The organism is Sphingomonas melonis (assembly GCF_013409985.1).
In the GTDB taxonomy this organism is placed as follows: domain Bacteria; phylum Pseudomonadota; class Alphaproteobacteria; order Sphingomonadales; family Sphingomonadaceae; genus Sphingomonas; species Sphingomonas melonis_A.
Genome location: NZ_JACCBY010000002.1, coordinates 341930 through 457272, shown reverse-complemented (window position 1 = coordinate 457272; position 115343 = coordinate 341930). Strand labels below are relative to the sequence as shown.

Genomic DNA, 115343 nt, shown 5'->3' with positions numbered 1-115343 from the left:
GCGCAATACAGCTCGATCAAGCCGTGGATGCAGACGGTCAGCCCGCCGCCCTCGGGCAAGGAACGGCTGCAGTCGCCGGAGGATCGCGCCAAGCTCGACGGTCTGTACGAGTGCATCCTGTGCGCCTGCTGCTCGACCTCGTGCCCGAGCTATTGGTGGAACGCCGACAAGTTCCTGGGACCGGCGATCCTGCTCCAGGCCTATCGCTGGCTGGCCGACAGCCGCGACGAGATGACCGGCGAGCGGCTCGACCAGCTCGAGGATCCGTTCCGCCTGTATCGCTGCCACACGATCATGAACTGCGCGAACACCTGCCCCAAGGGGCTCAACCCCGCCAAGGCGATCGCCGAGGTCAAGAAGATGGAAGCCGAGCGCATCCTGTAAGGGCGCCGGCGTGACGGAGTCGCCGGCCTTCGTCTACGCGGACGATCCGGAGCTGCCCGGCTGGTGCCGCTGGCAGCTCCAGGACGCGACGCGGTTCAACGCCTTCATCGAGCCGCTGCACGTGCGCGTCGAAGGCGGGATCGCCCGCGTGCGCATGCTGCCGCGGCGCGATCATTCCAACATGCGCGACACTGTCCACGGCGGGGCGCTGCTCGGCTTCATGGATGTGGCGCTGTTCGCCGCGGCGCGCGGCTTTGCGGTGATCGGGGCAGGGGGTGCGGTGACCGTCGATCTGTCGGCGCAGTTCATCGACGGCGGCACGATCGGCCAGCCGCTCGAAGCGCGCATCGAATTGCTGCGCGAGACCGGCCGCATGCTCTTCCTGCGCGGGCTGATCGTGCAGGAGGCGCGGACCATCGCCAGTTTCACCGGCACGCTGCGCAAGGCCGGCCCGTAACCATCACCGCGCGCATCTTCACCCGGCGCCGCCTGCGGCGTCTATGCCTCTGTCGCCGATAGCGGGATGCGGTCACGCGGCGACCGATTGGTGGGGGTGGGGCGAGCGCCTATTATGACCACGAGCGCCCCTGGCGTCCGCAGGAGCATCGCATGACCAGAGTCCTCAACGCCTATGACGCGCTCGTCGCCGCGGGCGAGTTGCGCCCCGACGCCGAACAGCGCGCCGCCGCGGTCCGCCTCGACGCACTCGCCGCCGCACTCGAAACGCCGAAGAAGACCGGTTTCCTCAGCCGGCTGACCGGCCGTGGCGGCAACGGTCCGCGCGGCGTCTACATGTTCGGCGATGTCGGCCGTGGCAAGTCGATGATGATGGACCTGTTCTTCGCCAATGTCGCGGTGGAGAAGAAGCGCCGCGTCCATTTTTCCGAATTCATGCTCGAGGTCCACGGCCGCATTGCGATCGAGCGGCGCAAGGAGGCGGGCGATCCGATCGCGCCGGTCGCGGCGGCGCTGGCCGGCGAGACGCGGCTGCTCGCCTTCGACGAGATGATGGTCACCAACTCGCCCGACGCGATGATCCTCAGCCGGCTGTTCACCGCGCTGCTCGAAGCGGGGGTGACGATGGTCACCACGTCCAACCGTGCGCCGGCCGATCTCTACAAGAACGGCCTCAACCGCGAGCATTTTCTCCCCTTCATCGCGCTGATCGAGAGCCGGCTCGACGTGGTGACGCTGAACGGGCCGATCGACTATCGCCGCGACCGGCTGGGGCAGCAGAATACCTGGCTGGTTCCCAACGGCCCCGAGGCGACCAGGGACCTCTCCGCGGCCTTCTTCCGCCTCACCGATCATGAGGTGACCGAGCCGATCCCGTCGGAGGACATCACGGTGCAGGGCCGCACGCTGCACGTGCCCAAGACGCTGAAGGGCGTCGCCGTCTTCTCGTTCAAGAAATTGTGCGGCGAGGCGCGGGGCGCTGCCGACTACCTCGCGGTGGCGCGCCGCTACCATACGGTGATCCTCGTCGGCATCCCCAAGCTCGGGCCGGAGAACCGGAACGAGGCGGCCCGCTTCGTCGCGCTGATCGATGCGCTCTACGAGCATAAGGTCAAGCTGCTGGCGGCGGCGGATGCCGAGCCCGACGGCCTCTATCCCGAGGGTGATGGCCGGTTCGAGTTCCAGCGGACGGTCAGCCGTCTGGAGGAAATGCGCTCGGAAGACTATCTCGCGCAAGGGCACGGTGTGGTCTAATGCATTTGCGAACCATTATCAAATAAAGTCTTAACCGGTGCCGTTTAACGGTTGCCGGGCGCGCAAAACGGGCGTAACCGGCGTGACCAATCACGCCCTGCCTTAACGGAGATGGATTGGATGGCTCGCAAGAAGATCGCGCTGATCGGCGCCGGTAACATCGGCGGCACGCTCGCGCACCTCGCGGCGTTGAAGGGTCTGGGCGACATCGTCCTGTTCGACGTCGTCGAAGGCGTGCCGCAGGGCAAGGCGCTCGACCTGTCGCAGTGCGGCCCGGTCGAAGGCTTCGACGCCAAGATCATCGGCTCGAACGATTATGCCGATATCGCCGGCGCCGACGTCATCATCGTCACCGCCGGTGTCGCCCGCAAGCCCGGCATGAGCCGCGACGATCTGCTCGGCATCAACCTCAAGGTGATGAAGGCGGTCGGCGAGGGCATCAAGGCCAATGCGCCCGATGCGTTCGTGATCTGCATCACCAACCCGCTCGACGCGATGGTCTGGGCGCTGCGCGAATTCTCCGGCCTGCCGCACAACAAGGTGGTCGGCATGGCCGGCGTGCTCGACTCGGCGCGCTTCAGCCACTTCCTCGCCGAGGAATTCCAGGTCTCGGTCAAGGACGTCACCAGCTTCGTGCTCGGCGGCCATGGCGACACGATGGTCCCGGTCATCTCCTATTCGACCGTTTCGGGCATCCCGGTCCCCGACCTCATCAAGATGGGCCGCTCGACGCAGGACAAGATCGACGCGATCGTCAAGCGCACCCGTGGCGGCGGCGGCGAGATCGTCGGCTTGCTCAAGACCGGCTCGGCCTATTATGCCCCGGCGACCAGCGGCATCGCGATGGCCGAGGCCTATCTGTACGATCAGAAGCGCGTCCTGCCCGCGGCGGCCTATGTCGACGGCCAATATGGCGTCAACGACCTCTATGTCGGCGTGCCGGTGGTGATCGGTGCCGGCGGCGTCGAGCAGATCGTCGAGATCGCGCTCGATGACGAGGCGAAGGCGAACCTCACCGTCTCGGTCGATGCGGTCAAGGAACTGCTCGAGGCGTGCAAGGGCATCGACAGCTCGCTGAACTAATCTTTCGGTGCGGGGCGGCGACCGGCCGCTCCGCACGTCTTATGGCGCTCCCGCATGTGACGGGGGCTGCGTCACATCCAGGGAGCCTCCATGAGCATCCTCGTCAACAAGAACACCAAGGTCATCACCCAGGGCATGACCGGCGAAACCGGCAGCTTCCACACCAAGGCGGCGCTGGAATATGGCACGCAGATGGTCGGCGGCGTGACGCCGGGCAAGGGCGGGACCGAGCATCTCGGCCTGCCGGTGTACAACACCGTCGCCGAAGCCAAGTCGAAGACCGGCGCGGACGCGTCGGTGATCTACGTGCCGCCCCCCTTCGCCGCCGATTCGGTCCTCGAGGCGATCGACGCCGAGATCCCGCTGATCGTCGCGATCACCGAGGGTATTCCGGTGCTCGACATGGTCAAGGTGAAGCGGGCGCTGTCGGGCTCCAAGTCGCGGCTGATCGGTCCGAACTGTCCGGGCGTGCTGACGCCGGGCGAGTGCAAGATCGGCATCATGCCGGGCAGCATCTTCAAGCAGGGCTCTGTCGGCGTCGTGTCGCGCTCGGGCACGCTGACCTATGAGGCGGTGTTCCAGACCTCGAACGCCGGCCTTGGCCAGACCACTGCGGTCGGCATCGGCGGCGATCCGGTCAACGGCACCAACTTCATCGACGTGCTCGAACTGTTCCTCGCCGACGAGGCGACGCAGTCGATCATCATGATCGGCGAGATCGGCGGCGACGCCGAGGAGCAGGCCGCGCAGTTCCTGATCGACGAGGCCAAGCGTGGCCGCAAGAAGCCGATGGCCGGCTTCATCGCGGGCCGCACCGCGCCTCCGGGCCGTCGCATGGGCCATGCCGGCGCGATCGTGTCGGGCGGCAAGGGCGACGCCGAGAGCAAGATCGCGGCGATGGAAGCGGCCGGCATCAAGGTCGCGGCGTCGCCGTCGGAACTGGGTTCGACGCTGCTCGAAGTGTTGAACAAGTAAATTCCCTCTCCCGGCGGGAGGGGAGGGAGGCGCGAAGCGCCGGAAGGGTGAGGGCGGGATGCCTTCCCCTCGACCCTCACCCTCCCACCGCCCTGCGGGCGGCGGGCCCCTCCCTCTCCCGGTGGGAGAGGGGAATAGGAAGAAGACCATGGGCTACGAAGGTCAGGATTTCGGCGACATCGCATCCGGCGTGTCGCCTGCGTTCATCGAAGCGCTCTACGCCAAATATCAGGCCGACCAGTCGTCGGTCGATCTCGGCTGGCGTGGATTCTTCGAGGGTCTCGAGGCGGGCACCGGCGGTCCGAGCTGGACCAACAAGCGCTGGCCTTTGTCGACCACCGACGACCTGACCGCGGGCCTCGATCCCACCCAGATGGAGCCCGCGCCCAAGCCGGCCAAGGGCGGCAAGCCCGCCGCGGCGCCGACCGCAGCACCGTCCAAGGAGGACATCATCAAGGCGGCGGGCGATGCGATCCGCGCGCAGATGCTGGTCCGCACCTATCGCGTCCGCGGCCATCTCGCCGCCAATCTCGATCCGCTCGGCCTGTCGCACCGCGACATGCCCGAGGATCTGCGCACCGAATATCACGGCTTCACCGACGCCGACCTCGACCGGCCGATCTACCTCGGCGGGACGCTCGGCTTCGAATGGGCGACCGTGCGCGAGCTGGTCGACACGCTGCGCCGCAATTACTGCGGCAATGTCGGCCTCGAATATATGCACATCGTCGATGTCGAGGAGCGCCGCTTCCTGCAGGACCGCATGGAGGGCAAGGACAAGGCGATTGAGTTCAGCACCGACGGCAAGCGCGCCATCCTGAGCAAGGTCATCGAGGCCGAGCAGTGGGAGAAGTTCCTCGGCAAGAAATATGTCGGGACCAAGCGCTTCGGCCTCGACGGTGGTGAGAGCATGATCCCGGCGCTGGAAAGCGTCATCAAGTACGGCGGTCAGGCCGGCGTGCGCGAGATCGTCTACGGCATGGCGCATCGCGGCCGGCTCAACGTGCTCGCCAACGTCATGGCCAAGCCGCTGCGCGTGATCTTCCACGAATTCGCCGGCGGTTCGGCCAACCCCGATGAGATCGGCGGTTCGGGCGACGTCAAATATCACCTCGGCACCTCCACCGATCGCGAGTTCGATGGCCACAAGGTCCATATGTCGCTGGTCGCCAACCCGTCGCACCTGGAGGCGGCCGATCCGGTCGTGCTCGGCAAGACGCGCGCGATCCAGACGATCGCCAACGATCTGGTCGAGCATACCGGTTCGCTGCCGGTGCTGATCCATGGCGACGCGGCGTTCGCGGGGCAGGGGATCGTCTGGGAATGCCTCGGCTTCTCGGGCATCCGCGGCTACAATACCGGCGGCTGCGTCCACTTCATCATCAACAACCAGGTCGGCTTCACTACCTCGCCGCAGTTCGCGCGCTCGTCGCCCTATCCGTCCGACGTGGCGAAGGGCGTGCAGGCGCCGGTCTTCCACGTCAACGGCGACGATCCCGAGGCGGTGACCTTCGCCACCAAGATGGCGATCGAGTTCCGCCAGAAGTTCCATCGCGACATCGTCATCGACATGTGGTGCTATCGCCGCTTCGGTCATAACGAGGGCGACGAGCCGGGCTTCACCCAGCCGCTGATGTACAACACGATCCGCCAGCACCCGGGTGTGAGTGAGATCTACGGCAAGCGGCTGATCGCCGAGGGCGTGATCGATCAGGCGTGGCTGGACGAAAAGGTCCATCAATACACCACCCTGCTCGAAGGCGAGTTCGAGGCGGGCGCGAGCTACAAGCCGAACAAGGCGGACTGGTTCGCCGGCCGCTGGTCGGGCCTGTCGGCGCCGACCGATGGCGGGACCGAGCGTCGCAACGTCGAGACGGGCATCGAGCTGAAGCTGTTCGATGCGCTCGGCCGCACGCTGACGACGGTGCCGGAGGGCATCCAGATCCACAAGACGCTGGCCCGCGTGATCGACGCGAAGCGCCAGATGTTCAAGACCGGCGAGAATTTCGACTGGGCGACCGGCGAGGCCTTGGCCTTCGGCTCGCTGCTGTCGGAGGGCTATGGCGTCCGCCTGTCGGGTCAGGATTCGGGCCGCGGCACCTTCTCGCAGCGGCATGCGGTCTGGGTCGACCAGACCGACGAGCACAAGTACATCCCCCTGACCACCGTCGAGCACGGCCGGTTCGAGGTGCTCGACAGCCCGCTGTCCGAATATGGCGTGCTCGGCTTCGAATATGGCTATGCGCTCGCCGACCCGAAGACGCTGGTGATGTGGGAGGCGCAGTTCGGCGATTTCGTCAACGGCGCGCAGATCATGATCGACCAGTTCATCACCAGCGGCGAGTCCAAGTGGCTGCGCGCCAACGGACTCGTGATGCTGCTGCCGCACGGCTACGAAGGGCAGGGGCCAGAGCATAGCTCGGCGCGTCCCGAGCGCTTCCTCCAGTCGTGCGCGCAGGATAATATCCAGGTCGCGAACTGCACCACGCCGGCGAATTACTTCCACCTGCTGCGCCGGCAGATGCACCGCAACTTCCGCAAGCCCCTCATTGTGATGACGCCCAAGTCGCTGCTCCGCCACAAGCTGGCGGTGTCGGCCGCGGCGGACTTCCAGGGCGACAGCCACTTCAAGCGCATCCTGTCCGACACCAACGGTGCGGCGGATGCCGAGACGAAGCGGCTGGTGCTGTGCACCGGCAAGGTCGCCTATGACCTGATCGAGGCGCGCAACGCGGCAGGCGATACCGACACGCAGATCGTCCGGATCGAGCAGCTCTATCCGTTCCCCGGCGACGCGCTCGCGCGCCGGATCGCGCGGATGCCGAAGCTCGAGGATGTGGTCTGGGCGCAGGAAGAGCCGAAGAACAACGGCTATTGGTTCTTCGTCGAACCGCTGATCGAGGAGTCGCTCAAGGCCGCCGATTGTGCGGTCAAGCGTCCGCGCTACGCCGGCCGCCAGGCCGCCGCGTCGCCGGCGACCGGCCTGATGAAGCGCCATACCGCCGAACAAGGTGCGCTGGTTGCCGATGCGCTCGGCCACAACGTCCGCGAGGAAATCCGCCGCACCCGCAGCGAGAGTTCGACCACGACCGCCCGGCCGACCCAGGCCCCCAGCAGCTAACAACGTTCCCCGATTGAGACCCCTCCGCGGGGAGAAGGATGCAAGAGATGGCAACCGAAGTTACCGTGCCCGTTCTGGGTGAATCGATCACCGAAGCCACCGTCGGCGAATGGCTCAAGCAGCCCGGCGACCCCGTCAAGGTCGACGAGCCGATCGCGAGCCTCGAAACCGACAAGGTGTCGGTCGAGGTGCCCTCGCCGGTTGCCGGCGTGATGGGCCAGCATGCGGTCAAGGTCGGCGACACGGTCGAGGTCGGCGCGATGCTCGCGACGATCGAATCGGGTGACGGTGCTGCCGCCGCGCCGGCTCCGGCCGCCGCCCCGGCGGCCAGCGCCCCCGCTGCGGCACCGGCACCCGCTGCTGCCCCCGCGCCGGCCGCACAGCCGGAAGCGTCGGGCGACTCGCCCGCGGCGCTGTCACCGTCGGTGCGTCGTGCGGTGCTCGAATATGGCCTCGACCCGTCGTCGATCACCGGCACCGGCAAGGACGGCCGTATCACCAAGGAAGACGTCGCCGCCGCCGCCGCGTCCAAGCCGGCGACGCAGGCGCCCGCCGCCGCGCCGGCGCCTGCCGCTGCCCCGGCCGGCGGCCGCAAGGAAGAGCGCGTCAAGATGACGCGCCTGCGCCAGACGATCGCCAAGCGCCTGAAGGAAGCGCAGAACACCGCCGCGATGCTGACGACGTTCAACGACGTCGACATGACCGCGGTGATCGAGGCGCGCGCCAAGTACAAGGACCTGTTCGAGAAGAAGCATGGCGTCCGCCTCGGCTTCATGGGCTTCTTCGTGAAGGCCGCGACGATGGCGCTGAAGGACATCCCGTCGGTCAACGCCTCGATCGAGGGCGATGAGATCGTCTACCACGATTACGCCGATATCTCGGTTGCGGTCAGCGCCCCGAATGGCCTCGTCGTGCCGGTGATCCGCGATGCGCAGGACCTGACCGTCGCCGGCATCGAGAAGACGATCGGCGACTTCGGCCGCCGCGCCAAGGACGGCACGCTCAAGATGGACGAGATGAAGGGCGGCACCTTCACCATCTCCAACGGCGGCGTGTTCGGCTCGCTGATGTCGACCCCGATCATCAACCCGCCGCAGGCGGCGGTGCTCGGCCTGCATCGCATCGAGGAGCGTCCGGTGGTGCGTGACGGCCAGGTCGTGGTGCGCCCGATGATGTATCTCGCTCTGTCCTACGATCACCGCCTGATCGACGGCCGCGAGGCGGTGACCTTCCTCGTTGCGCTCAAGAACGCGATCGAGGACCCGACCCGCATCCTGATCGACCTGTAAAGGGCGACATACCCACTCACCCCGGCGAAGGCCGGGGCCCAGTTGGGAAGGCGGCGGTGACGAAGCGCCACGCTCTTCCCATATGTCCCCCAACTGGACCCCGGCTGCGCCGGGGAGGAGACCTGAAGATGGCTGACGAACAGCAATACGACTATGACGTCCTCGTGATCGGTGCCGGCCCCGGCGGCTATGTCGCGGCGATCCGCGCGGCGCAGCTCGGGCTGAAGACCGCCTGCGCCGAGAGCCGCGAGACGCTGGGTGGCACCTGCCTCAACGTCGGCTGCATCCCGTCGAAGGCGATGCTGCACGCGTCGGAATTCTTCGACGCCGCCTCGAACGGCACGATGGCCAAGATGGGCATCAAGGTCACCGCCGAGCTCGATCTCGACACGATGCACGGCCAGCGCCGCGACGCGGTCAAGCAGCTGACCGGCGGCATCGAATATCTGTTCAAGAAGAACAAGGTCGAGTGGCTCAAGGGCCGCGCCAGCTTCACCGGCAAGGATAGTGTCGAGATCGACGGCAAGACCGTCCGCGCCAAGAACATCGTCATCGCGACGGGCTCGTCGGTCACGCCGCTGCCCGGCGTCACCGTCGACCAGAAGGTGATCGTCGACAGCACCGGCGCGCTCGAGCTCGCCAAGGTGCCGCAGCACCTCGTCGTGATCGGCGGCGGCGTCATCGGGCTCGAGCTGGGCAGCGTCTGGCGCCGGCTCGGCGCCAAGGTGACCGTCGTCGAATATCTCGACCAGATCCTGCCCGGCTTCGACGGCGACGTCCGCAAGGAAGCGCAGAAGATCTTCAAGAAGCAGGGTTTTGAGTTCAAGCTGTCGACCAAGGTCACCGGCGTTGCAGTGAACGGCGATGCCACGACGCTGACCGTCGAGCCCGCGGCCGGCGGCGAGGCGCAGACGATCGATGCGGACGTGGTGCTGCTCGCGATCGGCCGCAGGCCGAACACCGACGGCCTGAACCTCGAAGCCGCCGGCCTGTCGGTCAATGCGCGCGGGCAGGTGGAGATCGACCATGACTTCGCCACCAGCGTGCCCGGCATCTGGGCGATCGGCGATGTGGCCCCCGGCCTAATGCTCGCGCACAAGGCCGAGGATGAGGGCATCGCGGTCGCCGAGAACATCGCCGGCCTCACCGGCATCGTGAACCACGACATCATCCCGAGCGTCGTCTACACCCTGCCCGAATTCGCCGGCGTCGGCCTCACCGAGGAAGCGGCGAAGGCCAAGGGCGAGATCAAGGTCGGCAAGTTCCCGATGATGGCGAACAGCCGCGCCAAGACCAATCACGAGCCCGACGGCTTCGTGAAGATCATCGCCGATGCCAAGACCGACCGCGTCGTCGGCGTCTGGGCGATCGCCAGCGTCGCCGGCACGATGATCGCGCAGGCGGCGCAGGCGATGGAATTCGGCGCGACGTCGGAGGATATCGCCTACACCTGCCACGCGCACCCGACGCATTCCGAGGCGATCAAGGAAGCGGCGATGGCGGTGACCGGCAAGCCGATCCACATCTGATCGTGGCGGGCGCGGACACCCGCCGCGCCGCGCTGGAAGCCGAATGGCTGACGCTGACCCGCGAGACCCTGCCCGGTCTCGCGGGTCTTCGCATGTGGCCGGTGCGCGCGGATCATTGTTTCCAGCGTATCCTGCTCGACGCGGCGGTGGGCGGCGTCTGGTATGACGCGGTTCCGCGCCGTCCGGCGTACCGGTATATGGCGGTCGAACTGTTGGAGCGGGCGGTGGCGCTCGGGCAGGGGGCGGCCGAGGGGACGGTGGATCTGGTCGCGTTGAACCGGCAGTCGCTGGCGTGGCGACGCGAGCGCCGGAAGGACGAACCGTCCTTGATCTAGGCGGTGCGAGGTGGATTGCCGCATCTTAGTGCTGATCGACGTTCGAGCTTTAGGGAAACGCCTCCCCTTGGCGGGGAGTGCCGAAGGCATGACGGGGGCGCAACCGAAGATGTCGCTTACCTCCCCCTCCGCGGCAGGAATTGGAGTGAAATTCGATCGCCTAAATCATTCCGTAGACCAATTTGGTTGTGCGCTCGAGACTGCGAACGATCCCGGTTGTCGGGTAGCGATTGACGATGCCCATCAACTGCTCCCGGCAGCACACGCGCAGGTCGCCGACGTGTGCGGCGGGGCATCAGGTAAGGTGCAAAGGAGGGCGACATGTCAGAACGCTTCCACATCATCACCGGTGGTCCCGGGTCGGGGAAGAGCACGCTGATCGAGGCGCTTGCGGCCGAAGGCTTCAGCAGACCAATTTGGTTGTGCGCTCGAGACTGCGAACGATCCCGGTTGTCGGGTAGCGATTGACGATGCCCATCAACTGCTCCCGGCAGCACACGCGCAGGTCGCCGACGTGTGCGGCGGGGCATCAGGTAAGGTGCAAAGGAGGGCGACATGTCAGAACGCTTCCACATCATCACCGGTGGTCCCGGGTCGGGGAAGAGCACGCTGATCGAGGCGCTTGCGGCCGAAGGCTTCAGCCATATGGCCGAAGGGGGGCGGGCGATCATCCAGGATCAGGTTGCGATCGGCGGTCGCGCCTTGCCGTGGGCGGATCGCGAGGGCTTTGCCGCGCTGATGCTCGCGTGGGAGATGCGGTCGTATCGCGAGGCATTGGCGGCGCCGGGGCCGGTCTTCTTCGATCGCGGCATCCCCGATGTGATCGGCTATCTGCGCTTATGCAGCTTGCCGGTGCCGGCGTGCATCGTGCGTGCAGCCGAGATCCGTCGCTATGCCGAGCGGGTGTTTATCGCGCCGCACTGGCCGACGATCTATGCGCAGGATGCCGAGCGCCAGCAAACGGCAGCGGAGGCCGCGGCCACGCACGATGCGATGGCGTCGGCCTATCGGGAACTCGGCTACGACCTCGTCCCGCTACCGTTCGCCACCGTCGCGGAGCGGGTGCGGTTCGTTCGCGAGCGGATCGGCTGACGGAACGCCGTCATAGCACCAGCGGCGCGTGATCGATGCGCGTCCATTGTTCGGGGGCAATGACGTCAACCATCGCGACGAACGCTATGCCGGCGAGCGGCCCGACATCATCGACAACAGCTTTACCGCGGTGGATTTCGCCAATGGCGTGCGCGCGATGCCCGACCTGTCGATGTTCGCTGACGGTGCCGAGCATCAGGAGGAGATGAGCGTGACCGGCGATGCCGCCCGGCTAGACGTGCTGATACCGACAGGCGAGTTGGTCTTCTCGCCGCGGGTGGGCTTCGGCGGCATCAAATGCGTCGAGCGGACGCGGGTGGCGGTCGATCCGAACGCGCGCGCCGCTAGCTCGCACGAAGGCGCGACCTATTATCAGCATATCGCCTTTGCCGCGGCGGTGCGCGGCGAGGGGCCGGTGCTGGTCAGCGCCGAGGACGGTCTGCGCGCGGTGGGGATCGGCACCGCCGCGGAGATCAGTGCGCGCGAGCATCGCGTGGTGGAGATGGCCGAGATCGGGTAAACGGAGGCATGGCGGTGTTCGATCAATTCGATTTATCGGTGCCGTTGATCCAGGCGCCGATGGCGGGGGTGTCGACGCCGGCACTGGCCGCCGCGGTGTGCAACGCCGGTGCTATGGGATCGATCGGCGTCGGTGCCACGGATGCGGCCGGCGCGCGGGCGATGATCGAGGCGGTGCGCGCGGGCACCGATCGCGCGTTCAACGTCAATCTGTTCGTCCATCGATCGCCGCAGCCCGACCCGGCGCGGGAGGCGGCATGGCTGGCAGTCCTTGCGCCCTTGTTCGCCGAGTTCGATGCGGCCCCGCCGGCGACGCTGCATACCATCTACCGCAGTTTTGCCGACGATCCCGAAATGCTCGCGATGCTGCTGGCGGTGGCGCCGCCGGTGGTCAGCTTCCACTTCGGCCTCCCGCCTGCAGACGTGGTGGCCGCCCTGCGTGACCGCGGAATCGTGCTGCTGGCGACCGCGACCAGCGTGGCGGAGGCGCGCGCGATCGCGGCGGCGGGGATCGACGGCATCGTCGCGCAAGGGATCGAAGCGGGCGGCCATCGCGGCATCTTCGATCCGGATGCAGCCGATGATGCGCTGGGCATGCTGGCGTTGACGCGGCTGCTGGTGCGCGAGATGCGCCTGCCGGTGATCGCGGCGGGCGGGATCATGGATGGTGCGGGGATCGCCGCAGCGCTCGATCTGGGCGCAGCGGCGGCGCAGCTCGGCACCGCGTTCATCGGCTGCCCCGAATCGGCGGCGGATGCGGCCTATCGCGCCGCGCTGGCGGGACCGGGGGCCTATCATACGCGGATGACTGCGCAGATCTCGGGCCGGCCGGCGCGGGCGCTGGCCAATCGCTTCACCGCGCTGACCCCGGTGCAGCGGCCGCCCGACTATCCGATCGCCTATGACGCGGGCAAGGCGCTCCACGCCGCGGCGAAGGCGCGGGGCGACCATGGCTTCGGCGCGCACTGGGCGGGGCAGGGGGCGCCGCTCGCGCGGAGCATGCCGGCCGCGGATCTGGTGGCGACGCTCGCCGCCGAGCTACGCGCATGCCGCGCGGCGGGTCACGCCGCCTGGACGTGATCGGCGGCGAGCGCCTCCTCGACGATCGCGATGAAGTGGCGGCAGGGCAGGGTCGCGGCGTGGCGGTGGTGGATCAGCCACATGTCGGTGCGCGCCTGGGCATCGAGCAGCGGCAGGTAGGTGAGGCCGGTCGACTGGAGCGCGCAGAGTGATGCGGCGACGATCGTCACGCCGACCCCGGCGGCGACCAGCCCGAGCAAGGTCGAGGCTTCGCCGACGCGCTGCGCGATCACCGGCTCCTGGCCGCCTTCGCGGATCATCGCGAAGAGGCGCTCGCTGAAGCAGCCGCTGCGGTCGCGACCGTAGACGACCATCGGCTCGCCGGCGATATCAGCGAGGCGCAGCGCGGTGCGCGTGGCGAGCGGATGATCGGCGCGCATCGCCACGAACAGTCCCTCGCTGAGCAGCCGCGTCGACGCGATCGCCTCGGGCAGCGCCGGCGGGCCGAAATGGCGGACGAAACCGATGTCGAGCGCGCGGCTCTCCACCGCGAGGATCTGATCGGGGGCGGCCATTTCGGTCAGCGACAGTTGTACGTCGGGATAGGTGCGGCGGTAGGCGTTGATCGCCAACGCGACCTGCGGGATGAACGGTGCCGATGGATTGAAGCCGACCGTCAGCGCGCCGAGCTCGCCGCGGGCGGCACGGCGCGCGATCTCCACTGCACGGTCGGCCTGGCGGATCGTCTCGCGCGCGGCGTCGAGGAACAGCGTGCCCGCCGGGGTCAGCGCCACGCGCCGGCTGGTCCGCTCGAACAGCCGCACGCCGATCTCATCCTCCAGCTGGCGGATCTGCTGGCTGAGCGGCGGCTGCGAGATGCCGAGCCGCGTCGCTGCACGCGCGAAATGCAGGTCCGAGGCGACCTGGATGAAGTAGCGGAGGTGACGCAATTCCATGATCGATATCTACTACGTCTCGATCCGGCGTAAACCGATATTGGACAAGCTCTTGGTCCGCCGGGCAGTTGTTGCGCCGCAGCAACGGTTCCGCTGCGTGTCGAAGCCGATTGGAGCATGTCGTGTCCCATGCCGCGTTGAGTAAGCCGGTCGCGCCGGGGCAGGTGCGACCATGATCGGCCTCGTCCGTACCGCACTGGCCCGGCCGCTGACGTTCGTCGTAATGGCGATCCTGATCGGCATCATCGGCGTGCTCGCCGCGCTGCGCACGCCGGTCGACATCTTCCCTGACATCCGCGTGCCGGTGATCGCCACCGCCTGGCAGTACAGCGGCCTGTCGCCCGACGAAATGTCCGGCCGGATCATCACGCCGTTCGAGCGCGTGCTGACCACCACCGTCAACGGCATCGACCATATCGAAAGCCAGTCGCTGCCCGGCATCGGTGTGGTGAAGATCTATTTCCAGCCCGGCGCCGACATCCGCACCGCCACCGCGCAGGTGACGTCGGTGTCGCAGACGGTGCTCAAGCAATTGCCGCCCGGCATCACGCCGCCGCTGATCCTCAACTACAACGCCTCGACCGTGCCGATCGTCCAGCTCGCCTTGTCGGGCAAGGGGATGTCGGAGGGGCAGATGTACGATCTCGCCACCAACCAGATCCGCCCCGGTCTGGTGACGGTGCCGGGGGCGGCGATCCCCTATCCCTCCGGCGGGCGGCAGCGGCAGATCCAGATCGACCTCGACCCGCAGGCGCTGCAGTCCAAGGGGCTGTCGGCGCAGGACGTCGGCAATGCCATCGCCGCGCAGAACCAGATCAATCCGGCGGGCTTCGCCAAGATCGGCGGCTTCCAATATGCGGTGCGGCTCAACAACGCGCCGGGCAGCGTCGAGGAACTCAACAACCTGCCGGTCAAGGTGGTCAACGGCGCGACCATCTACATGCGCGACGTGGCGCACGTCCGCGACGGATCGGCGCCGCAGACCAACGTCGTCCATGTCGATGGCGCACGCTCGGTGATCATGACCGTGCTGAAGAACGGTGCGACCTCGACGCTGGCGATCGTGCAGGGGATCAAGGACGCACTGCCCAAGATCGAGGAGACGCTGCCGCCGGGCCTCAAGGTCGTGCCGATCGGCGACCAGTCGCTGTTCGTGAAGGCGGCGGTGGAGGGCGTCGTCAAGGAAGGCGCGATCGCAGCGGCGCTGACCAGCCTGATGATCCTGCTGTTCCTCGGCTCGTGGCGCTCCACCGTCATCATCGCGATCTCGATCCCGCTGGCGATCCTCGCCGCGATCATCTGCCTCGCGATCACCGGCAACACGCTCAACACGATGACGCTTGGCGGGCTCAGCCTCGCGGTCGGCATCCTCGTCGACGATGCGACGGTGACGATCGAGAACATCAACTGGCACCTCGAACAGGGCAAGCCGGTGCGGACTGCGATCCTCGACGGCGCGGCGCAGATCGTCACCCCGGCGTTCGTCTCGTTGCTGTGCATCTGCATCGTCTTCGTGCCGATGTTCTTTCTGCCGGGGGTGGCGGGCTTCCTGTTCGTGCCGCTGGCGCTCGCCGTGGTGTTCGCGATGATCGCCAGCTTCATCCTGTCGCGTACGCTGGTGCCGACGATGGCGATGTACCTGCTGCGCCCGCACGGCAGCGGCGATGACCATGACCAGCACAGCGCGGGCACGCCGCAGTCGCGCAATCCGCTGGTCCGCTTCCAGCGCGGCTTCGAGGACCGGTTCGAGGCGATCCGGTCCCGCTATGGTGCGCTGCTCGAACGCGCGCTCGCGACGCCGCGGCCATTCGTGCTCGGCTTCCTCGCGGTGACGGTGCTGTCGTTCCTGCTGGTGCCGTTCCTCGGCCAGAATTTCTTCCCCGCGGTCGACGCCGGCCAGATGGCGCTCCACGTCCGCGCGCCCGTCGGCAGCCGGATCGAGGATACGTCCGCGCAGTTCGACCGGATCGCGCGCCGCATCCGCCAGATCATCCCGGCGAACGAACTCGTCTCGGTGGTCGACAACATCGGCCTGCCGGTCAGCTCGATCAACACGACCTACAACAATTCGGGTACGGTCGGGCCGCAGGACGGCGACATCTTGATCCAGCTCGCCAAGGACCATGCGCCGACGGCCGATTATGTCCGCACGCTGCGCGAGCAACTGCCGCGTGACTTCCCCGGCGCCACCTTCTCGTTCCTGCCCGCCCACATCACCAGCCAGATCCTGAACTTCGGCGCGCCCGCGCCGATCGATATCCAGGTGGCCGGCAAGGATGCCGACGCCAATGCCGCTTATGGCCGGCTGATCCTGCGGCGCATCCAGGCGATCCCGGGCGTCGCCGACGCGCGCATCCAGCAATCGGCGCGCTATCCGCAGCTCGACGTCGCGGTCGACCGCAGCCGGATCGGCCAATATGGCCTGACCGAGCGCGACGTCACCACCAGCGTGGCCAATTCGCTCGCCGGCACCTCGCAGACCGCGCCGGTGTTCTTCCTCAACCCGGACAATGGCGTGTCCTATCCGGTGGTGGCGCAGGCGCCCGAATATCGCGTCGGCTCGATCGACGATCTGTCTAACATCCCGGTTTCGGGCGCTGCCGGCAGCGCGCAGGTGCTCGGCGGGCTGAGCACGATCCGGCGCAGCACCGCCGCGGCGGTGGTCTCGCACTACAATATCGCGCCGGTCGTCGACATCTTCGCGACGCCGAACGGCCGCGATCTCGGCGCGGTCGCGGGTGACATCCAGCGCGTGCTCGCCACGCTCAAGGATCAGGCACCGAAGGGCGCGACGGTGACGTTGCGCGGCCAATATGCGACGATGAACAGCGCCTTCTCCGGCCTCGGCTTCGGCCTGATCGGCGCGGTGCTGCTGATCTACCTGCTGATCGTCGTCAATTTCCAGAGCTGGCTCGACCCGTTCGTCATCATCACCGCGCTGCCCGGCGCGCTCGCCGGCATCGTCTGGATGCTGTTCGCGACCGGCACCACACTGTCGGTGCCGGCGCTGACCGGGGCGATCATGTGCATGGGTGTCGCCACCGCCAATGCGATCCTCGTCGTCAGCTTCGCACGCGAACGGCTTGCTGAGCTGGGCGATGCGACGCGCGCGGCGCTGGAGGCGGGGATGACCCGCTTCCGCCCGGTGCTGATGACCGCACTGGCGATGATCATCGGCATGCTGCCGATGGCGCTGGGGCTGGGCGAGGGCGGCGAGCAGAATGCGCCGCTCGGTCGCGCCGTGATCGGCGGGCTGCTCGTCGCGACCTTCGCCACCTTGTTGTTCGTACCCGTCATCTTCAGCCTCGTGCATCGCCGCCGCGCCGCGGCCGCGCCCGCCGAGGCGCTGCGTTTGGAGGAAGTTCATGGCTGAGCAGGAGGCCGCTCCGGCCGACGGCAGGTCGCTGCGCACGGTCGTGATCGCCGGCGCGCTGCTGGCGGTCGGCGTCGCGGGTGCCGGAATCGCGATGCGCTCGCGCGACGAGCATCGGCTCGCGACCTGGACCGCGGCGCAATCGACGCCTGCAGTGACGGTGCTCCACCCGTCCGTCGCGGCGGCGCAGGGCGCGCTGACCCTGCCGGCGGCGTTGCAGGCGCTCAACAGCGCGCCGATCTTCGCGCGGACCAGCGGCTATGTGCGGCGCTGGTACGTCGATATCGGCGACACCGTGCGGGCGGGACAGGTACTCGCGGTGCTCGACGCGCCTGAGGTCGACCAGCAGCTCGCCGCCGCGCGCGCCAACCTTCAGACCGCGCAGGCCAATCGCCAGCTCGCCGCCTCGACCGCGACGCGCTGGCGGACGATGCTCGCCGAGGATGCGGTGTCCAAGCAGGAGACCGACGAGAAGATCGGCGATCTCGCTGCCAAGACCGCACTCGCCGAGGCGGCGCGCGCCGACGTGTCGCGGTTGCGCTTCACCCAGGGGTTCACGCGGCTGGTCGCGCCCTTTGCCGGCGTGGTGACGAGCCGCGCCACCGACGTCGGTGCGCTGGTCACGGCGGGAACGGCGGGATCGACGCCGCTGTTCACCGTCGCCGATGTCAGCCGCATCCGCGCCTATGTGCGCGTGCCGCAGAGCTATTCGGCGCAGGTCCATCGCGGCGAGCACGTCACGCTCGCGTTGCCCGAATATCCCGGTCGGACCTTCGACGCGGCGCTGACGCGGACCGCCGATGCCGTCGATCCCGCCTCGGGCACGGTGCTGGTCGAACTTCAGGCCGCCAATCCGGACCGCGCGCTCAAGCCCGGCGCCTATGCGCAGGCGAGCTTCCCGCTGGCGAGCGGCACCAACGCGCTGACGCTGCCGGCGAGCGCGCTGATCATCGGCCGAAAGGGCACGCAGGTCGCGGTCGTCGGCAACGATGGCAGGGCGCATCTGCGCACGATCACGATCGGTCAGGATCGCGGCGCCACGGTCGAGGTGAGCGCCGGGCTCGCCCGCGCCGATCGGGTGATCGACAACCCGCCCGATTCGCTTGCCGACGGCGACGCGGTGCGGGTGACGGGCACAGCCAAGGCGCCGGCCGATGCCAAACACTAGGAGCCTGCTCGCCACCGTCGCGGCGCTGGCGATGACGGCCTGTTCGACTGCACCCGCATACCAGCGCCCGAGTGCCGTGACCCCGGCTGCGTTCAAGGAGGCGGCAGGCTGGCAGGTCGCCGGCACTGCGGTGCCGCCTGCGGGCAGATGGTGGGAAACGTTCGGCGACGCGACGCTCAACGGCCTGGAGGAGCAGGTGGCGAGCGGCAATTTCGACCTCGCCGCCGCCGTGGCGCGCTACGAACAGGCGCGCGGGCTGGTCCGGCAGGCGCGGTCCGATCTGTATCCGGAGGTGGGGCTGGGCGCGTCGGCGGGGCGTCAGCGTGTGTCGGCCGGGCGGCCCCTTTCGCCCACCAACAGCGCCGCGACCTATTCGGTGGCGACCGTCGGGCCGTCGCTCGATTACGAGGTCGATCTGTTCGGCCGCGTCCGCAATGCGGTGCGGGCCAGCAGCGCGTCGGCGGCAGCGAGCGAGGCGGATGTCGCCGGGCTGCGGCTGGGGTTGCAGGCGCAACTCGCCACCGCCTATTTCGACATGCGCGGGCTCGACGCGCGCATCGTCCTGCTCCGCGAGACCGTCGCGGCATTCGAGCGCGCCTTCCGCCTCACCGATACGCGGCATCGCGGTGGCATCGCCTCGGGCATCGACGTCAGCCGCGCGCAGAATCAGCTGGCGAGTGCGCGTGCCGAATTGTCGTCGGTCGCGATCGCCCGCCAGCGCGACGAACATGCCATCGCCGTATTGATCGGGCGGCCACCGGCCGAGGTGACGATCGCGGTCGCCGACCGTCAGCTCGCGCCGCCGCAGATCCCGGCGGGGCTGCCCTCGACCCTGCTCGAACGGCGCCCCGACATCGCCGCCGCCGAACGCCGCGTCGCCGCCGCCAATGCGCGGATCGGCGTCGCCCGCGCAGCGCTGTTCCCGTCGCTGACGCTGGGCGCTTCGGGAGGGTTCCAGGCGGCGAGCGGGGCGCTGTTCAGCGCGTCCAACAGCTTCTGGGCTCTGGGACCGGTGTCTGCGGCGCTGGCGATCTTCGATGGTGGCCGACGGCGCGCGGGCGTTCGCATCGCCCGCGCCGACTATGGCGAGACGGTCGCCACCTATCGTCAGACCGTGCTCGATGCATTCCGCGAGGTCGAGGATGACCTGTCCGCGCAGCGCCTGCTCGCCGCGCAGGAGCAGGACCAGCATATCGCCGCCGACGCCGCCGCACGCACCCGCGACCTCGCGCTGACCCGCTATCGCGACGGCGCCGCCGACTATCTCGACGTCGTCACCGCGCAGACCGCCGCACTCGACGCGCAACGCGCCTTGCTCGACGTGCGCAGCCGTCAATTGCAGACGGCCACCGACACGATCCGCGCGCTGGGCGGGGCATATTGACGGCAGCGCTCGTACCTCCGGGCGCCGTCCGCCCGCGTATGATCTAGAGCAAGTCCCGTGTCGTAATATTTCCGGGCGACGGATTGCCGGATGTTAGCGCTATCGATAAGCTGTGTGAAAACAACGACATGGGGAGGGTGCGATGGCTTGGTCCGCGCGGCGATAGCGATGCTGTACCTGGACACGTCCGGCGCCTGATCGGCGACCGCGACCCGGAACTTCCGACATAACGATCCGCCGGCGCAAGACCGGCTCGACGACTGGAGAGATGCTTGTGGCACGAATGATTTGGGGCGCCTTGCTCGGCTCGGTGAGTATCGGCGTCATCGCCGGCGCGGTGCATGCGCAGTCGCTTACCGTCACCCCGGCCGAGACGCTGGAGACGCAGGGGCTCAGCGTCATCGTCGACCAGAACCATTTCAGCCCGATCTTCTTCGACGAGAAGAATGCAGGCATCCAGATGGTGCTGCACGGCGAGCGTATCGCCACCGACGGCGCGGTGCGGCTCGACCGCACGCCCGAACAATGGGCGCCGGTCCCCGCGTTCGTCGGCCGCACCCGCGGCAGCGAGCCCAACCAGCTGGTGGTACGTTCCGCCTACAAGCAGCAGAACCTGTCCTACAGCGTCAAGGTCACCGCCGAGCCGGGCGGTTTCCGCATCGCGGTCGATCTCGACCAGCCGCTGCCGGCAAGCCTCGCGGGCAAGGCGGGCTTCAACCTCGACTTCCTGCCGACCGCCTATTTCGGCAAGACCTATCTGGTCGATGCGGCGCCCGGGCTGTTCCCGCGCCATCCCACCGGCCCCATGGCTAAGGACGGATCGGGCGATCCGCTGCCGCTCGGGAGCGCTACCAAATCGATCACCCTGTCGCCCGAGGACCCGCTGACCCGGGTCAGCATCACCTCCGACACCGGATCGATCGATCTCTACGATGCACGGGCGCGCGCGCAGAACGGCTGGTTCGTCGTCCGGTCGCTGATCGCCACCGGTGCTAAGGAAAATGCGATCGTCTGGCACGTCCGGCCGAACGTGGTGAAGAATTGGACGCGTCAGCCGGTCGTCTCGTTCAACCAAGCCGGCTACACGCCCGGCCGGGCGAAGGTCGCGATGATCGAGCTCGACCCCAATTTCAAGGCACCGGCTGAGGCCGAACTGGTACGGCTGACCGCGGATGGCGGCAAACAGTCGGCGTTGCGCGCCAAGCTGCAGCCGCGTGGCCGCTGGACGCGCTACGACTATGCCGCCTTCGACTTTTCGTCGGTCCGCGAGCCCGGCCTGTACGCGATCAGCTATGCGGGGCAGACGACCAACCCGTTCCGTATCGCCGCCGACGCCTATCAGCGGATCTGGCAGACCTCGCTCGACACCTTCATCGCCGAGCAGATGGATCATGTCGGCATCCGCGAACAATATCGTGTGTGGTCGGCGCCTTCGCACCTCGATGACGCGCGGCAGGCGCCGCCGAACATCACCCATTTCGACGGCTACAAGATGGGGCCGAACCTCGATTCGCCGTTCAAGGCGGGGCAGCATATCCCCGGCCTGGCGGTGGGTGGCTGGCAGGATGCGGGCGACTATGACATCCAGACGCCGGAAAACGCGGCGGTGACCCGCGACCTGGTCTGGGCGCGCGAATTGTTCGGGCTCGACTGGGACGAGACCAGCATCGACGAAGCCGCGCGCAAGGTCGAGATCCGCAAGCCCGACGGGGTCGAGGATGCGATCCAGCAGATCCGCCATGGCACGTTGCAGCTGCTCGCGCAGTATAAGGTGTTCGGCCACGCCATCGTCGGCATCGTCGATCCCGCGCTACGCCAATATGCGCATCTCGGCGACGCGGGATCGCAGACCGACAACCGCCTCTACGACGCCAAGCTCGGGTCGGAGGAGGTCAAGGGTGGCGCGTCGGGCACCCCCGACGATCGCTGGGCATTCACCACCGATCTGCCGGCCAACAATCTCGCGGTCGCCGGTGCGCTCGCCGGCGCCAGCCGCGCGCTCGCCGCCAGCGACCCCAAGATGGCGGCAGAGGCGCTGGCCGCGGCTAAGGCGTTGTGGAGCAAGCAGCAGAATGTGGTGGTCAAGGCCGGCGACGGGCGCGACGATTCCTCTTCGCCGCGCTCCGCCGAGGCGGCGAACGTCGTCGCCACCGTCGAGCTGCTGCTGACCAGCCGCGGCGAGCGGGTGTACGTGGACCGGCTCCGCCAGTTGCAGCCGGTGATCCGTCAGAACTTCCCATGGCTGGCCGGCGCGGCGGTGCGGGCGATCCCCTTCATGGGCGCCGATTATCGCGCCAGCCTGGTGCCGTTGGTGCAGGACATGAAGGCCAAGGCGGACGGCGGCATGACCAACAATCCGTTCGGCGTGCCGATCGCCGACGGATCGTGGGCGGGATCCAACCAGGTGGTGAGCTTCGGCACGACCATGTACCTGCTGCACAAGGCATTCCCGGAGATCGTCGGCACCGCCTACACGCTCAACGCGATCGATTACGTGCTCGGGCGGCATCCGGCGAACAACCTGTCGCTGGTCTCGACCGTCGGCACCGCGTCGAAGCTGATCGGCTATGGCCACAACCGCGCCGATTATAGCTTCATCCCCGGCGGGATGGTGCCGGGGGTGCTGATCGTCAAACCCGATTACCCGGAGGCGAAGGTCGACTGGCCGTTCCTGTGGTTCGAGAACGAATATACCGTCAGCACCACCTCTGCCTACATCCTCGCGGCGCGCGCGGCGATGGCGGTCGCGGCCGAGACGAAGTGACCGCGCCGGTCGGCTAAGAGACATGATGCGACGTGCCGCCGCCGGCCAAGTCTCTGGCTCGGCGGCGCGCATGGTGATCGCGGACGGCCGGTGCAGGTAGGCCGGTGAGGGTGGGTGCGGTGCAACAATTGCATGGACGCTTCGTTCGTCCGGCATCCACCATCACCGAATGAAAGGCCGAAACCATGTTCGGACACACCAAGAAGGTGCGCTACGCCGTCGTCGCAGGCGGGCAGATCTCGCAGCAGGCGTTCATGCCCGGCGTCGCGCGCACCAACAACTCGGAACTGGCCGCATTGGTCACCGGTGATCCCGTCAAGGCCGACAAGCTCGCCAAACTCTATGGCATCAAGGCGTGGGGCTACGATCAATATGCCGAGCTGCTGGCGTCGGGCGAGATCGATGCGGTCTATATCGCGACGCCCAACTTCCTCCACATGCAATATGCGGTGCCCGCGCTGGAGGCGGGCATCCACGTCCTGCTCGAGAAGCCGATGGCGTCGAGCGTCGCCGAGGCCGAACAGATCCTCGCGGCGCAGAAGACCCGCGGCGCCAAGCTGATGATTGCCTATCGCCTGCACCACGAGCCCGGCACGGTCGAGATGATCACCCGCGCGCGCAACAACGAATTCGGCGAGCTGCGCAGCTTCGTATCGACCTTCGCGCAGAACGTCGCCGAGGCCAATTCGCGCGGGCACAACGGCTATTGGGGCGGGCCGGTGCCGGATATGGGCACCTATCCGCTCAACGCGGTGCGCAACCTGTTCGGGCTGGAGCCGATCGCCGTGCACGCCGTCGGCACCAAGACGCCGGACCGCGGCTTCAACTTCCACGACACGGTCGCGGTGACGCTGCGCTTCCCCGGCGAGCGCGTCGCGCAGTTCACGGTAAGCTATGCCACCGCGCCGTCCGAATTCTTCGAGCTGATCGGCACCAAGGCGAGCATCCATGCCTCGCCGAGCTTCATGTTCGGTCCGAAGATCGGCATCCGCTATGTCGAAAAGACCAGCGAGGGCAGCAAGGAGCATAAGTTCGACCCGGTCGAACAGTTCGGCAACGAGACGCAATATTTCTCCGGCTGCATCCTCAACGATGCGCATCCCGAAGCCGACGGCGAGGAAGGGCTGCTCGACATGCGCGTGCTGGCGGCGGTGGAACGCTCGCTCGAAACCGGCGAGACGGTGACGCTGGAGCCGATGACGCGCAGCCGCCACGTCGCACCCGATCAGGCACTCAAGCTCAAGCCCGCGAAGGAGCCGGGCGAAGACGAGATGATCAGCATCATCCCGCAGCAGGCCTAATCGGGACGGGGGCTGGCTATCGGCCCCCCGACCGCCCTGCGCTGACGACCTCGGCGTAGCCGCCGGGCAGGGCTTTCGCCGCCCGGCGACACCTGCTTAACTCGCTGCATGCGTTACGCTTTCCTCCTCCCCCTGCTCGCCACCACGCCCGCCTTCGCGCAAGCCGGGGGCGCGCCGATCGAGGCGGTCGACCCGATGATCGGAACGGCGGGCGAGGGGCATACCTTTCCGGGAGCGACCGCGCCGTTCGGGATGGTGCAGCTGTCGCCGGACACCGATACCGGCTGCGAAATCCGCGCCTGCTACGGCCATGCCGCCGGCTACCGCTACGAAGATCCGACAATCCAGGGGTTCAGCCACACCCATTTCTCGGGTGCCGGCCATTCCGACCTCGGCGACATCCTCGTCGCGCCGCAGGCGGGCACGGCGCGGCTCGATCCCGGCGATCCCGCCCGCCCGGGATCGGGCTACCGCTCGCGGTTCGACCATGCGGCCGAGACCGCACGGCCGGGCTATTATGCGGTGACGCTGGCCGATGGCAGCATCCGTGCCGAGCTGACCGCGGGAACGCGCACGGGCGTGCATCGCTACACCTTCCCCGCGGGCGTCCCGGCGCATCTGGTCATCGACCTGCGTTCGTCGCTCTACAATTATCCCGGCAAGGTGCTGTGGTCGGGGCTGCATCTGCGCGCCGACGGCACGCTGACCGGCTTTCGCGAGACGCGCGGCTGGGCGCCGGGTCGCAAGCTGTTCTTCGCGATGCGCTTCTCCGCGCCGCTGACCGGCCACGGCTTCGTCGATCGCGATACCGCGGTGACCTACAAGGGCTTTCAGGGACCGGGCCGGGGCAGCGAGGCGCTGGCCGAGAAGCTCGGCCGCGCGCTGGAGGCGCGGCTCGACTTCGGCCCGCTTGCCGCGCCGCTCGAGGTAAAGGTCGCGCTGTCGGGCGTTGACGAAGCCGGCGCAATCGCCAATCTGGATGCCGAGGCGGGTGGCTTCGACGCGATCCGCGCGCGGACCGCCGCCGCCTGGACGAAAGCGCTCGGCGCGGTCGAGATCGCCGCGCCGGCACCCATGCGCCGCACGGTCTATACCGCGCTCTACCACGCCCTGCTCGCGCCGAGCGTGTGGAGCGACGCCGACGGCCGCTATCGCGGACCGGACGACCAGGTGCATCGCGCCGACGGCTTCACCTTCCGCTCGACCTTTTCGCTCTGGGACACGTTCCGCGCCGAGCATCCGCTGCTGACGCTGGTCCAGCCGGCACAGACCACGGTCGACGTGGTGCGCTCGCTCGTCGCCAGCCGCCAGCATAGTCCCGACGGCATCCTGCCGGTGTGGCAGTTCGCCGGGCGCGAGACCTGGACGATGATCGGCTATCACGCCGCCCCGGTGATCGCCGACGCCTATATGAAGGGCATCCGCGGCTTCGACGCCGCTGCCGCGCTCGATGCGATGGTCGCGAGCGCCAGCTATGCGCCGTACGGCGGGCTCGGCGACTATATGGCGCGCGGCTACGTGCCGATCGACAAGGAGCCGGAGGCGGCATCAAAGACGGTCGAATATGCCTATGACGACTGGACCATCGCGCGGATGGCGCGAGCGATGGGGCGCGACGCGATCGCCGACCGGTTCGAGACGCGCGCCGGCAATTGGCGCAACAGCTTCGACGGCAAGAGCGGCTGGCTGCGCGCCCGGCTATCGAGCGGCGCGTTCCGCACCCCGTTCGACCCCACCGCGATCAACTACGGGTCGGATTATACCGAGGGCAATGCGTGGCAATATAGCTGGTTCATGCCGCAGGATCAGGCCGGCCTGTTCCGCCTGCTGGGCGGCGACGCGAAGGCGATCGCCAAGCTCGACGCGATGTTCGACTATGACACGTCGAAGCTCGACTACAGCCATGCCGAGGATATCGCCGGGCTGATCGGCCAATATATCCACGGCAACGAGCCGAGCCACCATGTCGCCTATCTCTACGATTATGCCGGCGCGCCGTGGCGGACGCAGGAGCGGCTCGCGCAGATCGTCGCCTCGCAATACAAGCCGACGCCGGACGGGCTCGCCGGCAACGACGATCTCGGTCAGATGTCGGCGTGGCTCGTCTTCACCGCGCTCGGCTTCTATCCGGTCGCGCCCGGATCGAACGAATATGTCATCGGGCGGCCATTCGTGGATCGCGCGGTGCTCAACCTGCCCGACGGCAAGCGCTTCGTCGTCGTCGCGGACGGACTGTCGCCGACGAACCGCTACATAGCGGCGGTGACGCTGAATGGCGTGCCGCTGACCCGCAGCTATCTGCGCGACGCCGAGCTGCGCGCCGGTGGCGAACTGCGCTTCACGATGGCCGCGGTGCCGGACAAACGCTGGGGCAGCGGTCGTGCGGCGCGGCCCTTCTCGATGTCCTCGCGGTGACGGCGGGCGGAGACATCGGCCGCTACGGCCTTGTTTGCCTGCGGTTATGGCATAGATAACGACGAGGCCGCCCCCGAGTCATGGCTCGGCCGCGGCAGGGAGTTGGCGATGGCCTGGTATGAGAAGCTGGCCCTGGTCGTCGGCATGATCCTGTTCATGGAATGCTTCGCCTGGGCGACGCACAAATATGTCATGCACGGCTGGGGCTGGGGCTGGCACCGCTCGCACCACGAGCCGCATGACGGCGCGTTCGAGAAGAACGACCTCTATGCGATCAGCTTCGCCGTCATCGTCGTGACGCTGTTCGTCGTGGGCCTCCGCTGGGAGCCGCTGTGGTGGGCGGCGCTCGGCATCACGCTGTACGGCGGCATCTATGCCTTCGTGCACGACATGATGGTGCACCAGCGCTTCGGCATGCGCTGGGTGCCGCGGCGCGGCTATTCCAAGCGGCTGTTGCAGGCGCACCGGCTGCACCATGCGGTAAAGGGCAAGGAGGGCGGCGTCAGCTTCGGCTTCCTGTTCGCGCCCGATCCGGCCAAGCTGAAGCGCAAGCTCGCCGATCGCGCCGGGCGATGAGCGGCGGCCCGGCCACGGCGCGCCGTAGCCTGGTGCTGGCGCTGGCCATTGGCGGCGCGTGGCTCGCCATCCATATCGGCGGCATCTTCTTCTGGGACTGGCAGGCGGCGACGCTGCCGCTCGCGCTGCTGCTGATCGTCGTGCAGGCGTGGCTGAGCACCGGGCTGTTCATCATCGCGCACGATTGCATGCACGGCTCGTTCGCCCCCGGGCATCGCGCGCGCAATGCCGTGGTCGGGACGCTGTGCCTGGGCGCCTATGCCGGCCTGTCGTATCGCGCGCTCTATCCGCTGCACCATGCGCATCACGCCGCCCCCGGAACCGAGCACGATCCCGATTTCCATGCCGACGCGCCGCGCAGCGCGCTGCCGTGGTTCGTCCACTTCTTCCGCGGCTATTACACGCACGGCCAGATCCTGCGGATCACCGCGGCGGCGATCCTGTACATGCTGCTCGGCGCCTCATTGCTCAACATCGTGGTGTTCTGGGCGGTGCCGGCGCTGCTCGCGTTGGCGCAATTGTTCCTGTTCGGCACCTACCTGCCGCACCGTCACGGCGAGACGCCGTTCGCTGATGCGCACAATGCCCGCAGCAACACGCTGTCGCCGCTCGCGTCGCTGGCGACCTGCTTCCACTTCGGCACCTATCACCACGAACATCACCTGAGCCCGCAGACCCCCTGGTGGCAGCTGCCCCGCATCAAGCGCGGCTAGGCGCGCGAAGACGCGCTCACCGGCGGCCCGACCAGCCTGGCGCTATGATCGACGATGCGGCGGTTGAGTTCGTCACGGCCGCCGTATCTTGCCGCGTCGAGGATCACGCCATGAAGCGCGTTGAACAAGAAGATCGCGGTGAATAGCGGATCGTCGACCGACCATGCCTCCGCTGCGCTGCCTGCGGCGAGCAATTGCGTCAAATCGTCGATCAACGGGTTGTCAGCAAGTCCGTCGCTGTTGCGGGGCGGAACTTCGCTGAATAGGACCGCATGTAGCGGTGCCAAAAGGGCATAAGCGTCCGCGCAGGCGGTGGCCCATGCAGCCAAACGCCCACGCCAGTCGTCGGCCGCGACGCGATCGCCTGCGACGCTGATCTCGCTCCCGATGCGAACGGCGAACCGCAAGCGCAGGGCGGCGATGACATCCTCCTTCGAGGTGAAGTGCAGGTAGAAGCTGCCTTTCGCCACGCCCGCGCCAGAGGTGATCTGTTCGATTGTGGTGGCTGCCACGCCTTGCCTGACGAACAGATGCTCTGCGGCATTCAGCAGATCATCCCGGCGCTCTTCGGCGGGCTTGGTTCTGGCTTTGGCTGGCATGGCTCGTTCCGTGGTGGCTGACGCCGTCCGTGCCCTCAATCCCAATAGGAGGAAAGACACTCAATATTGACTGACCGCCAGTCAGTATCTAATCACGGCTGCGGTGCACGGCCGTCACATGCGCGCCCAGCGGAGGCTTCAATGACGAACAACTTGTCCATTTCCCGTCGAATCCAACTGGCACGATATCCCGATGCCATGATCCAGCCGGCGGATCTCGCGATCGTCGACACGCCGTTGCCTGCACCTGGGCCGAATGATCTGGTTGTCCGTAATCGCTGGTTCCGCGTTTCGATCTCCACTCGATTGATGGCGCGGCGCGATGCGCAAGCGGTGGAGGGCATACCGTTCCCTGCGCTCAAGCCGGGCGATGCATTGGCTGACGGTGCGATTGGCGAGGTGCTCTCCTGTCCGCCCGACAGCACCTTTTCGATCGGCGACTTCGTCTCTCACCCGTTTGGCTGGCGTGACCTTGCCGCTGTGCCGATCCAGCAATGCGTCCCGCTCGGGCGCGGACCGATCGAACCGGCTGCCTATCTAGGCCATGGCTGGACCGCCTATGCAGCGCTCACCCGGGCCATCTCGCTGCGCGAAGGGGACACGGTCTTCATATCGAGTGGCGCGGGTGCGATCGGTTCGATGGCCGGTCAAATCGCCCGCAGGCTCGGCGCCGGACGGGTGATCGGCAGCACGGGCAGTCGCGACAAAGCCGGCTGGATGCGCAGCGAACTCGGCTATGATGCCGTGGTCTTGCGCGACGCGGGGTCGCTGACCGAACAATTGGCCGCCGCCGCACCGGGCGGCATCGATGTCTTCATCGACATGGTCGGGGGCGAGCAACTTTCTGCGGCCGTCACGGCCGCACGGCAAGGTGCGCGCTTCGTGCTGCTGGGTGCGTTGACCTCGGAGCTGGACCGGCAGGGTGCCAGTATCGTCGCACCGGCCACGCTCGACTCTTTTCAGCTCATCCTCAAAGGCATCATGCTTCGCGGTTATAGCGCCGATAACGACATCGATGCGTTTCCCGAGTGGATCGGGTGGCAGCGCGATGCCGCACTCCATTACGCCTCTTCAATGGTGACCGGCCTGGAGGCCGCGCCGCAGGCGCTCCACGATGCGTGTGAAGGGCGGCTGCGGGGCGTCGTCATCGTCGCGCTTTAGCGTGGCTCAGGACGTCAGGGGGCCGGCTTGACCTCCGGCTTCACCTCGCGGCCGCGTGCATCGATCGGCGCCTTGGGGGCCTCGGACATCGGGCTCGAACTGCCGGTGCCGCGGCCGCGCAGGTGGTCGATCTCGGCCTGGCGGCGTTGCAGGTAGAAGGTGCGGGTGTTGGCGTAGGGATCGGCGGCATCGTCGTGCAGCGTGTGCAACGTGTCGTCGAATTCGGCGCGATGATCGAGCACGCCGAGCACCGCGGCGGGAATGACGAACGCCGGCTTGGTCACGCGGCGGCCGGCGGCGATCGGCAGGACGAGACGGTCGACGCCGCCGCCGATCAGATCGCGCACCGTCGTCGGGCCGACCAGCGGCAGGAACATGAACGGCCCCGGCGGCACGCCGTAGAAGCCGAGCGTGTCGGCGAAGCCATTGCCGCGACGCGGCAGCTTGAACGGCTTGCGCTTGGCGATGTCGAAGGCGCCGAGCAGCCCGATCGTGGTGTTGATGCCGAACCGGCCGACCGTCTCCACCGCCTTGCCGATCTTGTGCTGGAGCAGGAAGTTGATGAACACGACCGGCTCGCGCAGATTGTACAGCACGTTGTGGACGCCGTCGCGGAACGGCTTGGGTGCGGTCTTCTTGTAGGCGCGGGCGATCGGCGCGACGAGCGCCTTGTCGACCGCCTCGGTCGCCTCGAACGAGCGTTCGTTGAGCGCGCGCAGTGGATCGATCTTGGCGGCGTTCTCGCGCGCGGTGACGACGATGTCGGCGGAGTCGGTGATCGGCCCGTCGCCGCGGCGGACGTCCTGCGGTGGGTGGGCAGCTTCAACCGGCGTCTGCGACGGGGCGAGCGGTTGCGCCGGATTGGCCGGGGCCGCCGCGACCGGGGGCGCAATCGGCGGTGCCGCTGCGGGATCGGTGGGGAGCGAGGCAGGAGCCGCGGGGGCGATCGGGGCCTCCTGCACGGGCGCAGAGGAAAGGGCCGAAACCGTCGTCCACAACACTAGGCTCAGCATACCACCCCATCAGCCGCTTCCGACAATTGTAGGCGGACACGGGGTGATCAACCACAGCCGGACTTAACAAGCCACCAAGAAGCGGCGAATGGCCGGAAATTGCATGTAAAAAAGTGCCGCCCCCGCGGCTGGCCGGCGGGGGCGGCGGGATCGTCAGAGGCGCGAGCCGGTCGTGTAGCGCGCGCGCTCCTCATGCACCTGCTCGGCGGTATAGGCCGGCGCGGTATCGTCGAACGACGACCAGCCGCTCTCGCGATAGCTGGCGCCGCGGCTCTGCGCGTCGACCGAGCGGTTGCGCTCGAGCACCGCCTCCGCCTCGCGTACGAGGTCATCGGGCACCTTGGCGCTGACCAGCGAGCCGCCGCGGCGGACGCCCTCGGCGTAGACGTGCGCGTCATTCTCGTCATGGCCGGCATTCTTCAGCGCGCCGACGATGCTGCCGGTCGCCGCGCCACCTGCCGCACCGATGCCGGCACCCGCGGCGGTCGCCGCCAGCCAGCCGGCCGCGACGATCGGGCCGAGACCCGGAATGGCGAGCAGGCCGAGCCCGGCGAGCAGGCCGCCAGCACCGCCGAGCACCGCACCGGTCGACACGCCACGGCTGACGTCGCCATGGTCGTTGACGCCGTCATGGTCCTGATCGACATGCTCGCCGTGGCGCTTGTCGGCGTTGCTGGCGACGATGCTGAGATGATCGTGGGGCACGCCGATCGCTTCGAGTTCGCGGATCGCATTGGTAGCGTCGGCATAATCGTCGAACAGGCGGGTGATGGTCTGGGTCATGATATCTCTCCTAAAGGCGTCGGTCGATCAGCGGGCGGTGACGTTGCCCTTGTAGTCGAGCATCACCGTTGCCCGCTTGCCGCCCTTCATCGCGCTGCCCTGCCACAGGCCGTCGCGCTTGGTCAGCTTGGTGATGCCGGTGTAACCGGCCTTGGCGAGACGACCGCGCGCCTGATCCTCGGTGAAGGAGTTCGCCCCCTTCGCCGGAGCAGCGATCGTGTGCGGCGCGCCGTTCTTGACGGCGGGATTGTGCGAGCCGGTCTGGGCGGTCTGCGCGACGGCACCACCGCCGAACAGGGTCATGGCGGTTGCCGCGATCACATAGCGAAACATGGAACGTCTCCTCTTCAGAAGCCGGCCAACGCGCGACGTCAGCAAAAGGGGACAAGCGTTTGAAAAGGAACGTTACGGCTCGGCCACTGGTTGGCCCGGCGTACCGGATGGCGCGCACCGCGCCGCGCCGCCTCTGACATCATCGGAAAATTCGTCATGCCCAAGCAGATCAAGGCCATCCTCTTCGATATCGACGGGACGTTGGTCGACAGCAACGACCTGCACGTCCTCGCCTGGGAGGAAGCGTTCACCGGCATCGGCGCCAGTTTCGACCGGCAGACGATCCACGACCAGATCGGCAAGGGCACCGACAAGCTCGTGCCGACGCTGCTGCCCGACCTCGACGACGAGGGCATCGCAGCGCTGGGCGAGGCGCATGGCACAGCCTTCAAGGGCAAGTATCTCGACCAGGCGAGGCCGTTTGCGGGCGCCCACGATCTGCTCGCCCGCGCCCACGACAATGGCCAGCAGGTCGTGCTCGCGTCGTCCGCCTCGGGCGAGGAACTGGACCATTATCTCGATCTGCTCGATGCCCGCGCGCTGGTCGACGAGACCACCAGCGGCGACGATGTCGAGCAGACCAAGCCGGCGCCCGACATCTTCGCCACCGCGCTCGCCAAGCTCGACGGCATCGACGCCGACCAAGTGATCGTCGTCGGCGACACGCCCTATGACATCGAGGCGGCTGCGACCTGCGGGATGGCGGCGGTCGCGGTCCGCTCGGGCGGGTTCCCCGATGCGGTGCTGGAACGCGCCGGCGCGATCGCGATCTACGACGACGTGGCGGCATTGCTTGCGGCGTACGACGCCTCGCCGCTGGGGCATGGCGGCACCGCGGCCTGAGCCATCGGCGGGATTTTGCCGGCGCGATGTAACCCATGTCGGTCAGCGAGCGTTACATAGTATTGCTGAGCCGAAGGACATCGATGCCGACACCCCGCCCCGCCGAACGCGGCGCCATCCTCGAGGCGAAGCGCCGTTTGAAGATGGCGCGGTCCACCCACGCCTATGTCCGCGGCAATACCGTCAAATTCTACGAGTGGCTGGCGGAGTCGCGCGCCTCCCGATACGTGCCCGAGGGGCCGGCGATCTGGATCTGCGGTGATTGCCATCTCGGCAATCTCGGGCCGATCAACGACGGGGATGGCCGCATCGCGATCCAGATCCGCGATCTCGATCAGGCGGTGATCGGCAATCCCGCGCATGACCTGATCCGCCTCGGCCTGTCGCTGGCGACCGCGGCGCGCGGGTCCGATCTGCCGGGGGTGACCACCGCACATATGATCGAGGAGATGGTGACCGGCTATGCGCGCGCGATGCGCGATCCCGGTGGAGACGACAGCGGGCCGGAGCCCGACGTCGTGCGAAGCGTCAAACGCCGCGCCTTGGGCCGCCGCTGGCGGCATCTTGCCAAGGAGCGGCTGCGCACCGAGGAACCGATGATCCCGCTGGGCGACAAGTTCTGGCCGCTTGACAGCGAGGAGCGCAACGGCCTCGCAGCCGTGCTTGCCGAACCCGACGTGACGGCGCTGGTGCTGGCGCTCGACGACAAGGATCGCGACCGAACGGTGCGACTGGTCGACGCCGCCTATTGGATGAAGGGGTGCAGCTCGCTGGGGCTGCTGCGCTTCGCCGCGCTGGCCGGATTGAAGAACGCCAAGGGCCGGTCCGACTATGCGCTGATCGATCTCAAGGAAGCGACGGCACCGATCGCACCGATGGCGAAGCAGGCGGCGATGCCCGCCGATCAGGCGGTGCGCGTGGTGACCGCCGCCCGCGCGCTGTCGCCGCATCTCGGCAGCCGCATGGTCGCGGCGCGGATGCTCGATCGGTCCTTGTTCGTGCGCGAACTGTCGCCGCAGGACCTCAAGCTGGAGGTCGAGCAATTCAGCGCCGGGCAGGCGGTGAAGGCGGCGCGCTACCTCGCCTTCGTCGTCGGCAAGGCGCATGCCCGACAGCTCAGCCGCGATGAGCGTGCGGAGTGGACGCAGGTGCTCGATGCCGATCGCCGCGGCGCGATCGATGCGCCGGGCTGGCTGTGGGAGAGCGTCGTCGCGCTCGCCGGGCTGCACGAGGCCGGCTATCTCAATCACTGTCGGCAATATGCCTTGGGCGCGTGATCGCGTCGCGACTACGGGTTTTAGGGGGGCGACATGCAGGCCAATCCCTCCTCACCAGGGGAGGGCTATCAAATATGCCTCCCCTTGGTGAGGTTCGATCGGCGTCCTCCTCTTACCCGTCACCCCGGACTCGTTACGGGGTCCACCGGGCCGCTAGAGAGCGGTGTCCCCTCAAGCCTTTCCCCTCGCCGCAGAGTGGACCCCGGAACGAGTCCGGGGTGACGGGGTTGAATTGGAGCGCGGCGGACTCAAACGACCCTTCATTAGCGATAGCTTCGCCCTAGCGCAGGAGGCGCTGGAGCCGCGGCCGCACGCGCAGGAAATGGCGATAGGCGTGTTCGAGCACGCGCAGCGCCAGCGGCCGGCGGGCGATCAGGCCTATAGGGCGAAGCAGCGGGATCGCGCGCCACATCGCCGCGAACGCGGCGGCACCCGAGAGCAGCTCGCCATTCTCACGCGCATGGAAGCGGTCCAGCAGCGCGCCGCGATCGATCGGGCAGCTGGCGTCGGTGTCGGTGGCGTCGATGAAGGTGATCGCGCCCCGGGTGTCGAGCCGGCGCATGAGCGCGATCTCGCGCCGGCACAACGGGCAGCTGCCGTCGTGCCAGACGGTCACGCCGGTGTCGGGGGATGCGGCGGTGCTCACGCGGCCTCAATGGCCGGGGAGGGCGGCCTGTTCCTCGCGGCGGGCGACGCATGCGGCAAAATTTCCCCGTCATGCCGGATGCTGTCCGACATGACGGGGGAGTTGGGGGACGAAGCGACGGGGAGGAGGAGCCTGCGCCGCGGCACAGGCTCCCCGTAGGGTCAGAAGCGCGCGCGCACGCCGAGGCGATAGAAGCGGCCCAGCGTATCGTAGAGCGCCGGATTGACGTCGAGACCGGTATTGGTCTGCGGCGACGGCTCCGGATCATGGTCGAACAGATTGTCGACCTTGAAGAACATGCTGACCTGTTTGGTGACGTTGAGCGAACCGCCGATGTCGAAGTAGAAGGCGCCCTTCATCCGGTTGTAGTCGATCGTCGGATTGTTGGCGGTCGAGGTCGGGCAGGCGGTCGAGCAGACGACATATTGGTTGCCGATCACGCCGTTGCTGAACCAGCGCTCCTGCAGCGTCAGGCTGAACTGGTCGTTGTCGTAGCTCTGGATGGCCAGCACCTTCCAGTCGGGCGTCGCGCCCGAATTGGCGCCAGCGGTATCGACCGGGATCGTGCCGGGAAGGCCGGGATCGGTGACGAACTTGATGACGTGCGTGCCGAGGCCGCGCAGCGTGAAGTTACCGTCGATGCCGAGCGGGTTGCGCCACGAATAGCTCGCCTCGATGTCGAAGCCGTCGGTCTTGATGGAGGCGAGGTTGAAGGCCTGGACGTTGACGAAATTGGGACCGGCGGCATTCTGCAGGTTGAAGGCACCGCACGTCTCGGTGTTGCCCTGGAAGCAGAGGTTGACGATCTGCGCCGCCGACAGGCTGGACACGACGTCGTCCAGTTTGATCTTGTAATAGTCGAACGACAGGCTGAGCCCCGGCGCCCAGCTCGGCCGCGACAGGACGACGCCGGCTTCGGTGCTGCGCGCGATCTCCGGACGCAGTGCGGGATTGCCGATCGTGTTCTGGATGATCAGCACCTGCGTGTTGCGGAACGGATCGGTGAAGTTCGGCACGGTGGTCGTCGTCGGCGCGGCGAACAGCTCCGACAGATTGGGCGCACGCACGTCGCGCGAGGTCACCGCGCGCAGGCGGAAGCCGTCGAGCGGCGTTTCCCAGGTGCCGCCGACCTTCCAGGCGTAGACGACGCCTGAGGTCGAATAGCGCGTCGCGCGGCCGGCGACGTTGACGTTGGCCTTACCGAGCGCCTTCGAGTCGAGGAACGGGAGGTTGAGCTCGAGGAAGCTTTCGAGCACGTGATATTTGCCCGAACCGTTCTTGTAGTTGCCGGCATACCAGTTGTTGCCCGCGGGCAGCAGCGCCGGATCAGCGGGATAGGCGTCCGAATAGGGGCTAATGTCGGAGACGCCGGCACCATAGGGATCGGCATTCACGCTATAGAATTCGCGGCGGTATTCGACGCCTGCGGCGACCGCGAGGGGTCCTGCCCATAGATCGATCGGCGTGCCCGAGATGCTGGCGGCGGCGGCGTCCTGCGTCTGCTTGGTATGCTGGAACGGGCCGTTGCGCGGCACGATATAGGACAGCGCGCCGGCCGATGGCGTCGCGCCGCCGAAGATGTTGATCGGCTGGCAGCCGTTGGCGCGGGCGGTGGCATCGGCACAGACGATCTCGCCGTTGATCCGCGTCGCGTTGATCGCCTGATCGTAGCGGCGGGTGAGCGACATGTTCTCGACGTTGATGTCGGTGATGTTGATGCCGTGCTCGTAATAGGCATCGTAGGTCCAGCTCGTGCCGAGCACGTCGGCCTTGCCCTTCAACCCGCCGACGAAGCGATACTGGCGGCGGTCCGTATTCACCCGGATGTTGGGCAGGATGGCGCTGCTCAATCCGTATTGGAAGTTGGTGATGCCGTTGGCGGCGCAGGCGGCGGTTATCGACGCGGGCAGATAGGGATTGCTGCACTGGATCGTCAGGCCGGTCCGTGCCGCACCCGGATTGGGCTGGTTGTTCGACTTCACCTGCGCGACATTGGCGGTGACGTACAGCTCCATGTCGGGCGCGACGTCATAGCCGATGCGGGTATAGCCGTTGAGCCGCTGCAACGCCGATTGCAGCGAAGTGCCCGAGCCGACGTGGCCCGACTGATCGCCGCCGACGCAGAAGCCGACGTAGCAGCCGATGACGTTACCCGCCGCGTTGCGCGCCGGCACGCCGTTCGAGCCGTAGTTAAACGCGAACGGCTGGCCGTTCGCGTCGAACGCGGTGCCCTGCAGCGGGCCGGCGCTGATCAGGCCGTATTTGGTGTATTGATACGCCTGGGCGTGGTCGCGGTAGAGGAATTGCGGCGTGCCGCTGCTGCGCTGGCCGGTGTCGACCAGCGTCGTCGCGCGATACCAGTCGCGGCTGCCGGCGAGGTCCTCGCCGAAATTGCCCGGGCCGACGCCCTGATCCTTGGCATATTCGCCGCTCAGCACGACGTGCAGCCGGTCGTTGGCGAGGCTCTTGCCCACCGCCGCCTGCAACAGCACCTGGCCGTCGTCGCCATAGGTGGTGACGCCGGTCTGCGCATTGGCCTTGAAGCCGGTGAAGCGCGTGTCGGTGATAAAGTTGATGACGCCGCCGACCGCGTCCGAACCGTAGGATGCGGAGGCGCCGCCGGTGACGATATCGACGCGCTTGATCAGCAGCTGCGGGAACTGGCTGATGTCGGGCACGCCGGTGACGTTGGCGCCGACGACACGCTGGCCGTCGAGCAGCGTCAGCGTGCGGATCGTGCCGAGGCCGCGCAGCGAGAAGGAGCTCAGACCCTGCGAGCCGCTCGACGTGCTGAACGTGCCCGTCGACGCACCGGTCGAGCCCTGCAACGACGGCAATTGCGCGACGGTGTTGAAGATATTGGGCTGCGCGTTCTTGAGGATCTGGTCCTCGCCGATCACCGTGGTCGGGGTCGGCGCGTTGAAGCCGTTGGCGGTGATGCGCGTGCCGGTGACGACGATGTCGCTCGCCGGGGCTTCGGCCTGCGGCGCGTCCGCGGTGCCGTCCGTAGTCGTGGTGGGCTGGATGAGCTGATCCGGCGCGGCGGGATCGGCCGAGCGGGTCGAGTCGGGCACCGCCGACTGATCCTGCTGTGGCAGCGGCCGGGCGAAGGCCGGAACCGACACCAGCATCGCCGCGAGTGCCATCACGCTGGTAGCGCTACCTGAAATGCCCGTGAGCCGCCGCCGATCGCGCGTGACCATCTTCATCATCCATCCCCTCGTCCGCAGGGTCCACGCCGGGCTTCACCGGTCTGATCCCCTGATCCTGCGGCGAGTGTACCCGCAGACCGTCGCCGCGGCATCTACGACCAAAGTCGATTCATGCCGCAACGACAGGGATTGGGCGGGATGACGGTCAGTCGAAATCGTCCTGACGGGCAGGGCTAGCGCATCTGGGCATTCGTTGGAGTCCGCCGCTTTGCATTCCCCCTCCGTCACCCCGGACGTGTTCCGGGGTTCACTCTGCGGCGAGGAGAAAGCCCGATGGGGCACCGTTCTCTTGCGGCCCGGTGGACCCCGGAACAAGTCCGGGGTGACGGATCAGGAGAAACCCTGTGTGATAGCCTTCCCCGGCGGGGGCTCCAAAACCCCGAATGTCGCTCCGGCCTTAGGGGCGGGCGGTGTAGAGCGCGTGGTGGGTCAGGATCAGCAGCGTGCGACCGTCGGCACCACCGAACAGCAGTTGCAACGGCCGGTCGGGCACGTCGATGCGTCCCTCTTCGCTGCCGTCCGCGGCATAGACGAACACCTGTCCGTTGGCGACGTAGACACGCCCGTCGCGACCGGCGACGACGCTTTCGCCGCCGCGCGCCGCGAACGGCTTGAGATCGGTCACCGCGCCGCCGGCACCGACGCGCCCGCTGTAGGTGCGGTTCTCGGAGCCGTTGGCGAGATAGACGCGCTCGCCGGGTTTGGCGGTGACCAAGCCATAGGTGTCGAGCGTGTCGGAGAAGCGCCAGCCGCGATGATCCGCCGGCCCCTGCTGCCAGACGCGGAAGGCGGGCAAAGCGAGACTGCCGTCGGGGGAGAGATAGTTGTGCGGCTTGGAGAGTGCGATGTCGCGGGCGAACATTTCGGCGAGGGTGGTAAAACGGTCGGTCGCGGGATCATATTGGTCGCGGAATTCGCCGTTGTTCCACAGACTGCCCGGCAGGACGATCCGCGGATGCGCGGCGGCGGGTCTGGCGGCGAGCACGTCGACGGCCGCGGGGCGTTTGGGATCGAGGCTGTAGACGGTCGCGGCGGCGCCGGCGGACGACAGCACCATCAATCGGTCGGACGCGTCGACGGCGAGATTGACCGCGTCGAGCGGCGCGTCGGACACCACCGACAGGCCCTCGGCCGCGCTCCAGCCGTGGATGCGCTGCATCTGCCGATCGACGAAATAGAGCCGGCCGGTGGAATCGACCGCGCCGCCGCCGAGCGCGTGGAAGCCGCCGGCGACCCGCGTCACGGGGATCGCGGTCGACGGCGGCGCGACCGGCGCGTCGGTGACGTCGAGCACCGCAAATTCGCGCTCGCGCACCTCGGCGCCGCGGGTGATGTCGCGGATCGCATTCTCATACGGATATTTGCTGGCACGCAGATAGGTGCCGCAGCCGGCGGCGTCGCAGGTGGCGAAACCGCTTTCGGCGTTCACATGGACGTTGCGGAAGCGGATGCCGGTCGAGCCGGTCAGCGTGATCGCCGCCGGCGCCCCCTGTAGCGATCGGGTCACGCGATAGGCGTGGAGGTTGGCGAACAGGATGTCGCGCGAGTTGCGAATCTCGAACGCGACCGTGTCGCGGCTTTCGCCCGCTTCCTCCTCGGTCTGCGGCGCGAGGAACTCCCAGTTGCGCACCCGGTCGAGCACGATCTCGGCGCGGCCGTGGTGCTCGGCGGACATCTGGTAGACGTGGCCCGGCGTGTCGGTGTCGGAGACGAGCAGCCCGGCCGCGGCATAGGTGCTCGGCGTCCACAGGCCGTTGAACGTGCCGCCGCCGCCGTCGGTCACCCACAGGCTGGCATATTGCCCGTCCCAGCGCTGCTTGGGGTCGGGATCGCCGCTGTGATCGGCATTATAGGGATCGAAGCGGCTGCCATCGGCGCGGAAGGTGCCGTGGCCGCCCTGGAACTTGACGTCATCGACCAGCGAGCGTTCGCCGGCGCGCCACAGCAACGCCGTCGCGCGCGGATTGCGGCCGCCGGTCGCAAGGCCGAGGCCGGAGACGATCGCGTCGCCGCCCTTGGCGCTGGCGAGCAGCGCGCGCGGTGCGCCGACGCCGCGGAAGGCCGGGCTGTCGTCCGCAAGGACGATCTGGGTGAGGCTGGGGTGGAGGCCGATCAGCACGCTGTCGGCGCGCAGCGTCAGCGTATCGCTGACCCGGTAGAAGCCGGCCGGGAAATACAGGACGCGCCGGCTGGCGATGGCGCGTTGCAGCGCCGCGGTATCGTCGGTGGTGCCGTCGCCGGTGACGCCGAAGTCGCGGACATTGGCCCAGGCGGCGACCGGCGGCAGCGCCCGGATCGCGGGGGCGGGGCGTTTCGGATCGCGGGCGAGGGGGGCGGCATCCATGCGCGTCGCGAAGCGGCCGGTCGCGCCGAGCGCCGGCACGGTGAGCCCGTAATTGAAGGCGCGGACGCGATAGCGTGTGCCCGATCCCGCCACCGTCCTGCCGCTGTCGCGGAAGCGCGCGAACACCGGCGTGCCCATCGCGGTCGCGTCCTCGAAGCCGATCTGCGTGTAGCTGTTGCCCTCGTTGCTGATGATGACGCCGGCCTTGGCGACATTCTCGAAGCGCACCTGCTTGCCCCACAGCCAGTCGCCATAGCCGCGGTCGATCTCGATGCCGACGGGCACGTTGCGGAACACGGTGTTGACCAGAGTCAGCCCCGCCTCATGCTCGCGGATCGCGGCGTCGCGCTGGCCCTCGAAGGTCGCATCGAGCAGCGTATATTGCCATGCGGGCGAGGGCTTTTCGGTGAGGATGCCGTAGCGGCCGCCGAAGAAGCGCAGATCCTGGCCGATATTGCCGACCTGATAGATGCCGGCGAGGCCCGAGCCGAGGTGGAAGTCGATATGGCTGAGATAGGCGTGCTGCGCGGCGTGGAAGCGCACCGCGGTCGCCGCCGGATTGCCGTCGCCGATCTCGAAGTCGACATTGGCCATCGCCGAATAGAAGGTGCCCGAATTGGCATCGGCGATGCCGGGATCGAACGGTACGCTGGTCGGCGGCGGCACCGGCACCGGCGGGCGTGGCGGCTCGCCCGGGCGGACGGGCAGGGTGCCGGTGAAGAACACCATGCTGCCGACGCCACGCTGGAAGCCGGGGGTCTGCGGCGCGAGCAGGATGACCGGGCGCCGGTTGCCGACGCCGAACAGGCGCACGCCGGGTCGCATGTAGAGCGTGCGCGTGATGCGGTATCGGCCGGTCGGCAGGAAGACGAGTCCGCCGCCGCCCTGCGCCGCGACCGAGTCGATCGCGCGCTGGATTGCGGCGCTGTCGTCGGCCTGCCCGTCGCCCTTGCCCGCCACCGTGACCGCGCGCGGATCGGCGGGTGCGGTCGCGAAGGTCGAAACCGACGGCGTCGCGGCGATCAGCGGCGTGGCGGCGCCGGCGAGCAGCAGCGCGGCGAGGGGGAGGCGGCGCACCGCCCGGGACGTGGCTGTCATCACGGCGTATCCTTGCAAAAGACGGGCAACAGACTGGGGCATCCCGCAGATGCTCCGGAGTAGGATCGCGCAGGCGGGGCGACGATTGCGACAAAGGTCGTAATGGTCAGCCGGGCACGGACGCGGGATAGCGGCGTTATCCTCATGCCGGCATCTCGCCCGGCCTCGAACGCAAGGGTAGCGCGTGCACGGACAAGCAGGGACCGACCGCGCTTATGCGATCGTCGTCATGGGCGTAAGCGGTAGCGGCAAATCGACGCTGTCGGCCCGGCTGGGCACGGCGCTGGGGTGTCCGGTGCTGGAGGGCGACGCCTTCCACTCGGCGGAGAATGTCGCGAAGATGCAGGCGGGCCATCCGCTCACCGACGCCGATCGCTGGCCGTGGCTCGACCGGCTCGGCGCGGCGCTGGGCGCGGCAGCGCTGGACGCGCCCGGCGGCGTCGCCGTTGCCGCCTGTTCGGCGCTCAAGCGCAGCTATCGCGAGCGGCTGTCGGCCGCATCGGCGGTGCCGTTGCTGTTCGTGCTGCTCGATACCGGCGAAGCCGAGATCGCGCGGCGCATGCGGACGCGATCGGGCCATTATATGCCGCCCAGCCTGCTCGGCAGCCAGCTCGCCACGCTCGAGCGCCCGACGCCCGACGAACCGGCGGTGACGCTCGACGCGTCGCGCCCGGTGGACGCGCTGACCGCGGAGGCGCTGGCGTGGATCGACGAGCGGCAGAAGGCGACAGGTTCGGAAGACCGGAAATCCCGCCGCTCGACCTGAGCCTGTCGCAGGACGGTGAGTCCCACGCCCTTCGACGGGCTCGGGGCGAACCGCGGGGGAGGGAGCGAGCGCGACGGAGTCAATGCCCGCCTCACGGCATCAGCCGCTTGCGTCCCTGCGACAGGTGCCAGCGCATCGCCAGCGCCGCCCCGTCGGCGTCGCGGGCGCGGATCGCGTCGACGATCGCGTCATGTTCGCCCATCATCGCACCGATCACCTCGGGCGGGCGCGAGCGTGAGATGTCGACACCGGCGCGCAGGATGCGCATCACCTCATGCTGGAGGTGATCAAACACCGGCACGAAGGCCGAATTGCCCGTCGCCTCGACGATGGCGCGATGCAGCAGCCAGTCCTCGTCATGCGCCGGCGCATTCGACAGCAGCGCGCTGCGCAGCGCCGCCAGCGCGCGTTCGATCGTGTCGAGCTGCTGCTGCGAGCGGCGCTGTGCCGCCAGCCTTGCCGCCTCCGATTCCAGGACGAAGCGGACTTCATAGGTGCCGAGCGTCTTGGCGAGCGCGTCCATCGGCATATGGGTGCTGAGCCGTTCCGACGGCCGTCGCTGGACATAGGAGCCGGCGCCACGCCGCGCCGCGGTGATCCCGTCGGAGGCGAGCCGCGCCAGCGCCTCGCGGACGATCGTCCGCGACATGCCGAACGATGCGGCGAGCCGCGCTTCGGACGGCAGGCGGTCGCCGATCGCAAGCTGCTCGTCGTTGATGATGCCGACGATCGCGGTATAGGCGCGATCGACCAGGCGCACTTCGTTCATGGCCGCCCCTCCCGCGCGTCAGACAACATAACTGAGCGCGATCACCAGCGCGAGGCCGACGACCGAAATCGTCGTTTCGAGCAGCGACCAGGTCTTGAACGTGTCCGCGGTGCTCGTGCCGACATAGCTCTTCACCAGCCAGAAGCCGGGATCGTTGACGTGGCTGAAGAACACCGAGCCCGCGCCGATCGCCAGCACCACCAGCTCGGGCGACACGCCCGATCCGGCGACGACGCCGGGCATGATGCCGACCGCGGTGATCGTCGCCACCGTCGCCGAGCCGGCGGCAAGGCGGATGCCGACTGCGACCAGCCAGCCGAGCAGCAATGGTGACACCGCATACATCAGCACCAGCCGCGCCAACAGGTCGGACAGGCCGGCGCTGACCAGCACCTGCTTCAACGCGCCGCCGGCGCCGATCGCGAGCAGGATCGCGCCCGCCGCGGCCATCGTCTCGTGCCACACCGCGTCCTGGATCTTCGCCTCGCGCAGGCGGCGGCCGAACAGCAGCGGCAATGCGAGCAGGTTGGTGACCAGCAGCGCGATCACCGGATTGCTCGCGGCGACCAGCCAGCCGGTGCCCTTCAGCCCCGGCGCCATCTGGCCGAGCTCGCCGGTGGCGATCAGCAGGACCGGGAGCAGCACGATCGCGAGCGATGCGGCGCGGCCGGGCGTGGCGAGGTCGAGCCGATGGTCGTGGAGCAGCGGCGGCGCGAGCCGGATGCCGGGGGTGACGAAGCGGGCGAGCACCGGCCCGGCGATGATCGCGGTCGGGATCGCGATGAGAATGCCGTAGAGCATCGTCTTGCCGAGGTTGGCGCCGAGCGCCTCGACCGCGAGCAGCGGGCCGGGATGCGGCGGCACCAGCGCATGGACGACGCCGAGCCCGGCGAGCGCGGGCATGATCAGGCGCAGCTTGGCGGCGTCGCGGTCGGCATCGTCGGGGCCGGCCATCGCCTCCGCGGCGGCGACGACGATCGGCAGCAGCAGCACCAGCCCGGTTTCAAAGAACAGCGGCAGGCCGATGACGATCGCGATGCCGAGCGTCGCCCAGGGGGCGGCGCGCGCGCCGGTCAGCCGCAGCGCGCTCTGCGCCAGCGCGGCGGCGGCGCCCGACAGATGCAGCATCGCGCCGAGCGATAGGCCGAGCGCGACGACCAGTCCGGTGCCGCCGATGATGTCGCCGACGCCTTTCTGCACCGCCTTGGCGATGTCGGGCAGCGGCAGGCCGGCGAACAGCCCGACCGCGAAGGCGCCGCACAGCAGCCCGATGAACGGGTGCAGCCGGCCGCGCACGATCATCAGCACCGCGAGCAGGATGCCGGCGAGCGCGGCGACGACGAGGCGGATGTCCGCGCCGGTCATCGTGGCGTCGCCGCATGGGGACTGTCGTGTTCGGCTCGCGTCGCCCACCCCGTCACCCCGGACTGGTTCCGGGGTCCACGCCGCGGCGAGGAGAATGGCTCGAAACGGCACGACGCGCCCGCGGCCCGGTGGACCCCGGAACACGTCCGGGGTGACGGCGCGTGGGAGAGCGTCGGAGTGCCACGATCTCGTGCGCCCGACGGCGCATCCCGTTCCGATCGTGGCGTCATGGCCTTCGCCATGCTGGCCTGCCTGTGCCGCATCGACACCCTCCCTCCACTTCGGCGACGCCTTCGTCTGCCGTTCGTCGGCGTATCTGTAGGACAGGTTTTTGCCGTTCGCCAAGAAAAAAGGCTTGATCCCCGCATGTTGTAGAGATCATACAGGAAACCTGTCTAACCGAATCCGTCTCGAAACGGGTCGGTGGACCAAGATGGATCGTCCGAGACGGACGACCGCCGGCTCATGGCCACCAGAGGAGGATGACGATGGAAGGGACTTCCCCGATCGCTCGCCAGCCCGCGATCAACGCCCATGCGGCGCCAGCGGCCTGTCCGCTCGACCAGCTGACGCCGACGCAGATGAAGGTGCTGCGCGGCGTCCATTCCGGTCTGCTCAACAAACAGATCGCCTATGACCTCGGCATCGCCGAGGCGACGGTGAAGGCGCATATGACCGCGCTGATGCGCAAGCTCAACGTGCGCAACCGCACGCAGGTCGCGCTCGCCGCACAGACGCTGGGCCGCCGCGCCTCCTGAGCCTTTTACCGCCGGTCCGGCGGACCGTGCGGCACGACCGAACCCCCGGGGAGAACTGCCTTGAAGCATATCTGGCTGCTCGGCGCAGCGGCGCTGGTCGCGCCTGCGCCCGCTCTGGCCGCGACCACATCGGTCTATCTCAGCGCGCCGAAGGATGCGCGGGCGATCACCGTCCGCGGCGTCGGCGACGGCCGCGCCGACGACAGCGCCGCGATCCAGCAGGCGATCGACGCCGCGGCGCAGGGCGGGCAGGGCGGCGTCGTCTTCCTGCCGTCGGGCCGCTACCGGATCAGCCGCACGATCTTCGTGCGCTCCGCAGTGCGCATCTTCGGCGTCGGCGTGACGCGGCCGGAGATCGTGCTCGGCGACAATAGCGAGGGCTTCGGCGCCGGTGTCGCGGCGATGCTCGCCTTCACCGGCGAGGACCAGTATCGCGTCGGCAAGGCGCCGGTGCCGCCGCGCACCAGCGTGCCGTTCGATCCCAGCATCTTCGACGCGACCTCCAGCACCTTCTATTCCGCGCTCGCCAACGTCGATTTCCGTATCGGCGAGGGCAATGCCGGTGCGGTCGCGGTGCGCTTCCGCGTCGCGCAGCACGGCTATATCCGCCATGCCGACTTCCACATCGGCTCCGGCCTCGCCGGCGTCTATCAGGCGGGCAACGAGTTCGAGGACCTGCGCTTCTTCGGCGGCCGCTACGGCATCATGTCGGAAAAGACCTCGCCGGCGTGGCAGTTCACGCTGATCGATTCCGACTTCCAGGGCCAGCGCGACGCGGCGATCCGCGAGCATGAGGTCGATCTGACGCTGGTCAACGTCGCGATCCGCGACACGCCGGTCGGCATCGAGATCGACCGCGGCTATTCCGACTCGCTGTGGGGCAAGGACGTCCGCTTCGAGAACGTCTCGCAATCGGCGGTGCTGATCTCGGAGGAGAAGAGCGTCTTCACCCAGATCGGCTTCGACAATGCGATCGGCATCAACACACCGACCTTCGCGCGCTTCCGCGACAGCGGCACGACCGTCGCGGGCAAGGGCGCGCGCTACCGCGTCAGCGACTTCTCCTACGGCCTCAAGCTGGCCGGGCTCGGCACGATCGGCGATTATGCCACCGACGTGACGATGGCGCCGCTCGGCCGCGCGCCGGCGCGGCCCAAGCCGGCGATCGCCGCGCTGCCGCCGGTCAAGGCCTGGGCGAACGTCCACGACCTCGGCGTCAAGGGCGACGACACCACCGACGACACCGCCGCGCTGCAACGCGCGATCGACACGCATCGCGTGCTGTATCTGCCGATGGGCCGCTATCGCGTCACCGACACGCTGAAGCTGCGCCCCGACAGCGTGCTGATCGCGCTCCACCCGAGCCTGACCCACGTCTATCTGCCCGACGAGACGCCCGCCTTCATGGGGGTCGGCGGCGCCAAGGCGCTGATCGAGAGCGCGAAGGGCGGCAACGCCATCGTCCACGGCCTCGGCCTGTGGACCGGCGGGGTCAATCCGCGCGCGACGGCGCTGCTGTGGAAGGCGGGCGAGGCGTCGATGGTCAACGACGTCAAGATCCAGGGCGGCGGCGGCACCTTCCTGACCAAGGGCAGCCCGGTCGGCTTCGGCGATCCGCGCGCGCGCTTCGACGGTCAATATCCCAGCATCTGGGTGACCGACGGCGGCGGCGGTACCTTCTCGGCGCTCTGGTCGCCCAACACGCTGGCGTCGGCGGGCTTCTACGTCTCCGACACCAAGACGCCGGGCCATGTCTACCAGCTGTCGGCCGAGCATCATTATCGCCACGAGATCGTCCTCGACGGCGTCGAGAACTGGGAATTCCTCGCACCGCAGACCGAGCAGGAGGTGCGCGACGGCGTCAACGCCATCTCGACCGAGTTCCGCAATTCGCGCAACATCCTGTTCGCCAACTATCATGCCTATCGCGTCACGCGATCGATCAAGCCGATGGATACGGCGGTGCGCCTGTACGATTCGGGCGACATCCGCTTCCGCAACGTCCATGTGAACGCCGAGAGCGGCTTTGCGAGCTGCGACACCAAGGGCTGCGGCACCTATCTGCGCGCCAGCAAATATCCGTTCGAAAATGCGATCAAGGACATGACCCGCCAGCAGGAGGTGCGCGAGCGCGAGTTCGCCAGGCTCGACGTGCCGGCGGCGCCCGCGACCGCGGCGACCGCCACGGCGGTGCCGGTGTCGCCGGGGGTGCGCAAACTCGCGGACGGCTTCTACTCGATCGCCGGCGCGGCGACCGACAAGGCGGGCAAGCTCTACTTCATCGATCGCTTCTTCCAGCGCATCCACGGCTGGTCGCAGGCGGAGGGGCTGTCGACCGTCGCGGATGCGCCGCTCGACGCGGTCAATCTCGCGGTCGACCAGTCGGGCTCGTTGCTCGTCCAGTCCTCGGCGGGGCGTGACGGCAGCGTCTACAGCATCGATCCGGCCAAGCCCGCCGACGTCCGCGTCATCGCGCCGACCCCGGTACGCGCCGGCCGCAAGGCGGCGACGCTGCTGCCGGTCAACGTCTGGGCCAACGGCGAATTCGCCGATCGCATCGATCCCAAGACCTATACCTATCCGACGATCACCGACTTCTTCACCAGCAAGATGGGCGAGGCCAAGGCGCAGGAATATGTCTCGCCGGACGGGTCGCTCGCGCTGCCCGCGTTCCGCGTCTGGAACCAGGGGCCGGACGATCACCAGGGCTGGCGCTGGTCCGACACGCTCGATTCCTACGGGTTCGTCGCGGCGGCGCCGGGCAGCCGGGTGACGCTGACCAACGCCTCGGAGAACCGCACCTATAGCGGCCTCGTCGGCGAAGGCGGGCAGGTCACCGACCTCAAGGTCGTCGCCGACCGCGGCGGCGAGAGCGTCGCGCGCGATGCCGCCGGCAACCTCTATGTCGCGAACGGGCAAGTGTTCGTCTACGGCGCCGATGGCGCGTTGCGGCGGCGCATCGACGTGCCGGAACGCCCGCTCCAGCTGATCATCGGCGGCGCCGACCAGAAGACGCTCTTCATCCTGACGCACCACACGCTGTACGCGACGGGGCTCTGAGCAGGGGGCAACAGTGGGCGGCGCATAATCGTCGCCCACACGCCTGCCGCGGTCAGCGCCGCGCGCGACGATGTGGCCCGGAAGGGGCCATGGTCATCATGATGTCTGAAACGGTACCGCTGGTGACCCCTATGAGAGGCGTTGTTCCAGCAAGAAAGGACGCGATTCGCCGAGGTTCACCCGCTCCCGCTACCCTGCTTTGTGCGCACGTATTGTACATGAACTAACGTTGCCGTCTCGGACGGATGGTCGACCCGCTAAGCCTGCGGTTAGCTAAGACTGCTGCCCGGCGACGCCCGCCGTCATGCTTGCCATCATGGCCGTCGTGATGATGATCGATTGACCTAACCACTTACGAAACATTGACTTACACTTAGTTGCGACCGACCCCAACATACTGACTGCGCGCGAGCGCTTGGTGTGTTTTGCTTCCATAGAACCTCCTTTGATCTTTTCTGCCGCCAAGACGACGGCTGCTAGAACAACGGCCATGGTGAGCACGAGACCGGCGGGAGTTACACCCGCAACAGCAGCCCAGGAGCCGATTAGGGCTCCGAAGCTCGTGAGGGGGTATGTAGCACTCAAGCCCCGCGGTGTCGATCAGACACCGGATGGCAGTGAAACCGGCTGCTGATCTCAAGCCGATTGGTGGCCAGCTCAGGCTGCCAGCCGTTTCAGCGCCGCGTTCGGCACCGTTTCCTCGATCACATTCGCGGCTTGCGACAGGATGCTCAGGTAGGCGCCGAACGACGCCTTGTCCTTCACGACAGCCACGGGGACCGGGCGCCGCTCCAGAAGGCTTAGATCGTGGAACATGGTTGCAGACGAGTAGACAGAGCTATGATGGTTGGACACTGCCTCGAATGCCATGTCCTTTCCATCAACGTGGACGAGCGCCGACACCCTCCACTTGTGACTTGATGCTCCTGCGATCTCCGCCTCCGCCACGACCTTCTGCGCGCCGAACACCGCGACAAGCCGCTCGTAGAGGTGGGCGGCAATAGCGGCCTCGCTGCGCTGTGCCACACGCTCGCAGATACGGTGCGCTACCTGAACGGACGCGGCGGCAACATCCGCCATGGCGCCGGCGAGCTGGTCGATTGTGGCGGACGCAGTGAAGCCCCGCCTTCCAGCATCAATCCCGAACTGCTCGGCCACGGGGGCCGCATTTCGATTGAACAGGTTCTCTGCGCCGATCAGCTCGGCCTCGCGATAGGCAAGGCCGGCATCCGAGATCAGGAACTGGTTGCCGTTCTGGGTCACTTCCACGGTGGCGGCGGCGCCGCTCGGATAGAAGATGGGGAGCGCGACGCGGCTGGTTTGGCCGTCATGCCGGACCAGCAGCAGCGAGCGCGCCGCGGCTTCTACCGCAGCGGCTTGATCGACTGCCCGTGTGTCCGTCGTCGTCATATCAGATCAGCTTCGGCGACCATTCCGGCGGGGGAATGATCTCTATGTTGGAGATTCTAAACACCGTCTTAGCTGCGTCAAGCAACGCGCCATAGCTCTCAACGGCATGCGGAAGGGGTGCGGCCCAAGGGAGATTGTGTCGGCGCATCCGTTGCTCGACCTCCAGCCAATTCAGTTCGAAGGGGTGCACATGGTCCCCAATGAGCATCGTTCGGTCGGGGTTCCTGTGCTGCAGCGAGATCGGACGCCAATCGAGCCGAATGAGCGGGGTGCGGGTCCGAACGCCTGGCGTGCCTATCTCAAGCTGGAACGTCACCGCGGCATCGACCCGATGCTCATAGGCGATGCCACGCAGGGCGAAGTCGACGACGGTGATCCCATCAATGTCGAGCGGCGCCAGGAACCCTGTCTCTCCATCAACTCTATCGGGTATCTACCAGCCGACTGGGCCGCTCAGGCGCTTCCATTGTTCGACAAGTGGATGGAACGGCCCTGGCACGAGAGCAAGCTGTTGCAACAACCGAGGGAGAGTCAACCGTTAGCCCGCGTGTTCCGGTCCTCGTCTCTAGCTGTTCCCGCTTGGTTCAAGCCGTTTCAGCGCGTCTATTCCCCATTCCTTACCCAAGTAGCTTGGGCAGGGGCGGATTTAAGTTGCTAAGTGGCTGTTATCGCTTGGTGACCCCTACGAGAATCGAACTCGTGCTTTCGCCGTGAGAGGGCGACGTCCTAACCGCTAGACGAAGGGGCCGTGTGCGGTGAGGGAGCGCCTCTAAGCCGCGCGGCCGGGGGCGTCAAGCGGCAATTGCTGACGCCCCCGGATCCGGTCGTTCAGGCGGCGGCCTTGCGGCGCTCCGCCATTTCCTCGTTGAGCATTTCGGCGAGCAGGAAGGCGAGTTCCAGGCTCTGCCCGGCGTTGAGGCGCGGGTCGCAATGCGTGTGGTAGCGGTCCGCCAAGCTCTGTTCGGTCACGTCGATCGCGCCGCCAGTGCATTCGGTGACGTTCTGGCCGGTCATCTCGGCATGGATGCCGCCGGCATGCGTGCCCTCGGCGCGGTGGACGGCGAAGAAGCCGCGCACCTCGGCGAGGATCCGGTCGAACGGGCGCGTCTTGTAGCCGGTCACCGCCTTGACGGTGTTGCCGTGCATCGGGTCGCAGCTCCATACCACCGGATGGCCCTCGCGCGTCACGGCGCGGACGAGCTTGGGCAGCGACGCCTCGATCTTGTCATAGCCATAGCGGGTGATCAGCGTCATCCGTCCGGGTACGCGGCCCGGATTGAGCGTGTCGAGCATACGCAGCAGCGCGTCGGGCTCGAGGCTCGGCCCGCACTTCACGCCGATCGGATTGCCGATGCCACGCAGGAACTCGACATGCGCCGACCCCTCGAACCGGGTGCGGTCGCCGATCCACAGGAAGTGCGCGCTGGTGTCGTACCAGTCGCCGGTCAGCGAATCGCGCCGGGTCAGCGCCTGTTCGTAGGGCAGCATCAGCGCTTCGTGGCTGGTATAGAAATCGGTGCCCTTGAGCTGCGGCACCGTCTCCGGGTTGAGCCCGCACGCCGCCATGAAGTCGAGCGCCTCGCCGATCCGGTCCGCCGTCTCGGTATAGCGCTGCGCCCACGGGCTGCGGCCCATGAAGTCGAGCATCCAGGTGCGCACCTGTTCGAGCGTCGCATAGCCACCCTGCGCGAAGGCGCGCAGCAGGTTCAGCGTCGCTGCCGACTGCGCATAGCCCTGGATCAGCCGCTGCGGATCGGGCCGGCGCGATTCGGCGGTGAAGGCGATGTCGTTGACATTGTCGCCGCGGTAGCTGGGCAGCTCGACGCCATCGATCACCTCGGTCGGCGCCGAGCGGGGCTTGGAGAACTGGCCCGCCATCCGGCCGAGCTTGACCACCGGCAGCTTCGACGCCCAGGTCAGCACCACCGCCATCTGCAGGATGACGCGGAAGGTGTCGCGGATGTTGTTCGCGCTGTGCTCGGCAAAGCTTTCGGCGCAATCGCCGCCCTGGAGCAGGAAGCCGCGGCCCGCCGCAACCTCGGCGAGTTGCTGGGTCAGCGCCCGCGCCTCGCCGGCGAAGACCAGCGGCGGATAGGTCGCCAGCGTGTCGGTCGCGCGGGTCAGCGCCGCGGCATCGGGATAGTCGGGAAGCTGGCGGGCCTCTGCCTTGGTCCAGCTGTCGGGGGCCCAGTTCGCGGCCATGATCATGTCGTCCTTCGGGTCTAAACGCGTCGCGACATGCGCCCAAAACGGCCCTGACGCAACGAAGGAACGCTTTGGCGTTCCGGCGGTGGTGGTTTTGCGGCCGGGGCAGGGCGTTGCGGCGGAGAGCGGATGACGCTGCGGCAATCCGCTGCAGGAAAGGTTTCGCCCGGGGGCACGCTGTTCTAGGACGCGCGGATGATCAAGGCTTTGCTGTGCGTCGCGCCCGTGTTGCTCGGGCTGGTTCCGTCTGCGGCGACTGCGCAGGACAGCGCGGCGACCTTTGCGGCGCTGCGCGCCGTCGACGGGCGCATGGCCGGCATCGCCTATCGGCTGACCACGGCGAATGCGGCCCTGTGTCGCGAGCTGGCGCCGACGCCGGGCTGGGCGATCCATGCGATCGACCAATATGACGCGCCGCTGCGCGACCAGGCGCGCAAGAGCTTCGGATTCGAAACGCCGGTGGCGGTCGAGGCGGTGGTGCCCGGCTCGCCCGCCGCCGCCGCCGCGGTACAGGCCGGCGATTCGATCGTCGCGGTCGATGGCAAGCGGCTCGACGCCGCCGCGCCGGGCAAGAGCGCGAGCAGCGCCACGCGCGATGCCGCCGCCGCGACGATCGCGAGCCTGCCGGCCGACCGGCCGCTGCGCGTCGACCTGATGCGCGACGGCCGCGCGCGCAGCGTCAGCATCGCCGCGTCGCCGGGTTGTCGCAGCGCCTTCGAGGTCCTGCTCGGGCCGGGGATGGACGCCTCGGCGGACGGTCGCATCGTGCAGATCGGCGTGCGCTTCTTCGAACGCTACAGCGACGACGAGGTCGCGGTGGTCGTGGCGCACGAGCTGGCGCACAATATCCTGCACCACGCCAGGCGGCTCGACGCGGCGGGGGTGAAGCGTGGCCTGCTGTCCGAGGTGGGGCGCAACGGCCGGTTGTTCCGGCTGACCGAGGATCAGGCGGATCAGCTCGGCATGTATCTGCTGCGCAACGCGGGGTACGATCCGCAGATCGCGGTGCGCTTCTGGCGCGAACATGGCGGCGACGTCGACGGCGGCCTGTTCCGCAGCCGGACGCATCCGTCGTCGGCGGCGCGCGCCAAGGCGTTGGAAGCGGAGATCGCCCGCATCCCGGCGAACGCGCCCAGGCCGTATGTGCCGCCGATCGTCGCGACGGTGGATCAGCCGCTGCAATAACCGGCGCGGCTCGGCGCGCCGCGCCGGCCGCGCGTTACGGCGTGACCTTCCAGTCCCAGCCGAGCGGATCGCCGTCCATCACCTCGACGCCGAGCGCCGCGAGCTCGTCGCGGATCGCGTCGGAGCGCGGGAAGTCCTTGGCCGCGCGGGCGTCGCGCCGTTCGGCGAGCCGCGCGGCGATGGTCGCCGCGTCGATGCCGGCGCTCGCCGGGCGGACGCGCAGATCCTCGCGCGACAACGTCGTCAGCCCCAGCCCGAGCACCGCGTCGAAATCGGCGAGCGCGGCGAGCCGATCCTGCGGGCTGATCGTCTTGTCGGCGAGCAGCTCGTCGAGCACCGGCAGCGCCTTCGGCGTATTGAGATCGTCGGACAGCGCCGCATCCAGCCGTTCGAGATAGGGGGCGGCGGACGCGGCGCCCTTGCCTTCGCCGCGCGCGCGCAGCGCCGCGACCGTCTGCACATAGCGCTTCAGCCGGGTCTGCGCCGCGGCGAGGTTCTCCCACGAGAATTCCAGCTCGCTGCGATAATGCGCCTGCAGGCACATCAGGCGATAGGCGAGGGGGTGGAAGCCGCGCTCGACGAGCGTCGGGAGGGTCAGGAACGCGCCCGAGGATTTCGACATCTTGCCGGTGCGATCGACCAGAAAGTTGTTGTGCATCCACAAAGTCGCGCCGGTGTCCGCGCTGCCGCTGATCGCCTGGTTCTGCGCGATCTCGTTGGGATGATGGATCTCGCGATGGTCGATGCCGCCGGTGTGGATGTCGAAATGCGGCCCGAGATACTGGCGGCTCATCACCGAGCATTCGAGATGCCAGCCCGGTGCGCCGCGGCCCCAGGGGCTGTCCCATTCCATCTGGCGGTTCTCGCCCGGCGCGCTGGTCCGCCAGATCGCGAAGTCGGCGGCGTGGCGCTTGCCCTCGACCGTCTCGATCCGGCCCTCCGCCGGCCCGTCCTCGCGCGTGCCGGCGAGGCGGCCGTAATCGGGCACCGTCGAGGTGTCGAAATAGAGGCCGTCGGGCAGCCGGTAGCAATGTTTCGCGGCGATCGCCTCGCCGAACGCGATCATGCCGTCGACATGGTCGGTGGCGAGCGGAAAGCGGGCGGGATCGCGGACGTTGAGGTCCTTGAGGTTCGCCTTGAACGCCTGCGTATAATGCACGGCGACCGCCCAGATGTCGCGGCCGCTGGCGCGCGCCGCCGCCTCCATCTTGTCGTCGCCGGCGTCGGCGTCGCTGGTCAGATGGCCGACATCGGTGATGTTGATGATATGGGTCAGGCCATAGCCCTTCCACGTCAGCACCCGGCCCAGCGTATCGGTGAACAGATAGGCGCGCAGATTGCCGATATGGGCGTAATGATAGACGGTCGGCCCGCACGAATAGATGCGGACGTTGGCGGGGTCGGCGGGCTGGAACAGCTCCGCCATGCGGGTCAGGCTGTTATAGAGCGTCAGCGGCGTCATGAGGGCGCTCTAGCCCGGCGGAGGCGTCCGCGCCAAGGGGCGTCGGCTCAGCGGCGCAACGGCAGGTCGTTGCGCAGATAGACGAGCAGGTGCGCCTCCTCGCGCGGCACCACCAGCACGCGGCGATAGCGGGTGGCGAGCGCGCGGCGCATCAGCGCCTGGCTGTCGCGGTTCCAGGGCGCCATTGGCTCGTCCATCGTCACGATCACCGGCGGCCGTCCGGCGAGGATCCGGCGGACCTCCGCCGCCTCGTCGATCCCGGTCGCGCCCTGTTCGGCTTCATAGGCGAGGGTCGACGGGAAGGCGTAGGCGGTCGGGATACAGGCGCGGGCGAGATGGTAGAGGATGGAGTCGCCCGCGAAGACATAGGGGCAGCTGCCGCGGTCGTTCGCCGCCATCACCCGCGCGACGGCGCGCGCCGACGCCGCCTCGGTCGGCACCAGCGCGACGCGCCCGACGAACAGGAGCAGGCCATAGCCGAGCAGCGCCACCGCGGCGGCGCGATGGCGGCCGATCACCGGCCCGGCGACGATCGCCAGCGGCACCATCAGCGGCAGCGCATAATGATCGAAGAAGGCGCCAATCATCGCGAAGGCGATCAGCGCGGCGGCGAGCCAGCCGAACGCGATGCGTAACTCGGGCGGGTGCGGCCGCCTTCGCCACGCGAGCGCCGTGAAGATCAGGAACGGCAGGAGCTGCGCTGTGGTGCCGGCGAGCCGGGCGGCGATCTTGGCGGCGGGGTAGCCCTTGCGCAACGACACCGAGGCGAAGTTGGCGAACCAGAAGGCGTCGAACACTGCCGGCCCCTGCGCGCGGTAGAAGACGATGACGATCGCGGTCGGCAGCAGGCCGAGCATGGCCCAGGCCAGCCCGGCCGCGGCGATGCAGGCGAGCGACGCACCAGCGCGACGCAGGTACCAGAGGTGGACGAGCCCGAAGAAGGCGCCCTCCACCACCGGCGTATATTTCGTCTGGATCGCCAGCCCGGCGAGGAGGCACGCCGCGCAGCCGTTGACGACGATCGCGCCGGTCGCCCGCGTTGCGGCGAGGTGGGGGAGGCGGAGCGTCAGCACCGCGGCGGCGGCGACGAACAGATTGTAGAAGACCGGCGACTGGCCGCCGCGGCCGCTGAGCAGCGACAGCCAGAGGATATAGGCGAGGCCCGCCACCAGGCCGCCCGTCGCCGTCGCGCCGAGCAGCCGGCTGCCGCGCGTCACCAGCCAGGCGGTCGCCGCGGCGAACAGCGTCGCGACGAGCTGATAGGCGAGGATGCCGTCGCCCGGCAGCAGCCGGATCGCCGCGAAGATCAGGAACAGCCCCGGCGGCTTGCGGTCCCACAGATCGACATAGGGCAGGGCGCCGTGGAGCAGGCGGTCGCCGACGAGCAGATAATATTGTTCGTCGACATGGATGATCGGATTGCCGAAGTCGCGGCAGCGCAGCAGCAGCGCCCAGCCGAGCAGGAGCATGACGGTCGCGAAGGGGCGGGAACGGGCGTGGGCGGCGAGGCTCGCCGGCCGGAAAGGCGCCATCCTGATCATGCCGCCCCCTTAGGTGCGTCGATCCGCACCGTCATGCAGCATTTTTTTCGCGGCCGCGGTGTGGGAGCGGCGGATCGGCGTCGTCTGTCATTCGGGGCATCGCAGCGACTGACGCGCGGAGCCGACGTGGCCTTCCGGGGGGCAGGCCACGTCGGCATGCGCCGCAGCCCGCCGCGTCCGTCCCGATCTGTCTGCCGGGGGCATCATGTTTCTGATCAACGACGACGAATCGATGTCACGTACCGCGGCGGGGTCCTCGATCGCGGCGCGGCGGCTCGATCGGCGGCCGACGCCGCGCTGGACGGTGCTGATCCCCTTCTTCAACGAGCGCGACTATCTCGCCGCGACGATCGCCAGCCTGGCCGCGCAGAGCGAGCCGGCGATCATGATCCTCGTCGACAACGGCTCGACCGACGGCAGCGCCGATGTCGCGCGCGCCGCGGTGCGCGCGCACGGGCTCGACGCGCTGGTCATCACCGAGACGACGCCGGGCAAGGTCGCGGCGCTGCGCACCGGCCTCGGCTGGGTGCGCACCCGCTATGTCGCCACCTGCGACGCCGATACGCTCTACCCGCCGCATTATCTCGCCGAGGCCGAGCGGCTGCTGCGGCGCGACCGCTGCGTCGTCGCCGGCGCCTATTTCGTCGCGCCCGGCGCCGATCAGGCGGCGCTGGATGCCGAGGCGCGCAAGATCCTCTCGGCGGCGCGGCTGCTGCCCCGGCAATGCCATGCCGGCGGCGCCGGCCAGTGTTTCGACGTCGAGGCGCTGCGCGCGGTCGGCGGCTTCGATGCGACGATCTGGAACTACATCCTCGAGGATCACGAAGTCATCCACCGCACGATGACGCAGGGGCGGATGCTCTATTCGCAGGATCTGTGGTGCATGCCCTCGCCGCGCGAGCGCGACCGCGAGTCGATCCGCTGGACGCTGTTCGAACGGCTGGTCTATTCGGCCACTGCACCCTGGGCGGGCAGCTGGTTCTTCTATCGCTTCCTCGCTCGCCGGTTGCAGCGTCGCAAGCTGCTCAGCGTCCAGATGCGCGAGCGCGCCTATCAGGATGTCGGGGGTGCGGCGCTTGCGTAACCTCGTCCTGTGTGCCGACGATTTCGCCTATTCGCGGGCGGTCAGCGAGACGATCGCCGAGCTGGCCGCCACCGGCAAGCTCAACGCCACCAGCTGCATGACGCTGATGCCCGGCTGGGCGGAGGATGCGGCGTTGCTGCGCGATCTGCCCGCGCATGTCTCGATCGGCCTGCACCTGACGCTGACGCAGGAACGGCCGATCACCGACATGCCGCTGTTCGCCCCCGACCAGCGGCTGCCCGAGATCGATCCGCTCACCCGCAGCGCCGCACGCCGGCAGTTGCCGCTGGAGGAGATCGCCGCCGAGGTGGCGGCACAGTTCGACGCCTTCGCCGCAGCGATGGGCCGCGCGCCCGATTTCGTCGATGGCCACCAGCATTCACACGCCTTGCCCGGCATCCGCGATATCGTGCTGTTCGAGACGGCGCGCCGCGCGCCCGATGCCTGGGTGCGCGACTGTACCGACCGCGTCGACGCAATGCTGGCGCGGCCGTTCGTCGGCAAGGCGATCGGCAGCGCCTATCATTCGCGCGGGCTGCGCCGGGCGGCGGCGCGCTATCGCCTGCGTTGCAACGACAGCTTCGCGGGTCATTATGATTTCGCGACAGACTATAAGCGCGTGTTCCCGCGCTTCCTGCGCCGGGCGGCGGGCATGCATCTCGTCATGTGCCATCCGGGCGCGGGCAAACGGGCCGGCGACGCGATCGCCGAGGCGCGGCCGCGCGAAGCGGAACTCTTGCGGAAATGCTCGATAGCCGACATGGCGGCGGCGGAAGGGCTGGCGTTTCCAGCCTGACGGGAGCGCGGACGCAGATTGGCCGACGGCGGACTTCGCGCCATTTTCCTCGAGCAGCGTCCGATGCTGTCGCGGCTGTTAACCGCGCGGCTCGGCAGCCGCGACGATGCGGAGGATGCGCTGCAGGACATGTGGCTGCGGATCGACCAGCTCGCCGATCAGCCGATCGCGCAGCCGGCGGCCTTCCTGTACCGTGTCGCGAACAACCTCGCCACCGACCGGCGGATCGCCGCCGCCCGCCGCGGCGCCCGCGAGGCGGCCTGGCTGGAGGACCAGCCGACCGCCGACGATCTGCCCGATGCCGAACGGACGCTGGCGGTGCGCGACGAACTGCGCGCGATCGAGGCGGCGATCGCCGACATGCCTGAGCGGATGTCCACCGCGCTGCGCCTCTATCGCCTTGAAAACACGCCGCAACGCGTCATTGCCGAGCAATTGGGGATCAGTGTCAGCGGGGTCGAGAAGCTGTTGCAGCGTGCTTACCGGATTATTCATGCGCGGGCCGATCAAATCGCTGCGGATATGCCGGTGGCGTATCGTCATGATGATGGAAGGGGGCATCGCCTGTGAGCCGTGACGCACCGAACATCATCGACCAGGCGATCGCCTGGCATCTGCGCCAGGATCATATGGCGGCCGCGGATTGGGAAGGCTTCGTCGCCTGGCTCGAAACGCCGGCGCATGCACGCGCCTATGATGCGGTGGCGCAGCGCGATCGGCTGGTTGCGGAGGTCCGCTTTCCCGATCCGGTGCCGGTGCCGGTGGCGGCGAACGACGATCGGCCTTCGCCCGCGCGCTGGTGGCGATATGCCGGCGGCGGCGCGATCGCGGCGGCGCTGGCGGTCTGGCTGGCGCCGATGACGCTGGCGCCGCAGCCGACCGATCAGGTCTATGCGACGCGCAACGGCGAGCGGCGCGACGTGCGGCTCGGCGACGGCACACAGATCGCGCTCAGCGGCGGCAGCCTGCTGCGCGTAAGCGGCGACGATCCGCGCCGCGTGGCGCTCGATCGCGGCGAGGCGGTGTTCCACGTCGTCCATGATGCCGCGCATCCGTTCGAGCTGCGCGCGGGCGATCAGGTGATCCGCGACGTCGGCACGACGTTCGACGTACTGCACACCGACGCGCGGCTGTCGGTCGCGGTGGCGGACGGATCGGTGCTCTTCCAGCCGGCGGGCGCCAGGCTGCGGCTCGGCGCCGGCGAGATGGTGACGATGGCGGGACGTGATCGCCGCATCGTCCGCAGCACGCTGCCGACCGCGGCGGTGGGCAGCTGGCGCAGCGGCAATCTCAGCTTCGAGGGCATCCCGGTCGGCGAGGTGGCGGCGAGCCTGCGCCGCTTGCTCGGCGTCGAGCTGCGGATCGTTGGCGACTTGTCGCGTCGCCCGTTTACCGGCATGATCCATCTCACAGGAGCTGCCGATCGCGACGTACCGCATCTGGCCGATCTGATCGGGGCGACATGGCGGCGTAATGGCGAAGGCTGGGTGTTGGCGGAGCGCGGTACCGCGGCGCCTTGAGCTTGTTACCGTCGCCCTCGCAGCCACCGTCTGCCTGCCCTCGACGGCGATTGCGCGCGATCCTCTGACCGCGGTCGCCATACCGGCGACCACGCTTGATGCCGCATTGCTGATGCTCGCGCGCAGCAGCGGGGTGGAGATCGTCAGCACCGAGCGCGGCCTGCATGCGGTCCACAGCCGCCCGGTGCGCGGCAGGATGACGGTGGGGCAGGCGCTGCAACGGCTGCTCGCCGATAGCGGCTATCGCGCGATGGCGGGGCCGGGCGGCACCTATCGGATCGTCGCCGCGCCGCGGCCGGTGCGCCAGCCGCGCGGGGCGACGCCGCGTCGCATCCCGGTACCGACAGTGGAGGTGCCCGCCGATATCGTCGTCACCGCGAGCAAGCAGCGCGTGCCGCTGCTGCGCTATCCCGGCAGCCTCACCCTCGTCGCCACGACGGCGCAGCCCAATGGCGCGACCGGTGCGATCAGCGACCTCACCCGCTCGGTACCGATCCTCCAGAGCACGCAGCTCGGGCCAGGGCGCAACAAGGTGTTCATTCGCGGCATCGCCGACAGCAGCTTCAACGGCACCACGCAATCGACCGCCAGCGTCTATCTCGACGACGTGCAGCTCAACGCCTCGGGCCCCGATCCCGGCCTGCGGCTGTACGACATGCAGGCGGTCGAGGTGATGGAGGGGCCGCAGGGCACGCTCTACGGCGCCGGCGCGATCGGGGGCGTGCTGCGGCTGACCTCCAACGCGCCCGCGCTCGACCGGATCGCCGCGTCGATCGGCGGCGGCCTGGTCGCCACGCAGGGCGGGGCCGCGGGATACGATCTGTCGGCGATGATCAACGCGCCGCTGCGCGACGACCGGCTGGCGCTGCGCGGCGTCGGCTATGTCGTCCGCGATGGCGGCTATATCGACGATCCCGCGCGCGGCCGCGCGGTCAATCGCGTCACGACGGCGGGTGCGCGGGCCGCGCTGCGGGCCGAGCCGGGGGATGGCTGGCGGATCGACACCAGCGCCGTCGCGCAGCATATCCGCGCGGCCGACGGCCAATATGCCGAGATCTCCGACGGTCCCTATCGGCGCAGCAGCCGCATCGCCCAGCCGTTTGCGGATCGCTTCCTGTTCGGGCGGATCGTCGTCGCCAAGGACTGGGACAGCGGCCTGCGGCTCGTCTCGGCGACCGGGGTAGCCGATTACCGGACCAGCGAGGTCTTCGACGCGACGCCCCCTCCGATCCGGCGACCGCTCGCCTATGGCGTCACCAACGACAAGCTGCTGCTGTCGCATGAGATGCGACTGTCGCGCACCACGCCTGCGGGTCATGCCTGGCTGGCGGGATTCACGCTGGTCAGCGACCGGTCGGCGCTGTCGCGCACGCTGGGCCTGACCGGCAACCCGGTCGATATCGTCGGCGTCACCAACCTCACCCGCGCTGCCTCGGCGTTCGGGGAGACGACGCTGGTGCTCACACCCGATTGGTCGGTCACGCTCGGCAGCCGCTTCACCACCGCGCGCATCGATGGCGAGCCTTCGGCGACGCGGCGGCCCAACGCCTATATCAGGGGGCGCTCGACGCAGCGGGTCGATCCGACGCTGGCGATGTCCTATCGGCTCGCCCCGCGGCTTGCGCTGTTCGCCCGCTACCAGACCGGCTTCCGCACCGGAGGCCTCGCGGTGGCGCAGGGGATCGGGCGCGTCGCCAACTACCAGGCCGATTCGATCGATGTCGGCGAGTTCGGCATGCGCCGGCTGCGCAGTGGCACCACCGGGCTCGGCGTGTCGATGAGCGCCTCGACCGCGCACTGGCGCGGCATCCAGGCCGATCTGCTCAACCGGCGGGGGCAGCCGTTCACCACCAACCTCGGCAATGCCAATATCCAGACGCTGGAGGCATCGTTCGACTGGGTGCCAGTCGCCGGGCTGAGCCTCGCGGGATCGGCGCTCTACACCTACAATCGCGTGCGCGGCCGCATCGCCGACCAGTCGCGCGAGGACAACCGCCGGCTGCCCGAGACGCCGCCCTTCGCCGGCCATGCCGCGCTGGCCTATGATTGGGTGCAAGGGGCAATGGCGCCACGGATCGGGGTGACGCTCGACTATGTCGGTCGATCCGTGCTGGGCACTGGCGATCTGCTCGACGTCAGCCAGGGCAATTACGCGACGCTCGGCGCCTCGGCGGGGCTGCGCTGGCGCAACCTCGACCTGACGCTCGGCCTCGACAATCTCACCGATGCGGCGGCGAACCGCTTTGCCTTCGGCAACCCGTTCGGCCTCCCGGCGCGCAACCAGGTGACGCCGCTGCGCCCGCGCAACCTGCGGGTCGGCCTTGCTGCGGCGTGGTGAGGATGAGCGGTGATCATCGTGCGATCAACGCAGCGCTATAGGTCCTTCGATGACGCTGGGGCGTTGGGAAGGATCGTCATTCGGGACTCCTCCCGCTGGCAGGCAGGGCTATCGCATAGAAACGTGTGTTTGAGCTGGTCGCCTTTTAACTCCGCCCCGTCACCCCGGACTTGTTCCGGGGTCCACTCTGCGGCGGGGAGAAGCGCCTGACTTAACACCATTCTCTTGCGGCTGGGTGGACCCTGGAACAAGTCCGTGGTGACGGGTATGATGAGGAAAGTAATCGAACCTCACTATCCAAGCCATATGTGATCGCCGTGCCCGCCGGGGGAGGCATTGGGCTGAATGTCGATCTAGCCTAGGACGCGACAGGAGATACGACGATGAAGATCACCCGCAACGCCGTGGCGCCGTCGCAGACCGGCCGCACGCCCGACTATTTCACCGGTGACGTCCGCCTCGACAATGTGGTGGCGGCCAATCCCCCCGGCCGGGTCGGGACGGCGCTGGTCACCTTCGCACCCGGCGCCCGCACCGTCTGGCACACCCATCCCGCCGGACAGACGATCATCGTCACCGCCGGTAAAGGCTGGGCGCAGCGCGAGGGCGGCCCGCGCGAGGTGATCCATCCCGGCGATACCGTGGTCTTCGACGCGGGCGAGCGTCACTGGCACGGCGCCACCGCCGACACCGGCATGAGCCATATCGCGATCACCGAAAGCGTCGACGGCGCGATGGTGACCTGGCTCGAGCCGGTCAGCGACGACGCCTATCGCGGCTGATCGTCCTCGCCGACACGGTCGAGCAGGCGACGCGCCTGTTTGAGGTGGGGGGCGTCGACCATCCGGCCGTCGACCTGCAACGCGCCTGCACCGGGCGAAGCGGCGAAGGCGGCGACGATCCGCTGCGCCGCCGCGACCTGCTCGGCGCTCGGGGTGAAGGCGGCATTGATCGCGGCGACCTGCGTCGGGTGGATCGCCATCATGCCGGTGAAGCCGTCGCGCGCGGCGCGCCGCGCATACGCAGCAAGCCCGTCGAGGTCGCGGAAGGCGGGGTAGACGGTATCGATCGCCGCCACCCCGGCGGCATGCGCGGCGAAGAGCGTCAGCGACCGCGTCAGCTCATATGGCGGCGTGTAGCGGCCATCGTCCTCGCGGCTGGTCGCCGCGCCGATCGCCGCCGGCAGATCCTCCGCCCCCCAGGTCAGGCCGGCGAGCGGCACGCCCGCTGCGGCATAGCTGCCGAGCGCGAAGATCGCGGCGGGCGTCTCGGTCGCGATCGGCAGGATCGGCGCGGCGATGGCGGCGGCGGACAAGCGCTGCGCGAGATCGCGGACGCTCGGCGCCCCCTCTGCCTTGGGCAGTACGATCGCATCGATCGTCAAGCCATGCAGCGCGGCAAGATCCTCCGCGCATAGCGCCGTGTCGAGCGGATTGACCCGCACGAACAGCCGCACCGACCCCCGTGGCGCGCGCAGCCGGGCCGCCACCGCCGCGCGCGCGGCCGGCTTGGCGGCGATCGTCACCGAATCCTCGAGGTCGAGGATCAACGCGTCGGCACCGCTCGCCGCGGCCTTGTCGAACCGCTCCGGCCGGTCGCCCGGCACGAACAGCAGCGAGCGCAGCCTCATGCCGCCGATCGCTTGAGCAGGGCGGTGCGCAGGCATTGGCAGACGATCTCGTCGCGCTGGTTGAGCATCCGGTGCGCGAAGGTGACGATGCCCGCATCGGGCCTCGAGCGACTGTCCTTCAGGTCGACCACCTCGGTTTCGGCGCGCAGGGTATCGCCGAGGAACACCGGCTTGGGCATCACCAATTTGTCGTAGCCGAGATTGGCGACCAACGTGCCGAGCGTCGTATCGCCGACCGACAGGCCGACCATCAGCGCGAAGGTGAAGGTGCCGTTGACGAGGATCTGACCGAACTCGCTCGCGCGCGCCGCTTCGGCGTCGAGGTGGAGCGGCTGCGGATTGTGCGTCATCGTCGAGAACAGCAGATTGTCGGTCTCGGTAACGGTGCGGCGGATGTCGTGGACGATGCGGTCGCCGACCTGCCATGCGTCGAAGCTGCGTCCTGCCATCAGAGTTCCTCCGCTGCGATCCGGGCGAGCAACGTGCCCTCTGGCACCTGCGCGCCCTCGACGACCTTCAGCTCCGCCACCACGCCGTCGAACGGCGCGATCAGCGCCTGTTCCATCTTCATCGCTTCGAGCACCAGCAGCCGCTCGCCGCGGGTGACGCGCTGCCCGGCGGCGACCATCACCGCGATGACGCGACCCGGCATCGGCGAGAGGATCGCGCCATCGCCTTCGCCACCGCCGGCGATCGCATCGGCGCGCGGCGCGCCGAACGGCCATGCCTCGCCGTCGAGGAACAGCACGCCGTCCGCGACGATGCCGCCGGCGGCGGGATGTTCGACGCGATAGGGCTTGCCGCCGACCTCGACGTCGATCGCCGTCGCCGCCGCGCGATTGGCGCGGAAGCCGCGCAGTGCCACCCATGGATCGTCACCCGCCGGCAGCAATGCCGCCGCCGCCGCATCCAGTATGGCGGGGGAAGGCTCCGCCGCCGGGATCAGGTCGGCGGCATGGCGTTCGATGAAGCCGGTATCGACGCGCCCCGCGACGAAGTCGGGATGCGCCGCCGCGCGGGCGAGGAAGGCGGCGTTGGTCCTCACCGGCCAGACCTGCGTGCCGCGCGCCGCCGCGGCGAGCTTCGCCGCCGCCTCTCGCCGCGAACCGCCAAGGACGATCAGCTTGGCGATCATCGGGTCGTAGAAGGGCGTCACCGCGCCGCCTTCCTCGACGCCGCTGTCGACGCGGACATCGGCGGGGAAGCGCAGCCGGTCGAGCGGCCCGGTCGAGGGCAGGAAGCCGCTGGCGGGATTCTCCGCATAGAGCCGCGCCTCCATCGCCCAGCCGTGGATCGACAGTTCGTCCTGCCGGCGCGGCAGCGGTTCGCCCGAGGCGACGCGGAGCTGCCATTCGACCAGATCCTGCCCGGTGATCGCCTCGGTGACGGGATGCTCGACCTGCAACCGCGTGTTCATCTCCATGAACCAGATGCGGTTCGCGCGCAGCCCGTCCGAGCCGTCGGCGATGAACTCGATCGTGCCGGCACCGACATAGTCGACCGCCTTGGCGGCGCGCACCGCCGCGTCGCAGACCGCGGCGCGCGTCGCGGCGTCCATGCCGGGGGCAGGGGCCTCCTCGATCACTTTCTGGTGGCGGCGCTGAAGCGAGCAATCGCGCTCGAACAGATGGACGACCTGCCCGTGCGTATCGCCGAACACCTGCACCTCGATATGGCGGGGCGAGAGGATGTATTTCTCGATCAGCACCTGCGTGTTGCCGAACGAAGCGGCCGCCTCGCGCTGGCAACTGGCGAGCAGTTCGGCGAAATCCTCGCGCGCATCGACCTTGCGCATGCCCTTGCCGCCGCCACCGGCGACCGCCTTGATGAGGACCGGATAGCCGATCGCGTCGGCCTCCGCCTGCAAGCGGTCGGGCGACTGGTCGGCACCGAGATAGCCCGGCGTCACCGGGACGCCAGCGGCGATCATCCGTTCCTTGGCGGCATCCTTGAGGCCCATCGCGCGGATGCTGGCGGGCGGCGCGCCGACCCAGATCAGGCCGGCGTCCACCACCGCCTCGGCGAATTCCGCGTTCTCCGACAGAAAGCCGTAGCCGGGGTGGATCGCCTCCGCCCCCGTCTCGCGCGCGGCGGTGAGGATGCGATCCTGTCGCAGATAGCTGTCGGCGGCGAGCGCGGTGCCGATGCACACCGCCGCATCCGCCTCGCGGACGAAGGGCATGGCGGAATCGACGTCGGAATGGACCGCGATCGTGCGGATGCCGAGCCGCCGCGCGGTGCGGATGATACGGCGGGCGATTTCGCCCCGATTGGCGATGAGCAGGCTCTCGATCATGGCCATCACATCCGGAACACGCCGAAGGACGGCGACTGGGGGATCGGCGCGTTGAGCGCCGCGGAGAAGGCGAGGCCGAGCACGTCGCGGGTCTGGACGGGATCGATGATGCCATCGTCCCACAGCCGTGCGGTGGCGTAATAGGGGTTGCCCTCGTCCTCGTATTTCTGGCGGATCGGCGCCTTGAACGCCTCCGCCTGTTCGGGCGTCCAGCCGTCGGCGTCGCGATGCACGGTGGCGAGTACGCTCGCCGCCTGTTCGCCGCCCATCACCGAGATGCGGGCATTGGGCCAGCTGAACAGGAAGCGCGGGGAATAGGCGCGCCCGCACATGCCGTAATTGCCCGCGCCGAAGCTGCCGCCGATCAGCACGGTGATCTTGGGCACCGAGGCGGTGGCGACCGCGGTCACCAGCTTGGCGCCGTTCTTCGCAATGCCTTCCGCCTCATACTTCCCACCGACCATGAAGCCCGAGATGTTCTGGAGGAACAGCAACGGCACCCGCCGCTGGCAGGCGAGCTCAATGAAATGCGCGCCCTTCAAGGCGCTTTCCGAGAACAGCACGCCGTTGTTGGCGAGGATCGCCACCGGCATGCCCCAGATCCGCGCGAAGCCGCAGACGAGCGTCGTGCCGTACAGCGGCTTGAATTCGTGGAAGTCGGAGCCGTCGACGATCCGGCCGATCACCTCATGCACGTCATAGGGCGCACGCACGTCCTGCGGCACGATGCCGTACAGCTCCTGCGGGTCGAGCTTCGGCGGGCGCGGCGCGGCGATCTCGATATCGACCGCCTTGGGCCGGTTGAGCGTCGCGACGATGTCGCGGACGATCAGCAAAGCATGCTCGTCATTCTCGGCGACATGATCGACGACGCCCGACTTGCGCGCATGCGTGTCCGCGCCGCCGAGTTCCTCCGCGGAGATGACCTCGCCGGTCGCCGCCTTGACCAGCGGCGGGCCGGCGAGGAAGATCGTCCCTTGGTTGCGGACGATGACGGTCTCGTCGGACATGGCGGGGACATAGGCGCCGCCCGCGGTGCAACTGCCCATCACGCAGGCGATCTGCGCGATCCCCTCCGCCGACATTTGCGCCTGATTGAAGAAGATGCGGCCGAAATGATCGCGGTCGGGGAAGACCTCCGCCTGATGCGGCAGGTTGGCGCCGCCCGAATCGACGAGATAGATGCACGGCAACCGGTTCTCGCGCGCAATCTCCTGCGCGCGCAGGTGCTTCTTCACCGTCATCGGGAAATAGGCGCCGCCCTTCACCGTCGGATCGTTCGCGATGATGAGGCATTCGCGTCCCGAGACGCGGCCGATGCCGGCGATCATGCCCGCACCGGGGGCATCGCCGCCATACATGCCATTCGCCGCCAGCGCGCCCACTCCGAGGAACGGCGAGCCGGGATCGAGCAGCCGCTCGACGCGGTCGCGGGGCAGCAGTTTGCCGCGCGCGACGTGGCGCGCGCGATGCTGCTCCGAGCCGCCGAGCGCGCTGGTTGCGACCGTCTCGCGCAGCGTTGCGGCGAGCGCGCGGTTGTGCGCGTCGTTGGCGGCGAAATCGGTGGAGGCCGCGTCGATCGCGGTACGCAGCACCGTCATTGCGCGCGCGGCGCGTCATGGCCGATCAGCTCGCGGCCGATCAGCATGCGGCGCACCTCGTTGGTGCCGGCGCCGATGTCGAGCAATTTGGCGTCGCGCCAATAGCGTTCGACCGGCCAGTCCTTGGTATAGCCGGCGCCGCCCAGCGCCTGGATCGCCTCGCCGGCGACCTTCACCGCGCTCTCCGAGGCAAGCAGGATGCATCCCGCGGCGTCGAACCGCGTCGTCTGGCCCGCGTCGCACGCCTTGGCGACGGCATAGACATAGGCCCGCGCCGAATTGAGCGCGACATACATGTCGGCGACCTTGGCCTGCATCAGCTGGAACTCGCCGATCGGCCGGCCGAACTGCCGGCGCTCGCGGACATAGGGCAGGACGACGTCGAGGCAGGCCTGCATGATGCCGAGCTGGATGCCCGACAGCACGACGCGCTCGTAATCGAGCCCCGACATCAGCACCTTCACGCCGCCGTTGAGCGGCCCCATCACCTGATCGTCCGAGACGAAGCAATCGTCGAACACCAGCTCCGCCGTCGGCGAGCCGCGCATGCCGACCTTGTCGATCTTCTGCCCGATCGAGAAACCGGCGAAATCCTTCTCGATCAGGAAGGCGGTGATGCCCTTCGATCCCGCGTCGGGGATCGTCTTGGCGTAGACCACCAACGTATCGGCATAAGCGGCGTTGGTGATCCAGAATTTGGTGCCGTTGAGCCGGTAGCCGCCTTCCACCTTGTCGGCGCGCAGCTTCATCGAGACGACGTCCGATCCCGCGCCCGCCTCCGACATGGCGAGGCTGCCGACATGCTCGCCCGAGATCAGCTTTGGCAGATATTTCGCCTTCTGCTCAGGACTGGCCCAACGGCGGATCTGGTTGACGCACAGGTTGGAATGCGCGCCATAGCTCAGCCCGATCGCGGCCGACGAACGGCTGATCTCCTCGCAGGCGATGAGATGTTCGAGATAGCCGAGCCCGAGCCCGCCATATTCCTCTTCGACGGTGATGCCGTGCAGGCCGAGTTCGCCCATCGCCGGCCACAATTCGCGCGCGAAGCGGTCCTCCGCGTCGACCGCGGCAGCGATCGGCGCGATCCGGTCGAGCGCGAAGCGCCGCGTCGTGTCGCGGATCGTGTCGGCCATTTCGCCGAGGGCGAAGTTCAGCTCAGCCATCATTCTCTCCAACCGTCTTTTGCCGCATCTTACCCGTTCGCTCGCCCCGTGGAAAATTGAAAGACGAGCAAGAACATCATAGAAAGCGTCTATGATCGACCGCTATCACCTCCGCTATTTCCTGTCGGTGGTCGATACCGGCAATTTCTCGCGTGCCGCCGCTGCGTGCAACGTGTCGCAGCCGACGCTGTCGGTCGGCATCGCCAAGCTGGAGAAGACGCTCGGCCGCAGCCTGTTCGACCGCACCAACCGCCGCGTCGCGCTGACCGACGCCGGCGCCCGGCTGGTCGCTTCGGCACGGGCGATCGAGGCGGGATTTGCGGAAGCGGAGCGCGCGGTGGCGGAAGCGGCGCCGGTGCGCACGCTGCGGCTCGGCGTGCTGGTCACGACGCCGCGGCGCTGGATCGAACACGTGTTGCTCGACCAGCGCCATGCTCCCGGCGGCGACCGGCTCGAGATCGTGGAGGGCAAGGAGCGCGACCTGCGCGAACGGCTCGCGCGCGGCCGCATCGACCTTGCGCTGACGCTGCTGCGCGACGGCGACCCGCCCGAGGCGCGGCTGCGGCTGCTCAGCGAAGGCTATGCGCTCGCGCTCGGTCAGGCGCATCCGCTCGCCGGCGAGCCGGTGATCCGCGCCGAGCAGCTGGTCAACGACCCGATGATCGTCCGCCGCCACTGCGAGCTGCTGCCGGAGACCAGTCGTTTCTTCACCACGCGCGGCGTCCGGCCGGTGTTCGCCGCCCGCACGACCAGCGACGACAAGGCGTTGAGCTATGTCCGTGCCGGCCTTGGCGTCACCGTCATGCCGGAGGGGTTCCGCGAAGCCGGCGTCGTGCTGGCGCATCTCGACGGCTTCGATTTCAGCCGCGACATCGGGCTGGTGTTCGCCGCCCATGCCGATGGCGAGGCGCTGCGCCACGGCTGGCTGGCGGCGTCGCTGGCGCGGGCGGTCGAGCCGCCCGCGCCGGACTGAGGCTCAGTACATCGGCATGCCGCCGGTCACCGGCACAATCGCTCCGGTGATGTAGCTGCCCTCATCCGAGGCGAGCAGTACATAGGCGGGTGCGAGTTCGCCCGGCTGGCCGGCGCGGCCGAGCGGGGTGGATTCGCCCAGCGTCTCCAGTTCGTCGGTCGGCTTGGCGATCGGCTGGATCGGCGTCCACACCGGCCCCGGCGCGACCGCATTAACGCGGATGCCCTTGGGCGCGAGCAGGTTGGACAGGCCGATCGTCAGGCTGGAGATCGCCCCCTTGGTGGTCGCGTAGACGATCATATTCTCGGTCGCGGTCTTCGCCTGGATGCTCGTCGTGTTGACGATCGCCGACCCCGGCTTGAGGTGCGGCGCCGCCGCCTTGGCGAGCCGGATCATCGCGAAGACGTTGGCGGCAAAGGCGCCCTCCATTTCGGCGTCGTCGATGCTGTCGAGATCCTCGTTCACCGTCTGCGCCGCGGCATTGTTGACGAGGATGTCGAGCTTGCCCAGTCCCGACACCGTCTGGTCGACCAGCGCGGTGCAATGCGCGACGGTGCGGATGTCGCCGGGCAGCAGCAGGCAGCGTTTGCCCGCTTTCTCGACCCATGCCTTGGTGTCCTCGGCGTCGATCTGCTCTTCGGCAAGGTAGGAGATGGCGACATCGGCGCCTTCGCGGGCATAGGCGATCGCCACCGCCTTGCCGATGCCCGAATCGCCGCCGGTGATCAGTGCCACCTTGCCGTCGAGCAGCCCCTTGCCGCGATAGCTCTCCTCGCCATGATCGGGCCGGTTGTGCATCTTGTCCTCGCGGCCGGGGGCGGACTGCTGCGGCTCGTCGGGGAAGCGGGTCGGTGCGCTGGTGCGGGGGTCGTTGGTCATGGCGATATCCTGTCTGCGGTGTCGCAGCAGGAACGAGGCACGGCGCGGAACGGTCCGTGCCCGCAAACCCTCCGGCGCGCGATCAGCTCTGCCAGCCGCCGCCGAGCGCGAGGAACAGCTGCACCTGATCGGCGGCAAGCCGGCTCTCGGCCGCGGCGAGCGTCTGTTCGGCCCCGATCGCGGTGCGCTGCGCATCGAGCACCGGCAGGAAACCGGTGCGCCCGGCGCGGAACAGCGTCTCGGCGTCGCGTGCCGCCTTGCCCGCCTGCCGGCTCGCATCGCGCAGCGCCGCCACCCGGTCGAGATCGCGGGCATAGACGGTGAGGCCGCTTTCGGTTTCACGCAGCGCGGTCAGCACCGCGCCGTCGAAGCGCGCGTAGGCGGCGTCGCTCTCCGCCTGCGCCGCGGCGATCCGTGCGCGCACCCGCGAGCGGTTGGGGAATTCCCAGCTGATCAGCGGCCCGAGCGAGAATTTGAACGTGTCGTTGCCCAGCGCCCGCTCGGCAAGGCCGACCGAGCCCACCGACGCACCGAGCGCGATGCGCGGATAGAGATCGGCGGTGGCGACGCCGATCCGCGCGGTCGCGGCGCGCAACTCCCATTCGGCGCGGCGCACGTCGGGGCGTCGCCGCAACAGCGCCGCGCCGTCGCCGATCGGGATCGGTCGATCGAGATGCGGCTCGCCGGTGCAGGCGGCAACCGCACGGTCGAACTCCGCGGGGGGACGGCCGGTCAGCGTCGCCAGCCGGTAGAGCGCGAGTCGCTGCGCCGCCTGCAAGCCGGGCATCGTCGCGCGCACCTGCGCCTCCTGCGTCGTCGAGCGCGTCGCATCGAGCGAGCCGCTGCGCCCGGCGCGGACCAGCCGCTGCGTCAGCCGCGTCGTCCGGCTCTGCAGGTCGAGCGCGCGCTGCGCGACGGCGATCTCGCGCGCCGAGGCGCAGGCGTCGAGATAGGCGCGGGTGGTGTCCGCGGCGACGGTGATGCGGACGCTGTCATAGGCGGCGCGGGTCGCCGCAACATCGGCATCCGCCGCCTCGATCGCGCGGCGCACCTGCCCGGCGAGGTCGAGCTGGTAGGAGATGCCGGCGCTCGCCGCATAGACGAACGCGCGGGGCAGGGCGCTGCCCGGCCGCAATTCCTCCTCCGCCGAACGCTGCGCATAGCCCGGCGCCGCCTGCACTTGCGTCGCCACGCGGCGGCCCTCCTCGGCGACGTCGAGCGACGCCTGCGCCCGCGCGATATTGGCGGTCGCGACGCGCAGGTCGGTGTTGGCGGCAAGCGCCTGTTCCACCAAGCGGTCGAGCAGCGGATCGCGATAGAGCTGCCACCAGCGATCGGGCACCGGCGCCAGCGCCGCAAAGGCGGCCTCGTTGCCGCCGACGAAGGGCGCGGTGGCGCTCGGCCGTTCGCTGACCGCGGCGGCGGGCCGGTGATACTCCGGGCCGGCGGTCGTACAGCCGGCGAGCAGCGCGGCGGCGAGCAGCGCGAGGCGGCGGGTCATGCGCGCCCTGCCGCTGCGGCTGGCCGCGTGCGTGGCAGCACCTCGACCGTGGCGGTCCGGCCGACGACGAGCATCTCGCCGCGCGGCAGCCGGTCGATCGCCACCCGCACCGGGATGCGCTGCGCCAGCCGCACCCAGCTGAAGGTCGGATTGACGTTGGCGAGCAGGTTGGCGCCGGCGCTGCGGTCGCGATCCTCGATGCCGCCGGCGATGCTCTGGACATGGCCGGCGATGACCCGATCGTCGCCCATCAGCCGGACGCGCACGGGATCGCCGACATGGACGCGCGGCAGCTTGGTCTCCTCGAAATAGCCGATGATGTGCAGCGAGCCGCGGTCGATGATCGCGAATTCGGGATGGCCGGCGGTGGCATAGTCGCCCGGCCTGAGGTCGAGGTTGCTGACCGTGCCGGCGACGCTTGCGCGCACCTCCGTCCGGGCGAGGTTGAGGCGGGCGGTGGCCAGCGCGATCTGCGCCTGCGAAAGAGCGGTGGCGAGCTGCGCCACCCTGGCGTCGCCCTGTTCGCGCACCTCGCCGGCGACGAGATCGCCGAGCGTGCGGTTGCGCTGCGCCTCGCGCCGCGCCTGGGCGAGCTGCACGCGCTGCGCCGCGACCGCCGCCTCGGCCTGCGCCACCGCCAGTCGGTAGCGCGGCCGGTCGACGCGGAACAGCGGCGTGCCGGCGGCGACCGGCTGGTTGTCGCGGACCAGCACGTCGGTGACGAGGCCGGACACGTCGGGCGCGACCTGAACGATATCGGCGCGCACGCGGCCGTCGCGCGTCCACGGCTCGGTCTCGTAATGCGCCCAGAGGCGGCGGCCGGCGACCACCGCCAGCAGCACGACGGCGAGGGTGACGCCGATCCGCAGGACGACGCGCAGGGAAGGATGTGGGATCATGAGCTTTCCAGCCGAACCTTGCTAGCCGAACAGGGCGGCGGCGGGGTCGCCGCCGGTGATCAGGCCGGCGATGCCGGCCCACAGGACGATGGTCAGCGCGACGTCGAACAGGCCGCGATGCCATATGAAACGGTAGAGCCGCGCGCGCGCCAGCGCCCAGCCGATCGCCTCCGCCAGCATGAAGGCGAGCACCGCGGCGAGCAGCAGCGGGTGGACGAACACGCCGGCGATATCGATGTCGCCGGTCATGCCGCCGCCCTCGCGTCCTGCCAGTCGGGCGCGGCGGGGAAGACGTTGCGGCGCAGCCCGACGAGGTTGACGAGCTGGCCGCGGCGCTCCTCGGGATCGGCGATCGCCCGACCGGCGGCGATCGCGCCGTCGATCCGGTCGAGCAGCTCGGCCGGCGGCGGTGCCTCGTCGCCGCGCGCCAGCGTCCGGAAGTGGCGCGCCAGTGCCGCGCGCAGCGGCGCATAGGCGGCGACCGGGGCGATCTGGGCGATGCTCAGCCCCATGCGCAGCTCGCGCAGCGTCGCGGCGGCGGCATCGCGCTCCTCATCCTCCACCTCGCCGATCCGGCTGGCGAGCAGGCCGACGCGGTCGAGCATCCGGCTGCGCCACGCGGCGATCTGGCCGATCGCCGAGCCCGCCGGCCGCTCCGCCAGTGTGGCGAGGTCGCGCCAGCCGGCCCGGCGCAGCCGGCGGATCGCGGTGCCCGCGCCGATGCTGCGGATCAGCCGCGTCGTCATCATCGCCGCGGCGATGCCGATGATCTGCGCGACATTGGCGTTGAAGAAGCTCGCCGCATCGACGGTGAAGCTGTTGGTCAGGGCCAGCCCGCCGGCAAAGCCGAGCATCATCGGCACCATCCGCCCGTACCAGCTCGGGTTCGCCATCACCGCGCCCATCGCCAGCAGCGGCGGCGCCATCGCCAGCGTCAGCATGGCGAAGCCGTCGATCGCCGGCAGGATCGCGAACAGATAGACCGCGGCGAGCGGCAGCGAGGCGATCGTCCAGATCAGGAAGCCGCGCTGCGCCGGCACCGGATCGTCGATCGTCGCGAAGAAGCAGCAGACCACCGCCGCGATCATCGCCGCCACCGCTCCCTCCGGCCAGCCGGTCGCGATCCAGAACAGGCAGCAGCCGAGCACCGTGACGACCGTCGCCGTCGCCGACAGCAGCGCGAGGCCATAGTCCCGATGCAACGGCCGTGCCGCGCCCGCGCTCACCGCAGGCGGCGCGACGGCCGCCGGATCGGCGACGGCTGCCACCAGCAGCCGCGCCTCGGCCAGCGCGAGCACCAGCTCTTCGAGCCGCGCGAGCAGGTTGAGCGCCATCAGGTCGCGCCAGCCGTCCCCCTCGATCGTGTCCCGCCCGCTGCGGAGCGCGGCGACGACCGGCTCGGCGGGCAGGGCCGGGCCGGGCCGGGCCGGACTTGCTACCCAGCTTCGCACCGCCGCCACTGCCTCGGTCACCGCCGGTGCGACGGCTCCGTCCGCGATCAGGCTGCGCCAGCGGTCCTCGACCGCCGAGACCAACGGGATCAGCAGCACCAGCCGGTCCTGCATGCCGGTCAGCAGCGCGCGCGTCGGGCGGATGCGCGCGGTGTCGAACGGGATGTGCGTGGCGGTGACGTGCAGGTCGGTGATGTCGCCGGCGAGCTTGCGCCGCTCGCGCCCGGTGCTGGCCGCGGGGGCGGCGGCGAGCACGTCGGCGATCCACGTCTCCGCCTCCGCCAGCACCGCCGCGACGCGCGCGCCGAACACCTGGCTGACGCTGCGCGGCCATACCACCGCGTGGATGAAGGCGGCGCAGAGCACGCCGATCCCGATCTCCTGCACGCGTAGCACTGCGGTGTCGAAGATCGCCTCGGGATGCGTCACCGAGGGGAAGCCGATGAGCGCGGCGGTATAGCCGGCGAGCATGAACAGATAGGAGCGCGGCGTCCGGTCGAGCAGCGACACGAACTGGCACAGCGCCACCCACAGTGCGAGCGCCAGCGACAGCAGCACCGGCGCGTTGACCAGCGCCGGCACCAGCAACACGGTGACCGCCCCGCCCACCGCGGTACCGGCGAGGCGGAACACCGCCTTCGACCGGACCGCGCCGCTCAGCGGCTGGCTGGTGATATAGACCGTCGCCATCGCCCAGAACGGCCGTTCCAGGCCGAGCGAGAAGGAGACGAACAGCGCCAGCATCGCCGCCGCGAAGCAATTCACCGAGAATACCGTCTCGCGCAGCCCGATCCGCATCGCCGTCGCTCAGCCCTGTTCGTCGAGCAGCGTCAGCGTCGCGTGCAGCTGGTCGAGCACGCGCGTCGCGACGATCAGTTCGTCCGCTTCGATACAGGCGAGCAGCGTCTGGCGAATCTCCGCGGTGCGCTCTTCGACCTGCGCGGCGAGCGACGTGCCGGCCTCGGTCAGGTGGAGCAGCCGCGCGCGCTTGTCGGTGCTGTCGACGCGCCGCTCGACCAGGCCGCTGCGCTCGAGTTGGTCGACCAGCGGCACGACCGACGGCGCCTCGACACCGAGCTGGTCGGCCAGCGCGCCCTGCCGGAGCCCCTCCGCTGCGCGGCCGATCAGCATCACTGCCAGCGCCGGGGTATGCGACAGCGACAGGCCGGCAAGGCCGTTGTCGAGCGCGCGACGGTAACGGCGGCCGAGCGGTACGAGGTGCGCCGCGAAGGCACGCATCTGAGCAGGGGTAGGACAAGTCACATGCGCCAGATAGATAGGTACCTAACTAATCACAAGCGCTATGTTGCAGTGCGGTAAGCGTCGCGCGGCTTTCACAATCCTTCTCCATGGGCGTCGCATCGTTTTCGGAGCACCACTCATGATACTCGACCGTCGCATGCTGATGAAGACCGCCATGATCGGCCTGGGGGCCAGCGCCCTGCCGGGCGGCGCATTCGCGATCGAGGCGATCGGCAAGGCCCGCGGCTTCACGCATGCGGTGGCGAGCGGCGAGCCGGCGCCCGATTCGATGCTGCTCTGGACGCGCTACGTGCCCGCCGACGGCGGCCCGGTCGAACTGCGTGTCGAGGTCGCGGAGACGCCGGACTTTGCCCGCGTCGTCGCCGGCGGCGCGCAGATCACCGGCCCCTGGCGCGACCATACCGCCAAGATCACCGTCGACGGCCTCCAGCCGGGGCGCAGCTATCACTATCGCTTCGTCGCCCCGGACGGCAGCCGCTCGCCGGTCGGCCGCACCGCGACGCTGCCGGAGGACGGCATGAAGACCTGGCGCGCGGCGATCTTCTCCTGTTCGAACATCGGCTTCGGCTGGTTCAACGCCTATGCCCATGCGGTCGCGCAGGGCGGCTTCGACTGTGCGATCCACCTCGGCGACTATCTCTACGAATATGCGCCCGCGCATTATCCGCTGCCCGCCGACGCGGTGCCGGGCCGCACCCCGGCACCGCAGAGCGAGATCATCCACCTCGCCGACTACCGCCTGCGCTACGGCAGCTATCGCGCCGATCCCGATCTGCAGGCGCTGCACCTCGCCATGCCGATGATCGTGCAATGGGACGATCACGAGAGCGCCAACGACAGTTGGGAGGGCGGCGCCGAGAACCATACGCCGGCGACCGAAGGCGACTGGAATGCCCGTCGTGCCGCCTCGATCCAGGCCTATCGCGAATGGATGCCGGTGTCCGACGAACCGTGGAAGGCCTATGATATCGGCGGACTCGCCACGCTGTTCCGCACCGAGACGCGGCTGCTCGCACGCACCCGCCAGCCCGACGTGGCGCCGCTGTTCCGCGCTGCCGATCCGGTCGCCGCGCTCAAGGCGTTCCGCGACGGCCCGTGGCAGGACCCGGCGGTGACGATGATGGGCAGCCAGCAGGAAGTGTGGCTGAGCCACGCGATGCGCGCCTCGGTGCGCAGCGGCCGGCCGTGGCAGATCGTCGGCTTCGGCACGATCATGGGCGCGACGGTGATGCCGCCCGAGACGCAGACCTGGCTCGCCGCCATCTCGCCGCGGGCGCGTGGCTATGTCCAGGCCGGCGTCGCCGCCGGGGCGCTCGGCCTGCCGTTCAACTTCGACAATTGGGGCGGCTACCCCGCCGCCCGCGCCCGCTTCCTCAAGTCGGTGCAGCAGATCGGCGGCAACACCGTGCTGATCTCCGGCGACAGCCACAATGCCTGGGCTTACGACCTGGCGCAGGACGGCCGCCCCGCCGCGGTCGAATTCGCCGGCCACAGCGTGACCTCGCCGGGATTCGAAAGCAGCATCAGCACCGATCCCGCGCAGGTCGCCGCCGCCCTCGTCCGCGCCAATCCGGAGCTGAAATGGTGCGACACCGCGCGGCGCGGCTATATGGCGATGACCGTCGCCGCCGATCGCGTCACCAACGACTGGATCATGGTCGACAGCATCAAGACGCACACGCCGCGCGGGTCCGTCGGTCACAGCGCGACGGTGTTGCGCAATCGACACGTCATGGCCTGACCCGGTTCGCTTCGTCGCAATCGTTTGCAAAATACGCCGGAGCGCAACCAAGAAGACCCGGAACGGTCATATCCCGTCCCTAACCGACCGCACGACCGCAGTGGTGCGGTCGAGTTGGGGAAGATCATGCCAATACCGTCCACCGCCGCGCGCCGTCGCCGCGGCGCCTTGTTGTTCGCCGTCTCGCTTGCGGCCCTGGGGCAGGCCGGTACCGCCGTCGCCCAGACGACAGCCGCACCGGAGGCTGCCGGCGCGGATAATGCCGCCCAGCAGGGTGCCGCACCGGCGACGGCGCAGCAGGGTAACGACGACTCCGGCGTGGTCGTCGTCACCGCCGCACGCACCACGCGTTCCGCGGTGACGATCGACGGCGCCGAGATGCAGAAGGTGCTGCCCGGCGTGAACCCGGTCAAGGCGATCCAGACGCTGCCCGGCGTGCAGTTCGAGACCGCCGATCCCTGGGGCAACAACGAGCAGAACATCTCGCTCATCGTCCACGGCTTCAACCAGAACCAGCTTGGCTTCACCCTCGACGGCGTGCCGCTCGGCGACCAATCCTATGGCAATTACAACGGCCTGTCGCCGCAGCGCGCGGTGATCAGCGAGGATGTCGGCTCGGTCCGCCTGACCTCGGGTGCCGCCGACCTCGCCACCGCCTCGGCGAGCAACCTCGGCGGCGGGCTGGAAACCTATACCGGCCAGCCCTCGGCGCGGGCGGGGCTTCGCTTCGCGCAGACGCTCGGCAGCTACAATGCGCAACGCACCTATCTGCGCATCGACAGCGGCGATGCGGAGGCGTTCGGCGGCACCAACAGCGGCTATCTTTCGATCGTCCGGCAGAAGGCGCGCGCCTGGGAATTCCGCGCCAACCAGGGCGGTTGGCAGGCCAACGCCAAGTTCGTCCACAAGGGCGAACATGGTACGCTGACCGGCTATGCCGCGCTGTCCGATAAGGCCGAGCCGAACCAGGATTCGGTGGCGCACAACGCGGGCGGGCTGGAGCCCTATTACCGCTCGCTGCTCTATCCCGACTGGCAGGCGGCGCTGCGCTACGTCGATGCCGACGGCAAGCCGCCGGCCGACAATCCGAACAATTATTCCAACTATTACGGCGATGCCCAGCGCACCGATTATCTCTTCTACGTCAAATACGACTATCGCTTCAGTGACGCCGTGACGTTCAGCAACCAGGTCTATGGTCATCATGACGAGGGGCAGGGGCAGATCGTCGGCCCGGTGTCGGCCGCTGGCCTGCCAACTATGTTCGCGGTCTATTTTCCGGGGCAGAACCTGAAGACGGTGTTCGGCAATTCCGGCTATGCGCTGCGCACCACCGAATATGGCATCGATCGCAAGGGGTGGCTGTCGAGGCTGGCGATCACCGCGGGCGATCACGAGATCGGCCTGGGCGGCTGGTACGAGCACAATCGCAACACGATCTTCCGCAACTGGTATGCGGTGCCGGTCGATGCGCCGCCGCCGTCGCCCTATGAATGGGCCGACCCTGCGCTGCTCAAGCTCACCCAATATGCCAGCGTCGCCAAATATGACGTGGTCCAGCTTCATCTGCAGGATCGCTGGCACGTTACGCCATCGCTGACGATCGAAGCCGGCTTCAAGTCGAGCCTGCAGTTCGCCGATGGTCGCGTGCCCGTGCAGCCGCTGCCCGGCGCCATCGCCTATACGGGCGGCAGGCCGACCCGCTATCCCGAAGGCCGGATCAACACGCGCAAATGGTTCCTGCCGGCGATCGGCGCGGCCTGGGACGTGACGCCCGACGACCAGATCTTCGGCCACGTGCAGCAGAACGTCCGCCATTTTCAGGCGTCCATCGCCGGGGCGCTATCGCCCTATAACGTCGGCAGTCAGGAGCTGTTCGACGCGATCAAGCAGACCACGCAGCCCGAAACCTCCTGGACCTATGAGGCCGGCGTGCGGACCCGGCACCATGTCGACGCCGGGCCGCTGACGGGTGTCGAGGCGCAGATCAGCGCCTATCATGTCGACTTCAGCAACCGGCTGCTGCCGATCAGTTCGACGCAGGTCATCGGCTCGGTGCTGGGCGGGGCGACGATCCTCCAGAACGTCGGCGCGGTGCGTACCAACGGCATCGATGCGGCGGCGACGCTGCGCTTCGGCCCGTCGGTGTCGCTCTACAACGCGCTGTCGTACAACCGCTCGCGCTACGCCGACGATTACAAGAGCGGCACCGCGCTCGTGCGCACCGCCGGCAAGGACGTGCCCAACGTCGCCCGCTGGCTGAACAAGACCGTCCTGACGCTGAACGCGGGCCCCTTCGAGACGCAGGTGATCGGCGACTATGTCGGCCCCCGCTTCGCCACTTATACCAACGACCAGTCGGTACCCGGCCGCGTCCTGCTCAACCTGCAGGCATCTTATACGCTGCCGCCGACCGTCGTATCGGGGCTGCACAACCTCCGGCTGTCGGTCAACATCACCAACGTCACCAATCGCAAGGGCATCTACGAAATCATCGTCGCAGCCCCCGCGCAAACCTATAACAGCTATGCGCAGCCGCCGCGCATGGCGTTCTTCACGCTCTCCGGCGGGTTCTGACCGCGCGGGTGTCCGGGGGCCGCCCCGGGCACCCGCCGCATCGACGGGCTCTCGCGTCCGCTCCGTCTAACGCCCCCGCCGCAGCCGGCCGCGGAACAGGCCGCGGTGCGTCACCGCCTCGAACATCTCGCCTGGGCCCTCGGGGTCGAGCACCTCATTGTCCGCCAGCCATTTCTCGACGCCGTCGAGATCCGGCGCCGCATAGGGCCGCAGCGATCGTCCCGGCCCGCGCAGCCGCTCGATCGTCTCGATCAGCGACCCGGTCTGCTCGATCAACTGGCCCACGCGCTCCGCCGGCACGTCGAGATGCTCGGCGATGAGGTCGTTGCGCACCGCGACGATCTTCGCCTCAAGCCCATCGTCGGGATGGCGCACCGCGTCGATCACCACGTCGCATTCGGTATCGAGCCGCAGCGAGCGATTGTTGATGTTCGCCGACCCGACGCGCAGCTGCCGGTCGTCGACGATGGTGATCTTGGCGTGGCAGTAGATCGCCGTGCCGCCGCGGGTAAACGGGTGATAGAGCCGCAGCCGCCCGTGCGTGTCGCGCCGCCGCAGCGTCTCGACCAGCCGCGCCCGCGCCGTGTCCATCGCCAGCGGCTCCAGCCAGCCTTGCGCGGTCAGCGGGTTGACGATGACGATCTCCGGCCCGTCTTCTTCGTCGAGCCGCGCGGCGATCGCCTCGGCGATCCGGCGCGAGGCGAAATACTGGCTTTCGCAATAGATGTGGCGGCGGGCGCTGCGGATCTGGTCGAGGAACAGCGCCTCGATCTCGGTCACCGGCGCCTCGTCGGGCATCTCCGGCTGGCTGCGCGCGATGCCGAGCTCGACGCCTTCGAAGGTCGGCTCGAGCGACGCCGGCCAGCAGCTGCCCTGCACGTCGATCGCCGGCAGCATAACCCCCGTCGCGCGCTGCCAGCGCTTGCGGCACAATTCGGCGAGCGCGCCCGCCGCCGGGCCGGTGATCGCGGTCGTGGCGTCGTGCCACGGCTTGTACGGCTTGCCGCCGGGCAGCTTGCGGCCGGGATCGTCGTCGCGGTGCGCGCGCGTGTCCCAACGCTCCGCGGTCATGTCGATCCCGCCGCAGAAAGCGAGGCAATCGTCGATCGAGACCAGCTTCTGGTGATGCGAGGAGGCGGTGGGATGATGGTGGTCGAGCTTGACGTGGATGCGCGGATGGCGCGCCCATTTGAGCACGGTGAACACGGTCTTGCCGCGGAAGATCGACTTCATCGCGCCGACGTCCCAGCGCAGCAGGTACAGCTCCAGCTCGGGATTGCGCTCGACCAGCCAGTAGAGGAAGTCGCCGACCGTCTCCGGCCCCTCGGTGCTGGTGTTGCTGCCGACCAGCCGGATGCGCGCGTCGAAATCCCAGCCGACCAGCATGATCCGCCGCTTCGCCTGTGCGAACGCTTCGCGCGCGACACCGAAATAGCGATCGGCATCGACGATCACCGACAGGCGCTCGGCCCGCTCGACGCGCCAGACGTTGCGGCCCGGATCGAGCAACCCCGAGTCATCCATGGCTGTATCGCCCATGTGCGTGCGCTCTGTCCTTCCTAACGGCCATAGATGCGGTCGAGCACCTCGGCGCTGCGCGCGAACAGCGCCGCGGCAGGGTCGAATGCGGGCGAGGCAGCAAGCTGCTCCGCCCAGACGGCAGCCGATCGCGCGCCCCAGGCATCGGGTGGCGCGGTCAGCGTGGCGGCGTGCGTACCGGTGAAATGCTGCGCCGTGAAGTCATAGAACGATCCCGAAACGTTACGCAGCGCCGCGCCGCCCCTGGTGCCGTAGAAGGCCGCCTCGATCACCGCGTCGCGCCCGGCATGCAGGTTCCACGAACAGGCGAGGCGCACCGAGGCACCGCCGGCGTCGAAGCGCGCGGTGGCGAAATCCTCGACCTCGCCGGGTTGCAGCGGCCGTCCGCCGGCGCGCAGCATCGCCTCGACGTCGCCGACCGCGGGGAAGCCGAGCGCCCACAGGGCGAGGTCGACGAGATGCACGCCGAGGTCGATGACGCAGCCACCGCCCGACTGCGCCGGGTCGAAGAACCACGGCTTGCCCGGTCCGTAGGCGTTATGGAAGGTGAGATCGACCGCGAAGATCTCGCCGAGCGCGCCGTCGCGGATCAACCCGGCGATCGCCTGCATCGCCTCGGTATGGCGATAGGACAGATCGACGCCGAGCAGCCGGTCGGCGGCGCGTGCCGCATCGATCACCGCCTGCGTCTCCGGCCCCGAGCGACCGAGGGGCTTCTGGCAGAACACCGCCGCCCCGGCGCGCAGCGCGGCGATCGCCTGGTCGGCATGCAGCGCCGAGGGCGTCGCGATCACCACCCCGTCGAGCCCGAGCGCCAGCATCGCGTCGAGCGACGGCACCACCATCGCCTCCGGTGCCAGCGCCGCGGCATCGCGCACGCAGGCGTCCGACGGATCGCACACCGCGGCGACCTCGATCGCCCCGGTCGCGACCATCGCCTCCATGCGATGCCGGCCGATCCATCCGGTCCCTAGAAATCCCACGCGCGGTCTGGTCATCATTCGTCCTGTCTTGCCGCCGTCTGGGGCGCTTTGTTTAAAGAGAGCCAGCCTTTAGCTGGATGGCTCCCGCCTTTCCCCCATCTATCAGGCCTTCGGCCTACCCCGCCGGGCGGTCAGGGCAATCGCCTGTGACGCGTCAACTTTAACGCACTTCGTCACCCCGGACTTGTTCCGGCGTCCACTCTGCGGCGAGGAGAAAGGGCTTGTTCCGACACGTTTCTCTTGCGGCGGGGTGGACCCCGGAACAAGTCCGGGGTGACAGATCTGATGTAAATGCCGGTTGGACCCGATCCCCGCAGCCTTATGCGATTGCCTGCCTTGGCGGGGGAGACACGCGAAGCATGGGGGTTAAGGAGACGTTTCCCAAACACAGCGCCCTCACCACGAAGAAACCTCAGTCCAATTCCACCAGCGCCTTTACGAACCCCGCCGGCTTGTCCCGCGTCGCGTCCAGCGCCTCGCCGAGCCGCTCCAGCGGATAGCGGTGCGTGTACAGCGGGGCGGGATCGAGCCGCCCGCTCGCCACCGCGTCGATCGCCTCGCGCAGCCCCTGCATCTGCACCGCGGGGTCGCGCTCGTGCGCGTTGACCACGTCGATGCCCTTCCAGTTCCAGTCCTGCATGTTGACCTGCCGCGGGCCGTCCTGGTGATAGCCGGCCACCACCAGCCGCCCGCCGAAGCCGATCAACGCGGTGGCGAGGTCGAGCGGCCATTGCTTGCCGACCGCCTCGATCACCCGCTCGCACATCGCCTCGCCGGTCAACGCCTTGACCCGCTCGATGATCTGCCAGTGATCGTGCATCGGGATCGTTTCGGCGGCCCCGTAATGCGTGGCGAGGTCCAGGCTCTCCTGCCGCCGCGAGATCGCGATCACGCGCGCGCCGGCGTCGCTCGCCAGCTTGGTCAGCACCGCGCCGAGGAAGCCGATGCCGATGATCGCCACCGTCTGGCCGGCGCGAATGTCGCTGCGGCGGAAGATGTTGAACGCGCAGCCGAGCGGCTCGCCGGGAAACGGCTGGCCGTCGAGCGCCGCGGGCAATTTGGCGACCATGTCCGCCTGGGCGAGATCGTAATCGGCGAACGAGCGATAGGAGAGGGCGGCGACGCGATCGCCGACCGTCAGCGTCTCGACCCCGTCGCCGACCGCATCGATCCGGCCCCAGCCTTCATGGCCGAGCCCGCCGGGTTCGCCCGGATAGGTCATCCACGGCAGCCCCGCCCACGGTTCGAGGTTGGATGCACAGACGCCGCATCCCTCCAGCCGCAACCGTACTTCGCCGGCGCCCGGAGCGGGCAGGGGCGCGCGCGTCAGGTCGATCCGCCCGGGCTCGGCCAGCACCGCCGCGCGCATCGCCGCGGTATCGGGCGTCGTCGCGTCCATCGCTGTCATGCAACCTCCATCAATATGTTCGTCGGGACACCGGCCGCGTCGCGACGCGTTGAACCCGACTCATGAAACTGGTCGATATCCTGCTGGGCCGAAGGCTCGCCAATCGTGAAGGCGGCGAACAGAAGATCGGCTGGGTCGCCGGGGTGCCGGCGATGGGCCTCGACGGTCTCGGCTCGTCCTCCTACGGTCCCGAAGCCGCGCTGACGATCCTCGCGCCGCTCGGCGCGCTCGGCGTCGCGATGATCGGCTGGGTGATTGCGCCGATCGTCGCGCTGCTCGCGATCCTCTATTTTTCCTACCGCCAGACGATCCTGGCCTATCCCAGCAACGGTGGCGCCTACACCGTCGCGCGCCAGAACCTCGGCGACAATGCCGGGCTGCTCGCCGCGGCCGCGCTGATGATCGATTACGTGCTCAACGTCGCGGTCGGCATCTCGGCCGGCGTCGGTGCGCTGACCTCGTCGCTGCCGGTGCTCCAGCCGTGGACGCTCGAACTGTGCCTCGGCATCCTCGCGGTGGTCGCGCTCGCCAATCTGCGCGGCACGCGCGAGGCGGGCTGGCTCTTCGCGGCGCCGACCTATCTGTTCCTGCTCAGCTTCCTCGGCGTGATCGGCTGGGGGCTGGTCCGCCTCGCCACCGGCCATGGCGAGCCGGTGATCGCGCCGCCGCCGCTGCCCGCCGCGGTCGAGCCGCTCGGCCTGTGGCTGCTGCTGCGCGCCTTCGCCGCCGGCTGCACCGCGATGACCGGCGTGGAGGCCGTTTCCAACGGCGTCGGCGCCTTTCGCGAGCCGGTGGTGCGCGAGGCGCGGCGCACGCTGACCGTCATTTGCCTCGCGCTCGGCCTGCTGCTTGCCGGCATCGCCGCGGTCGCCCACGGCTATCGTATCGGCGCGATGGACCAGACCAGGCCGGGCTATCAGAGCGTGCTGTCGCAGCTCGCCGGCGCGGTCGTCGGCCATGGCGCCATCTATTACATCGCGATGTCCAGCCTGCTGTGCGTGCTGTGCCTGTCGGCCAACACCAGCTTCGTCGGCTTCCCGCGTATCTGCCGCCTCGTCGCGCTCGACGGCTACCTGCCGGGCGGGTTCGCGGTGGCGGACCGGCGGCTGGTCTTCTCGGTCGGCGTCGTGTTCCTGACGGTCACCGGCGGCGCGTTGCTGGTCGCCTTCGGCGGCATCACCGACCATCTCATTCCGCTGTTCGCGGTCGGCGCGTTCCTGACCTTCACGATGAGCCAGATCGGCATGGTCGTCCATTGGCGCCGCGAGGGGCGGCGGCATTGGCCGCGGCTGGCGATCAACGCGCTCGGAGCGACGACGACGATCGTCGCGCTGGTCATCATCGTCGCCGCCAAATTCGCCGAAGGCGCGTGGATCGTGGTGATCGCCATCCCGCTGACCATCGGCCTGCTGCACGCCGTGCGCCGCTATTACGACCGGCTCGACCGCCGCCTCGCCGCGACCGAGCCCTTCCATGTCGACGAGACGCAGCCGCCGACCGTCCTGATCGCGTATGAAGAGCGCAACCGGATCAGCGATCGCGCATTGCGGTTCGCGATGACGCTGTCGCCGGACGTGATCGCGGTCCACCTCGTCCGGCTCGGCGGGCCCGAGCAGGAGGAGGATCTGGTCGCGATCAAGCGCGCCTTCGCCGAAGAAATCGCCGCGCCGGTCGAGGCGGCGGGCCTGACCCCGCCGCGCCTCGTCTGCGTGCCCGCGCCCTATCGCGAGATCGAGGGGCCGGTGCTCGAACTGGTCGAGCGGATCGACGCCGACACGCCGGGGCGCTCGGTGGCGATCATCATCCCCGAACTCGTGCTGCGCCGTCCGTGGCAACGGCTGCTTCACAGCCGCCGGTCGGTACGGCTGCGCAACGCGCTGGTCGCGCATGCAGGCCCGCGGCTGATGGTCATCACCTCGCCGTGGCGGTCCTGAGGTCGGTCGTCGCGGCGGCGGGCGCGTAGCGGTCGATCATCCACGCGCAGAAGTCGGCGAATTGCTGCGGATCGCGCGCCGCGCTGCTGTGATGCGGCTGCACGCCGAGGTGCTCGGGCGTGAAGCAGAAGGTGACGGTGACTTCGAAATCGGCGAGCGCCTCCATCTGCCGGTCGAACCAGTCGATCGCATCGGGACGGAAGCTGTCCGCCCAGCTGAGCCCGGTGCGCAGCCGCTTGGTGCCGAGCCGCTTCATCCAGGCGACCGCCTCGTCGAGCCGCGGGTCCTGATAGTGGAACCACTGCATCAGGCCCATCCGGTCGGCGACGGCGGCATAATCGTCGAGGCTCGGCTTGGGCGTGCCGTCCTCGCGGATCAGCCCCATGTAGAAATGGCGGTAATAGCTCGACCCCTCCGCCTCGCGATGGCGCGTCGTCGCGCCCCAGCTGTGCGGCAGGTCGTAGAGCGAATACCAGAACACCCGCGGCACCCGGTCGAGCAGCAGCTCGGCGGTCTTGCGGACGCCGAACACCTGCACCTCCTCGGCGCCGAAGCTGCCGACGCCGACCTCGGTCGCCCAGATCGGCTTGTCCGGCACCACCGCCTCGATCTCGGCGATCTTGTCGGGCCAGGCGTGGATCGGCCACAGGTTCCAGTCGAGCGGGAAGCCGTGCACCGCGACCACGTCGACCGCATCGAGCGCGCCATGCGCGCGCATGCGGTTGACCCAATCGGGATCGATCGGGCTCATCCCGCCCAGCACGCGCGTCACCGCCGGATTGATCGCGTGGATCGCATTGCCGGCGCGGATCACCGTATCGGCGAAGATCGACCAGTCGGGATCGACCTCCGGGTCCCAATGCGATTTGTTGTTGGGCTCGTTCCAGATCATCGCGGCTTCGATCATGCGCCATTCCCCCTGTTCGGATAGACCGCTGCCGGCCCGTATTCGCCATAAGGCACCGGTGCGACTCTACAGAGATAGACCTCGCTTTCCGGCTGCGCCTCGATCGTGAAGCCCGCCGCGCGCAGCATCGCGGCGCTCGCCGCCGCATTGGGTGCCCACCAATTGGTCCAGTCATGCGCGAACTCGCGCTCGATGAAGTGCATCTTGGGATAGCCCGGCTCGTCGAAGACCGGCGGCGGCGTGTGCGTGCCGGGCATGTGGAAGGGATGGTCGGCGGGCACCGGATACACCTCGCGGCTGCCCTGCTGCATCGTCTGGAACAGCATCAGGTCGCCGGCGACATGCTCGCGGATCAGGTCGAGCGCGAGCAACGGGTGACGCAGATGGTACAGCACGCCCATGAAGATCACGAGGTCGAACCGCTCGCCGAGCGCGCCAACGTCGTAGACCGACAGGTTACGGAACTCGATGCCGCTCTGCCCCAGCGCGTCGCTGGCGAGCCGCGCCTGCGCCAGATAGCGTTCGTCGCTGTCGATGCCGAGTACGCGGTCGGCGCCGCGGCGCTTCATCTCGACCGAGTAGAAGCCGGCGTTGCAACCGATGTCGAGCACCGACTTGCCGGTGAGGTCGGCGGGCAGGGCGTCGGCGAAGCGCGCGAACTTGAAGCGCGGATAGTCGCCGAGGAAGTGGTCGGGCGCGGTCTGGATGCCGTGCCCAAGGTCGATGTTATGGAACCAGGGCGCGAGCCGATCCACTTCGGCCCGCAAATTCTCCGGAGTCATGCTGCCATTCTTTCGTTGAGGCTGATCACCCGCGCCCCCCAATCCCCCACCACGATCCGGCTGACTGAGGCGGGGTCGATGTCGAAGCGCAGCAGATTGTCGAGGGAGAGGCCGAGTGCGAAGGCGATTGCGGCGCGGATCATGTCGGAATGGCTGACCAGCGCGATGACTGCACCGTCCTGCCGCGCGGCCGCGTCCTCGAGGTAGCCGACGATCCGCGCCTGTGCCTCGGCCATCGTCTCGCCGCCGGGGATGCGGGCAGAGCCACGCTCGGCGTTCCAGGCATCCCATTCGGGCCCGTGCAGGTCGGTGAACGCTGCGCCGGTCCATTCGCCCATGTCGATCTCGACCAAGGCATCGACCGGTTCGGGCGGGGGCAGGGCGCAGGCGGCGGCGATCGCGGCAGCGGTGTCGCGCGTCCGCTCAAGCGGGCTGCACACGATCCGGTCGATCGGCTCCTCGTGCTGGCGTGCCGCGAGCGCACGGCCGAGCGCGGCGGCCTGAGCGCAGCCGGCGTCGCTCAGCGGCACATTCTCCATCCGCCCGGACAGGCGTCGGTCGAGGTGAACATGGGCGGCATGCCGGATCAGAAGGAACGTCGCCGTCACTGCCATGCTGTCGTCTGAATACCCCGTGTCCGCAACCGCCAGGCCACAACGGCGACTTGACATCGATCAAGAAGATTGTGGTTCAATGCTTTAGGAACAAAGAAGAAGAAGCTTCGTTCCATCCCCGTAGCGATTGTTTTATCGAGAGGGTCAGGCGCCGGATGCCACGAACAGACACGAACACTGTCGCAAAGTCCTTGATCTGGATCAACCTACTGTGAGCGAGACGGTCCTGATCACCGGCGGCGCCGGCTTCATCGGTCGTTTCGTCGGCGACGAACTGCTCCGCCGCGGCAACCGCGTCCGTGTTCTCGACAGCCTGATCCCGCAGGTCCATGGCGATGTCGAACGGCCACCGCTCCTCAACGACGAGATCGAATTGATCCGCGCCGACGTGCGCGATGGCGATGCGGTGGCCCGTGCGCTTGCCGGGGTCGATAGTGTCATCCATCTCGCCGCCGAAGTCGGCGTCGGCCAGTCGATGTACGAGGTCGAACGCTATACCTCGACCAACGACGTCGGCACCGCGGTGCTGTTCGAGAAGCTGATCGACCAGCCGGTGCGCCGCGTCCTTACCGCTTCGTCGATGTCGATTTACGGCGAGGGCCTCTACCGCGACGCCGATGGCAATATGGTCGAGAATGCCGAACGCGGCGCGGTCCGCGACGGCATGGCCGATTGGGACCCGGTCGATGCGCAGGGGCGCACGCTGACCCCCGTTGCGACGCCCGAGTGGAAGCGGCCGAGCCTCGCCTCGATCTACGCGCTCAACAAATACGTGCAGGAGCGCACCACCCATATCATGGCCAAGCCTTATGGGATCGAAGGCGTGTGCCTGCGCCTGTTCAACGTCTACGGTCCCGGTCAGGCGCTATCGAACCCCTACACGGGCGTATTGGCGATCTTCGCCTCGCGCCTGCTCAACGGCCAGCAGCCGATGATCTTCGAGGATGGCGAGCAGCGCCGCGACTTCGTGCACGTCAGTGACGTGGCGCGTGCGTTCGCCGATGCGCTGGTGCTGCCCGAGGCGGTCGACCAGACCTTCAACATCGGCTCCGGTCACGACCGGTCGGTGACCCAGGTCGCCGAGGCGCTGGCCAAGGCGATGAACAAGAACGACATCCGCCCGGAAATCGTCGGCAAGGCCCGGATCGGCGACATCCGCCATTGCTTCTGCGATACCAGCCTCGCCGAGCAGCGGCTCGGCTTTACCGCGAAACAGGACTTTATCGAAGGGCTCGCCGAGCTTGCCGAATGGGTCGGCGAACAAAGCGCCGAGGACAATGTCGCCAAGGCGCGCGCCGAGCTGGAGAAGCGGGGGCTGGTCGCGTGACCGCCGCCGCTGACGCCCCCATCCTAGTCACCGGCGGCGCCGGCTTCATCGGTTCGAACATCGCCGACCGGCTTGCCCGCGATGGTCATGACGTGATCGTCTACGATGCGCTCAGCCGTCCGGGTGTCGAGCGCAATCTGCGCTGGCTGCAGGATCGCCACGGCGCGCGCATCACCGCGATCCATGCCGATATCCGCAACGCCGACGAACTCGGCCGCGCGGTCGGCGACGCGCGGGCGGTGTTCCACATGGCGGCGCAAGTGGCGGTCACTACGAGCATGGAAGATCCGCGCGACGATCTCGAGATCAACATCCTCGGCACCTTCAACCTTCTCGAGGCGCTGCGTCGCAAACCGGGTACGCCGCTGGTCTTCGCCTCGACCAACAAGGTCTATGGCGACCTTGGTGATCTCGCCTTCGCGCGCGCGGGCGACGCCTATGTGCCGATCGACGAACAGGTGCGGAGCCACGGCATCGGTGAGGATCGTCCGCTCGACTTCCATACGCCTTATGGCGTGTCGAAGGGCGCCGCCGACCAATATGTCCTCGACTATGCCCGCAGCTACGGGGTGCCGGCGGCGGTGCTGCGGATGAGCTGCATCTACGGTCAGCGGCAGATGGGCACCGAGGATCAGGGCTGGGTCGCGCATTTCCTGATCCGCGCGCTCGAAGGCCAGCCGATCACGTTGTACGGTGACGGCTATCAGGTCCGTGACATCCTCGACGTTTCCAACGCCGTCGAAGCCTATATCCATGCCTGGCAGCGGATGGATCGGATTGCGGGCCGGGCGTTCAACCTCGGCGGCGGTCCCGGCAATGCGGTGTCGTTGCGGGTGTTGCTGGCGCATATCGGTCGGTTGATCGGCCGCGAGGTCGCGATCCACGCGTCCGACTGGCGGGCGGGCGATCAACGCTATTTCGTCGCCGATACCCGCGCCGCGGACGCCGCGCTCGGCCTGTCGCCCAAGGTGGCGTGGCGCGACGGCGTCGCCGATCTGGCCCGCTGGCTCGCGGCCGAACGGGGCTTCAACGTCGCCATTCCCGAAGCGCTGCCCGTGGCGGCCGAATGAAGCTGCTGCTTACCACCGACGCGGTCGGGGGCGTCTGGCACTATACGGCCGAACTGGCGAACGCCCTGGCGGCCCGTGGCGTCGAAAGCGTCGTCGCGGTCCTCGGCCCGCCGCCGAGCGCGGATCAGCGCGCGATGCTCCGCCCGGACGCCGCGCCGGCGCCGATCACGCTCGTCACCACCGACCTGCCGCTCGACTGGACCTGCGCCGATGCGGCGCCGGTGTGCGCCGCCGGTGCTGCGATCGCGGCGCTTGCCGCCGACCACGACGTCGACCTCGTCCACTACAATATGCCGACGCTGGCCGCTGCGGCGGCGCTGCCGGTGCCCTCCGTCGCGGTCGCGCATGGCTGCGTGTCGACCTGGTGGCAGGCGGCCCGCGCCACGCCGCTTGCGGCGGACTATCACTGGCATCGCACGCTGACCGGGGAGGGCCTGCGCGCGGTCGATCGCGTCGTCGCGCCGACCGCCGTTTATGCAGCGATCGTGGCGCGCCAGTATCGGCTGACGAAGCCGGTCCTGGCGGTACACAATGGCCGCACCCCGGCGGGTGAGGTCGATCCCGCCGCACCGGTCGCCGATCTCGCGCTGACCGTCGGCCGGCTGTGGGACGGGGTCAAGAACGCCGCCTTGCTCGACCGCGCTGCCGCGCGCCTGCCGATCCCGTTCCTTGCCGCCGGTGCCGCGCGCGGACCGCATGGCGAGACGATCCGGCTCCAGCATCTGCGCGAACTCGGCCACCTCTCCGGCAAGCAGCTTGCCACGCATCTCGCCCGCCGCCCGATCTTCGTCTCCGCCGCTAGCTTCGAGCCCTTCGGCCTCGCGGTGCTCGAGGCGGCGCAGGCGGGCTGCGCGCTCGTCCTGGCCGATATCCCCACCTTCCGCGAATTGTGGGACGGTGCCGCGCAATTCGTGCCGCTCGACTCCGACGGCTGGTGCCGCGCGATCGAGGCGCTGGTCCTCGACCAGCCCCGCCGTGCCGCGCTCGGCGAGGCCGCCCGCGCCCGCGCCGCCCGCTACACGCCCGATGCCACCGCCGATCGCATGCTCGCGCTGTACCGCGCGACGATCGCCTCGCACCCGAATGCCCGGAAAGCCGCTGCATGAAGATCGTCTATTTCACCCACAGCCTCGTCTCCTGCTGGAACCACGGCAATGCGCATTTCCTGCGCGGCGTGCTCAGCGACCTGATCGCGCGCGGGCATGACGTGCGCGTCTACGCGCCCGAGAATGCGTGGAGCCTGACCAATCTCGTGGCCGATCACGGGTCCGAGGGGCTCGACGCCTATCGCGCCGCTTATCCCGAGCTGGGCTCGGTCAGCTATCCCGTCGGTGCCGATGTCGCAGCGATGGTCGACGGCGCCGACCTCGTCCTCGTCCACGAGTGGAACGATCACGATCTCGTCGCCGGGATCGGCCGCCTGCGCAAGACGGGGGCGCCGTGGACGCTGCTGTTCCACGACACGCACCATCGCGCGGTCAGCGAACCCGAACAGATGCGCGCCTACGACCTGTCCGGCTATGACGGCATCCTCGCGTTCGGCGAGACGCTGAGCGAGGTCTATCGCGGCTGGGGCTGGGGCGGGCGCGTCTGGACGTGGCACGAGGCCGCCGACATCCGCCGCTTCCATCCGCCGGAGGTGGAGGGGCCGCGCGACGGCCTCGTCTGGATCGGCAATTGGGGCGACGGCGAGCGGACCGAGGAACTCGAAACTTATCTGTTCGAGCCGAGCCGCGCCGCCGGCCTCGCGCTCGACATCTACGGTGTGCGTTACCCGCAATCGGCGCGCGACACGCTTGATCGCTACGGCGTGCGCTATCACGGCTGGGCGCCCAATGCCGCCGCACCGGGCCTGTTCGCCAGCGCGCTGGCGACGGTCCATGTGCCGCGCCGCTATTATGCGACGATCCTGCCCGGCATCCCCACCATCCGCGTGTTCGAGGCGCTTGCCTGCGGCATTCCGCTGGTGTCCGCGCCGTGGCAGGACAGCGAGGGGCTGTTCCGCGACGGCGAGGACTTCCTCATGGTCCGCTCGGGCGAGGCGATGACCCGCGCGCTGCGCGATATACGAGAGGATAGCGGGTTGAGGGCGGCGCTCGTCGCCTCGGGCCGCGAGACCATCCTCGCCCGCCATACCTGCGCGCATCGGGTCGACGAGCTGCTCGCCATCGTCGCCGGGCTCCGCTCGATTGTCCGGGAGGACGCGGCATGAAGATCGCCTTTTACGGTTCCAGCCTCGTGTCCAGTTACTGGAACGGCGCGGCCACCTATTACCGCGGCATCCTGAAGGCGCTGCACGCCCGCGGCTATGAGATCACCTTCTACGAGCCCGACGCGTTCGATCGCCAGCAGCACCGCGACATCGAACCGCCGCCCTATGCGCGGTCGGTCGTCTACCCCGCTACGATCGAGGCGATGACCGCCGTCCTCACCGAGGCAGCGGCAGCCGACATCGTCGTCAAGGCCAATGGCGTCGGCGTCTTCGATGCGGAACTGCTCGACGGCATTCTCCGCCATGCCCGGCCCGATGCGCTCAAGATCTTCTGGGATGTGGATGCCGCCGCGACGCTCGACGAGATGCGCGCCGATGCCTCCCACCCCGTGCTGCGCGCGCTGCCTGATCTCGACATGGTGCTGACCTATGGCGGCGGCCCGCCGGTGATCGACGCCTATACCGGCTTCGGCGCGGCGCGCTGCATCCCGGTCTACAATGCGCTCGATCCCGAGACGCATCATCCGGTGCCGCGCGACGAGCGCTTCGCCTGCGACCTCGCCTTCCTCGGCAACCGCCTGCCCGACCGTGAGGCGCGGGTCGAGGAGTTCTTCCTGAGACCCGCCGCGCAATTGCCCGGTCAGAGCTTCCTGATCGGCGGCAACGGCTGGGAGAGCAAGGCGATGCCGGCGAACGTCCGCCACCGTGGCCACGTCTATACCGCCGAGCACAACGCCTTCAACTGCACGCCGCGCGCGGTGCTCAACGTCGCACGCGACAGCATGGCGCACATCGGTTTCTCACCGGCGACCCGCGTGTTCGAGGCGGCGGGCGCCGCCGCCTGCCTGATCACCGATGCCTGGGAGGGGATCGAGCAGTTCTTGATCCCCGACCGCGAGGTGCTCGTCGCCCGCGACGGTCAGGACGTCGCCGAGCATCTCGCCGCGCTTACCCCGGCGCGCGCCGAGGCGATCGGCCAGGCCGCGCTCGCCCGTGTCCTCGCCGAGCACACCTATGACCTGCGCGCCGAGCAGGTCGACGCCCTGTTCCAGGCCCATCGTGCGAGGCAGCTGGCATGAGGCTCGTCGTCCTCGGCCTCAGCCTCGGTTCGTCCTGGGGCAACGGCCACGCCACCACCTTCCGCGCGCTGCTCAAGGCGTTCGCGGCGCGCGGCCACGACATCCTGTTCCTGGAGCGGGAGGTGCCATGGTATGCCGGCGACCACCGCGACCTGGTCGATCCCGACTTCTGCACGCTCGCTTACTATCGCGACCTCGACGACCTCACCCGCTGGCAGCCGCAGATCGCGGCAGCCGATGCGGTGATCGTCGGCTCCTACGTTCCCGAAGGTGTCGCGGTTGGCCGCTACGTCCAGGCGCAGGCGAGGGGCACCACCGCCTTCTACGACATCGACACGCCGGTGACGCTCGCCAAGCTGGAACGCGGCGACTTCGAATATCTCTCGCCGGACATCATCCCTGGCTATGACGTCTATCTCAGCTTCACCGGCGGCCCAACGCTCGACCGGCTCGAACGCCAGTTCGGCTCACCCGCGGCGCGCGCGCTCTATTGCTCGGTCGACACCGACGCCTATCGGCCGCTCGTCGTGCCACAGCGCTGGGACCTCAGCTATCTGGGTACCTATAGCGACGACCGTCAGCCGACGCTCACCCGCCTGCTGATTGATGTCGCCCGGGCGCAGCCGCAGCGCCGCTTCGCCGTCGCCGGCCCGCAATATCCCGCGGACCTCGACTGGCCTGCGAACGTCGAGCGGATCGAGCATCTGCCGCCCGCCGACCATGCCGCTTTCTACTCGGCCTCGCGCTTCACGCTCAACGTCACGCGCGCCGACATGATCGCGGCCGGCTGGTCGCCGTCGGTGCGATTGTTCGAGGCGGCGGCCTGCGGCACGCCGATCATCTCGGACCGCTGGGACGGGCTCGACGCGATCCTCGACGACGGCCGCGAGATCATTCTTGCCGACACCACCGCCGATGTCATCGCGGCGCTCGACCGCGATGCCGCGGCGCTCGGCCGGGCGGCACGGACACGCGTGCTCACCGAACACGGTGCCGACACCCGCGCCGCGCAACTCGAAGCGCATCTTCTCGAAAGCCATGCCATGACCGATCGTCCCGTCTCCACCCTCGTCGCCGGGGGGGCCGGCTTCATCGGCTCGCACCTGTGCAAGGCGCTGCTCGACCGGGGCGAGCATGTCGTCTGCGTCGACAATCTCCAGACCTCACGCCCGTCGAACCTCGCGGCGCTCGAGGAGCATCCCCATTTCACCTTCGTCCAGGCCGATGTCATCGAGACGCTGCCCGCGGCGGTGACCGAACGGCGCTACGATCGCGTCTACAATCTCGCCTGTGCCGCCTCGCCGCCGCAATATCAGGCCGATCCCGAACATACGATGCTCACCAACGTCGTCGGCACCAGCCAGCTGCTCCGCCTGGCGGAGGCGCATGGCGCGCGGTTCCTGCTGACCTCGACCAGCGAGGTCTATGGCGATCCCGAACATCACCCGCAGCAGGAAAGCTATCGCGGCTCGGTGAATTGCACCGGTCCGCGCGCCTGTTACGACGAGGGCAAGCGCGCCGCCGAGGCGCTCACCTTCGACTTTGCGCGCATGAAGCGTGCAGACGTGCGCGTCGCGCGGATCTTCAACACCTACGGCCCCAACATGAACCCCGATGATGGCCGCGTCGTCTCCAACCTGATCTGTCAGGCGCTGTCGGGCGAACCGATCACGCTCTACGGCGACGGCAGCCAGACGCGCAGCTTCTGCTATGTCGCCGATCTCGTCGCCGGGCTCATCGCGCTGATGGATGCCGACTTCGATGGCATGGAGCCGGTCAACCTCGGCAATCCCAACGAGATGACGATCAACGAGCTGCTCCGACAGGTCGTGGCGCTGACCGGCAGCACCGCCGATATCGTCCACCGTCCGTTGCCCGTCGATGATCCGCGGCGCCGCCGCCCCGATATCACGCGCGCGCAGGCGGTGCTCGGCTGGACGCCGCGCGTCGCGCTCGACGACGGGCTGGCGCGCACCTGCGCATGGTTCGCGACCGAGATCGGCGCGCCTGCGGGTCTGGCTTTCGCGGCGGAATGAGCCGGCGATGGAACGTTACGCCACCGAACCGTGTTAGAGTGCATTGATGAGAGACGATCCAACAGACAGCGATCCGACCCATTCGGATATCGCAAACTATCCGCGTACCGGCCGGTTCCTGATGGGGCGCGGCCGGTTGCGGATGACGCCAGAAGAACGGCGGGTGCTCGAGGACTCGGCGACGTCCGTGAAGCATTACCCCGCCCGTCACCACCTCGTTCGGCGGGGCGAGCCGGTCGATACCAGCATGATGCTGATCGAGGGCTATGTGACGCGTTACATGGACGACCGCGAGGGCTATCGGCAGCTCGTATCCGTGCACATTCCGGGTGACTTCGTCGATCTGCACGGCTTTCCGACCGGGCGGCTCGATCACGATGTCGGGACGCTCGGGCCGGTCAAGATGGCGCTGTTCGATCACCAGACTTTGGTCGGCATCACCGAACGTCATCCGTCGCTGACCCGCTTCCTGTGGTTCGCGACCCTGATCGATGCGGCGATGCATCGCGAATGGATCTTCCGCCTCGGCCGGCTCGGCGCCGAGGGCCGGCTGGCCCATTTCTTCTGCGAACTGTATGCGCGGCTTGAGATGGTCGGATTGGCGCGCGATGGCCAGTTCGACCTGCCGCTCACCCAGCCCGACCTCGCCGAGGCCTGCGGGCTCACCGGCGTCCACGTCAACCGGACGCTGCGTACGTTGCGCGAGCGCAATCTGCTCACCTTCAAGAGCGGCCGCGTCGAGATCCTCAACCACGCCGGTCTGTGCGCTGCCGCGGAGTTCGCCAGCGATTACCTCTATTCGGATTTCGGCGTTTGGAAAACAGGATGACGCCGGACGACGAGCGGGACGGGCGTCCCTATCCGGTAAATACCGACGCGGGCCGGGTGTCGGTGGAAAATGGCCAGGTGCTGCTCGACGGCCCCGGTGGCGTCGCCGTGGCGATGACGCCCGCCGCCGCTGCGGAGACGGGGCGACGCCTGCTCGCCGCGGTGCATGAGGCGCAGGCGCATCAGCCGGGGTGACGTGACCGGATCAGCGGTTATGGTGGGTCGCTGAACGATCCGGAGACCATCTTGCTGCAATTCCTCGTCGCCACCGCCTTCGGCCTGCCGCTCGTCGCAGGCGCCGGGACGCTGATCGCCACCGATGCCCTGGCGCAGGCGCCCGCGAGCAACCCGCTGCTCGCCGAATGGACCGGCCCCTATGGCGGCGTGCCGCCCTGGGACCAGGTCAAGCCCGAGCTGTTCCCTGCGGCGTTCGAGGCGGCGCTTGCCGAGCGTGCCGCCGATTACCGACGGATCGCCGACAATCCCGCTGTCCCGACCTTCGCCAACACCTTCGTGCCGATGCAGCTTGCCGGCCAGCGCTATGGTCGGGTGATGACGCTGTTCGGCGTGATGACCGGCAATATGAACACACCCGCCTATCAGGCGCTCGACCGCGAATGGTCGCCCAAGTTCGCCGCCGCGTCGGACGCGATCACCTTCGATCCTAAGCTCTTCGCGCGCATCGAGGCGGTCTACGCGGCGCGCGCCAAGCTCGACGCGCAGCAGCAGCGGCTGGTGACGCGCACCTACGACAGCTACGTGCGTCAGGGCGCCAAGCTGAATGCCACGCAGAAGGCGCAGCTTTCGGCCTATAACCAGCAGCTGGCGAGCGCGTTCAGCGACTTCTCCAAGCGCCTGCTTGCCGACGAGGGGACCGCGATCCTCGTCACCGACGAGGCGCAGCTCGCCGGGGTCCCCGACAGCGTCAAGGCGGTCGCCAAGGCTGCCGCCGCCGAACGCGGCCAGACCGGCTGGGCGATCGTCAACACGCGTTCCGCGGTCGATCCCGTCCTCACCTTCGCCAGCAACCGCGACCTGCGCGAGAAGGTGTGGCGCGCCTTCACCAACCGCGGCGACAATGGCGATGCGAACGATACCAATGCGGTGATCGCGCAGATCGTCAAATTGCGTGCCGACCGTGCGCATCTGCTCGGCTTCAAGACGCATGCCGACTGGCGGATGCAGGACACGATGGCCAAGACGCCCGCCGCGGCAATGGACCTGATGCTGCGCGTCTGGCCCGCCGCCAAGGCACGCGTCGGCGAAGAGGTCCGCGACATGCAGGCGATCGCCGACAAGAGCGGCGCGAAGATCACCATCGAGCCATGGGATTACCGCTTCTATCAGGAGCAGGTCCGTAAGGCGCGCTACGACCTCGATCAGGCGCAGCTGAAGCCGTATTTCGAGCTCAACAACATCATCCAGGGCTCGCTCTACGCCGCCAATCGGCTGTACGGCCTCAACTTCAAGGAGATCACCGGCACCGTTCCGGTGTTCGAGCCGAACATGCGCGTCTGGCACGTCACCGATCGCAACGGCAAGGAAGTCGGCCTGTTCTACCGCGACGATTTCGCGCGAACCGGCAAGCGCTCGGGCGCCTGGGCCAACACCTATCGGAACCAGCGCAACCTGGCGCCGGCGCAGACGGTGCTGTCATCGAACAACAACAATTTCGCGAAGGGTGCCAAGGGCGAACCGATCCTGATCAGCCTCGACGACGCGCAGACGCTGTTCCACGAATTCGGCCACGCGATCCACGCGATGCTGCAGAACGTCACCTATCCCGGCCTTGCCGGCACGCCGCGCGACTTCGTCGAATATCCCAGCCAGGTGAACGAGCATTGGCTGCTCACCCGCGACGTGCTCGACAAATATGCGCGCCATTACCAGACCGGCGCCGCGATGCCGCAGGCGCTGCTCGACAAGATCGAGGCGTCGAAGACGTTCAACCAGGGCTTCGCCACCACCGAATATCTGTCCTCGGCAATCGTCGACATGAAGCTGCATACGGTGGCGGACGGGATCGTCGATCCGGACGCGTTCGAACGCAAGACGCTCGCCGAGATCGGCATGCCGAAGCAGATCGTGATGCGGCACCGCCTGCCGCAGTTCAATCACCTCTTCTCGTCGGACAGTTATTCGGCGGGCTATTACAGCTACCTCTGGTCGGAGACGATGGACGCCGACACGTTCGCCGCGTTCGAGGAGGCGGGCAGCCCGTGGGACAAGGCGACCGCCGACCGCTTCGCCAGGATCCTGCTGTCGACCGGCAACGAGACCGACCGCGCCGAAGCCTATCGCGCGTTCCGCGGTCGTGACCCCGACGTCAACGCATTGCTGCGCAAGCGCGGCTTCGCCACCGGAGCCGCCAAATGAGCGGCGCGGCGGCGGTGCCGGCGGGGCGGCTCAAGTCGATCCTCGGCGGCTCGGCGGGCAATCTGGTCGAATGGTTCGACTGGTACGTCTATTCCGCCTTCGGCCTCTATTTCGCTCCGCACTTCTTTCCGAAGGGCGATCCGACCGCGCAATTGCTCAACACCGCCGCGGTGTTCGCGGTCGGCTTCGTCATGCGGCCGATCGGCGCGTGGATCATGGGCATCTACGCCGACCGCCACGGCCGCAAGGCGGGGCTGACCTTGTCGGTGACGCTGATGTGCGCCGGCGCGTTCCTGATCGCGGTGTGCCCGAGCTACGAGACGATCGGCTGGGGAGCGCCGGCGTTGCTCGTGTTCGCGCGGCTGATGCAGGGTCTGTCGGTCGGCGGCGAATATGGCGCGAGCGCAGTCTATCTGTCGGAGATGGCGGGCAAGAACCGGCGCGGCTTCTTCTCGTCGTTTCAATATGTCACGCTGATCGCCGGTCAGTTGCTCGCGCTGTTCACGCTGCTGCTGTTGCAGGGCGTGCTGAGCGAGGGGCAGCTGGAGCAATGGGGCTGGCGCCTGCCGTTCGCGCTCGGCGGCCTGCTCGCGATCGTCGTCTTCCGCATCCGCCGCGGACTGATGGAGACCGAGGCGTTCACCAACGCCAAGGACAAACCCAAGTCGAGCGGCTGGCTGCTCTTCTCGAAACATCCGCGGCAGGCGGCGACGGTGGTGCTGCTCACTGCCGGCGGCACGCTCGCCTTCTATGCCTATACCACGTACATGCAGAAGTTCCTGGTCAACACCAGCGGGTTCAGCCGCGAGACCGCGACCTGGGTGATGACTGGCGCGCTCGCGCTCTACGCGGCGTTGCAGCCGCTGGCGGGGGCGCTGTCCGACCGGATCGGCCGCCGGCCGCTGATGATCGGCTTCGGCATCGCCGGCGTGCTGGCGACCGCGCCGATCTTCACCGCGCTGGAGACGGTCAAGAACCCTGTCGTTGCCTTCGTGCTGGTGATGACCGCGCTCGTGATCGTGACCGGCTACACCGCGATCAATGCGGTGGTGAAGGCGGAGTTGTTCCCAGCGCATATCCGCGCGCTCGGCGTCGCGCTGCCCTATGCGTTGGCGAACACGGCGTTCGGCGGCACGGCGGAATATGTCGCGCTCTGGCTCAAGGACGCCGACATGGAGCGGGCCTTCTACTGGTACGTCACCGCCATGATCGCGGTATCGCTGATCACCTATTGGTGCATGCGCGACACCCAGGCGCATAGCCAGATCGCGGAGGATTGAGGCGTCGTTCCTCCCCGCCCGGCAGGGGAGGGCTATCGGATATGACCTTCGTTTAAGCGCGCCGAGTTCCAAGCCCACCTCGTCACCCCGGACCACGTCCGGGGTTACGAACCCGGTGAGGAGGTCGGTCGAGCTCCTTGCCCCAGCCATATGCGAAGCCCGGCGCAGCGGGCGAGGAACGGTCAGCCGCGCGGCAGTTCGATCGTCGCGCACAGGCCGCCGCCGGCGCGGTTCGCCAGTCGCACGTCGCCGCCCGCCTCGCGCACGATCGTCCGGGCCAGCGCGAGGCCGAGGCCGATGCCGCCGGTGTCGCGGTTGCGTGACGTTTCCAGCCGGGTAAACGCCTCGAACACGGCGGCCATTTTCTCCTCGGGAATGCCGGGGCCGTTGTCTGCCACCTCGATCCGCACCGAGAGCGGGTCGGCGACGAGCCGCACTTCGGCACCGTCGCCGTATTTGACCGCATTCTCGATCAAATTGCGGATCGCGCGCCGGATCAGCGAGGGGCGTAGTCGCATGCGCAGCCGGTCGGCCTCTTCGAACGCGACGTCCTGACCCAGGTCGCGGAAGTCCTCGACTACCGCGTCGACCAGCGCGGCCAGATCGACCTCGGTCAGCGGTTCGCTGGGGCGTCCCATCCGCGCCAGCGACAGGATATCGTCGAGCGTGCGGTTCATCTCGGCGATCGTGTCCGCCATCCGCGCGCGATCGTTGTCGTCCTCGACCGACTCGATCCGCACGCGCAGTGCGGCGAGCGGGGTGCGCAGGTCATGGCCGATCGCGCCCAGCATCCGGTCCTTTTCGTCGAGCATCGCGGTGACGCGCCATTGCAGCGCGTTGAACGAGCGAACCAGCCCGACGATATCGGCGGGCCCGCGTTCCTCGACCGCGACCGGCGTCTCGCTGCCGCCGCGGCCGAAGCGCTGCGCCGCCGCGGTGAGTTCGCGCAGCGGCCGCGAGATGCGGCGCGCGATCCACAGCACCGGCAGCAGCACGACGCCGTAGAGGATCAAGGTCTGCGCGAACAAGCGCCAGAACAGCCGCATGCCGCCATCGTCGCCCCACGGCACGATCACCGCCAGCCAGCCATGGCGCGGTCGCTCGATCGCGATCAGCAGCGCCTGTTCGGGGTGGTCGCTGTCGCGCCGCACGCGGTTGCTGCGCGGAAAGGTGCGGCCGAGCACCGCGTCGTCTGCGGCGGTCCAGTTGCGCACGCCGGTATCGATCCGCCCGACCTCGACGCCCTGTTCGTGCAACTGGTCGCGCAACTCGCTGGCCAGTTCGGGTAACCGCGGAAGGCCGGCCGGGATGGTGTCGCGATCGGCGCGGCGGATGCGGCCGTGATCGCGCGGGATCGGCCGCACGCCCTGCGCCTCGCGCTCGATCGCATCGGCGATGCGGATCGCCACCGGACGCGTCGCCTGCGCCAGCCGGAACGCGGCACGCTCGCGCAGCGCCAGTCCGAAATTGACCGCCTGCGCGACGAACAGCGCCAGCGCGATCAGCACCGCCATCTGTCCGACGAGGCTGCGGGGCCATAATCTCATGCGCCGGAGCTCACAGGCGCGTCACCTCGGCCGCGAGCGTATAGCCGCCGCCCCAGACCGTCTTGATGATCTCGGGCAGCTTGGCGTCCGTCTCGATCTTGCGACGCAGGCGGCTGATCTGGTTGTCGATCGCGCGGTCGAACGCCGCCGCCTCGCGCCCCTGCGTCAGGTCGAGCAACTGGTCGCGGGTGAGCACCTGGCGCGGCCGCGTCACCAGAGCGAGCAGCAGATTGTATTCGCCCGTCGACAGCGGCACCGACACGCCCTCGCGATCGACCAGCGCGCGCTCGCCGGTCTTGAGCACCCAGCCGGCGAAAGCATAGGATCCGCTTTCCGGGGCATGCTGGCGCGCGCCCCCCGCGGTCAGCCGGCGCAGCACGACCTTGACCCGCGTCGCCAGTTCGCGCGGCGAGAAGGGTTTTACGACATAATCGTCCGCGCCCATCTCCAGCCCGACGATCCGGTCGGTCTCCTCCGCCTTGGCGGTCAGCAGGATGACCGGCGTGTCGCTGGTCGCGGCGATGTGGCGGCACAGGGACAGGCCGTCTTCGCCCGGCATCATCACGTCGAGGATGACGAGATCGATCGCATAAGCGGCCAGCCGCGTGCGCGCGCTTTCCGCATCCGCCGCCTGGGTGACACGGAAACCCTGTTTGGTGAGATATTGCGCGAGCGGTTCGCGGATCGAGCGCTCGTCGTCGACGAGCAACAGGTGCGGCATGTCTCCCATCTCTTCGGCATTAGCCATGGCACACCGCTCCTGCAAAGGCCGGGCGGGTCTTTGCCCGCCCGATCAAGATGTTATTGCGCCGGCGTAGCTGCCGGAGGCGTGTCGCCGCCGCGCGGCCCGCGCATCGGTCGTGCCGCCGCCAGTTCCGACGCATCGAGCCGGCCGTCATGATTGACGTCGAGCCGGTCGAAGCGTTGTGCGGCCCGGTCGAGCGCCTCGGCGCGGGTGATCGCCTGATCGCCGCCGCGCACGCCGCCGTTCCCGCCATTGCCGTTCCGTTGCGCCCGCATCGCGTTACGCGCCGCGGCGCGTTCCTCCGGCGTGACCTTGCCGTCCTTGTCGGTGTCCATCGCGGCGAAGCGGGCCTCCGCCTCCGCGGTCATCTCGGCGCGGGTGATGACGCCGTCATGGTTTGCGTCGAGCCGCATCATCCCGCCGCCGGGCGGCGGGGCAGGGGGCGTGGTCTGCGCATAGGCCCCTGCCGCGAGCAACCCGCTTGCCGCCACCATCATTCCCAACCGCATCCGCATCGATCCATCCTCCACCCCGACGGGGCTCATCCCCGCCCTACGGTGTCCTTATGGTAGGCGCGTGTCGCGGCACTGTGTCGCCACGGGCGGAATTTGTCGCAACCTGTCGCAGGTCCAGCCACGTGCCGCATTCAGTGAGGCGGCCGGAGCGTCATGCGAACACCGCGACGCTCTGCATCTGCTCGGCGATCGGCGTGCCGTTTGTCGACCAGATTCCCATCGACTGGCTCGAATTCCCCGCCCGCGCATAGTCGCTGGACGACCGCAGCAGCCACCAGCCGTCGTCGGTGGCCTGCGCGTCATCGATCAGGTTGAGCTGCCAGGTCATCGAACTTACCGGCGCAGGCCGGCCGAGCAGCTTCAGCGCCACCGGCGGCAGGCAGTCGGCAACGGCGATCAGCGCCACCAGCGGATGCACGCCGGTACGATCGCGCAGCCGCACCCAGCGCAGCCACGCCGCCGGGTCGGTCCCGTGCCGGTTGATCATGTCGAAATGTTGCGAGAAGGCGACCGCAGGATGTCCGCGCAGCACCGTATCGTCCGGCTGTGGTGGCGCGACGCGCGGTGCGATGCCGGCGCGGTGATCGACGACGGACTCGACGGTACGCATGAACACGAAGGTCGCGCGCAGGCCCAATCCCGCCTCGCTGATCACGTCCGCCTGGACGAACGCGGCATTGCGTCCCCGTCGCAGCATCTCGGCACGGATGGTGATCGCGCCGCTGAGCGGGCCGACGAACGCCACGAGGGCCGAGCGGAGGAGCGGCAAATCCGCATCCACGCCCATCGCGGCATGCAGCGCTAGCGCCGCCGACAGCCCGCCATAGGCAGTGCGCCCCTGCAGCCACGTCTCCGGCACCACGCCGCGCCAGCCGTCTGCGACCGGCTCCAGCCCGGCGATCACCTGTCCCAAGGCCGTCATACCGATCCCTCCCATGGCTGCGGCGCTTTGCGGGTCAGCCCGCCAGCGCCCGATCGTCGAACAGGCCGAACAGCAGGGTCGAGGCATAGATCGCCACCGCCCGCTCGCGCGGCATCGCCGCCGCCCATTTGCGCATGTCGAACGCGGCATTCTGCAATGCCATCAGCGCCTGTGCCGCGACCAGCGCATCCACGGCGCGGATCGATCCTTCGGCGATGCCGTCCATCATCGTGCCAGCGAACCGCCGCGCGATCCGGTTTGAGCGGTCGACCATCGCCGTGCGCACCACGCCGGGCAGTCCCGAGAGCGCGGTCGTGCGCAGCAGCGGCGTGCGCTCGGCGAACTGCACGTCGAGCAAGGTCGCGATCGTGCTCGTCAGCCGCTGCCAGTGCGTGCCGCCCGCGTCGTCCGCCAGCCGCTGCGCATCGGAGATCGTGTCGAAGCTGCGCCGGTAGCAGGCGATGACCAGATCGTCCTTGGCGTCGAGATGATGATAGAAGCTGCCCTTGGTGACGTTCAGTTCCGCGGCGATCCGCTGCACCGAGGCACCGCGATAGCCCAGTTCGTTGATCAGCCGCGTCGCCGCGAGCAGGAAGGCGGCGCGGCCGGGCTCGCTGTCCTCGTGCGTCAGGTCGATCGGCTGCGGTGCCCAACGTGCGCCGGGCACCGCGATGCCATGGTCGAACACGTCCATCAGCCGCGCCTCGACCCGCGCATATTGATCGGGTTCGTAGCGGACCAGCCAGACCGGCAGCCAGAAGGTATTCTCAAGCAGCACGTGCGCACGCGCGCCGAACAGGTCGGTCTCGGCGCGATTGGCCGGCGGACCCCACAGCCCGCGCGTCCGCCGGAACACTTCGCGCCAGCGATTCATCAATCGGGTACGGTTCGGCTCTTCCGTGGCGCGCAGGTCGGACAGCACCGCCATCGCGCGCTCCTCGCCGCGCTGCACCCGCGCCAGCCGCTCCATGTTGAGCGTCAGATAGCGCCGTACGCGCTCGCGGGGAGTCGGTTCGGCGCCGGCTTCGTCGATCATCGCCAGCAGTTGATCGAGCGTGTGCTCAAATGCCGCGGCGGCCAGATCTTCCTTGCGCTTGAAATAATAGGTCACGCTGGTGGTATTCAGCCCGACGCGGCGTGCCACGTCGGCGAAGGTCATCCCTTTGGCGCTCTGCTCGTTGATCGCCTCGGCCGCGGCCGCAAGGATCGCGTCGCGTTTCGCGCGGAAACGCTTCGTGCCCTGTTCTTCGTCCACCGTGACGCCGCGGGCGTCCGCCTCCGTCTGATCCATCCCGCCCGTCTACCAAGGCCGCTTTAGAAGAAACAGTGTTTTCTCAGGCGCGAACGGTCGGTCGTGAAATGCTCTCTTTGACGCCGCCGCCGGCACTTTACCGAATGTGCGGTACGGTCTAGGCCGGCGCGCAAACACGTCGGAGAGAGGCGCATGGACTTCACGCTGAGCGAACGCGAGACCTATTTCCGCGACCGGGTGCGCGCCTTCATCGATGAAGAGATCCGCCCGCGCCAGGCCGAACACGATGCGCAGGAGCATGCGGGCGAGCGCTGGAAGGTCATTCCGGTTATCGAAGACTGTAAGGAAAAGGCGAAGGCCGCCGGGCTGTGGAATTTCTTCATGCCGCCCAAATCCGGCCAGACGCATGTCGACGACAGTTTCGCGTTCGAAGGCACGCAACTCACCAACCTCGAATATGCCTTGTGCGCCGAGGAGATGGGCAAGATCGGCTGGGCGTCCGAGGTGTTCAACTGCTCGGCACCGGACACCGGCAATATGGAGGTGCTCCACCGCTACGGCACGCGCGAGCAGAAGGAGCGCTGGCTGGCGCCGCTGATGCAGGGCGAGATCCGCTCCGCCTTCCTGATGACCGAGCCTGCGGTCGCCTCGTCCGATGCGACCAATATCGAGACCTCGATGGTCCGCGACGGCGATCATTACGTCATCAACGGCCGCAAATGGTGGTCGAGCGGGGTCGGCGATCCGCGCTGCAAGGTCGCGATCGTGATGGGCAAGACCGACACCTCTGCCAAGCGCCACGCGCAGCAGAGCATGATCCTGATGCCGATGGACGCGCCGGGCGTCACGATCGAGCGGATGCTGACCGTCTACGGCTACGACCATGCGCCGCACGGTCATGGCGAGGTGGTGATGAAGGACGTCCGCGTGCCGGCCGAGAACGTGCTGCTCGGCGAGGGCAGGGGGTTCGAGATCGCGCAAGGGCGGCTCGGGCCGGGGCGCATCCATCATTGCATGCGCACCATCGGCGTTGCCGAGACGGCGATCGAGGCGATGGCCAAGCGGCTGCTGTCGCGCGTCGCCTTCGGCAAGCGGATCGCGGACCATTCGGTGTGGGAGCAGCGGATCGCCAAGGCCCGGATCGACATCGAGATGACCCGGCTGCTCTGCCTCAAGGCGGCGGACATGATGGACAAGGCCGGCAACAAATCGGCGCAACTCGAGATCGCGATGATCAAGGTCGCCGCGCCCAACATGGCGTTGCAAATGCTCGACGATGCGATCCAGGCGCATGGCGGCGGCGGCGTCAGCCAAGACTTCCACCTCGCCCACGCCTGGGCGGCGATGCGTACGCTGCGCTTCGCCGACGGCCCGGACGAGGTCCACAACCGGGCGATCGCACGCGCGGAGTTCGGCAAATATGGGGATTATGCGGCCGAGCGGCCGGTGCGGTGAAGGGCGCGGCCTGTGTCCCTCATTCGATACCTCTTTCCCCTTTCGTCATCCCGGCGGAGGCCGGGATGACGAACAAGGGACGGCCAGGCCGCCCCGCGACGACGTGCACAGGATAAACCCATGAAAGCCGCCATCCTCTTCGAGCCCGAACAGCTGCTCAGCATCGAGGACGTCACCGTGTCCGCTCCGGCCGCGCACGAGGTGCTCATCCGCACCGCGGCGGTCGGCGTGTGTCGCTCCGACCTGCATTTCGTCGATGGCATCTACCCGCACGCGCTGCCCACCATCCCCGGCCACGAAGCCGCCGGCGTCGTCGAGGCGATCGGCAGCGAGGTACGTACGGTGAAGGTGGGCGATCATGTCGTCACCTGCCTGTCCGCCTATTGCGGCCAGTGCGAATTCTGCGTCACCGGGCGCCTGTCACTGTGCGTCGATCCTGCGGTGCGCCGACCGAGGGGCGCCGCGCCGCGGTTGATGCTCGGCGACCGACCCGTGGCACAGATGCTCAACCTGTCGGCCTATGCCGAACAGATGCTGATCCACGAGCACGCCTGCGTCGCGATCGACCGCGACATGCCGCTCGATCGCGCGGCTTTGCTCGGCTGTGCGGTGACCACCGGGGCGGGGGCGGTGTTCAACACGGCCGATGTCACGCCCGGCGAAACCGTGTGCGTCGTCGGCTGCGGCGGCATCGGCCTTGCCGCGGTCAATGCCGCGAAGATCGCAGGCGCCGCGCGGATCATCGCGCTCGATCCCGTTCCCGAAAAGCGCGCGCTCGCCGAGAAGCTCGGCGCGACCCATAGTCTCGATGCCGGCTCGCCGACCGCGGCGGACGAGGTGATCGAGCTCACCCGCGGCGGCGTCCATCACGCGATCGAGGCGGTCGGCCGGCCGCAGAGCGCCGCCACCGCGGTCAAGGTCCTGCGCCGTGGCGGCACCGCGACGATCCTCGGCATGCTGCCGCCGACCGAAACGGTCGGCCTGTCGGCGATCGATCTGCTGTCGGGCAAGCGATTGCAGGGCGGCCTGATGGGCAGCAACCGCTTCCCGGTCGATATTCCGCGGCTGGTCGATTTCTACCTGCGCGGGGCGCTCGACCTCGACACGATCATCGCCGAGCGCCTGCCGCTCGACCGGATCAACCATGCCTTTGCCGAGCTCCGCAAGGGCGACGCGACACGCACCGTGATCACCTTCGGGTGAGCCACCCCGCCGCCTTCTCCCCGTCACTCCGGACCTGTTCCGGGGTCCACCGGGCAACCGGAGAATGGCGAGCGGCATGCACGGCGGGCCTCGCCGCAGAGTGGACCCCGGACCGGGTCCGGGACGACGGGTTGGACGAGGACATTTCGCGGCGCTTGCGCGACCGCCAGCAAACCACGGGAACCGGACGATAACATGACCGACACCATCCCCGTCACCGACAAGGACCGCCTCGACGAGGCCAATCTCACCCGCTGGATGGAGGCGAACGTCGCCGGTTTCACCGGGCCGCTGACCTATGCCAAGTTCGCCGGCGGCCAGTCCAACCCGACCTATCGGATCGACAGTCCGTCGGGAGCCTATGTCCTGCGCCGCAAGCCGTTCGGTACGTTGCTCCCGTCGGCGCACGCCGTCGACCGCGAATATCGGTTGATCGCCGGCATCCACCCGACCGGCTTCCCCGTCGCCAAGCCCTATGGCCTGTGCACCAACGAGAGCGTCATCGGCGCGATGTTCTACGTCATGGCGCTGGTCGAGGGCCGCAACCTCTGGGACGGCACCTTGCCCGGCCTCGACCCTGTCGAGCGAACACGTCTGTACGAGGCGATGGTGGATACGCTCGCCGATCTCCACAACACCGACTATGCCGCCGCTGGGCTCGGCGATTACGGCAAACCCGGCAACTATTTCGCCCGCCAAGTCGAGCGCTGGACGAAGCAATATCGCGCCAGCGAGACCGAGGTGATGCCCGAGGTCGAACGCCTCATCGCCTTCCTGCCGCGCACCATTCCCGATCAGACGCGCACGTCGATCGTCCATGGTGATTACCGGATCGACAACATGATCTTCCATGCGACCGAGCCGCGCGTCCTCGCCGTGCTCGACTGGGAGCTGTCGACGCTCGGCGATCCGCTGGCCGATTTCTCCTATTTCCTGATGAGCTGGGTCACCGAGCCCGAGGGACGCTCCGGCGTGAAGGGGATGACGGGCCCGGACACCGGCATCCCGACGATCGAGGCGATGATGGAGCGCTATTGCGCGCGCACCGGCCGCGACGGCGTGCCCGACCTCAACTGGTATTTCGCCTACAATCTCTTCCGCCTGACCGGCATCGTGCAGGGCATCAAGAAACGGATCGTCGACGGCACTGCGTCGAGCGCGCAGGCGGAACGGTCTGCGGCGCAGGTCTACCGCCTGGCCGCGGCGAGCTGGCATTTCGCGCAGGCCGCAGGAGCCTGAACCAGCAAGGGAGAGACGCCATGGCCCGCTTCACCGATCGATCGATCATTGTCACCGGCGCCGGCAGCGGCATCGGTCGCGCCGCCGCGCGCCTCTTCGCCGCGGAAGGTGGTCGCGTCATCGTCGCGGACCGCAGCGAAAGCGTCGAGGAAACCGCGGCACTCATCGCCGCGGCCGGCGGTATCGCCCGCGCGATCCGCATCGATGCGGGTGACGAAGGCGACGTCGTCCGCGCCGTGGCGCTGGCCGGGGATGCGTTCGGCGGTCTCGACGTGATGTTCGCCAATGCCGGCATATCGGGTGGCATGGCCAATATCTTCGATACCGATGTCGCGCTGATCGCCGAGGTGCTGCGCGTCAACCTGATCGGGCCGTTGCTCGCGATCAAACATGCCGCGCCGCGCATCGCCGAACGGGGCGGCGGGGCGATCGTGCTCACCGCCAGCGTCGCCGGTCTGCGGTCCGGCGCAGGCTCGCCCGCCTATTCCGCGTCGAAGGCGGGCGTGATCAATCTCGCCGCAGTCGCCGCACAGCAATTGTCGGGCAGCAACGTTCGCGTCAACGCGCTCTGCCCCGGCCTGACGGAGACGGGCATGACGCAGCCGGTGTTCGATTATGCCCGCGACGCCGGCAAGACGGACCGGATCGGCCGCCTCAATCCGTTGCGGCGTGGCGCGCAGCCGGAGGAGCTTGCCCGGGTTGCGCTGTTCCTCGCCTCCGACGATGCCAGCTACGTCAACGGCCAGGCGATTGCGGTCGACGGCGGCCTGTCGTCGAGCCATCCGGTCACCCGTCAGGACTATGGCAGGACCGCGGTATAAGCGACTTGCTGCCGTCACGTTGGCGTATCAGGATGACGACATGATCACGCTCGTCACCGTCTCCGCTCTGGCCGCGTCCGCTCCCATGAGTGTGCCGGCACCGCCCACATCGCCTGCGGGGCAGGCGCTCGTCAGCTGGGCGATGAGCCCGGTGCTGTGCCGCGGGCAAGGCGACACCGTGCGCGCGGAGCGGGTCGTTCGTGCCGCCGATCCGGATCGCGCGCTCGGCTGGGGAGACGTCGCCGGCTTCCGCCCGGTCACGCTCGATTTCCGCATCGACCCGACGGGGCGGCCGCTATCGATCACGCGTACGGTGACGGGATACGTGCCCTTCGCCGACGACGTCGTCCCTGCATTCGCGGCGAGCCGCTTCGCACCGGGCGCGGCGCGGACCCGCTGCACCGTCACCTTCACCGCGCGGCACGAAGCGATCGGCACCGCATCGCGTGCCGACCTGATCGCCTATACGCTTGTGCCGGGCGCGGCGCCCCCGCGTGGGCTGTGGGACCGCATCCGGCCCGACAATTCGACCTGCACCGACCCGGCGCCCGACGTGCTGCTGCGCGCCTTCCCCGACTTCAAGGCGCTGCCCGATCAGCCGGGCTATCGCAGCTGGACGATGGTCGGCTACGATCTCGATCGCGCCGGCAAGCCGATCAGGCCGCATATGATCGCCGACAGCGGTGCGGCCGGCTTCGATGCGGCGGCGGTGCGCGCGGTCGCACGGTCGCGGTTCGAGCGCGGCGCGCGGACGGGATGCTTCTATCCGTATTGGAAGGCGCCCGCGACCTTGCCCGCGCCCGTGCCGCCGGAGGAGGACAGCGTTCGCCCCGCCGACGCGACCTGCCCGAAGGAGCATGATTTCGACCGCAAGCCGGTGCTGCGCTATCCCGAGCCCTATAACCGCCGCCATATCGAAGGCTGGGCGATCATTGCCTTCGATGTCGCCTCATGGGGGGCGACCGGCAATATCCGCACGCTCGCAGCGGAACCGGCCAGCGACTTCGGTGAGGCGGCGACCGCGATGATCGGCAACCTCACGTTCAAACCCTCGCCGCACGGCTACACCGGCTGCATCGAACGCGTGATCTACCGCATCCACAAGCCCGGTGACCCGGTACGGTCGGCCGACGCGGACTAGCCGCATCGACACCAACTTTCGGCGAAGTCCTCTCCTGGCGGGGGGCGCGAGATTGGAATGTCGACTCGTCCTACGCCGTCGGGCGGCGGCGGATCAGCCCTTCCTGTGCGGTGGTCGCGACCAGCCGCCCGTCCTGCGTGAAGATGCTGCCGCGGTTCATGCCGCGGGCGTGGCCCGCCCAGGGGCTGTCGGTCGTGTAGAGCAGCCACTCGTCCGCACGGAACGGCTCGTGAATCCACAGGGCGTGGTCGAGGCTGGCGGTCTGCATCTCGGGCATCAGCCAGTTGACGCCGTGCGGCATCATCGAGGTGGCGAGCAGTGCCATGTCGGAGGCGTAGGCGAGCGCGGCGCGATGGATCGCCGGATCGTCGCCGATCGGCGCGGCGGTGCGGAACCAGGCGGCATTGTTGGGCGCGCGTTTCTCCGGCGCGAACCAGCTGCGCGGGTAGAGCGGCCGCATCTCGATCGCATTCTGCCGGCGGGTGAAGACCTCGCGCACCGGTTCGGGCACCTGATGGGCGATGGCGAGGCGCAGCTCGCGTTCCGACTTGAGCGTCTCCGGCCCCGGCACGTCGGGCATCGCGTCCTGATGGTGCAGCCCGTCCTCCGGCGTCTGGAACGAGGCGGCGAGGTTCAGGATCGGTTGCCCCTTCTGCAACGCGACCACGCGCCGCGTCGCGAAGCTGCGGCCGTCGAAGTCGCGCATCACCTGATAGATGATCGGGAAATTCTCGTCGCCCGGCCGCATGAAATAGGCGTGGAGCGAATGCGCGTCCTTGCCCTCGACCGAGCGCTGCGCCGCCTGCAACGCCTGCGCGATCACCTGTCCACCGAACACGCGGCCGCGCCCGCCGGGCTGGCGCGGCCCGCGGTACAAATCGGTGTCGATCTCCTCGATATCGAGCAGCGTGACCAGCATCGCCGCCAATTGTTCGGGAGTCCGCTCCGGCATCAATACCCCGCCGCCTTGGCGAGCCGATCGGCATGGAAGCCGATGTCGCCGAACATCTCCACCAGAACCCGCGCGCGCTTCATGTAGAACCCGATATCATATTCGTCGGTCATGCCGATACCGCCGTGCATCTGGATGCCTTCCTGCACCGAAAGCGTCGTCGCCATGCCGGTCATCGCCTTGGCGACCGAGACTGCCCCGTCGGCCACGGCATCGGTATCGAGCAATTGCTGTGCCTTGAGCACTGCCGCGCGCGCCACCTCCATCTCGGCATAGAGATGCGCGGCACGATGCTGGAGCGCCTGGAAGCTGCCGATCGCCACGCCGAACTGCTTGCGCTCCTTGAGATAGCCGACGGTCATGTCCATCGCGCCGCCACCGACGCCGAGCAGCTCTGCCGCGGCGCCGGTCCGGCCCGCGCGCAACAGCCGGTCGAGCGGCCCGCGTCCGCCATCGACCTCACCGATAACCGCATCCGCGTCGACCTCGACACCCTCGAACGCGATCCGCGCGGCGAGACTCGAATCGGCGAGCCGCTCGGGAGTCGCGGTGAGGTTGGCGGCGTCCTTCGGCACCGCGAACAGCGTGACGCCCTCGGCATCGTCGGGCGACCCCGCGGTGCGCGCCGCGACGATCAGCAGGTCGGCGACATGGCCGTGGGTGACGAACTGCTTTGCGCCGGTCAGGCGGAAGCCGTTGCCCGCGCGCTCTGCGGTCATCGCGATCCGGTCGCGATGCTTGGCGCCCTCGTCGATCGCCAGCGCCGCCACCGTATCGCCGGTGATGATGCGGGGGAACCAGCGCTCCGCCTGCGCCGAGCCCCTCAGCGCCTCGACCGCCGCGACGGCGGTGGCGAGGAAGGGGGAGGGGGACAAATTGCGACCGATCTCCTCCAGCACCACGCCCGCCTCGACATGGCCGAGGCCGAGGCCGCCCTGCGCCTCGGGGATCAGCACGCCGTTGAGCCCCATCTCGGCGAACTGCTTCCACAGGTCGCGGCTGAAGCCGGTCGGGTCGTTGCCGTCGCGCAAGGACCGCAAATGGCTGACGGGGGCGTGTTCGGCGATGAAGTCCTTCGCCGTATCGCGGAGCATCGTCTGTTCGTCGTTGAGGTAGAGGGGCATCGGGAAACTTTCGTGTTCCGGCGGAAGCCGGAACCCAGGGTTCCCAGCGTTCCGCTATGTGGCTCTGGGCTCCTGCCTGCGCAGGGCACAAGGGGATCAGGCGCCGGGCAGCTCCAGGATCCGCTTGGCGATGATGTTGAGCTGGATCTCGCTCGTCCCGCCCTCGATCGAATTGGCTTTGGTGCGCAGCCAGGCGCGGGGCATCGCGCCGGTGCGCGAGCGCTCGCTCTCCCATTCGAGCGCGTCCGACCCGCCCGAGGCCATCATCAATTCGTAGCGATCCTTGTTCAACTCGGTGCCGACATATTTCATCATGCTCGGCTGCGCCGGATGCGCGCGCCCCGCCTTCAGCTCGTCGATGAACCGTTCGGACATTGCCGCGAACGCCTTCGCCCGCACTTCGAACAGGGCGATCTGCGTGCGCAGCACCGGATCGGCAAGCCGCCCGTCATGATCGAGCCCGATCGTCGCGATCGCGCCCTCGACCAGCGGATTGCGCCCGCCGGTCGCCAGTCCCATCCCCGAGATCATCTCCCGCTCATGGCCGAGCAGATATTTGGCAACGTCCCAGCCCTTGTTCTCGTCATGGATGCGGTTCGCCTTGGGCACCTTCACATTGTCCATGAAGGTCTCGCAGAACGGCGAATAGCCGCTGATCAGCAGGATCGGCTTGGTCGAGACGCCCGGCGAGGCCATGTCGAACAGCACGAAGCTGATCCCGCCCTGTTTCGACGTCTTGCTGGTGCGCACCAGGCAGAAGATCCAGTCGGCCTTGTCGGCATAGCTGGTCCACACCTTCTGGCCGTTGACGATATAATGATCGCCCGCATCCTCGGCGCTGGCGGCGAGCCCGGCAAGGTCGGACCCGGCATTGGGTTCGGAATAGCCCTGGCACCAGCGGATCTCGCCGCGGGCGATCTTGGGCAGATGCTCCAGCTTCTGCTCCTCTGTGCCATATTTGAGCAGCGCCGGCCCGAGCATCGAGATGCCGAACGAATTGAGCGGATTGCGCGCGCGGATTGCCGCCATCTCCTCGCGCAGGATCTTGGTCTGCGCCGCCGACAGCCCGCCGCCGCCATAGGCCTTCGGCCAGTCGGGCACGGTCCAGCCGCGCGCTGCCATCCGGTCGAGCCAGTCCTTCTGCGCCGGCGACGACGGCGTGAAATTGCGCCCGCCCCAGCAGACGTCGGTGTCGGACCGCACCGGCTCGCGCATCTCGGGCGGGCAATTCTCCGCCAGCCACGCGCGGGTTTCAGAGCGGAAGGTATCGAGGTCGGTGTCGGTCATGTCATGTCCTCTCCGCCGTTCTGCCTGAGCCTGTCGAAGGAGGGTGAGCCACGCGGCCCCTCGACAGGCTCAGGGCAAACGGAATGTTACTTGATGCTGCCGCTCTTCAGGCTTTTGGCGACCGGGAAGCCGTGCTTCTCCAGTCCGGCGACGACCTTGTCATAGCCTTCGGTCTTCGCCCAGAACATCGGCCCGCCGCGATACACGGGCCAGCCATAGCCATAGACCCAGACCACATCGATGTCGGACGCGCGCTGCGCCATCCCCTCTTCGAGGATCAGCGCGCCCTCGTTGACCATCGTGTACAGCGTCCGCTCGATGATCTCCTCGTCGGTGACCTCATGCTGCGGCGTGTTGGTCTTGGCGCGCCATTCGTCGATGATCTCGGCGACGCGGGGTGAGGGGGTGGGGTTCCGCTTCTCGTCGTAATCGTAGAAGCCGGCCTGTTTCTTCTGCCCCCAGCGCCCCTCGGCGGCGAGCGCGTCGCGGATATTCTCGATCCGGCTGGGATCGCGGTGCCAGCCGATATCGACACCGGCGAGGTCGGCCATCTGAAACGGCCCCATCGGCATGCCGAAGGCGACATGGACGCGGTCGATCTGCTCCGGCGTAGCGCCTTCGAGCAGCAATTTGTTCGCCTCGACCTGGCGCGGCATCAGCATCCGGTTGCCGATGAAGCCATAGGTGACCCCGGCGACCACCGCGACCTTCCTGATCTTCTTGGCGAGGTCCATGACCGTCGCGAGCACGTCCGGCGCGGTCTTCGCGCCGCGCACCACCTCGAGCAGCTTCATCACATTGGCCGGCGAGAAGAAGTGCATGCCGAGCACGTCCTGCGGTCGGGCAGTGCAGGCAGCGATCTCGTCGATGTTGAGATAGGAGGTGTTGGAGGCGAGGATCGCGCCGGGCTTGGCGATGCCGTCGAGCCGGGTGAAGATCTCCTGCTTCACCTCCATATTCTCATAGACCGCCTCGATGATGAGGTCGCATTGCCCGAGCGCATCGAAGTCGAGCGTCGGGGTGAGCGCGGCCATGGCCGCCTCGACCTGTTCGGGCGTCATCCGGCCCTTGGCGGCGGTCGCCTCGTAATTTTTGCGGATCGTCGCGACGCCGCGGTCGAGCGCCTCTTGCTGCATCTCAACGATCGTCACCGGAATGCCGGCGGACAGGAAGTTCATCGCAATGCCGCCGCCCATCGTGCCGGCGCCGATCACGCCGACGCGGGCGATCGGGCGGCGCGGCGTATCGGCGGGCACGTCGTCGATCTTGGCGGCCTGCCGCTCGGCGAAGAAGATATGGCGTTGCGCGGCGGACTGGTTGCCCATCATAAGCTTCATGAATTCCTGCCGCTCGAAGGCGATGCCCTCGGCGAACGGGACTTCGGTCGCCTTGACGACGCAGGCAATATTGGCGGCGGGCGCGTCGAAGCCACGGAAGCGGCGGGCATTCTCCTTCTGGAACGCGGCGACCGCCTCGGGATCGGGCTTCGCGTCGCGCTCGGATGCGCGCGGGA

94 protein-coding genes and 1 tRNA gene (2 of these 95 running past the window's edge) are annotated in these 115343 nt (G+C 68.4%); 54 read left to right on the top strand and 41 right to left on the bottom strand.

The genetic code is table 11. The features are described 5' to 3' along the window. The 13 genes from HD841_RS08730 to HD841_RS08670 form a co-directional block, all read left to right on the top strand. Positions 1-384, top strand: the end of a protein-coding gene (locus tag HD841_RS08730; RefSeq protein ID WP_163958972.1) for a succinate dehydrogenase iron-sulfur subunit. Its footprint begins 402 nt before the window's first position; 384 of the gene's 786 nt are visible here — the last part of the coding sequence; its start codon lies beyond the left edge, outside the window; the stop codon is at positions 382-384. A 10-nt stretch (positions 385-394) separates the two neighbouring features. After that, positions 395-841 carry a PaaI family thioesterase gene (locus tag HD841_RS08725; protein WP_179508479.1) on the top strand — a complete coding sequence of 149 codons (447 nt, stop codon included), beginning with the start codon at positions 395-397 and terminating at the stop codon, positions 839-841. Positions 842-993: 152 nt separating this feature from the next. Further along, the gene (gene zapE, locus HD841_RS08720) at positions 994-2094 is read left to right on the top strand and encodes a cell division protein ZapE (RefSeq protein ID WP_179508478.1); all 1101 of its coding nucleotides are present in this window, start codon (positions 994-996) and stop codon (positions 2092-2094) included. Positions 2095-2214: 120 nt separating this feature from the next. Continuing rightward, entirely contained in the window at positions 2215-3177 is a 963-nt protein-coding gene (mdh, locus tag HD841_RS08715; RefSeq protein WP_179508477.1) for a malate dehydrogenase, read from the top strand. Between the two features lie 90 nt (positions 3178-3267). After that, positions 3268-4152, top strand: a complete 885-nt coding sequence (gene sucD, locus HD841_RS08710) for a succinate--CoA ligase subunit alpha (RefSeq protein ID WP_179508476.1) — start codon at positions 3268-3270, stop codon at positions 4150-4152. A 148-nt stretch (positions 4153-4300) separates the two neighbouring features. After that, the gene (locus HD841_RS08705; protein ID WP_179508475.1) at positions 4301-7273 is read left to right on the top strand and encodes a 2-oxoglutarate dehydrogenase E1 component; all 2973 of its coding nucleotides are present in this window, start codon (positions 4301-4303) and stop codon (positions 7271-7273) included. 47 nt (positions 7274-7320) lie between these two features. Further along, the gene (odhB, locus tag HD841_RS08700) at positions 7321-8562 is read left to right on the top strand and encodes a 2-oxoglutarate dehydrogenase complex dihydrolipoyllysine-residue succinyltransferase (RefSeq protein WP_179508474.1); all 1242 of its coding nucleotides are present in this window, start codon (positions 7321-7323) and stop codon (positions 8560-8562) included. 128 nt (positions 8563-8690) lie between these two features. After that, positions 8691-10091 carry a dihydrolipoyl dehydrogenase gene (gene lpdA / locus HD841_RS08695; protein ID WP_179508473.1) on the top strand — a complete coding sequence of 467 codons (1401 nt, stop codon included), beginning with the start codon at positions 8691-8693 and terminating at the stop codon, positions 10089-10091. Between the two features lie 2 nt (positions 10092-10093). Next, on the top strand, positions 10094-10426 hold the full coding sequence (locus HD841_RS08690) for a GCN5-related N-acetyltransferase (RefSeq protein WP_373562970.1): 333 nt from the start codon (positions 10094-10096) through the stop codon (positions 10424-10426). Between the two features lie 321 nt (positions 10427-10747). Beyond that, entirely contained in the window at positions 10748-10894 is a 147-nt protein-coding gene (locus HD841_RS20995; protein ID WP_373562969.1) for an AAA family ATPase, read from the top strand. Between the two features lie 87 nt (positions 10895-10981). Beyond that, a complete protein-coding gene (locus tag HD841_RS08680) occupies positions 10982-11518 on the top strand; it encodes an AAA family ATPase (RefSeq protein ID WP_179508472.1) in 537 nt (178 codons plus the stop codon). 28 nt (positions 11519-11546) lie between these two features. Next, on the top strand, positions 11547-12038 hold the full coding sequence (locus HD841_RS08675) for a Gfo/Idh/MocA family oxidoreductase (RefSeq protein WP_179508471.1): 492 nt from the start codon (positions 11547-11549) through the stop codon (positions 12036-12038). An 8-nt stretch (positions 12039-12046) separates the two neighbouring features. Next, positions 12047-13117 (top strand): NAD(P)H-dependent flavin oxidoreductase, encoded by a 1071-nt coding sequence (locus HD841_RS08670; RefSeq protein ID WP_179508470.1) that lies wholly within the window; start codon positions 12047-12049, stop codon positions 13115-13117. Here the strand turns inward: HD841_RS08670 and HD841_RS08665 are convergent. Further along, the gene (locus tag HD841_RS08665) at positions 13099-14013 is read right to left on the bottom strand and encodes a LysR substrate-binding domain-containing protein (protein ID WP_179508469.1); all 915 of its coding nucleotides are present in this window, start codon (positions 14011-14013) and stop codon (positions 13099-13101) included. The genes HD841_RS08670 and HD841_RS08665 overlap by 19 nt on opposite strands. 172 nt (positions 14014-14185) lie before the next feature. Between HD841_RS08665 and HD841_RS08660 the strand changes: the two genes are divergently transcribed. The 8 genes from HD841_RS08660 to HD841_RS08625 all read left to right on the top strand — a co-directional run bounded on the left by HD841_RS08660 (position 14186) and on the right by HD841_RS08625 (position 27707). Then, positions 14186-17386 carry an efflux RND transporter permease subunit gene (locus HD841_RS08660; RefSeq protein WP_179508468.1) on the top strand — a complete coding sequence of 1067 codons (3201 nt, stop codon included), beginning with the start codon at positions 14186-14188 and terminating at the stop codon, positions 17384-17386. Beyond that, on the top strand, positions 17379-18554 hold the full coding sequence (locus HD841_RS08655; RefSeq protein ID WP_179508467.1) for an efflux RND transporter periplasmic adaptor subunit: 1176 nt from the start codon (positions 17379-17381) through the stop codon (positions 18552-18554). Before HD841_RS08660 ends, HD841_RS08655 begins: the two co-directional genes overlap by 8 nt. Next, positions 18541-19938, top strand: a complete 1398-nt coding sequence (locus HD841_RS08650) for an efflux transporter outer membrane subunit (RefSeq protein ID WP_179508466.1) — start codon at positions 18541-18543, stop codon at positions 19936-19938. The genes HD841_RS08655 and HD841_RS08650 overlap by 14 nt, the downstream gene beginning before the upstream one ends. A gap of 283 nt (positions 19939-20221) precedes the next feature. After that, on the top strand, positions 20222-22702 hold the full coding sequence (locus HD841_RS08645) for a glycoside hydrolase family 9 protein (RefSeq protein ID WP_179508838.1): 2481 nt from the start codon (positions 20222-20224) through the stop codon (positions 22700-22702). A 185-nt stretch (positions 22703-22887) separates the two neighbouring features. Then, on the top strand, positions 22888-24003 hold the full coding sequence (locus tag HD841_RS08640) for a Gfo/Idh/MocA family protein (protein WP_179508465.1): 1116 nt from the start codon (positions 22888-22890) through the stop codon (positions 24001-24003). A gap of 108 nt (positions 24004-24111) precedes the next feature. Further along, positions 24112-26418: a GH92 family glycosyl hydrolase gene (locus HD841_RS08635; RefSeq protein ID WP_179508464.1), complete on the top strand. Its 2307-nt coding sequence runs from the start codon at positions 24112-24114 to the stop codon at positions 26416-26418. A gap of 108 nt (positions 26419-26526) precedes the next feature. Next, positions 26527-26994, top strand: coding sequence for a sterol desaturase family protein (locus HD841_RS08630; RefSeq protein ID WP_179508463.1), 468 nt, complete (start codon positions 26527-26529; stop codon positions 26992-26994). Then, positions 26991-27707: a fatty acid desaturase gene (locus HD841_RS08625; protein ID WP_179508462.1), complete on the top strand. Its 717-nt coding sequence runs from the start codon at positions 26991-26993 to the stop codon at positions 27705-27707. Before HD841_RS08630 ends, HD841_RS08625 begins: the two co-directional genes overlap by 4 nt. Here HD841_RS08625 and HD841_RS08620 read toward each other — a convergent pair. Further along, positions 27704-28306 (bottom strand): TetR/AcrR family transcriptional regulator, encoded by a 603-nt coding sequence (locus tag HD841_RS08620; protein WP_218845470.1) that lies wholly within the window; start codon positions 28304-28306, stop codon positions 27704-27706. The genes HD841_RS08625 and HD841_RS08620 overlap by 4 nt on opposite strands. A 141-nt stretch (positions 28307-28447) precedes the next feature. On the opposite strand from HD841_RS08620, the gene HD841_RS08615 reads away from it, so the two are divergent. Continuing rightward, positions 28448-29467, top strand: a complete 1020-nt coding sequence (locus HD841_RS08615) for an MDR family NADP-dependent oxidoreductase (RefSeq protein WP_179508461.1) — start codon at positions 28448-28450, stop codon at positions 29465-29467. A gap of 14 nt (positions 29468-29481) precedes the next feature. On the opposite strand, the gene HD841_RS08610 is transcribed toward HD841_RS08615, so the two are convergent. The 3 genes from HD841_RS08610 to HD841_RS08600 all read right to left on the bottom strand — a co-directional run bounded on the left by HD841_RS08610 (position 29482) and on the right by HD841_RS08600 (position 31596). Further along, positions 29482-30480: an MlaA family lipoprotein gene (locus HD841_RS08610; RefSeq protein ID WP_179508460.1), complete on the bottom strand. Its 999-nt coding sequence runs from the start codon at positions 30478-30480 to the stop codon at positions 29482-29484. A 153-nt stretch (positions 30481-30633) separates the two neighbouring features. Further along, complete coding sequence (locus tag HD841_RS08605; protein WP_179508459.1) at positions 30634-31263, bottom strand: hypothetical protein; 630 nt, start codon at positions 31261-31263, stop codon at positions 30634-30636. A 27-nt stretch (positions 31264-31290) separates the two neighbouring features. Further along, positions 31291-31596 carry a hypothetical protein gene (locus HD841_RS08600; protein ID WP_179508458.1) on the bottom strand — a complete coding sequence of 102 codons (306 nt, stop codon included), beginning with the start codon at positions 31594-31596 and terminating at the stop codon, positions 31291-31293. 156 nt (positions 31597-31752) lie between these two features. Here HD841_RS08600 and HD841_RS08595 point away from each other — a divergent pair, with 156 nt between their 5' ends. Together HD841_RS08595 and HD841_RS08590 are read left to right on the top strand one after the other, a co-directional pair. Beyond that, a complete protein-coding gene (locus tag HD841_RS08595) occupies positions 31753-32439 on the top strand; it encodes an HAD family hydrolase (protein ID WP_179508457.1) in 687 nt (228 codons plus the stop codon). Positions 32440-32522: 83 nt separating this feature from the next. Next, on the top strand, positions 32523-33716 hold the full coding sequence (locus HD841_RS08590) for a DUF2252 family protein (protein WP_179508456.1): 1194 nt from the start codon (positions 32523-32525) through the stop codon (positions 33714-33716). A gap of 280 nt (positions 33717-33996) precedes the next feature. Here HD841_RS08590 and HD841_RS08585 read toward each other — a convergent pair whose 3' ends face one another. From HD841_RS08585 to HD841_RS08575, 3 genes are all read right to left on the bottom strand, one after another. Next, the gene (locus HD841_RS08585; protein WP_179508455.1) at positions 33997-34362 is read right to left on the bottom strand and encodes a thiol-disulfide oxidoreductase DCC family protein; all 366 of its coding nucleotides are present in this window, start codon (positions 34360-34362) and stop codon (positions 33997-33999) included. 161 nt (positions 34363-34523) lie between these two features. Continuing rightward, complete coding sequence (locus HD841_RS08580) at positions 34524-37571, bottom strand: TonB-dependent receptor plug domain-containing protein (RefSeq protein WP_373562968.1); 3048 nt, start codon at positions 37569-37571, stop codon at positions 34524-34526. Between the two features lie 400 nt (positions 37572-37971). After that, the gene (locus HD841_RS08575; protein WP_179508454.1) at positions 37972-41016 is read right to left on the bottom strand and encodes a glycosyl hydrolase family 28-related protein; all 3045 of its coding nucleotides are present in this window, start codon (positions 41014-41016) and stop codon (positions 37972-37974) included. Positions 41017-41245: 229 nt separating this feature from the next. Here HD841_RS08575 and HD841_RS08570 point away from each other — a divergent pair, with 229 nt between their 5' ends. Beyond that, complete coding sequence (locus HD841_RS08570; protein WP_179508835.1) at positions 41246-41782, top strand: gluconokinase; 537 nt, start codon at positions 41246-41248, stop codon at positions 41780-41782. A gap of 91 nt (positions 41783-41873) precedes the next feature. Here the strand turns inward: HD841_RS08570 and HD841_RS08565 are convergent, their stop codons facing one another. Both HD841_RS08565 and HD841_RS08560 read right to left on the bottom strand, forming a co-directional pair. After that, positions 41874-42551 (bottom strand): FadR/GntR family transcriptional regulator, encoded by a 678-nt coding sequence (locus tag HD841_RS08565; RefSeq protein WP_179508453.1) that lies wholly within the window; start codon positions 42549-42551, stop codon positions 41874-41876. An 18-nt stretch (positions 42552-42569) separates the two neighbouring features. Further along, positions 42570-43916, bottom strand: a complete 1347-nt coding sequence (locus HD841_RS08560) for a GntT/GntP/DsdX family permease (protein ID WP_179508452.1) — start codon at positions 43914-43916, stop codon at positions 42570-42572. 488 nt (positions 43917-44404) lie between these two features. On the opposite strand from HD841_RS08560, the gene HD841_RS08555 reads away from it, so the two are divergent. Then, the gene (locus HD841_RS08555; RefSeq protein ID WP_257015373.1) at positions 44405-44674 is read left to right on the top strand and encodes a response regulator transcription factor; all 270 of its coding nucleotides are present in this window, start codon (positions 44405-44407) and stop codon (positions 44672-44674) included. Positions 44675-44734: 60 nt separating this feature from the next. Continuing rightward, positions 44735-47734 carry a glycosyl hydrolase family 28-related protein gene (locus tag HD841_RS08550; RefSeq protein ID WP_218845469.1) on the top strand — a complete coding sequence of 1000 codons (3000 nt, stop codon included), beginning with the start codon at positions 44735-44737 and terminating at the stop codon, positions 47732-47734. A gap of 657 nt (positions 47735-48391) precedes the next feature. On the opposite strand, the gene HD841_RS08545 is transcribed toward HD841_RS08550, so the two are convergent. After that, positions 48392-49144 (bottom strand): hypothetical protein, encoded by a 753-nt coding sequence (locus HD841_RS08545; protein WP_179508451.1) that lies wholly within the window; start codon positions 49142-49144, stop codon positions 48392-48394. 136 nt (positions 49145-49280) lie between these two features. Here HD841_RS08545 and HD841_RS08540 point away from each other — a divergent pair, with 136 nt between their 5' ends. Then, positions 49281-49802, top strand: a complete 522-nt coding sequence (locus HD841_RS08540) for a hypothetical protein (protein WP_179508450.1) — start codon at positions 49281-49283, stop codon at positions 49800-49802. A gap of 15 nt (positions 49803-49817) precedes the next feature. Here the strand turns inward: HD841_RS08540 and HD841_RS08535 are convergent. Continuing rightward, positions 49818-49892, bottom strand: a tRNA-Glu gene (locus HD841_RS08535). 80 nt (positions 49893-49972) lie between these two features. Then, positions 49973-51346: a class II 3-deoxy-7-phosphoheptulonate synthase gene (locus HD841_RS08530; RefSeq protein ID WP_179508449.1), complete on the bottom strand. Its 1374-nt coding sequence runs from the start codon at positions 51344-51346 to the stop codon at positions 49973-49975. Positions 51347-51544: 198 nt separating this feature from the next. On the opposite strand from HD841_RS08530, the gene HD841_RS08525 reads away from it, so the two are divergent. Next, entirely contained in the window at positions 51545-52534 is a 990-nt protein-coding gene (locus tag HD841_RS08525; RefSeq protein ID WP_179508448.1) for a M48 family metallopeptidase, read from the top strand. 34 nt (positions 52535-52568) lie between these two features. Here HD841_RS08525 and cysS read toward each other — a convergent pair whose 3' ends face one another. Together cysS and HD841_RS08515 are read right to left on the bottom strand one after the other, a co-directional pair. Further along, positions 52569-53996, bottom strand: a complete 1428-nt coding sequence (gene cysS / locus HD841_RS08520; RefSeq protein WP_179508447.1) for a cysteine--tRNA ligase — start codon at positions 53994-53996, stop codon at positions 52569-52571. A 47-nt stretch (positions 53997-54043) separates the two neighbouring features. Continuing rightward, on the bottom strand, positions 54044-55537 hold the full coding sequence (locus HD841_RS08515) for an ArnT family glycosyltransferase (protein ID WP_257015372.1): 1494 nt from the start codon (positions 55535-55537) through the stop codon (positions 54044-54046). Positions 55538-55742: 205 nt separating this feature from the next. On the opposite strand from HD841_RS08515, the gene HD841_RS08510 reads away from it, so the two are divergent. The 6 genes from HD841_RS08510 to HD841_RS08485 all read left to right on the top strand — a co-directional run bounded on the left by HD841_RS08510 (position 55743) and on the right by HD841_RS08485 (position 62057). Beyond that, positions 55743-56621 carry a glycosyltransferase gene (locus tag HD841_RS08510; RefSeq protein ID WP_257015371.1) on the top strand — a complete coding sequence of 293 codons (879 nt, stop codon included), beginning with the start codon at positions 55743-55745 and terminating at the stop codon, positions 56619-56621. After that, entirely contained in the window at positions 56605-57417 is an 813-nt protein-coding gene (locus HD841_RS08505) for a ChbG/HpnK family deacetylase (protein WP_373562967.1), read from the top strand. Before HD841_RS08510 ends, HD841_RS08505 begins: the two co-directional genes overlap by 17 nt. Before the next feature lie 18 nt (positions 57418-57435). After that, a complete protein-coding gene (locus HD841_RS08500) occupies positions 57436-57987 on the top strand; it encodes an RNA polymerase sigma factor (protein WP_179508446.1) in 552 nt (183 codons plus the stop codon). Continuing rightward, a complete protein-coding gene (locus HD841_RS08495) occupies positions 57984-58937 on the top strand; it encodes a FecR family protein (RefSeq protein ID WP_373562966.1) in 954 nt (317 codons plus the stop codon). The genes HD841_RS08500 and HD841_RS08495 overlap by 4 nt, the downstream gene beginning before the upstream one ends. A 112-nt stretch (positions 58938-59049) precedes the next feature. Then, positions 59050-61275 carry a TonB-dependent receptor domain-containing protein gene (locus tag HD841_RS08490; protein ID WP_257015426.1) on the top strand — a complete coding sequence of 742 codons (2226 nt, stop codon included), beginning with the start codon at positions 59050-59052 and terminating at the stop codon, positions 61273-61275. Positions 61276-61658: 383 nt separating this feature from the next. Beyond that, positions 61659-62057 (top strand): (R)-mandelonitrile lyase, encoded by a 399-nt coding sequence (locus HD841_RS08485; RefSeq protein WP_179508444.1) that lies wholly within the window; start codon positions 61659-61661, stop codon positions 62055-62057. On the opposite strand, the gene HD841_RS08480 is transcribed toward HD841_RS08485, so the two are convergent. The 5 genes from HD841_RS08480 to HD841_RS08460 are packed head-to-tail and all read right to left on the bottom strand — an operon-like array spanning position 62045 to position 67968. Next, a complete protein-coding gene (locus HD841_RS08480) occupies positions 62045-62905 on the bottom strand; it encodes an HpcH/HpaI aldolase/citrate lyase family protein (RefSeq protein WP_179508443.1) in 861 nt (286 codons plus the stop codon). The genes HD841_RS08485 and HD841_RS08480 overlap by 13 nt on opposite strands. Beyond that, positions 62902-63354, bottom strand: a complete 453-nt coding sequence (locus HD841_RS08475) for a MaoC family dehydratase (protein WP_179508442.1) — start codon at positions 63352-63354, stop codon at positions 62902-62904. The genes HD841_RS08480 and HD841_RS08475 overlap by 4 nt, the downstream gene beginning before the upstream one ends. After that, positions 63354-65201 carry an acetyl/propionyl/methylcrotonyl-CoA carboxylase subunit alpha gene (locus HD841_RS08470; protein ID WP_179508441.1) on the bottom strand — a complete coding sequence of 616 codons (1848 nt, stop codon included), beginning with the start codon at positions 65199-65201 and terminating at the stop codon, positions 63354-63356. The genes HD841_RS08475 and HD841_RS08470 overlap by 1 nt, the downstream gene beginning before the upstream one ends. A 5-nt stretch (positions 65202-65206) precedes the next feature. Beyond that, a complete protein-coding gene (locus HD841_RS08465) occupies positions 65207-66802 on the bottom strand; it encodes a carboxyl transferase domain-containing protein (protein ID WP_179508440.1) in 1596 nt (531 codons plus the stop codon). Then, the gene (locus tag HD841_RS08460) at positions 66799-67968 is read right to left on the bottom strand and encodes an isovaleryl-CoA dehydrogenase (RefSeq protein WP_179508439.1); all 1170 of its coding nucleotides are present in this window, start codon (positions 67966-67968) and stop codon (positions 66799-66801) included. Before HD841_RS08460 ends, HD841_RS08465 begins: the two co-directional genes overlap by 4 nt. A gap of 91 nt (positions 67969-68059) precedes the next feature. Here HD841_RS08460 and HD841_RS08455 point away from each other — a divergent pair, with 91 nt between their 5' ends. Next, positions 68060-68941, top strand: coding sequence for a LysR family transcriptional regulator (locus tag HD841_RS08455; RefSeq protein ID WP_179508438.1), 882 nt, complete (start codon positions 68060-68062; stop codon positions 68939-68941). A gap of 3 nt (positions 68942-68944) precedes the next feature. Here HD841_RS08455 and HD841_RS08450 read toward each other — a convergent pair whose 3' ends face one another. From HD841_RS08450 to HD841_RS08425, 6 genes are all read right to left on the bottom strand, one after another. Further along, positions 68945-69820: an SDR family oxidoreductase gene (locus tag HD841_RS08450; RefSeq protein ID WP_179508437.1), complete on the bottom strand. Its 876-nt coding sequence runs from the start codon at positions 69818-69820 to the stop codon at positions 68945-68947. Between the two features lie 82 nt (positions 69821-69902). Continuing rightward, positions 69903-71321, bottom strand: a complete 1419-nt coding sequence (locus HD841_RS08445) for an efflux transporter outer membrane subunit (protein WP_179508436.1) — start codon at positions 71319-71321, stop codon at positions 69903-69905. Further along, the gene (locus tag HD841_RS08440) at positions 71318-72220 is read right to left on the bottom strand and encodes an efflux RND transporter periplasmic adaptor subunit (protein ID WP_179508435.1); all 903 of its coding nucleotides are present in this window, start codon (positions 72218-72220) and stop codon (positions 71318-71320) included. The genes HD841_RS08445 and HD841_RS08440 overlap by 4 nt, the downstream gene beginning before the upstream one ends. A 21-nt stretch (positions 72221-72241) precedes the next feature. Continuing rightward, positions 72242-72469 carry a DUF1656 domain-containing protein gene (locus HD841_RS08435; protein ID WP_179508434.1) on the bottom strand — a complete coding sequence of 76 codons (228 nt, stop codon included), beginning with the start codon at positions 72467-72469 and terminating at the stop codon, positions 72242-72244. Continuing rightward, the gene (locus tag HD841_RS08430; protein ID WP_179508433.1) at positions 72466-74469 is read right to left on the bottom strand and encodes an FUSC family protein; all 2004 of its coding nucleotides are present in this window, start codon (positions 74467-74469) and stop codon (positions 72466-72468) included. The genes HD841_RS08435 and HD841_RS08430 overlap by 4 nt, the downstream gene beginning before the upstream one ends. A gap of 9 nt (positions 74470-74478) precedes the next feature. Beyond that, entirely contained in the window at positions 74479-74910 is a 432-nt protein-coding gene (locus HD841_RS08425; protein WP_179508432.1) for a MarR family winged helix-turn-helix transcriptional regulator, read from the bottom strand. A gap of 142 nt (positions 74911-75052) precedes the next feature. On the opposite strand from HD841_RS08425, the gene HD841_RS08420 reads away from it, so the two are divergent. Together HD841_RS08420 and HD841_RS08415 are read left to right on the top strand one after the other, a co-directional pair. Further along, positions 75053-76675, top strand: a complete 1623-nt coding sequence (locus HD841_RS08420; protein WP_179508431.1) for an alkaline phosphatase D family protein — start codon at positions 75053-75055, stop codon at positions 76673-76675. Between the two features lie 126 nt (positions 76676-76801). After that, complete coding sequence (locus tag HD841_RS08415; protein WP_179508430.1) at positions 76802-79252, top strand: TonB-dependent receptor; 2451 nt, start codon at positions 76802-76804, stop codon at positions 79250-79252. 66 nt (positions 79253-79318) lie between these two features. Here HD841_RS08415 and HD841_RS08410 read toward each other — a convergent pair whose 3' ends face one another. From HD841_RS08410 to HD841_RS08400, 3 genes are all read right to left on the bottom strand, one after another. Further along, positions 79319-80776, bottom strand: coding sequence for a phospholipase D-like domain-containing protein (locus HD841_RS08410; protein WP_179508828.1), 1458 nt, complete (start codon positions 80774-80776; stop codon positions 79319-79321). A gap of 35 nt (positions 80777-80811) precedes the next feature. Continuing rightward, positions 80812-81792, bottom strand: coding sequence for a Gfo/Idh/MocA family protein (locus HD841_RS08405; RefSeq protein ID WP_218845467.1), 981 nt, complete (start codon positions 81790-81792; stop codon positions 80812-80814). A gap of 394 nt (positions 81793-82186) precedes the next feature. Further along, positions 82187-83182 (bottom strand): MDR/zinc-dependent alcohol dehydrogenase-like family protein, encoded by a 996-nt coding sequence (locus HD841_RS08400; RefSeq protein WP_218845466.1) that lies wholly within the window; start codon positions 83180-83182, stop codon positions 82187-82189. 62 nt (positions 83183-83244) lie between these two features. On the opposite strand from HD841_RS08400, the gene HD841_RS08395 reads away from it, so the two are divergent. Then, positions 83245-85116, top strand: a complete 1872-nt coding sequence (locus HD841_RS08395) for an APC family permease (protein WP_179508429.1) — start codon at positions 83245-83247, stop codon at positions 85114-85116. Here HD841_RS08395 and HD841_RS08390 read toward each other — a convergent pair. Genes HD841_RS08390 through HD841_RS08380 form a run of 3 tightly spaced genes read right to left on the bottom strand, consistent with a single transcriptional unit; the run spans position 85094 to position 87419 of the window. After that, positions 85094-86023, bottom strand: a complete 930-nt coding sequence (locus HD841_RS08390; protein ID WP_179508428.1) for a glycosyl hydrolase — start codon at positions 86021-86023, stop codon at positions 85094-85096. The two genes, HD841_RS08395 and HD841_RS08390, sit on opposite strands and share 23 nt — an antisense overlap. Beyond that, positions 86020-86805, bottom strand: coding sequence for a TIGR04290 family methyltransferase (locus HD841_RS08385; protein ID WP_179508427.1), 786 nt, complete (start codon positions 86803-86805; stop codon positions 86020-86022). Before HD841_RS08385 ends, HD841_RS08390 begins: the two co-directional genes overlap by 4 nt. Beyond that, positions 86802-87419, bottom strand: a complete 618-nt coding sequence (locus HD841_RS08380) for a histidine phosphatase family protein (protein WP_218845465.1) — start codon at positions 87417-87419, stop codon at positions 86802-86804. The genes HD841_RS08385 and HD841_RS08380 overlap by 4 nt, the downstream gene beginning before the upstream one ends. 211 nt (positions 87420-87630) lie before the next feature. On the opposite strand from HD841_RS08380, the gene HD841_RS08375 reads away from it, so the two are divergent. The 10 genes from HD841_RS08375 to HD841_RS08325 are packed head-to-tail and all read left to right on the top strand — an operon-like array spanning position 87631 to position 99627. Further along, positions 87631-88746 carry an NAD-dependent epimerase/dehydratase family protein gene (locus tag HD841_RS08375; protein ID WP_179508426.1) on the top strand — a complete coding sequence of 372 codons (1116 nt, stop codon included), beginning with the start codon at positions 87631-87633 and terminating at the stop codon, positions 88744-88746. Then, positions 88743-89816, top strand: coding sequence for an SDR family NAD(P)-dependent oxidoreductase (locus HD841_RS08370; protein ID WP_373562965.1), 1074 nt, complete (start codon positions 88743-88745; stop codon positions 89814-89816). Before HD841_RS08375 ends, HD841_RS08370 begins: the two co-directional genes overlap by 4 nt. Then, a complete protein-coding gene (locus HD841_RS08365; RefSeq protein ID WP_179508424.1) occupies positions 89813-90922 on the top strand; it encodes a glycosyltransferase family 4 protein in 1110 nt (369 codons plus the stop codon). Before HD841_RS08370 ends, HD841_RS08365 begins: the two co-directional genes overlap by 4 nt. Continuing rightward, positions 90919-92028, top strand: coding sequence for a CgeB family protein (locus HD841_RS08360; RefSeq protein ID WP_179508423.1), 1110 nt, complete (start codon positions 90919-90921; stop codon positions 92026-92028). The genes HD841_RS08365 and HD841_RS08360 overlap by 4 nt, the downstream gene beginning before the upstream one ends. Beyond that, a complete protein-coding gene (locus HD841_RS08355) occupies positions 92025-93107 on the top strand; it encodes a CgeB family protein (RefSeq protein WP_179508422.1) in 1083 nt (360 codons plus the stop codon). Before HD841_RS08360 ends, HD841_RS08355 begins: the two co-directional genes overlap by 4 nt. After that, entirely contained in the window at positions 93104-95143 is a 2040-nt protein-coding gene (locus HD841_RS21060) for a bifunctional glycosyltransferase/UDP-glucuronate decarboxylase (protein ID WP_306455776.1), read from the top strand. Before HD841_RS08355 ends, HD841_RS21060 begins: the two co-directional genes overlap by 4 nt. A gap of 46 nt (positions 95144-95189) precedes the next feature. Further along, positions 95190-95972 carry a Crp/Fnr family transcriptional regulator gene (locus tag HD841_RS08340; protein ID WP_179508421.1) on the top strand — a complete coding sequence of 261 codons (783 nt, stop codon included), beginning with the start codon at positions 95190-95192 and terminating at the stop codon, positions 95970-95972. Next, the gene (locus HD841_RS08335) at positions 95969-96166 is read left to right on the top strand and encodes a hypothetical protein (protein WP_179508141.1); all 198 of its coding nucleotides are present in this window, start codon (positions 95969-95971) and stop codon (positions 96164-96166) included. Before HD841_RS08340 ends, HD841_RS08335 begins: the two co-directional genes overlap by 4 nt. Before the next feature lie 51 nt (positions 96167-96217). Further along, positions 96218-98347 (top strand): M3 family metallopeptidase, encoded by a 2130-nt coding sequence (locus tag HD841_RS08330; RefSeq protein WP_257015366.1) that lies wholly within the window; start codon positions 96218-96220, stop codon positions 98345-98347. Continuing rightward, the gene (locus HD841_RS08325) at positions 98344-99627 is read left to right on the top strand and encodes an MFS transporter (protein WP_179508420.1); all 1284 of its coding nucleotides are present in this window, start codon (positions 98344-98346) and stop codon (positions 99625-99627) included. Before HD841_RS08330 ends, HD841_RS08325 begins: the two co-directional genes overlap by 4 nt. 182 nt (positions 99628-99809) lie before the next feature. On the opposite strand, the gene HD841_RS08320 is transcribed toward HD841_RS08325, so the two are convergent. The 5 genes from HD841_RS08320 to HD841_RS08300 form a co-directional block, all read right to left on the bottom strand. Then, complete coding sequence (locus HD841_RS08320) at positions 99810-101174, bottom strand: sensor histidine kinase (protein WP_257015364.1); 1365 nt, start codon at positions 101172-101174, stop codon at positions 99810-99812. Positions 101175-101184: 10 nt separating this feature from the next. After that, on the bottom strand, positions 101185-101904 hold the full coding sequence (locus HD841_RS08315) for a response regulator (RefSeq protein ID WP_179508821.1): 720 nt from the start codon (positions 101902-101904) through the stop codon (positions 101185-101187). 71 nt (positions 101905-101975) lie between these two features. Further along, positions 101976-102434 carry a hypothetical protein gene (locus HD841_RS08310; protein WP_257015363.1) on the bottom strand — a complete coding sequence of 153 codons (459 nt, stop codon included), beginning with the start codon at positions 102432-102434 and terminating at the stop codon, positions 101976-101978. Positions 102435-102585: 151 nt separating this feature from the next. Then, positions 102586-103356 carry an acyl-CoA thioesterase gene (locus HD841_RS08305; RefSeq protein ID WP_179508419.1) on the bottom strand — a complete coding sequence of 257 codons (771 nt, stop codon included), beginning with the start codon at positions 103354-103356 and terminating at the stop codon, positions 102586-102588. 34 nt (positions 103357-103390) lie between these two features. Further along, positions 103391-104647 (bottom strand): TetR/AcrR family transcriptional regulator, encoded by a 1257-nt coding sequence (locus HD841_RS08300; RefSeq protein WP_179508418.1) that lies wholly within the window; start codon positions 104645-104647, stop codon positions 103391-103393. A 153-nt stretch (positions 104648-104800) separates the two neighbouring features. Here HD841_RS08300 and HD841_RS08295 point away from each other — a divergent pair, with 153 nt between their 5' ends. The 5 genes from HD841_RS08295 (at position 104801) to HD841_RS08275 (ending at position 110467) form a co-directional block, all read left to right on the top strand. Continuing rightward, positions 104801-106063 carry an acyl-CoA dehydrogenase family protein gene (locus tag HD841_RS08295; protein WP_179508417.1) on the top strand — a complete coding sequence of 421 codons (1263 nt, stop codon included), beginning with the start codon at positions 104801-104803 and terminating at the stop codon, positions 106061-106063. A 120-nt stretch (positions 106064-106183) separates the two neighbouring features. Then, positions 106184-107266 (top strand): Zn-dependent alcohol dehydrogenase, encoded by a 1083-nt coding sequence (locus HD841_RS08290; protein ID WP_179508416.1) that lies wholly within the window; start codon positions 106184-106186, stop codon positions 107264-107266. 195 nt (positions 107267-107461) lie between these two features. After that, a complete protein-coding gene (locus tag HD841_RS08285) occupies positions 107462-108505 on the top strand; it encodes a phosphotransferase family protein (RefSeq protein WP_179508415.1) in 1044 nt (347 codons plus the stop codon). Positions 108506-108525: 20 nt separating this feature from the next. Next, a complete protein-coding gene (locus tag HD841_RS08280) occupies positions 108526-109326 on the top strand; it encodes an SDR family NAD(P)-dependent oxidoreductase (protein WP_179508414.1) in 801 nt (266 codons plus the stop codon). Between the two features lie 40 nt (positions 109327-109366). Beyond that, positions 109367-110467, top strand: coding sequence for an energy transducer TonB (locus tag HD841_RS08275; protein ID WP_179508413.1), 1101 nt, complete (start codon positions 109367-109369; stop codon positions 110465-110467). 70 nt (positions 110468-110537) lie between these two features. Here the strand turns inward: HD841_RS08275 and HD841_RS08270 are convergent, their stop codons facing one another. The 4 genes from HD841_RS08270 to HD841_RS08255 all read right to left on the bottom strand — a co-directional run. Beyond that, on the bottom strand, positions 110538-111419 hold the full coding sequence (locus tag HD841_RS08270) for an acyl-CoA thioesterase (RefSeq protein ID WP_179508412.1): 882 nt from the start codon (positions 111417-111419) through the stop codon (positions 110538-110540). Further along, a complete protein-coding gene (locus tag HD841_RS08265) occupies positions 111419-112543 on the bottom strand; it encodes an acyl-CoA dehydrogenase family protein (protein WP_179508411.1) in 1125 nt (374 codons plus the stop codon). Before HD841_RS08265 ends, HD841_RS08270 begins: the two co-directional genes overlap by 1 nt. Positions 112544-112639: 96 nt before the next feature. After that, a complete protein-coding gene (locus HD841_RS08260) occupies positions 112640-113830 on the bottom strand; it encodes an acyl-CoA dehydrogenase family protein (RefSeq protein WP_179508410.1) in 1191 nt (396 codons plus the stop codon). Positions 113831-113916: 86 nt separating this feature from the next. Then, a protein-coding gene (locus HD841_RS08255) for a 3-hydroxyacyl-CoA dehydrogenase NAD-binding domain-containing protein (RefSeq protein ID WP_179508409.1) crosses the window boundary here: on the bottom strand, positions 113917-115343 show its 3' portion. Its footprint extends 586 nt past the window's final position; 1427 of the gene's 2013 nt are visible here — the last part of the coding sequence; its start codon lies beyond the right edge, outside the window — the gene reads right to left on this strand; it ends in the stop codon at positions 113917-113919.

Coding starts and splice junctions, on each gene's coding strand:
- HD841_RS08455 (WP_179508438.1), top strand. CDS start 68,060: ATGATCGACCGCTATCACCTCCGCTATTTCCTGTCGGTGGTCGATACC.
- HD841_RS08655 (WP_179508467.1), top strand. CDS start 17,379: ATGGCTGAGCAGGAGGCCGCTCCGGCCGACGGCAGGTCGCTGCGCACG.
- HD841_RS08435 (WP_179508434.1), bottom strand. CDS start 72,469: ATGACCGGCGACATCGATATCGCCGGCGTGTTCGTCCACCCGCTGCTG.
- HD841_RS08630 (WP_179508463.1), top strand. CDS start 26,527: ATGGCCTGGTATGAGAAGCTGGCCCTGGTCGTCGGCATGATCCTGTTC.
- HD841_RS08425 (WP_179508432.1), bottom strand. CDS start 74,910: ATGCGTGCCTTCGCGGCGCACCTCGTACCGCTCGGCCGCCGTTACCGT.
- HD841_RS08430 (WP_179508433.1), bottom strand. CDS start 74,469: ATGCGGATCGGGCTGCGCGAGACGGTATTCTCGGTGAATTGCTTCGCG.
- HD841_RS08490 (WP_257015426.1), top strand. CDS start 59,050: ATGCTCGCGCGCAGCAGCGGGGTGGAGATCGTCAGCACCGAGCGCGGC.
- HD841_RS08680 (WP_179508472.1), top strand. CDS start 10,982: ATGTCAGAACGCTTCCACATCATCACCGGTGGTCCCGGGTCGGGGAAG.
- HD841_RS08705 (WP_179508475.1), top strand. CDS start 4,301: ATGGGCTACGAAGGTCAGGATTTCGGCGACATCGCATCCGGCGTGTCG.
- HD841_RS08310 (WP_257015363.1), bottom strand. CDS start 102,434: ATGCGGATGCGGTTGGGAATGATGGTGGCGGCAAGCGGGTTGCTCGCG.
- HD841_RS08590 (WP_179508456.1), top strand. CDS start 32,523: ATGCCGACACCCCGCCCCGCCGAACGCGGCGCCATCCTCGAGGCGAAG.
- HD841_RS08270 (WP_179508412.1), bottom strand. CDS start 111,419: ATGCCGGAGCGGACTCCCGAACAATTGGCGGCGATGCTGGTCACGCTG.
- cysS (WP_179508447.1), bottom strand. CDS start 53,996: ATGACGCCGCTGACGCTCTATAACAGCCTGACCCGCATGGCGGAGCTG.
- HD841_RS08390 (WP_179508428.1), bottom strand. CDS start 86,023: ATGATCGAAGCCGCGATGATCTGGAACGAGCCCAACAACAAATCGCAT.
- lpdA (WP_179508473.1), top strand. CDS start 8,691: ATGGCTGACGAACAGCAATACGACTATGACGTCCTCGTGATCGGTGCC.
- HD841_RS08530 (WP_179508449.1), bottom strand. CDS start 51,346: ATGGCCGCGAACTGGGCCCCCGACAGCTGGACCAAGGCAGAGGCCCGC.
- HD841_RS08380 (WP_218845465.1), bottom strand. CDS start 87,419: ATGGCAGTGACGGCGACGTTCCTTCTGATCCGGCATGCCGCCCATGTT.
- HD841_RS08610 (WP_179508460.1), bottom strand. CDS start 30,480: ATGCTGAGCCTAGTGTTGTGGACGACGGTTTCGGCCCTTTCCTCTGCG.
- HD841_RS08300 (WP_179508418.1), bottom strand. CDS start 104,647: ATGGATCAGACGGAGGCGGACGCCCGCGGCGTCACGGTGGACGAAGAA.
- HD841_RS08650 (WP_179508466.1), top strand. CDS start 18,541: ATGCCAAACACTAGGAGCCTGCTCGCCACCGTCGCGGCGCTGGCGATG.
- HD841_RS08565 (WP_179508453.1), bottom strand. CDS start 42,551: ATGAACGAAGTGCGCCTGGTCGATCGCGCCTATACCGCGATCGTCGGC.
- HD841_RS08665 (WP_179508469.1), bottom strand. CDS start 14,013: ATGGAATTGCGTCACCTCCGCTACTTCATCCAGGTCGCCTCGGACCTG.
- HD841_RS08465 (WP_179508440.1), bottom strand. CDS start 66,802: ATGACGGTGCTGCGTACCGCGATCGACGCGGCCTCCACCGATTTCGCC.
- HD841_RS08625 (WP_179508462.1), top strand. CDS start 26,991: ATGAGCGGCGGCCCGGCCACGGCGCGCCGTAGCCTGGTGCTGGCGCTG.
- HD841_RS08555 (WP_257015373.1), top strand. CDS start 44,405: ATGGAAGGGACTTCCCCGATCGCTCGCCAGCCCGCGATCAACGCCCAT.
- zapE (WP_179508478.1), top strand. CDS start 994: ATGACCAGAGTCCTCAACGCCTATGACGCGCTCGTCGCCGCGGGCGAG.
- HD841_RS08470 (WP_179508441.1), bottom strand. CDS start 65,201: ATGATCGAGAGCCTGCTCATCGCCAATCGGGGCGAAATCGCCCGCCGT.
- HD841_RS08355 (WP_179508422.1), top strand. CDS start 92,025: ATGAAGATCGCCTTTTACGGTTCCAGCCTCGTGTCCAGTTACTGGAAC.
- HD841_RS08560 (WP_179508452.1), bottom strand. CDS start 43,916: ATGACCGGCGCGGACATCCGCCTCGTCGTCGCCGCGCTCGCCGGCATC.
- HD841_RS08485 (WP_179508444.1), top strand. CDS start 61,659: ATGAAGATCACCCGCAACGCCGTGGCGCCGTCGCAGACCGGCCGCACG.
- HD841_RS08360 (WP_179508423.1), top strand. CDS start 90,919: ATGAAGATCGTCTATTTCACCCACAGCCTCGTCTCCTGCTGGAACCAC.
- HD841_RS08450 (WP_179508437.1), bottom strand. CDS start 69,820: ATGACCAACGACCCCCGCACCAGCGCACCGACCCGCTTCCCCGACGAG.
- HD841_RS21060 (WP_306455776.1), top strand. CDS start 93,104: ATGAGGCTCGTCGTCCTCGGCCTCAGCCTCGGTTCGTCCTGGGGCAAC.
- HD841_RS08295 (WP_179508417.1), top strand. CDS start 104,801: ATGGACTTCACGCTGAGCGAACGCGAGACCTATTTCCGCGACCGGGTG.
- HD841_RS08645 (WP_179508838.1), top strand. CDS start 20,222: ATGATTTGGGGCGCCTTGCTCGGCTCGGTGAGTATCGGCGTCATCGCC.
- HD841_RS08460 (WP_179508439.1), bottom strand. CDS start 67,968: ATGGCTGAGCTGAACTTCGCCCTCGGCGAAATGGCCGACACGATCCGC.
- HD841_RS20995 (WP_373562969.1), top strand. CDS start 10,748: ATGTCAGAACGCTTCCACATCATCACCGGTGGTCCCGGGTCGGGGAAG.
- HD841_RS08595 (WP_179508457.1), top strand. CDS start 31,753: ATGCCCAAGCAGATCAAGGCCATCCTCTTCGATATCGACGGGACGTTG.
- HD841_RS08290 (WP_179508416.1), top strand. CDS start 106,184: ATGAAAGCCGCCATCCTCTTCGAGCCCGAACAGCTGCTCAGCATCGAG.
- HD841_RS08635 (WP_179508464.1), top strand. CDS start 24,112: ATGCGTTACGCTTTCCTCCTCCCCCTGCTCGCCACCACGCCCGCCTTC.
- sucD (WP_179508476.1), top strand. CDS start 3,268: ATGAGCATCCTCGTCAACAAGAACACCAAGGTCATCACCCAGGGCATG.
- HD841_RS08410 (WP_179508828.1), bottom strand. CDS start 80,776: ATGGATGACTCGGGGTTGCTCGATCCGGGCCGCAACGTCTGGCGCGTC.
- HD841_RS08265 (WP_179508411.1), bottom strand. CDS start 112,543: ATGCCCCTCTACCTCAACGACGAACAGACGATGCTCCGCGATACGGCG.
- HD841_RS08275 (WP_179508413.1), top strand. CDS start 109,367: ATGATCACGCTCGTCACCGTCTCCGCTCTGGCCGCGTCCGCTCCCATG.
- HD841_RS08445 (WP_179508436.1), bottom strand. CDS start 71,321: ATGACCCGCCGCCTCGCGCTGCTCGCCGCCGCGCTGCTCGCCGGCTGT.
- HD841_RS08315 (WP_179508821.1), bottom strand. CDS start 101,904: ATGGGAGACATGCCGCACCTGTTGCTCGTCGACGACGAGCGCTCGATC.
- HD841_RS08515 (WP_257015372.1), bottom strand. CDS start 55,537: ATGATCAGGATGGCGCCTTTCCGGCCGGCGAGCCTCGCCGCCCACGCC.
- HD841_RS08305 (WP_179508419.1), bottom strand. CDS start 103,356: ATGACGGCCTTGGGACAGGTGATCGCCGGGCTGGAGCCGGTCGCAGAC.
- HD841_RS08580 (WP_373562968.1), bottom strand. CDS start 37,571: ATGAAGATGGTCACGCGCGATCGGCGGCGGCTCACGGGCATTTCAGGT.
- HD841_RS08525 (WP_179508448.1), top strand. CDS start 51,545: ATGATCAAGGCTTTGCTGTGCGTCGCGCCCGTGTTGCTCGGGCTGGTT.
- HD841_RS08400 (WP_218845466.1), bottom strand. CDS start 83,182: ATGACAGCGATGGACGCGACGACGCCCGATACCGCGGCGATGCGCGCG.
- HD841_RS08615 (WP_179508461.1), top strand. CDS start 28,448: ATGACGAACAACTTGTCCATTTCCCGTCGAATCCAACTGGCACGATAT.
- HD841_RS08415 (WP_179508430.1), top strand. CDS start 76,802: ATGCCAATACCGTCCACCGCCGCGCGCCGTCGCCGCGGCGCCTTGTTG.
- HD841_RS08440 (WP_179508435.1), bottom strand. CDS start 72,220: ATGATCCCACATCCTTCCCTGCGCGTCGTCCTGCGGATCGGCGTCACC.
- odhB (WP_179508474.1), top strand. CDS start 7,321: ATGGCAACCGAAGTTACCGTGCCCGTTCTGGGTGAATCGATCACCGAA.
- HD841_RS08480 (WP_179508443.1), bottom strand. CDS start 62,905: ATGAGGCTGCGCTCGCTGCTGTTCGTGCCGGGCGACCGGCCGGAGCGG.
- HD841_RS08325 (WP_179508420.1), top strand. CDS start 98,344: ATGAGCGGCGCGGCGGCGGTGCCGGCGGGGCGGCTCAAGTCGATCCTC.
- HD841_RS08320 (WP_257015364.1), bottom strand. CDS start 101,174: ATGAGATTATGGCCCCGCAGCCTCGTCGGACAGATGGCGGTGCTGATC.
- HD841_RS08420 (WP_179508431.1), top strand. CDS start 75,053: ATGATACTCGACCGTCGCATGCTGATGAAGACCGCCATGATCGGCCTG.
- HD841_RS08570 (WP_179508835.1), top strand. CDS start 41,246: ATGGGCGTAAGCGGTAGCGGCAAATCGACGCTGTCGGCCCGGCTGGGC.
- HD841_RS08670 (WP_179508470.1), top strand. CDS start 12,047: ATGGCGGTGTTCGATCAATTCGATTTATCGGTGCCGTTGATCCAGGCG.
- HD841_RS08280 (WP_179508414.1), top strand. CDS start 108,526: ATGGCCCGCTTCACCGATCGATCGATCATTGTCACCGGCGCCGGCAGC.
- HD841_RS08395 (WP_179508429.1), top strand. CDS start 83,245: ATGAAACTGGTCGATATCCTGCTGGGCCGAAGGCTCGCCAATCGTGAA.
- HD841_RS08340 (WP_179508421.1), top strand. CDS start 95,190: ATGAGAGACGATCCAACAGACAGCGATCCGACCCATTCGGATATCGCA.
- HD841_RS08620 (WP_218845470.1), bottom strand. CDS start 28,306: ATGCCAGCCAAAGCCAGAACCAAGCCCGCCGAAGAGCGCCGGGATGAT.
- mdh (WP_179508477.1), top strand. CDS start 2,215: ATGGCTCGCAAGAAGATCGCGCTGATCGGCGCCGGTAACATCGGCGGC.
- HD841_RS08605 (WP_179508459.1), bottom strand. CDS start 31,263: ATGACCCAGACCATCACCCGCCTGTTCGACGATTATGCCGACGCTACC.
- HD841_RS08365 (WP_179508424.1), top strand. CDS start 89,813: ATGAAGCTGCTGCTTACCACCGACGCGGTCGGGGGCGTCTGGCACTAT.
- HD841_RS08285 (WP_179508415.1), top strand. CDS start 107,462: ATGACCGACACCATCCCCGTCACCGACAAGGACCGCCTCGACGAGGCC.
- HD841_RS08575 (WP_179508454.1), bottom strand. CDS start 41,016: ATGACAGCCACGTCCCGGGCGGTGCGCCGCCTCCCCCTCGCCGCGCTG.
- HD841_RS08640 (WP_179508465.1), top strand. CDS start 22,888: ATGTTCGGACACACCAAGAAGGTGCGCTACGCCGTCGTCGCAGGCGGG.
- HD841_RS08405 (WP_218845467.1), bottom strand. CDS start 81,792: ATGATGACCAGACCGCGCGTGGGATTTCTAGGGACCGGATGGATCGGC.
- HD841_RS08475 (WP_179508442.1), bottom strand. CDS start 63,354: ATGGCAGGACGCAGCTTCGACGCATGGCAGGTCGGCGACCGCATCGTC.
- HD841_RS08260 (WP_179508410.1), bottom strand. CDS start 113,830: ATGACCGACACCGACCTCGATACCTTCCGCTCTGAAACCCGCGCGTGG.
- HD841_RS08385 (WP_179508427.1), bottom strand. CDS start 86,805: ATGACTCCGGAGAATTTGCGGGCCGAAGTGGATCGGCTCGCGCCCTGG.
- HD841_RS08335 (WP_179508141.1), top strand. CDS start 95,969: ATGACGCCGGACGACGAGCGGGACGGGCGTCCCTATCCGGTAAATACC.
- HD841_RS08510 (WP_257015371.1), top strand. CDS start 55,743: ATGTTTCTGATCAACGACGACGAATCGATGTCACGTACCGCGGCGGGG.
- HD841_RS08600 (WP_179508458.1), bottom strand. CDS start 31,596: ATGTTTCGCTATGTGATCGCGGCAACCGCCATGACCCTGTTCGGCGGT.
- HD841_RS08545 (WP_179508451.1), bottom strand. CDS start 49,144: ATGACGACGACGGACACACGGGCAGTCGATCAAGCCGCTGCGGTAGAA.
- HD841_RS08660 (WP_179508468.1), top strand. CDS start 14,186: ATGATCGGCCTCGTCCGTACCGCACTGGCCCGGCCGCTGACGTTCGTC.